Here is a 115,343-nt window from a genome sequence, read left to right as displayed (position 1 = left end):
TCTCGCCGCCGCCGCGGCGCGCGCAGCGCGAAATGAGGTCGAGCTCGAGTGCGCCGACCTTCAGCAGCGTCTGCTGCGGGACGCCCGATGCCTGGCGGCGGCGCAGCAGCACCTCGATGCGCGCACTCAGCTCGCCGGAATCGAACGGCTTCGTCAGGTAATCGTCGCCGCCCGCGCGCAGCCCGCGGATGCGCTCGTCGACGTCGCCGAGCGCGCTCAGCATCAGCACCGGCGTATCGATGCCCACCGTGCGCATCGCGGTCAGGATCGCGAGGCCGTCTGCGCCCGGCAGCATCCGGTCCAGCGTGATCGCGTCGTACGATGCGCTCATCGCGCGCATCATCCCTTCGCGGCCGTTGTCGATCCAGTCGACCTCGAATCCGCGCGCAGTGAGCTCGCCGACGATTTCGTTCGCGGTCACCGCATCGTCTTCGACCGTCAGTACTCGCATGCCTGTCCTCGCAATGAACTTCAATACGGGCGCACACCTTGCGCCCGCGACTATCGTAGACGACACGATCGCCGCCCGGCGTTACATGAAAATAGCTTCATCCGGCACCACATGCACAGGCGTGAAACAAGTTTCATCCGTGCGTCGCCCGCGTCGTCGCGCGATCCGCCTACGCTGACGTCATGCGGCATCGGGCCGCGAAAACAGGAGCCACCGGATGAAACTTTCGACTACCACCGCCTGCATGCTGCTCGCATGCGCCAGCACCGCCGCGTTCGCGGCACCGCACCTGACGCCACAGGAATGCAACGCTTACCCGTTCGTTCACACTCAGCGCGAGGTCACGCATGCGGACCTGGTGCGCGAGCTGATCGAACTCGAACAGGTTGGCTATAACCCCGCGCACAGCGGCCCGTACTACCCGGACGATCTTGACGAGGCGAATCGCCGGCTCGCCACCGAGTACCGTACGGACTGTACACATGCACTGACGGCCGACGCAAACCCGCACTGAACGACTGCTCGGCACGGCCGCCAAAGCGACAAGACGACGCGCTCGTGCCGCCTTGTATTCGTGGGTATTCTTGAACACGAAGCCTTGCACGATGATACCGCTCAATGCGATAGCATATTCACGCTGACTTCGTATGTCACCCTAGTGTCGTGAGTTAGAAATTCGTTGAACAAGTTGCTGCCTGTAGTACCGTGTAGTAAATGCCACGGACACGAAGAGGCGGCAATGAGCGGAAGACCCAAGGCGGACCTCGTGTTGAGCGAAGCGGAACGCGAGCAGCTCACGGCTCTGACGATGCGCCGCAAGACGGGCCAAGCGTTGGCGTTGCGCGCGCGGATCGTGCTGACCTGCGCCGAGGGCATCGACAACAAGACGGTCGCGGCGAAACTGCGGGTCACCCAGCAAACTGTGTCGAAGTGGCGTGGGTGCTATGTGATGCATCGGCTGGACGGTCTGCTCGACGCGCCGCGTCCTGGTGCACCCCGATCGATCGATTACGCACGGGTCGATGCCGTTATCGCGAAGACGTTGGAGAGGGTCGGCCGGGATTCGTGAATATGTGAAACGTCGCATATTCGCGAACCCTGGCCGACCCTCTACCCGCACAAAGTCCCGGTCGCCGCAAACCAACGGGATCGTCGAACGGCTGCACAAGACCATGCTCAACGAGTTCTATCGCATCGCCTTCCGCAAGAAGATCTATGATTCGATCGCCACCTTGCAGACAGACCTTGATGCATGGCACGACCAGTACAACAATGAACGAGAGCATCAGGGACGCTGGTGTTATGGCAAGACGCCGATGCGTACTTTCCTCGATTCGCTCGAACTCGCCAAGGAGAAACTCATCCCCCATCGATGACTCGTTCTTTGTCGGTCCGACTACCTGTCAGATCGAGTCCCGGCTAATACATCGAGCCGGCGCGGCGCGATCGAAGGATCGCGCCGCGGTGCTCGTCATTGAGCCACGCCTATCAGCTTGCGTAACCCATCATCGAACCCTCCCCCTCGGAAGTCGGCACCCAGACGCCGAGATAGCCGTGCACTTGCGGTGTCGAGGATCCTGTGACATGTACGGTGAGCACGCCGCGTCCATCGGTCTGGAGGCGTTCAGGCCACTGTCCGAACATGTTGGTGAAGGTCTGGTTGGCATGCTGCAGACCCATGTCGACGCGAATCGTTGCATCCGTCGCCGGATTGTTGCCGATCACGGTTGCGACGCCTGTTCCTCGATCCGTCCCCACGCGTACACTTGCGAGCAGATCTTGTCCGGCTACGGACGGCGATGTGTTCGTCTTGTAATACGTCAACACCTGCGCGCCCGCCACGAATTTCTGGCGGATCTTGAGCAGTCGCGTGATCGCGTCGTAATACGGCGTCTTCGTCGACACGTATGCCTTGTCGCTCTCATAGAGGTCGCCGTAGAAGACGGTAGGCACCGTGTCCTTGTTCGTCAGAAGCACGGCATAGGCGGAGGGCACGTTATAGGGGGCGTATTGCTTGACAGCCTGTTTTCGATCGTTGTCGTAGATCGACATTTGTGCGAGCTGAATTGCCGCGTCCGGCGTGTACCCGGCCTTCTGCGTCGGCGGCACCGGGATCTTCGCGATCACGTTGTGCTCCTGGTCGTGGTTCGTGACGAACGACCAGTTCGGAATGGCCCTGCCGGCACCGAAGCGGGCCTGCCCGACGATCGACTTCGCGAAGATATCGCTGAGCGGCCCCCCCGGGTTCGCCTGTTCCAGGGTGTTGTACATCGTGGAATACAGCGTGCCGTCGTAGGCCAGCTGGCCGTTCCCATTGCTGTTTTCGAACGCGATCTGCGGATCGACGTACGACTCGATCACGCTCAAGTGATTGTTCATGTCGTGGCCGTAGCGCCCCGACATCAATTGCGCCGACTGCCTCAGGATGTCCGTGTTGTAGTGGCCGGCTGCATCGAATCGGAACCCGTCAAAACCATACTTGTCGAGCAGGAACCGCTGCCAGTTCAGCGTCTCGTTCTGCACGGTGGCGTTGCTGTTGTCGATGTCGGAACCGAGCAGGAATTCATATTGGAGGACGTTCTTGTTGACGTCCGCGTTACTTGGCTTGTTGAAGCGGAATGCCGCTGCACCCGCTTCCGATGATGCCGAATAGCCCGGCTGCAGCGCAAGGTAATCGTTGGTCGCCTTTGTCACGGCATCGGTATTGCCATTGATGATGCTCTGGCGCACCGCATCATCGCTGTTGCCCGGGAAGCCGTGTGCGCGCATGTAAGTAAGGTAGGGCTGAACTGTCGCGTCGCGACGCGGGTCGACATAGTAAAGCAGATACGGTCGATATACCGGGATGGCCGTGGCAGCGCTTTGCGCAGCGTAACTACCATCGACCGACAGGTAGGTATCGATCGTGTTGAGCGCGCCGACACGTGCCGCATCGGTCGCCTCGAGCCATGCCGGAAGATGGTTTCGTGCATCGCCTGGCCCGTAGTAGCGGTACGGCGCGCCGGCGCCGTCGACCATGATGCGATCGATGCCGAGTGCCTGCGGCGACGTGCCGTTTTCATACTTCGCCTGCCACTGCTTGATCACGCCGTATTGCTTCTGACCAAGACCGCCGCCCTTCGAATACCCCGGGTACAACACATTGCTGGCGGACGGATTGGTCGGATTTCCAAAAATGTCGACTGCCGTCACGCTCGCCACTTCGCGTTGCGAGAAGAACATCTGGTTCGGGACGATGTCGGCTATTGCATTGATGCGCTGCCGGTGCATGCTTTCGATCGCCTCACGAAGTTGGGCACCGGTTCCATATTTCGTCGCGATGGCGTTGCCGCGCCCCTGCGGGAATTCGCCAAGATCGTAGCGGTCGATCACTGCGTAGCCTTCACTGAATCGCCCGTCGTTCAACGCGCGATACGGAGGCGCAAACCAGACGTCCGTGATGCCGAGATTACGGAGTTCCGGTGCTTGCCGTGCAAGCGTCTTGTAGACGGTTCCGTCGTAAGGCTGATAGAAGGCGAAATCCTGATAAATCACATGCTTGTCCAGCATGGCGTTTGATACAAATATCGGTGCAGTTGCATCTCCTGCGGAGGCAGTAGCCGATGCAATAAGTCCGACAGCAACCGCAATTGCTTTCTTCGAAGTGCGAATCATACGTTCTCCAAATCATGTATACGACGATTTCCCATCGCGCTGTGGCACAGGCCGCGCATCGAGATATTGCGAGCCGTGGCCGCGCTGTCCGGAGTGGGGCATGCCCGAACAGCGGCCCTGTGTCGCCTCTCTGTTCCTCGTCGGAATCGACTGTTGTTGTCTGAATCGGATGGCGCTCGGAAGGGACGTCGTTTCGATATCCTTTCGCGAGCGGATTGAATGTCGGATGGTTCAAATCTGTTTGACGAATAGAATCATACCTCTAATTTTGTGTCAAACAATTGAATTGATTTGGAAATTGCAGTTGGATTTATCGTTCAAATATTGATTCACCGGCGACGCGCACCGCCGCCTCGTGGCAGCTCTGGTGTTGTGCCGGACGCGTCGAATCTGGAAATAAATACCGCCATAAATTTTATTCGGAAATTAATTCCAGATTTAACTCTTGATTCAAATTCACGGAGACCGTCGTAGTGTCGATTCTCCGACAGGAGTGAATTAGCGCCTGCCGCCATATTGGCGCACGGGCACCACGACGCTCGCAAGGCATCACCAGTTGACCTTGTCGTTCAACGTCACGGAGCCTGCCTCAGGCGTCGTCACCACGCGGTTGCGACTGCCTGGAAGGTTTTCCCACGTCACGCTGCCATCGCCGTTCTTTCGATAGTATTTGTACAGAATCGGCGTGTTTCCGCGTAGGTTGACGGTGTTGCTCCAGACTGGATAGCGCGACGGGTCAACGGGCACTCCAAGGTTCGTGTTCCAGTTGCCGAGTGCGTCGGCACTGCCTGTCACGTACATATATTGTCCGGGCTGCGTGCTGGCGGTGACGTTGACCGCAACCGCAACTTGACCGGCAGGCGGCGGAATGACGCAATTGCTGTAGCGTGCGCAGACCACAGACGGAATATCGACCACCTTTCCGGCCTGAGTCGACGCAAGCAGGCTGATGTATTCACCCATCGCCCAGTTCAACGGGGCCATTGACTTGGTTGGCGTCCCTGCCGTGTACGACGACGGGGTCACGACTTGCCAGTTTCCGGGCAACGCGGCGCTATTGGGTCAGACCTGCTCCGGAATGAAGCCTTCTTGCGTCGCGAACGAACGGATCGCATTCAGATATGGGCTGCCGGCCGCGCCGCTGCCGCTGCTTGCGATCGAATACATGCCGCGTTCCGCTGTGAAGATCGGCCACAATCGGCCTACGTCGGTGCCGTCACAATTGCTGCCGTCGTTGTGTTCACCATAGCCGTCGAAGTTGTAGCGGAACCATGCGGGACGCTGTCCGTCGATCGTCTGCTTCACGACCGTGACCCTGCCTCGATTCCACGTACAGCAAGAAGTTTGATAACTTTTTGACTGTATGGAGAAGAACATGGCAGAGAACGTGGTACCGAGACGGCAGTACACGAAGGAATTCAAGGTTGAGGCGGTGCGGCTGGCTGAGAGCGTCGGTCAGCATGAGGCTGCTCGCAGGCTGGGCGTGCCGGTGGCGACGCTGGGAAACTGGTGCCGTGATCGGCGCGATGGCAGTGCGCAGGCCGCAGCAGGGCCGGCGCCGAGTGCACCGAGCTCAAGTCGTCGTCCGGTCAGCGACCTGGAGGCCGAGAACAGTCGTCTGCGTAAGGAACTGGCCAGCGCAAAACTGGATATCGAAATTCTTCGAAAGGCGACGGCGTACTTCGCGAAGGGGTCGCGGTGAGGTACGCCTGGATTGACGCACATCGCGACCAGTACAGCGTGAGTCGGCTTTGCCGGGTTCTGGGTGTGTCGCGCAGCGGCTATTGCCAGTGGCGCGGCCGGGAGCCAAGTCGGCGGGCACTGGCCAATGCCATGTTGGACGCTGAGGTCGCCGCCATTCATCGTGCCAGCCGCGGCAGCTATGGCCGTCCTCGTATCGTGCGACAGTTGCGTGCTCAGGGCCGGCCGGCGAGCGCCGAACGCGTGCGTCGCAGCCTGCAACGCCAGGGGCTGCGCCCGGTCTACAAGCGCCCGTATCGGGTGACGACGGATTCGACCCATCGCCTGCCGGTGGCGCCGAATCTGTTGGATCGGCGTTTCGATGGCTGGCGGCCCAATCAAGCCTAGGTAAGCGACATCAGTGTGCCGCAGCAAGCGGCGTAGGAGATGAGGGTATGGCCCCTCGCCATCGGCTTGCAGGAGCGGGTGGCAAACCACCATGAGCGGCTTGGGTCAAAAGCCCTGGTCGTGAGCGTCATGGAAAAGGCGTCGGGAAGACGTCAGGTATGAATCAGGAAGACGAACAACCGTGAACTGCCGTTCAAGTGTCGAAACTACTCAGATGACATCAAAACCGGGGAGTGATGTTGCCCTGCGATCAGTCTGGCCGTTACCTGCTTACGGGCCAGGCGGTGTCCGGCATAGAGGCAGCGTCAGCCTGATTCGGGCTCTTACGTTGAACTGCGGGAACCTTCGGTGGCGATGCCAAGCGAAAGGCACAAGCCCGAAAGGCGAGGCCGAAAGTAGCGATGCGCCACCAAGGGGCGGAGCAGCTCGTAGTAGTGTTGAAGCCGCTGTAATGGTGGTGGAGCGAAGGGGCTGCATCATCCCGGTCTGTAGTCGTGTCAACTGCGTGAGCAGGAGGAGCACGGCTGCATGACCAGACCGTTTGTAAGCCGTCAATAAACGACGCCCTACCAATGGTAGGCAGAAGGTCAGATGCTAAGTGTCCGCGTGGACACATGCACTCAGACCGTGATGACAGAGAAACAGGACCTTCGAAGCAGACTGGTGGTTGGCCGCAGACGGGATGGCCGGCGGGAATTTGATGAAGATGCCGTGCGGGAGCTGGTCGAGTTTTGCCTGAGGCCGGGGGTATCGATCGCCCGGGCGGCCATGGACCATGACGTTAATCCGAACCAGTTGCGTCGCTGGATCTCGCGCCATCAGCAGCATACGCTGCAAACCCCGACGAGGCCGGACCCGCTGGTGATCGACGGCGTATCGATCGACATTCCGGGCACTGCACATCGGGTTCCGATGAGTGAAGCGCGAGCATTCGTTCCTGTCGTCACGACTGCGTCGACTGTGCCTGCCGCTTCCCCAGTATTGCCACCAGCCCCGTCGTTGATGGCGCTCTCGTTGCATGTGCGCTTGTCCAATGGTGTCGAATTCGATCTCGGCGAGGCGAGTGTCGATGAGCTGGCCACGGTGATCCAGATGCTCGGGAGGCTGCCGTGTTCCGGTTCGACGAAGGGCTGAAGGTCTACCTGCATCGCGATCCCGTCGACTTCCGCATGGGCATCAACGGGCTGTCGATCCTGGTCGAACAGGCGATGCGCCTGAACTCAATGACCTCGGCGCTGTTCGTCTTCGGCAACCGCCGTCGTGATCGAGTCAAGATCCTCGGCTGGGGCGGCAACGGATTCTGGTTGCTGCTCAAGCGACTCGAAGCCGACCGCTTCGTCTGGCCGAACGGTGGCGACACGATCACGCTCAGCACCGAGCAGTTGCACTGGCTGCTCGACGGCATCGACCTGGCCGTGATCCAGAAGCATCCCCAGCGATATTACGCGCGGATGAGCTGAACACTACGCAGATGGCATGGTCTAATCGGCCATGCCGAATAGCCCCGTCATGTTGAGCGCGGAGGAATACGAAGCGCTGATTGCCGCGAGCGCCGAACGCGATGCGCTGCGCGGTGAGCTTCGACTCGTGACGGCCCAGCGCGATCTGGCCGAAGAGAAGCTGCGGGCCTACAAGCACGAACTGTTCGGTGCCTCTAGCGAGGCGCGCCATGCCGACCAACTCGGCCTGTTCAACGAAGCTGAAGCATTGGCCACCACTACCGATGCGCCCGCGCGCGAGGACGCGCCCGGCACGTCTGTCGCCGCCCACACGCGAGGCAAGCGCGGACGCAAACCACTCGATCCGAACTTGCCGCGCGAGGTCGTGCGGCACGAACTACCCGAGTCTGAACGATTCTGCGCGCATGATGGCCATGCTCTCGTCGAGATCGGCGTCGAGACGAGCGAACAGCTTGACGTGATTCCCGAGCAGGTCCGCGTCGTTCAGCACCAGCGCGTCAAGTACGCGTGCCCGTGCTGTGATCTCGGCATCAAGGTCACGCCAGCGCCAGCGCGTATCATCCCGCGCGGGTTGCTCACGGAATCCGCGCTGGCGTGGATCATCACTGGCAAGTACCAGTACGGTATGCCGCTGTATCGCCAAGCCACGCTGCTGCGTCGCTTCGGCGGCGACATCTCGTCCAACACGCTGGCCGCCAGCGTGGTGCGGGTGGGACTGGCCACGCAGCCGGTGATCAACCTGATGCGCGACGCGCTGCTCGAATCGGACTTGATCTACGGCGACGAGACAACGTTCCAAGTGCTGAAGGAGCCAGGACGCAGGCCGCAGGCGAAGAGTTACCTGTGGGCGCAGGTCAACGGCTCGGGGCCACCAGTACGGATGTTCTCGTACTCGCCGGGGCGCGGCGCCCAGCATGCGCAGAAGCTCTATGCTGGCGTGCAGCCTGGCACCGTGCTGATGACTGACGGGTACGAGCTCTACAACGGAATCGCCCACGATCACCAGCTCGTGCATCTCGGATGCTGGGCACACGTGCGCCGCGGCTTCATCAAGGCCGAGGAGTCGGTGCCGAAGGCGGCACGCTCGCCGGATCTGCTGGCCACGCGCTTCGTCGTGCTGATCGGCAAGCTGTTCGCGGCCGAGGTGCGCAGCGCGAAGTGGAAGTCTGAACGTCGGCAACGACTGCGCGCTCGGTACAGCGCCCGCGTGCTCGCCATCATCGAGCGCATGCTGGTCGAGCATCTGCCGGGCGTCGTGCCGTCGAGTCTGCTCGGCAAGGCATTGCAGTACATGAGCGGACAGTGGCCCAAGCTGGTCCGATACGTCGGTAACGGCAACTGGCCGATCTCGAACAACCTGTGCGAGAACGCGATCCGGCCGTTCGTCGTCGGCCGCAAGGGCTGGCTGTTCTCCGATACTGTCGCTGGCGCGCAGGCCAGCGCCAACCTGTACTCCCTCGTCGAGACGTGCAAGGCGAACGGCGTCGAGCCGTATCGCTATCTGGTCTGGCTGTTCACCAGGTTGCCGCTCGCCGCAACCGCCGACGACTATGCCGCCCTCATGCCATGGAGCATGCCTGCCACTCCCAACCTCTGATGGGCGTCGTTAAAAGACCGCATACGCTTGACATTCAACACGGTTACTCAGGTCAACTGCTATGACAGTAGTCCGTAGAGCTGTCTAGGATCGTTCATCGACTCTCCGAAAACCCACGCTAGACACCCGGCGCACGAAAAAGTCGGAATCTCGAGGGCACCCCAGCACCGTCGTTCGAGCCCCAATTGCCTATCTCCGGTCGATTTCTACGCGCCGTGCGGAGAAACTATCCGAGTTGACATACAAATGCCCAGAATCGATAGCTATTGAATATAGATCATCTGACTAGATGAACACTCCGGAGAAAACATGCTTGATCTCAACGATTTCCGCTACTTCGTTCGCATCGTGGAATGCGGCGGATTCACGGCGGCGAGTCGCAACCTGGAAGTGCCGAAGTCGACCGTCAGCCACCGGCTTCAGCAGCTCGAGGCGGCGCTCGGCGTGCGCCTGATCAACCGGACGTCGAGAAGCCTCAGCATGACCGACGCAGGAGATCTCTTCTATCGTCATGCCGTAGCCACCCTTGAGCGGGCGGAACTGGCGGAGAATGCCGTGCGCGAACGCCTGGCGGAACCCAGCGGGACCATTCGCTTCACCACCGCGGTGGCGACCTCCCTATTCGCGATGCGATACATCGTGCCGGACTTCATCCATCGCTATCCGAAGGTCAATGTCATTCAGCACGTGAGCGACGACCAGGTCGATATAGTCGGCGGTAGCTACGATCTTGCGTTGCGAGCGCACTCCGGGCCGCTGTCGGACTCGACACTGGTCCAGCGCGTGCTGGCGCCCGCCCCGTGGTTTCTCTTTGCCGCGCCCGACTATCTCCATCACCGTGGCCTGCCGCTCACGCCGGACGACCTTGCCACACATGACACGCTGATCGTCCTCCGACATGGCCAACCCGTCGCATGGAAGCTTCAGCACCCGACGCAGGGCGACAAAATCGTTCCCGTCAAACCAAGGCTTGCCGGGAACGACCTCCTGACGCTGAAGCAAGCAGCCCAAGACGGCCTCGGCATCGTCGCGTTGCCTGGCTACGTATGCCGAGACGACGTCCGCGACGGCACGCTCCAGCGCGTGCTCCCCGGGTGGCTCGCCGGCGAAGCCACCCTGACTGCGATCGTCCCGTTCCGGCACGGCATGCTGCCTTCGGTACGCGCCTTTCTTGATTTTCTGGTCGAACGAATTCCACAGATCGTATCTTGATAGATTGTCCAAATATTTGGACATTAAATCTAATTCATCCATCTTGTTGGCCTTGGTCATCGAGTCCATTCTGCCTGCATTCCCGGTCAATTAATGCCGGCCAATTTTTCCGGCGCCTCATGCGCGCCAGAAACCTGTTCAGGAGAATGATCATGTCGATGTCAAGGCGCGAAATGCTCGTCGCAGGCACGGCGGCCGCAGTAACAGTGCTGACCGGCCTCAAGGCCACCGCCGGCGTGGTGGCCGGGAAAACTCAAAAGCCATTTGATGTCGTAATCGTAGGCGGCGGATCCGCCGGCGCGGTACTCGCCGCCCGCCTGAGCGCAGATGCGAATCGCAGCGTACTCCTGCTCGAGGCGGGCCCCAACTTCGCCCCCGACAGCTACCCGCCGGTACTGAAAAACGCCAATATCGTGGCCGGCTCCCCGGCTTACGACTGGCACTACCACACCGACGACATGAAGCGCCTCGGTCACGATATCCCGGTGCCGCGCGGCCGCGTGGTCGGCGGTAGTTCCGCTGTCAACGCGGCAGTGGCCATGCGTGCGCGCCCCTCGGATTTCGCCCGCTGGACCCGACGCGGTATCGACAGCTGGTCGTGGGACGACGTATTGCCAGCCTACAAGGCAATGGAAAATACACCGTCCGGTGACGATGCATGGCATGGCCGTACGGGCCCTTTACCGATTCGTCAGAGAACCGCTGAAGAAGACACGCCGTCGATGCGAGCATTTGTCGAAGGCTCGCAGGCACTTGGCCTGAAACACGTGGCGGATCTCAACGGTGCCGATCCGCATGGCGTTGGCTTCTACGCGCTTAATGTTGTAGACGGCGTGCGAATCAACACGGGCATGGCTTACCTCACCGCCGCTGTGCGCGCACGCCCCAACCTGACGATCCGCGGCGAAGCGGAAGTCGACAGCGTAGTGATCGAACGCAAGCGCAGCGTGGGTGTGCGCCTCGTCGACGGTGAATTCATTCCAGCCGGCGAAGTCATCCTGGCTTCGGGCGCATTCGGCAGTCCGGCGATTCTCATGCGGTCCGGCATCGGGCCAGTCGCTCACCTGGTGGAACTTGGCATCCCGACTCTCGTTGACCTCCCCGTCGGGAACCGGCTGCAGGATCACCCGTTTTTCTACAACGTCTACGCACTCAAGCGAAACGCGAACGCGATGACGCCCGCATCCGGCGCGATCGTCTGGACACGCTCACAAGGCGCTGCGCCGGACGAACTCGATCTCCAAATCTCGAGCACCCATCTCATCGACCCGAAAGCGAGTCCCACGGGCGGGGCGATCGTGCTGGCCTGTGCCGTCACGTTACCAAAGTCCCTCGGACAGCTCCGCCTCGCCAGTCGTGATCCTCGTTCCGCGCCGCGCATCCATTACAACTTCCTCAACGACGCGAGCGACCTCGATCGACTCGTGGAAGCCGTCCGGCTCTCGCGCAGGATCGGCGAAACCGCCCCCTTCTCGACGCTCGTCGATCACGAAATGGCCCCTGGCCGTGCCGTCGCCGAGTCGACCCTGCGCGCGAACATCGTTGCAAACGTCGCCGCCTACCTGCATCCGACCTCGACGGTCCCGATGGGAAGCGATGCCGATTCGACCGCAGTCGTCGATGCATGGGGCAAGGTGCGAGGTGTGGATGGACTGCGTGTGGTTGACGCATCGATCATGCCCGAGATTCCATCGGCCCCGACGAACGTGACGACCATCATGATGGCCGAGCGCATTGCGGCAAAAATTGTGTCCTGAACGACACATTTCCCATCTCATCCTGGACCGAATTTAAGTAATAAATCGGCATTCCTATACTAATAATCGATTACCACCATACAGTGAATTCAAAATGAACAGTAACACCCTGCTTGCACCCGCCAATACGTGGACCGGAAAGATCTATAGCAATGGATGGGCCCGACCCGGCCTCGGCACCGAGGAAGTTGTTGAGAAGGCAACGGGCGAGCGTCTCGGCACGATCGGTATTGCATCGGCCGAAGATATCGCAGCGGCAGCGGCATCGGCACGCGAAGCACAAAGGACGTGGGCCGGACTGCCCGGGCCCCAGCGCGGCGACATCCTGCGGGAAGCAGCCCGCCTGGTACTCGCGCATGCGGACGAATTGGCAGAGCAGCTTGTTCGCGAGACGGGTTCGATTCGCGCCAAAGCGCGGTGGGAAGTCGAGGTGACAGCCCGTGAGCTACTGGAAGCTGCGGCGCTCGGCAGCCAGCCCCTGGGCCTGTTGACGCAGACGATGGAGCCCGGGTTTCGGAGCATCGCACGACGTATCCCGCTTGGCATCGTCGGCATCATAACGCCGTGGAACTCACCATTCATCCTGGGCGTGCGCGCAATAGGACCTGCGCTGGCGATGGGGAATGCCGTGTTGCTTAAACCGGACGTGCAGTCGCCGATTATCGGAGGCGTGGCGTTCGCCCTGTTGCTCGAAGAAGCAGGCCTGCCCAACGGGCTGTTCCACGTGCTTCCGGGCGCGGCAGAAACCGGAGCGGCGCTGGTCAGGGAACCCCTCATCAACATGGTCAGCTTTACCGGCTCGGTCCGGACCGGTCGCGAGGTGGGTTCTGTCGCGAGCGGCCAACTCAAGCGCGTTTCGTTGGAGCTGGGCGGCAACAACCCGTTCATCGTTTTGAACGACGCGGACATCGATGCTGCTTCAAGCGCAGGCGCATGGGGCTCGTTCTTCCATCAAGGCCAGATCTGTCTCACCTCGGGCCGACATCTGATTCATGAGGATATCGCCGCAGCCTATGTCGACGCGCTCGTGAATAAAGCCAGGAAGCTGGTCATCGGCAATCCGGTCGATGATAGCGTCCAAGTCGGTCCGATCATCAACGAACGTCAGGCCGCCCATGCTGAGCGGATCGTCTCGCAAACTCTGGCGCAGGGCGCCACGCTACGCGCAGGCGGCGCGCGCAATGGTCTTTTTTTTGAACCGACGGTGCTCACTGGCGTGCAACCCGGCATGGCGGCATTCGACGAAGAAATCTTCGGGCCGGTTGCCGCCATCACGACGTTTCGCACCGACGACGAAGCCATTACGCTCGCGAATGCCACGGAATACGGCCTGTCGGCTGCCGTGGTTTCACCTGATTTAGCACGCGCGCAGCGCATCGCCGATGCTTTGCATTCGGGAGTGGTTCACATCAACGACCAGACCGTAGTGCATGGCATCTACGGCCCCATCGGAGGCGTCGGCATATCAGGCAACGGTTTTGGACACGGTGCGTCCAGCAATGCCGATCAGTTCACTGAGTGGCAATGGCTCACTGTGCATTCGCAGCTTCCTGTCTATCCGTTCTGATTTGCGTCGACGGGGCCGAGTTCATCGAATCGGTGTTCACCAGCGCATCATCCACCCGTTCTGGCCCGACGAACTTGCCTCGCATGGAGGTAATCGATCGAGCAACGTCGCTCCGCGTTGATCACGATGAAGCGCGGACGACGTTACGGAAGCCAAATAGGTCACCAAAGGAATCTTATCGTTGACCGTACTCAGCGTACCGGCATGGAAGTCGGACACACACCTGACGATGGCCAGGCGCATTAGCGAATACTCTGCCAACTAGATCACGCGGTGTCCCGGCCATATCGGCAACTTCGCGCCCCATCGGTCGACCATCTGTTCGATACGACGCAGATCGTAGCCCAGTTTGTACTGTACGCCATCATCGATCGATATCCGCGTGTGCATCATCCTTGCAAATGCCGACAGTATCCGGCCTTACGCATCGCTTCACACAGCTCGCACGCGAATTCCGTTACGAAGTCGCCGATTCTGCCGCTCCGTTCAAAAAATTTAGGCATTTCCGATTCGAGATGGCGCTGTCAGTCAGTCCCGCGGCGCTGCCGATGCTGGTCACCTTCGCGCACGACGGACGAGTCCTATTCAGCAGCGCCCATCCATAAGTATCGGCGGATATCAGCGGCATCTTCACCGCCCAGCTCGACGCGTAGGCGTCCTCGCGAAGGCGGAGCGCGACGCGATCAATCAAAGCGCATATGTGTCGTTTCCTCGAAGTGCCGTGCGTCTCGAATCACTCACCCAACGCATGCACTGTCGCTTCGCGCCAGCGGCTAGCCTCGTTCCGGACGAATTGTCCTGTCTCACCGGAGCGTTACCCCCGTTTTTCCGCGGCCGGCGCGGGAGTAGCCTGTCGATCGGGCACGTGCCTCTCGCGAGCGTCAAATCATGCTCGCGCACCACGATCAACCGGAAGAGAGTCGAACATGGCAACCCATGACGATATGAATTTCGATGCGTTGGCAACAGCGCTGGAGCAACAACGCTGGGCCGCAATGCTGAAAAACGATGCTACCGCATTGAGCGCGTTGATTTCCGACGCTGCAGTCTACGCACATTCGAGCGGATTCATCGACGACAAAGTAAGTTATTTGGACAAATTCCGAAACGGGATTTTCCACTACCACAACGCACAAAGCGAATTCGACAAGGTCATTCCGCTAGGTAGTGACGCGTTCGCCGCCTGTGGAAAAGTGAAGATCGAAGCGACGACCGGCGGCATCCGAAAGGACCTCGATTGCTTCTTCACAGTCGTATGGCGCAAGGAGAACGATGCGTGGAAGCTGGTTGTCCATCAAACGCTCCTACGACCGTCGACCTGATTGATGCGCACAAGCATCCAGAAGGAACGTGCATCGTCAACACGCGCGGCTCCCTTCTCCACTATCAACAGAAGGATTCCCAACATGAGTATCTTCATTACCGGTGCAAGCGGCTTTGTGGGCGGAACCGTTGCACGCCGTCTCGTTAAAGCCGGCTACCCCGTACGTGGTCTGATTCGTGACCGCCAAAAGGCGGACGCGCTGCGTGCGATGCAGATCCAGCCGGTGCTCGGCGAGCTTGACGACTATCCGCTTCTGGCATTAGAAGCCTCACGCTCAGACGGTGTAATCAATGCCGCCGACAGCGACCATACCGGAGCGATCGATGCGTTACTCGAAGGTCTGAAAGGGTCGAACAAGCCGCTCATTCATACGAGCGGTTCGAGCGTCATTGCCGACGACGCGCAGGGCAATGCCGTTTCTGAGCAGATCTATGACGAAGACACGCCGTTTGTCGTGCTGCCCTTCAAGCAGCCGCGCCGGGACAACGAGCTGCGCATCCTCGACGCGAAAGATCAAGGCGTCCGCTCGATCGTCATATGCCCGAGCAACATCTATGGTACCGGTGCAGGCATGACACAAGACAGTTTTCAGATTCCGTTCCTGGTTGCGCACGCCCGCCAAAACGGCGCGGTACGGATCGTCGGCACCGGCGTGAACCGCTGGTCCAACGTGCACATCGACGATCTTGCGGAGTTGTATCTGCTCGCGTTGCGCGATGCACCCGCGGGTGCCTACTACTTCGTCGAGAACGGTGAGGCATCGTTCGCGGATATCGGCGCGTCAATTGCCAAGCGGCTCGAGATGGGCCCCGTGCAATCGTGGAGCGCCGAGGAAGCCGCGCCGCATTGGGGTGTTGCGCACACCCATTTCACGTTCGGCACAAACAGTCGAGTCCGGGCTGCGCGCGCGCGGCGGGAACTCGGCTGGACGCCCGTTCATACCTCGGCGCAGACGTGGATCGAACAGGAGATGACGGCATGAGTAAGGTTTGGTTCATCACCGGGAGCGGGGCTGGACTCGGAGCCGGCATCGCGAAGGCGGCACTCGCTGCCGGGCACAGAATCGTCGCGAGCGATCTCGACGCAGCGCGGCTTGCTGCACTTTACGGTCCGCACGACGCACAGGCATTGACAGTGCGTCTCGACATTCGCGATGCGCAGGAAGCCGACGCTGCGGTCGCCGCCGCGCTCACCCGCTTCGGCCGGATCGACGTTGTCGTCAACAACGCCGGCTATGGACAATTCGGCCCGTTCGAGACCATCGATGCAGATGCCGTCGAACGCCAATTTGCGACCAACGTATTCGGCACGCTTAATGTGACACGCGCCGTGCTGCCTGTCCTGCGGCACCAGCGCGCGGGCCATGTCGTCAACATGTCATCGAACGGCGGCTTCAAGGGCGTCGCGGGCGCCTCGATGTATTCGGCGTCGAAGTTCGCGATTGAAGGATTCTCCGAATCGCTGGCACAGGAAGTCGCGCCGTTCGGCATCAAGGTGACGGTAGTTGAACCTGGCGCGTTCCGCACGAACTTCCTCGACAGCGAAGCGCTCCGGTACGGTAGCAAGGAACTGCAGGACTACGCAGACTTCTGGGCGCGCGCGAAAGCTGTTTTCGAATCGCGCAATCGTCAACAGGTGGGCGACCCCGACAAGTTGGGCCGCGCCCTCGTGCAGATCGCGGACACCCCGACGCCGCCATTTCGCTTCGTCGCCGGCGCGGATGCGTTGAAGGTTGTCGAGGACAAGCTGGCGGCCGTTTCCGCGGAAATCGCAGCATGGCGTGATCTGACGCTTTCCACCGATTTTTGACCTTTCAGGGAGACTGCCCAATGAACCAGCAGGATATCGCCGCACGCCTCGACGTGCTGGAAAGCCGCTTCGCTCTCGAACGCCTCATCGGCGCATACAACCAAGCCTTCGACAACCGAGACGAAGCGCTGCTGCGCAGCCTGTGGCACGACGACGCTCGCTTGTTGCTGGGCGACGCGTTCGGCAACCACCATGGCATCGCCGCCATCGTTGATTCCGCGCACGAGAACTGGCGACACATGCCTCACATGCACCACTGGATGGCAAATCCGCTGATCGACATCAACGGCGACCGTGCGACAGGCAAGGTGGCACTCGATGCGCTGGTCACGCACACGGAACTCGGTCCGGTGCAGATCAGCGGTCTTTATCACGATACGTTCGAGCGTCGCGACGGTCGCTGGGCCTTTACCGAACGTCGCTTCGAACTCCATTACCTAACGCCGCTGTCGAACTGGAAACCCGTGGCGGGCTCCGAGGCCGTCGCCAACGCCTGAGTTAAGCGGTAACATCGCGCATCCGGCACATTTACGAACGCGTCCTGTCCAACGGGACGTGTTCGGCAACGAAATCGATAAAGGCGCGCAGCTTCGGCGTCACGTACCGACCGGACGGCCAGAGCAATTGAAACGTGTTGTAGCTGGTCGCATATTCGTCGAGCACCGTCACGAGACGCCCGGCGTCGAGCGCCTCGCGCACCGAGAATTCCGACACATATGCGATCCCCAACCCCTCCAGCGCGAAATGCAGGCGCGCCTCGTTGGTATTGCACGTGATTGCGGTCGCCGGTTGCTGCGCGAGCTCCGCACGCATATCATCGCCCCGCAGCCGCCAGGGTTGCAGCTTGCCAGTGTTGGGCATCCTGAACCGAATGCAATCGTGCCTCGACAGCTCCTCCGAATGTTGCGGCGTGCCGCGTCGAGCGAAATAGTCTGGTGTGCCAACGAGGATCATCCGGAATCGGCCAAGCAGGCGCGCGGTGAGACGCGAATCCTCCACGTCGCCGCTGCGCACGACCGCGTCGTAGCCATCCTCGATCACGTCGACGTTCCTGTTGTCGAAATCCAGGTCGAGATCGACATCAGGGTAGTGCCGTCGAAATTGAGCGAATACCGACAAGAACGGCTCGCCTACCATCGGTAGCCCGATCCGCAAACGCCCCTTTGGAATCGACGCCGCCTCCGACAGCTCCGACTGCGCCGCGTCGAACTCGGCAAGGATCCGTCTCGCGCGCACAAGAAACAGTTCGCCCTCGGCCGTCAGCGTAACGCTTCGCGTGTTGCGATGGAACAACCTGATACCCAGGCTCTGTTCGAGCCGCGTCACGCTCTTGCCAATGCCCGATGCGGTAATGCCGAGCACGCGCCCGGCCGCGACGAAGCTCCGAGTATCCGCAGCCTGAACGAAAACATTTAGCGAAAAACTGTCCATCGTTCGACGATCCTCGTGTTGCGGACGTTTTGTCCGCTCAGCCGGGAACTCTACCCTACTTAATTCCCCACTGAAAAGCCGGTAATTTTGATCCCGATCGATTCACCAGTCGATTCGGCACGCTCCTCCCGGAAAGCCGGTTTGTGCGCTCCGAAAGCCCCAACTCGCATGCCAACGCCGAAGCATGCGGTTGTCTTGGCAACCGACAGGCACGAAATCAAACCCGAATCCGAATCCGAGGTAATCGCATGACGTTTTCCCTCACCAACGCGAGCGGCGCACCGATAACGCGACCGTCGCCAGTCTCCAGCTATCGCACCTCGAGACATGCATCATGACACCTGCTCGCGCGATGCCGTTCGTGGCGCTCGGGCTTTTCGGCCTGTACACGCTCGAATTCGGCGTGGTAGGCATCCTGCCGTCCATCATCAGCCACTTCCATGTGACCGTCTCCCGCGCGGGCCAATTGACGGGCTTCTTCGCACTGACCATCGCCCTCGCTGGACCGATACTGGTTCCATTCTCCGCGCGGCAGCCCACCAAGCGCGTTCTGCTCGGGTCGCTCACCGTTTTTACCGGATGCAGTGGCCTTTCGGCGACTGTCGACGATTTCGGCTGGGTGCTCGCGTTCCGGATCGTTGCGGCCCTGTTCCATCCGATGTTCTACGCGGCGGCGCTTACGACCGCCATCTCGCTATTTCCGCCGACGCAGACCGGGCGAGCAGTGTCGCATGCGGTCGTGGGCACGACGTTCGGCCTCGTCGTCGGCGTGCCGATGATGAGCGCCGTCGCTGCCGCGACGAACTACCGGTTAGCCCTCCTGTCGTGCGCGGGCGTCTGCGCAATCGCCGGCCTCGGTCTGCTCGTCATGCTGCCCGGGTCACCCGCGCGCAAGCCGCCCGGCTTTCGCGAGCAGCTCACGATACTGCGCAAGCCCGCGCTGTGGCTGAACATCGCCGCCGTGATCCTAATCTTTACCGCACTCTTTTCCGTGTACAGCTACGCGGCGGAGTACATGAAGCGTCAGATCGGCCTAAGCGATGCACACATCAGCGTGACGCTCATTCTCTTCGGTGCCGGAGGAGTGCTGGGTAACCTGCTGATCAGCAGGCTGCTCGATACGCATCTCGTCAAGGTAGTCGTGCTGCAGCCGTTGGCACTCTGTATCACCTACCTGCTCCTCTACGGCGTCGCCCGCGACTGGATGCCCGCCATAGCGCCGATTGCGCTGCTATGGGGCTGTATCCATGCATGCGGACTGGTGGCAAGCCAGATGTGGTTGCGCTCGGTGTCCCGCGAAGCAGGAGACTTCGCCACCAGCCTGTACCTCTCGGCCGCGAATCTCGGCGTCGTCGCCGGATCGTTCGCGGGCGGCTGCGCGATCGGGAGTTTCGGGATGGCAGGCGCCATCGGCACCGGCATCAGTTTTGCCGTGGCGGCGATGCTAGCCATCGCAGTCAAGCTCGTCTTTTACGGCGCGCACGCCAGTCATGCAGAAACCGCAGCCACGCACGGCCTGCCTGCGCCTACTCCCAATCTCAACCAACAGGAGCAATTTCGATGAGCGATTCCTACACGTTAATCGACGGGTTCACCGGTCCCGAAGACATCGTGCTAATGCCCGACCAAGCGCATCTTCTCGTCAGCGAGTTGCCCGCGGATTTCACCCATCCGACCGGCCCCGCGCTGATGCTGGTCGATCTGTCCAGCGACCTGGCCCGACCCATGACTATCCATCTGCGACCGGAGAAGGGCTGGGGTGATCCCGATTACGAACCACCGCCGCGGTTCGGCACGCACGGACTGCACGTCTCGCAGCGCGCGGATGGGCGCACGCAGCTTCTCGCCGTGAATCACGCGGGCCGCGAGTCCATCGAAATGTTCGAACTGGTCGACGGCACGGACGGCTATTCCGCCCTGTGGCGCGGCGGTGTCGCCTTCGAAGGCGGCATGCTCAACGACGTTGTCGCTACCCCCGACGGTGGGTTCATCTCCACAGTAATGCTCGATCACGCGCTGGTCGGCGAACAAGACGCGATGACGTTCATGTTCAGCGGCGCCAGAACCGGCTATCTCACGGAGTGGCATCCGCAAGCAGGCTGGCGACGCCTGCCGGGCAGCCAGGCCTCGCTCAACAACGGCATCCAGATCAGCACTGACGGACGCTTCGTCTGGTTCGCCGCATGGACCAGTCGTGAGGTGCTCGAATATGACCGAGAGGCACGGCGCATTACCCGTACCGCGCATCTGCCGTTCCACGCGGACAATCTGACCGTGGGCGTCGACGGTGCCCTGATCGTCGCCGGAATCGACGATCTCGACGACTGGCGCGCACGCACCGAGGCCACCGGGGCGCTCTGCCAGGATAAGCTGGCGTTCTCGGTCGCACGGCTCGATCCTGTGACGTTCACCATGGAACCGCTGTTCCGAGGTGGCGCCGGATTGCTTAAGGGCGGCGCATCGGTCGCCCTTGCCGTCGGGCGTGCACTGTATATCGGCAGCTACACGGGCGAACACGTGCTCAAGGTGGACATCGACGCGATTCGGAGCGTCTGAACCGAGAGTTGCGGCGGCGACCCAGCATGCCGATGGCGGCAGCTGCACCCGCCGCGGGCAGCGCGGCAATCAGCAAGGTCCGGTCCGCGCTCCATCCAAACGCCATCAGATAGCCACCCGCGGCTGGCCCCACCACCGCGCCGAGCCGGCCAATCCCCGACGCCCAACCCGCACCAGTCGCCCGTACCTCAGTCGGGTAGACCGAAACGGCGAGCGCATTAAGGCCGGACTGCCCGCCCAGCACGCAGAAGCCCGCAAGCGCTATGAGCAGCATCGCTTCGCGTGGTGACGCATAAAACAGGCTAAGCCCAGCTATCGCGAGGCCGCCGACGACGAAGTTCATTTGCAACACAGCGGCAAACCCGCGAAGGTCGATGAGCGCGCCAAGTAGCACATTGCCCGCGAGCCCGCCGAGCCACAAAGTTGTGCCCGCCAACGCTGCGCGGCCCGACGTCGTCGTCGGGTCGCTCATCAGCACAGGAATCCACGCGGCAAGGAAATATGCGCATAGCATGTTCGCGAAATTTGCTGCCCACAGGATGGGGGTAGAGCGCGCACGGCCTTCGGTGAATAGCGTCGACAACGCCTGGCGTTCACTGACCGCAGGGGCATCAGGCATGAGCGGCAGCCGCGCATCAGGAGCAACACGCGACAGCAGCCGGCGCGTCCGGGGCTGATCGGGTCGACGCAGCAGGCAGAACTGGAGAGACTCAGGCAGGCAGCACACCATCACTAGACAGAGCAACGCGGTCAATATCGCGCCAGCATGGAACACGCCGCCCCACCCGAACCGCGCGATCACAAGGCTGGCGACGGCGCCGCCCGCGACGCCACCTAGTACGTAACCCGACGACACGGCCATCATCAGCGTCGCCCGCATGCGGGCCGGACTGTATTCGCCGGCCAGTGCCATCGCGTTCGGGATGATAACGCCCATGCCGATTCCGGCAGCAAACCGCCCGCCGATCAGTTGTCCGACGGTATGCATCGACGGCGTGAACGCCATCAGGAGCGCAACCCACAAGGTCGCCGCAATCAGCGCGGGACGGCGTCCGATACGATCGGCAACCCCAGCCAGCGCGAGCGAACCGACGAGCATCCCGAGCAATCCCGCCCCGAATACAGGCCCTAGCACGGTACGATCGATATGCCACGCGCCAAGCAATGCCGGCGCCGCATACGCCATCGCCTGGACGTCGAAGCCGTCGACAACCATGCAGAAGCCGCAGATCGTCAGCGCCGCCCATTGCAGCGCCCCAACAGGACGGTCGTCAAATACGGAAACCCCCGTCTCATTCATTGACGACGCCATGTCGTCCTCCTAGGTCACTGCCGTCTTCGCGGCACGGGTGTATTGCGCCCGCCACCTCCGCCGCCCGCTTTTGTGTCGCGAGTCGATCCTGTTACCTGCCCGGCCCAGTCGTCAAATCGAACTCGCGGTCGCTTGTTGCCGGACCGCCGCCGTCCCATATTGCGCCTCATAGCGCGCAGTAAATACCGGTGCACGCAAGCGCAAATCGTCGTGCGTGATTCGCCCGGTCCGAAGCATGTAGTCGTACGCGAAACCGAGCGGGTCGAGTGCCATCTTGTCCGCCACCTGCTCGTACCAGTCAAGGCTCTTCGCCGCTGCCAACTGAAAACGTTCGGACGCGGGCCGGCGGATCGCATCGAAGTGGCCGAACACCGCGTCGAGATCAGTCGAATGCGCGCGCAGTCCATCATTCAGCGCAATCGCATCCTCCATCGCCATGCGCGTGCCGGAGCCCAGCGAGAAATGCACGGAGCGCAGCGCATCGCCAAGCAACGCACAGTTGCCGTCGTGCCAGCGTTCGTTCCTAACGGCGACCGCGTCGAACCAGACCGACTTGTTCGACTGCAGCGCATTCCCTCGGAGATTCTCCGCGAAGATACGCTCGCAGAACGTTCGGCTTTGCGCATCTTCCATCCGATCCAGCCCTGCGTTGCGCCAGGTTTCTGGATCCGTTTCGATCAGAAACGTACTCATTCCGCTGCTGTACTGATAACAGTGCGCGATGAAGACGCCGTACTGCGTTTCGCAAAAAATCAGCGAAACGGCCTGAAACAGTTGCGTCGTCCCATACCATGCGAACTTGTTGCGGCGCTGCGTGAACGACGGTCCGAACGCGTGGGCCAGCCGGTCCCGCGTGCGACTATGAATGCCATCCGCGACGACAACAAGATCCGCATCGTTTAGTTGCGCCGCATCGTCCACGCGAACGCCGAAGCGCAGATCAACGCCGACGGCCCGGCATTCTGCATGCAGGAGCCGCAGCAGTGCGATTCGCGATACACGCGAGAATGAGTTTCCGTCAATCGACACGTGCACGCCACGATGCACGATCTCCATATGATCCGAGCGCACATGCTGTGCTACGAAGCGCCGTGAGAATTCGGCATCCGTCCGATTCAGGAATCCGAGCGCGATGTCCGAGAACACCACGCCCCAGCCGTATGTAGCATTCGCGTCGTTCTGCTCGAACACGCGTACCGACCAGGATGGATGTTCTTTCCTGATCAGATAGGCGAGAAACAATCCACCGGGGCCACCGCCCACGATATCGATCTTCATTTGATGCTCCCCGACGTCGTTCGCACATTCGCCGCAATGCACGCCAGCAACCGCTCCCTGAATACCCGCGGAATCGGAATGGAACGACGCTCCGCACGGGCTACACAGATCGGGCTCGGCGTCGCGGAAAACACGCCCTCGCCATTCTCGTCGGTCGCCTCGATCTTCAGATCGAACGATCTCTCCCTTATGCAGGACACAGAGATTTTCATATCGAAACGCTCGTCAGGCCGCAAGCTTTTGTGGAACAGAAAGCTCAACGCCTTGACTGGGGTGCCAAAGCCATGCTCGTCCTTCGCGGACTCGAGCGGCGCGCCCAGCAAGTATGCGTAGAAGCGGTTGGCCAGAGAGATCACGTACTCGCTGAAGTTCACCGTGTAAACGACACCCGCCGGATCGCACTCGCCCCACTTTACGCAACGACGCACGATGAACGGTTCCTCACAGACAACCCATTCCGACGGGCCGGCGTCGAATCCTGACGTCAGATGCATGTCAAACCTCCGCTGTGGCGATCCTGCCAGCAAACCGTTCCGTCAGGAGCGCACCGCCACCGGGAATCACAGAATCGAGGCCGAGCTTGTCGAGCATGCGCCGCGTGGTGCACACGGCGGTCGACGTCACCGGAATGCCGATCGACGCCTGGATGGCCTCGATCGCCGGCAGCGATTGCATCTGCACGCACGCCGACGCCACCACGACGTCAGCATTCGCGGTGTTCAGCCGCGCGACATCCTCGATGAGTTGCATCGGATCGCGGCTGCCAACGTCGAGATTGTCTGAAATCTCGAACGACAACGCATCGATCACCTCAATGCCTTCGCTCTCGATGTATTCGACGACCAATTTCGTCAACGGCTTCATGTATGGAGCCATCAGCGAAATCTTGCGCGCCCCCATGATGTGCAAGCCCTCAATCAGCGCGCCTGCCGACGTCATGACGGTCGCGTCGCAGCTATTCGCGCGAGCGACCGCCTCCAGTTCGCTCTCGACGGTCCGGTGATACCCTGGTCCCATCGCCATGATCGCGACGAGACACGCCGTACTCATCACGTCCATGCGCGCATCCGACAACTCAGCGGCGCAACGCAGCCCTTCCTTGTTCATCGCGACGAGTTCTTCCTTCGTTACCTTGTGCATGCGCATGCGGCTCGAATGAAACGTGAAGCGCTCCGGCGCAAACAGTTCGCGGCGATGTAGGAGCGCCGGCACTTCCGTCTCCATCGTCGTGTTCGAACTTGGCACAATTTGTCCGATTCGATAGCTGATCTGGCTCATGTCACTGCTCCTGCCTTGGTGTTTGGGACAACTGCTCCGTTTCGAGAATGGCGGTGATCACGCGTCGCATCGCCGGTTTGTCGACTTTTCCGACCCGGGTGACCGGAAATTCGTCCACCACCTCGATGCGCTCCGGGCACTTGAACTTTGCGAGACCTTGCGCTCCGAGAAATTCGATCAGATCTGCGATTGTCGGTGCGGTGTGCCCCGGCCTCAAGATAAGGAATGCGCAACCTTTCTCCCCGTAGACCGGGTCCGGCATCGCGACCAGCTTCGCGTCCAGCACCGCCGGGTGATGGCTCAGAAACGCCTCAACCTCTTCCGCGCCAATCTTTTCTCCACCGCGATTGATGTTGTCGCGCAAACGACCCTCGAACGAGAAGTACGTCGCGCCATCAATCACATGTGCCCGCATCATGTCGCCAGTTCGAAAGAACCCGTTCCTCGTGAACGCCGTCGCATTGGCCTCCGGCGCCCTGAAGTAGCCGCGCAGACTTGATGGCCCACGGAAACAGAGTTCCCCGACCTGCCCTGCTTGAGCCAGCGCCTCGCTGTCAGGATCGAGCAGCACCAGTTCGTCCTGCTCGCAGCCGGAACGACCATGCGTGTGATGACGTACGTACTCGTCGACGCCAGCGCCCGAACCGATCAATAACCCCTCCGTCGTGCCGTACATGTTCGAACACGGCACCCCGAGATACGTCTGAAGGTTGTCGGCACGAGTCAGGCAGAAGAACAGCTTCAGCGACGAAAGATCGTGCTCGAGCACCTGCGGATTCGTCATGATCTGTGGTGCCACCGGGCCAATGGACACCGCATGCGTCACGCGGTACTGCTCGATCAGCCGGGCCATGCGCACGACGTCGACGGTCGACATTAATACCGTGGTCTGTCCCGCCGCGATCGTCGGCACCAGAGCGTAGAGATGCGCCGCGTTGTGCAGCAACGGCAATGACCAGATAAGCGTGGCATGTTCGCCACCGTCGACGTGCCTCGACCACGCGAGCGAATGGCCGAGGTATTCCGCATGAAAACGCGGGATGATCTTCGGCACGCCGGTCGTGCCGCCCGACAATTGAAAGCTCAGGACGTCCTCGGAGCCGATCCGGACATCGGCAAGCACCCGCCGCGCATCTTCCAACGAAAGCGACGACGCCAGCGCCGACATCGAGTGCGCACCGGCCGGCGCTTCGCCACGCACAACGACCAGATGCCTGAAAGAATCGTGCTCACGACACATCGTCTGTGCAAACGCAACGAGATCGAAGCGGCCGATATCGGCCTGCACGAAGTAGGCTTCCGGTCGCGCGAGATCGGCGAGCTTGCCAATTTCGACTTCACGATACTGCGGCAGCGAACAGACCGGCACGACACCGCTCTTGTAGCAAGCGCACAATGCGAGCGCGGTGTCAACGGTCGTGCCCATCTGGAACATCGCACGTGCGCCCGGTTTCAGCCCGAGGCGCACCAGCGCCGCTGCGAGGCGATCGCTCTCCTCGTCCAGCTCTCGGAACGTCAATGTCCGTTCGTCGCCAATGAATGCGGCCTTTTCGGGAAGGCGCCGTGCTGTCTCCGCCAGTGCCTCGCCAAACGTCCTGTCAATCCATGCACCTGCACGAAGGTAACGCTGTGCGCTCGCCGGATCGCAGTAGGCGACACCGTCAATCGGAAAATGAATGCCCGTCATGGTTGTCTCCTCCTGTCTCGTGCTACGCAGCGATAACGCGCACACGATCCTTGTCGAACGCTTCGATACGGCCACGCAACCCGCCGGTGAAGAGCCCATACCAGACCGCCGGCTTCATTCCGAGCGCCCTACGGTCAAACTCAAGCGCGCTCTGGGCTTCGATCAGGAAATAATCGGACGACGGCTGAGATACCCGGTATTCCGCGTTCTGTCGCGCTGCATCGACAACACTCGCGAATTCGGCCAGCGCCGGCACAAACATGCCCGGCGCATCACTCGCGATGCCGAATTCGTTACCAAGCAACCTACCCTTTTCCTGCCAGACTGTGTCGATCTCGCGCACGTCACCGGCAGATTGCTGTGCCGCGTGCTCGGCGTTAATTGCAGCCTGTAGCGTGCGCGCCGCATCCTGTTCGTCCAGTTTCTCCAGTGGACGCAGCTTCACCGTGATCTCAATGAAATAGCCGTTCGGATCGCGGAAGTAGATCGACTCGATCACTTCATGCTGGGTTGTCGACGACACCTGAACACCCTTCGCCTCCAGCGCCGCTTTCCAGGTCAGCAGCTCGTCCTCGCTTTCGGCAAGCCACGCTGTATGCGTTGCATCGAACACATGATCGTTCGGCGTCGGCGGCATCGGCGGGCGATCCGCCGGCTGCGGCTCACCGAGGTAATAGAAAAACGCGATTGTGCTGCCGTTGCCGCTGTCGAAAAAGAAATGCAGAAAGTCCGGGTGCGTTTCTGGCCCCCAGCCTCGGGCCGAAATGGTATGCACGAGCGGCAATCCGAGAATATCGCGATAAAACTCGACCGTTTCACGCAACTTCCAGGTCGGCCGAGCCGTATGGTCGACCCCTCGCAGCCGGAGCGGTAATGACTGGTTCATGCTGGAGCTCCTCGTTTACAAGAAATTTCGATCTTTCAGCCAGTCGGCGATCAAGCGTCCGGCAACGTAACGGCCAGCTTCCTCGCCGGGGCTAAGCGGTCGACCGTGATGATCGCCACGAACCCTGATATGGGTTTTGTCGGGAGAGCCGATCGCCGCAAAGACGTCGCGAATCGAATCCGGAAAGGTCGTCTGATCGCCGGTGTACTCCACAAGCAGCGCAGGCACCTCGACGGCCTGCGCGGTCAGTTCGAGCGCGGCATTTGACGACATCCCCGACCACGTCGACAGCCAGGCTTCAGGCGAGCACAAGCGCCCAAAGCCGACTGATCCGTAGTTCGAGGTAATCGGATTCGACGACCACAACGAGCCAGGCGAACGATCCGACGGGTCCAGATTCTGGTCGAGACAACGCAGGTCGGCGTCGGTACGCCAAACCGTCAGGATCGGCGTGTGATTCGCCTCGGCCTTTTGTCGTGATGTGGCGCGTTGCTCCTTGGTGGCCCGCCGCGCATCTTGCCGAATTGCAATCAATGCATGCGCGGTCTCGTCGAGTCGTACAACCCGATCGCGCTGCGCCTGCCGATAACGCGCGACGAACTCGGGGCTGTATCGGGTCTGACCAGGCTCGCGCGAATACCCGTTCGCTGGATTGAATGCATTCAGGCTTTCGTCAACCGAAAGCGGGTCGGACTCATCCGTCACTGCCGGATCGATGCAACCCAGCAGCAAGCGGCCTTGCCCGGGATGCGGCGCCAGGTAGATCATCCCGTCCGCCACAGGTAGCGACGCTGTTTCGAGAAGCGTCGCCCTGCCCCGGGCGTCCGGGCAATCCTGCGTTCCGCCGACCGAGTTGCTTGCTGATGATAGAGGCTATACAACCCCGAACCACCGGAATTGCCGAGCATCACGATTTGCTCAAAACCCGCTTCCCGCAAATAGCGCATGCCGGCCGCCACATCGTGCAATGCAAGCTCGTGCTCGAGACGCAGGTCGTTACCGACCGATCGGCCGGCTTGCGCCCAAACCGACGCCCCCGCGTTCAACAGCGCCGGAATCATGTAGTGGAACGCGAAGTTCTCGCGGGGATGCATCAGACAAACAACTGTCTTCGCCGAGGCGCCACGATAAAGGATGCCCGACGTTGCCGCGCCATCCTCCGTACGCAATGCCACGCTGAACTGCCTGACAGATTCCGGCAGCACTTCCGGAAACCAGTCGATCGACAACGCACGAACCTGCGTGTCGGCGATACCTTCAGTCACTTTGTTCATGGAGTCGCCCCTTGATTTGACACAAGTATATGTTTTTTGACGTTGATGTCAAATTATAGGTAAAAAAATTTCCTAGCCTGCTTTCAGTGTTTTTTCGACAATCAGTGCCAGATGATCAAGATCTTCGCGCAACAGCGCTAGTGCCTCGGAAACGTCGCCGGCGCGCTTGAGCTGACGTTTGGAGGGCCGCACGACTGACTGCACCGCCAGTCCCGCAATCTCCTCCGCAATTTCTTCCGCGCTCTTCGCACCTTCTGGCTTGTACCAGAACGCCGGCCAACTACACATGCCGATCATCGTGAACGCCGCCACCTTCGCATCGACAACGCGGAATACACCTTTCTGCACACCAACCTCGATCGCCGACGTAAAGTTATCCAGTACCGCGCGCTTCGCTTCTTCGTTTGCCCGATAGGCTCGTTCGGGCAATTGCCGCTCGGTACGGTCGATTACGCGGAATTCGTTGTGATGCTTCAGAATCAGCATGGCGTGCTGATACACGAGCGCATACAACCGCTCCTTAGGATCCCCATCCACCTCCGCTGCCACCCGGCTCGACTCGCGCCTGGCTCGCAACGTGACCTCCTCAACCAGCGCGGTCAAGATCTCGTCCTTGTTCCTGAAGTAGTAGTAGACCGCGGTACGTGTCACGCCAAGGGATTCCGCGATTTCCTGCATTGAAGCACCGCCGAATCCCTTCTCGATGAAGAGCTTGGCCGCCGCGTTCAGGATCTGTTCCTTTTGTGCGTCAGCATTGACCTTTGCCACAAGTGCACTCCTGTCGGGGACAGCGCACTGAGCCGCGCCACCCATTGTCGTGTTCGCGATTGTAGCGCCGAAACACTCGCAAACGACTGGGCAGCCAAGCCAGACGCCACCCCGATCAGACATGCAACCGACTACTTACCAGACAGAATCACCGCGAATCATCACATCGGCACCGCCATCGATAAAGATGGTCTGCCCGGTCATGTGTCCGTTTTGCTCACTGGCAAGCCACACAAGCAGCTCGGCCGCCGCACGGGGTTCATACGGACCACCCAGCGGCATCGGAGTACCGGCACTGATTCGTTTCCTGGTTTCGGGTTCGTTGAAAAGGCGTTTGAGCAGTTCTGTCTTGACGAGGCCCGGTGCGATGGCATTCAGGGGAATGTTCGACCCTGCCCATTCAGCTTTCAGCGCATTGCGGCGGATCCACCTCGACAGCGCACGCTTGGTCGTCGCGTAGACGAACGGCACCTCCTCGGCCTTTTCAAGCGCGATCGCCTCGGTGCCGTCCAGCAGTGCGTTCAACAGTTGATCGTTGTACGGATGGACTGATGTAATCGACGACACTGCGACAGCACGCGGAGCCTTGGAGTGCAGTAGAAGCGGCCTCAGCCCCTCGAGCGTCGCAATAGCGCCGTAGTAGTTGACGGCCACCGTGGGAGGCCCTCCGAGGTCCACTCCCGCGATCGCCAGCACCGCGTCAATCGCACCGCTGCTGATCGCCGTCACCTGTTCGACCAGCGCATTGCGTCCCGCCGGGGTCCCCAGGTCAGCGATCACCTCTGCGTCGCGGATATCTGCACCGATGACATAGTGGCCCAGCGACTCCAGAAGCTGCTTCGTTTCCCGCCCGATACCCGATGCGGCACCTGTAATGACGTAGGTTCTGGAACTATTCGACATCAGTTTTCTCCGGAATGGTAAGTGTGAACTGCTTGCCTGTCTGGGACGAGTGCCGGAAGACCAGCAATGCAATTCAATGCAGGATCAAACTTATTCATTCCGACTCGGCGGATCAACGGGGGCACGCTCCATACAGACCGGACAAGATGTCGGGGAGAGGTGCTGTATCGCAATATCTGGGGTGAAAGAACCACCCTCGCATCGGGTAATGCTTGCGGCAACTGCCAGGGCGTCGATGCTATTTTCGAATCGGCTCGTCAGAACCAGAAGAAGATGCCCCACTGCATCACTAGATGGCGAACGCGACCGTCGACACTGCCGGCAATCACGCCGTAGGCAGTGCCGCGGTCGACGCCCTGTGCACACATGTGGAAATGGATCCTATCCAGATCAGCGGGCTCCACCACGATCGCTTTGAACGCCGCAACGGCCACTGGGCATTCGTCGAAAGATCCTTTGATATGCACTACCACACCACTCGTGAACTGGAAGCCGGTGGCCTGTAGCCAAGCTTCACCAACATAAGCCGAGCGCTCGCAAATCATAAGGCAGCGTGCCGATTGAAACCCCATCGGCACACTGCCGGCGCATGGTCCGAACCCATACATACACATACGTCAAATATTTCACACATTTGATTGACTGTGTTTCGGACCAAGCGCATGATCAACGCCATGCCACTCGTGCTAACCGCCGCTGGACTTAGTTGTCCCGCGGCATGAGCAGAAACAGGAGACAAAAGATGACCAGCGCACAACTTGCGCCTGCCTCGCTTTGGAGCAAGAAAATATATAGTGGTGGATGGCGCGAAGCCGTACATGGCACGATCGTTGTCACGGAGAAAGCCACAGGAGAGCCGCTCGGACAGATCGGAATTGCCTCAGCCGATGACGTCGCGGCAGCGGCCGAATCAGCTGAAATTGCTCAACGCGAATGGGCAACACTACCCGGCCCACATCGCGGCGACATCCTCCGAAAAGTGTCGCGATTGATCCTGAAGCACAGCGAAGAAATTTCGCTGCAAATCGTGCGGGAAACAGGCTCAATTCAACCTAAGGGGCAGTGGGAGGTTCACATGACCTCCCGGGAAATCCTCGAAGCTGCCGCGCTAGGCAGTCAGCCTCAGGGGATCGTGGCGGCAAGCGCCGTGACCGGACGTCACATCATCGCACGCCGGATTCCGGTCGGTCTAGTCGGCGTCATCACTCCCTGGAACTCACCATTTCTTCTAGCCGCAAGAGCCGTCGCGCCTGCGCTAGCCATGGGCAACGCAGTGATTCTAAAGCCCGACCCGCAAACACCGATTTGCGGCGGTGCCATGTTCGCCCAATTATTCGAAGAGGCTGGCCTACCCAGGAATCTTTTGCATGTAATGCCTGGCGGCGCTGAAACAGGTGAAGCGTTGGTCAGACACCCTCTCGTTCATATGATTAGCTTCACTGGCTCCACTCGCGTCGGACGCGAAATAGGTTCAATAGCCGGTGGTCTACTGAAACGTGTCTCGCTCGAACTGGGCGGCAACAATCCGTACATCGTGCTCGATGATGCCGACATCGAGGCAGCCGCCAGTGCCGGCGCCTGGGGATCGTTCTTTCATCAGGGGCAAATTTGCCTGACCGCAGGCCGGCATCTGGTGCATGAGCGAATCGCAGAGGCTTACACTTCGGCGCTCGTACGACGCGCGCAAGCATTGCGTGTCGGCGACCCATTCAAAGACAACGTGAGCCTTGGACCCATCGTTAATGAACGTCAGGCAGCAAACGCGCAGCGCATCGTCGCCGATTCGCAGTCTCAAGGGGCGAATATCTGCGCGGGCGGATCGCGCGACGGTCTTTTTTTGGTTCATCGCAGGAAACCGTGGAGCCTTGGAGAGCGATTGCGTAACCTGACGCCTGACTTTATGGAGGTCAGGAGGAAGAATTGCTCGATCGCAAGGCACTTCAGGCACTGGGTTGCTGGACAGGCTATCGGCTGGAGCGGGTGGAGTGGCCGGAGGGCGATAGCCGCACGCTGTCGCTGTACTTGAAGCCGGTCAGCAAGGTCATGTACTGCGAGCAATGCGGAGCGCGTTGCCAGCAGACTCATGAAACGACGGTGCGGCGCGTGCGCGATCTGCCGCTGTTCGAGTACCGGGTGGTGTTGCATGTCCCCCGTCGCCGGGTCTGGTGCGAACGCTGCGGCGGGCCGAGGCTGGAGAAGCTGGACTGGCTGGGCCGCTACCAGCGGGTGACCGAGCGATTCGCCAAGGCCTGCGAGAAGCTGCTGCAAGCGGCCAGCGTGCAGGCGGTAGCGGCCTTCTACGACCTGGGCTGGCATACGGTCAAATCGATCGACAAGATGCGCTTACGCGCACGCGTGGCCGAGCCGGACTGGTCAACGATCCGCTATCTGGCGATGGACGAGTTCGCGCTCCATAAAGGCCATCGCTACGCCACGGTGGTGGTCGATCCGATCGGCCGGCAGGTGCTCTGGATCGGACAGGGGCGCTCTCGCGAGACGGCCAGGGCCTTCTTCGAACAACTTCCCGCAGGCGTCGCCGAGCGCATCGAAGCGGTCGCGATTGACATGACCACGGCCTACGAGCTGGAGATCAAGGCGCAGTGTCCGCAAGCCGAGGTGGTCTACGACCTGTTCCACGTCGTCGCCAAGTACGGGCGCGAGGTGATCGATCGGGTACGGGTGGATCAGGCCAATCAGCTACGCCATGACCGGCCGGCCCGGAAAGTTCTGAAGTCCAGTCGATGGCTGCTGCTGCGCAACCGCCGCAACCTGAAGCAGGAACAGGCCGTGCATCTGAAGGAACTGCTGGCCGCCAATCAGCCGTTGTTGTGCGTCTACCTGCTACGCGACGAACTCAAACGGCTCTGGTTCTACCAGAAGCCAGCTTGGGCGCAGAAAGCCTGGGAGCAATGGATCGAGCAAGCCCGGCAAAGCGGGATTGCCGCGCTGCAACTGTTTGCTCAGCGTCTGCAGGGTTATTGGCACGGCATCCTCGCCCGCTGCCGCCATCCGCTCAATACCAGCGTCGTCGAAGGCATCAACAACACCATCAAGGTCATCAAACGCAGGGCTTACGGGTACCGCGACGAGGAATACTTCTTCCTCAAGATCCGCGCCGCGTTCCCCGGTAATCCTCGATGAACCCTTTTTTTTGAACCGACCGTCATGACTGGCGTCACGCCGGGCATGCCCGCATTCGATGAAGAGATATTTGGACCAGTCGCTCCTATCACCACGTTCCGAGACGACGACGAAGCGGTCCGCCTAGCCAATCAAACGAGTTTCGGACTTGTCGCTGCAATCGCATCAGCAGATCTTGCTCGCGCGCAACGCGTCGCCGACCGACTACGTACCGGAATCATCCACATCAACGATCAAACCGTACTGCACGAAGTGTACGGACCGATCGGCGGTATCGGAGCATCAGGGAACGGCTACAACCATAGCACGCTGACCAATGCTGACCAGTTTACCGAATGGCAATGGATTACGACCCGTTCACATATTCCGTCCTACCCGTTCTGAGGTGTATCACTAGATGATGTCGTGACGTTTGAAGAATTAGTACAAAACACGGAGGAAGACATGGCTTATCAACTTTTTAGCCCGGAGATATGCCGGGAAGTCGACGTCCAGTTCGACATGAGTGCCGATATCGTCGTCGTCGGTTCGGGTGCGGGAGCATTCTCTGCGGCAATAAGTGCAAGAAAAAATGGTGCATCTGTCATTCAGCTCGAGAAAGCACCGGATATTGGTGGCACCACCAAGAAAGCCGCCGCCGCATATTGGGTACCCAATAATCACTTTATGCGCCGCGACGGCCGCGCCGACCCCAAATCAGACGCCATGCTACATATGGCACGCCTGACACGTCCGGCAAGCTACGACCCGAACAAGCCGTATCTGGGACTCAGCGCATGGGAGTACTCGATGATCGAGACGTTCTTCGATCACGCAGGCGATGCGATCGAACAACTCACTTCGTGGGGCGCCCTTGAACCCGTGCCGTGGGATATCCAGCCGGACTACTACGCTGAGATGCCGGAAAACAAGGCACCGTTTGGACGCATCATCTACCCGCACCTGTATGGAGGAGCACCTGGAGAAGTTGGCGACGGCGCGGACATGATCACGGTTTTCGCCGCTGCGGCCAAGAAGCTCGGGATCGAGCTTCACACTGGTCACGCCGTCACCCGAGCGATCGTCAACGAGAGCGACGAAGTTGTCGGTGTCATCGCGCAAACAGAAACGAAAGAAATCACCGTTCGCGCTCATCGCGCCGTGATCTTTGCGAGCGGCGGCTTTACCCACAACGTCGAATTACGCACAAACTCGCTGCCAGGTCCTGTATTTGGAGGTTGTGCAGTGAAGACGAACACCGGCGATTTTATCCCGATTGCACAAGCGCTGGGAGCAGATCTCGTTAACATGAATGGCTCGTGGCTTGCTCCAATGGTGCTTGATCGTGCCATCGAGAATCGGCCTGATGCGACGTGTTCCTTCAGCATTCCCGGCGACAGCATGATCTTCGTCAACCGGTTCGGGCACCGGGTCGTCAACGAGAAATCACCGTACCAGGATCTCGTCACCGCATTCTGGACTTGGGAGTCGCAACGTGCCGAATATCCGAACCTCATTCTGGTGATGCTGTGGGACGCTGCGACGAAGCATCATCACTCCGGCACCAAGTACGGCAATCCGATCGTACCCGATGGTGGCGACCAGTCGCATATCGTTAGCGGTAACACGCTCGAAGAGCTTACCGAATCGCTACGCAAACGTCTGTCTGGTTATGCCGCGTACACCGGTGGATGGAATCTGGATGACCACTTCACCGAGACACTGAGCAACAGTATCACGCGCTTTAATCGCTTCGCCGAGGCAGGTACCGATGAGGACTATCATCGCGGCGAGACGGCCATCGAGCGTTACTTCAACATGGGCGGTCGTCCGGGTAACGATCAAAACGAAACCATGTGGCCTATCGCAGGCCAGGGCCCCTATTTCGCCACGTTGCTTTGCCCAGCGACGCTTGACACCAAAGGGGGCCCCAGAACCAATCCTCGCGGTCAGGTGCTGGCGCGCAACAGTGCCGTCATTCCAGGACTTTATGCCGTTGGCAACTGCGCCGGCGCAATGTCGGCCGGCAGTTACTGGGCTGGCGGCGCGACCCTTGGCCCAATCATCACGATGGGCTATCTCGCGGGTTGCGACGCGGCAGCACAACCATCACGCGCCATCAGACAGGCCGCTACCGCCTGATTTTCTTTCCATGGCTCTCGCCGCACATGGAGCCGCTTTTCCTTTCTTGCATTGCCTATTTTTAAAGGATTGCTAATGAATACAACTCGGAAAGTAGCTGTTGTGACAGGCGCTGCACAGGGATTCGGCCAGGCGATCAGTATCGGTTTGGCGAATCAAGGGATCGACATCGTCGCGGTCGATATGGCAGCCTCGGATGAGACAATCCGCGCCGTGGAAGATGTGGGAGTTCGCGCCGTCGGTCTGATCGCCGACGTATCGGATCCCGATACGACCAACCGATTGAATTCCCTACTTACGGAAGATTTCGGGCGGTGCGACATCCTCGTGAACAACGCCGGCATCTACCCGAATGTCCCGATCATGCAGGTCGACTACGCACTCTGGCAACGCGTACAACGCATCAATCTCGACTCCCAGTTCCTGATGGTCAAAGCGGTGCTGCCATTGATGTTGGATCGTCGCTGGGGCCGGATTGTCAACATCACATCCAATTCGGTCGCGCTCGTCGTGCCCGGGCTGTCGCATTACATGGCCAGCAAAGCGGGAGTGATCGGCTTCACCCGTGGACTGGCAACTGACGTCGCGGAATACGGCATTACGGTTAACGCAGTGGGCCCGACCGCATCACTGACAAAAGGCGGCAAGGCGCATATCAAGCCTGAACATATCGAAGAGTTGGCGCGAGCCCAGGCGATCAAGCGCCCCGGCACCTCGGAAGACATCGTCGGCACCGTGCTATTTCTTGCCGGGGAGGACAGCGCGTTTGTTACCGGTCAAACGATCATGGCCGACGGCGGTCTCGTGCGGCTCTGATTGCGTCGACGCTTTTCAGGAAAAGGAAGCAAATTCATGAGAGTACGTGGAAAGGTCGCTATCGTGACTGGAGGCAGCCGTGGGATCGGGCGCGCGATTGCCGACACCCTCGCGGCTGAAGGCGCAGATGTACGCATCCTTGACCGTGATGAACCCGCTAGCGCACTTCATGAGCACCAGCAGCTGAAGCTAGGAGACGTATCGGATGCTTTGTTCTGGGAGCAGACAGTCGCGGACACGATCGCCTCGCGCGGGCGTGTCGACATTCTCGTCAACAACGCGGGCATTATCGATCACGCCGTCGTGCATGAAATTGAGCTCGCAAACTGGGAGCGTTCAATCGCGGTCAACCAGACTGCAGTAATGCTCAGTATGCGTGCGGTCATTCCATCAATGCTGTCACGTCGGGCAGGTTCGATCGTGAACATCTCTTCGATATGGGGTAGCGTAGCTGCCGGAGGCGCCGCCAGCTATCACGCGACCAAAGCAGCTGTTCGTAACCTGACAAAAAACGCCGCGGTAACTTACGCTAAACAAGGGATCCGCGTGAACTCCATTCATCCTGGCCTGATCCGCACACCTATCGTCGATCTCCAGGAAGAAGAAAAAACTGCATGGGTCATCGCGCAAACCCCTATGGGACGCATGGGCCGTCCCACGGACATCGCAAACGGCGTTCTATATCTTGTCAGCGATGAAGCCGCGTTCGTCACCGGCGCTGAGCTGTACATAGATGGCGGGTATACCGCACAGTGACAATCAATTTCGTTCATTAAACGACGGTCGAATGAATTCTTCGCACCGGACCAGCCTCTCCGTGTGCCCAATGCTACTTCAAACACAACCTTGGAGAATGCAATGAGTAACGATGATCTGATCAAACGTCTGGACATCCTCGAAAGCCGCAACGCAATCGAACGACTGATTTACACCTATGCACAGGCCTACGACCGACACGACATCAAGATGCTTGAAAGTATCTGGCACGAAGGAGCCGTTCTAGCTCTGGGTGATGACATCGGAAATTTTAGTGGCGTGCAGGCTATCCTTGATGCTGCTCATCAGCTGTGGGCGAAGACGCCGGCCATGCATCATTGGATGGCGAATGCGCTGATCGATGTCGAAGGCGATACGGCTACTGCGGCTACTGCGGCTACTGCACTCGACTGCTTTGTCACCGACACTCACACCGGGCCCACGCAGGTAGGTGGACTGTACCGGGACCGATTCGAACACCGCAATGGAAAATGGGGCTTTGTTGAGCGGCGGTTCGAACTGCATTACTGGACCCCGATCGCGAACTGGAAACCCGAAGCCGGTGTGGAAGCATTGTCGAAGGCTGCGTAATTTTCGAGGGAATGAGCGAGTGGCCATTGGGTCCTCGCTCATATCGCAGTTCACCATACAGTATTTCAAATCTGGAGACACATATGAACCGTTTTTCCGGAAAGACCATTGTGATCACTGGCGCCGCGCGTGGCCAGGGCGCAGCCGAAGCAGCACGTTTTCACGGCGAAGGCGCCAACGTCATGATCAGTGATTTGGCTAATAGTGGCGGAAAGGCGATCGCAGACCAGCTGGGCGAACGAGCCGTGTACGTCGATCACGACGTAACGAGCGAAGACTCCTGGCACGATCTGTTTGCCACTGCACAGCGGATTTTCGGTCAGTGCCATGCTTTGGTTAACAACGCCGGCATCTATAGGCCCGCCCCCATCGAGGCCACGACGCCAGAACTGCTGGAGCAGATATTCCGCGTCAACCAGCTCGGAACGTTGCTCGGAATGAAACACGCACTGGGACCTCTCAAATCAGCCGGTGGCGGTTCCATCGTCAACATTTCATCGATCGTCGGGATGAAGGGGGCACCGAACACAGCTGCGTACGGCGGCACGAAATGGGCGGTACGGGGAATGACCAAGGTCGCGGCCCTAGAAATGGCACCTCATGGCATTCGGGTCAACTCAGTTCATCCGGGTTTTATTGCGACCGCGATGCTGAACGCAAATAGCGACGAGATGAACCAACATGGTGCCGAAGTTACGCCGCTCAAGCGCCATGGAACGGTTGATGAAGTAGCTGCACTAGTCGCGTTTCTTGCAAGTGACGAAAGTACCTTTATTACAGGTGCTGAGATTGCAATCGACGGCGGCCTATCTTTGTAATCCGACTATCCTCACAACAAGGTATACCTCGTACCCCGAGCTAGTGATCGAAATTCGGGGTGAGGTTTTTTCAATAGCGTCACCAACTTTACCTGTTCTTTTCAATCATCAACGACAGATGATCAAGATCCTCTCGAAGTAGCGTTAACGCCTCACTGACCGCGCTATCACCTTTCAGTTGTCGCTTCGCTGGCCGTATGACTGATTGCACTGCGAGGTCCGCAATCATGTCGGCGATCTCATCCGCGGTACTCGCTCCGTCAGATTTGTACCAGAATGCCGGCCAGCTGCACATGCCGATCAACGTGAACGCCGTGATCTTTGCGTCGACTACCCGGAACACTCCCCCACTCACACCTGCCTCAATCGCTGAGACAAAGTTGCTCAACACCGCACGCTTCGCGTCTTCGTTCGCGTGATATGCACGTTCAGGCAGTTGCTGTTCGGTACGGTGGATAACGCGGAATTCGTTGTAGTGACTGAGAATCAGCATCGTGTGCTGACGGACCAGTAAGTGTAGACGCTCTCTCGGATCCGCACTTTCCTCGGCGACTACCTGGCTCGAAAGACGCTTCGCCCTCAGCGTCACCTCCTCGACCAGTGCCGTAAGAATCTCATCCTTGTTCTTAAAATAATAATAGACTGCGGTACGTGTTACGCCGAGAGCATCGGCGATTTCCTGCATGGATACGCCACCGAAACCCTTTTCGATAAAGAGCTTCGCTGCCGCGTTCAAGATCTGTTCTTTCTGTCCCTCTGCATTGACTTTTGCCACGAAACGACTCCAGATAGCGGTCGACGGCAGGAAGCGCCGCGATACCGTAGTGTTGTTCGTGCAATTGTAATGCCAAGTGCCCTGCTTTCAGGCTGAATTCGCTTTACAACCACCAGGTCCCATTGAAGGTTACTCCGGTACCGGCGCCAGATTGATCCCGGCGCGATTGGCTATTGGATGTGATCCGCTTTAGGAATCCTGGACTGATCCGAGCGTGAGTTTTGAGGCAAACTTGACCCTGAGCCAGGAGGTGGTTTGTCATGAAACGAAAACGCTTTTCGATCGAACAGATTGTGGCGGTGCTTAAGCAAGCTGAGCTGGCGTAGACCAAAATAAAGTTGTCTACATGAACGCCCCCCTTTGCGCCGGACTTTCGAGTCTTCGAAAAACAGGATGGGCTGCAGCTCTACATTCGGCCTTGTTGCAGCCTGATTCGCTGCGGGCCCCTATGAAATCCGCAGACTCACGCCTCATTCACCTCGCGAGCTGGTCAGGCTCAGACAACTTTTCAGGCTTAGTGAGTCCCAGGTCCTACCTGTCTTGTCATCACGCTCGAATGCCACCGCAACTTTTGACGTTCCACCCCTTCAGCTCAACTTTCAGACAAACCAGAGAAATCAGGCCGGTTTAACGCTTTCGTAGTCCTTCCGGTAGGGTCGCTGATGTGCCAGCATTGCCCAGATTATTCGGGCAAGCTTGTTGGCCATCGCGACGATGACGACGTTCAACGGACGCCGCTGTTTCATCTGCGTCACCCATAGACCTGGCTCTCTCACGCGGTAGATGATGCTGCGCGCGCCGTGCACGAGCAAAGTCCTGAGATAGGTATCACCTCGCTTACTGATTCCCTGTAGCTCTATCTTGCCGCCGGAACCCGTCTGTCCCGGGACGAGACCGAGCCACGCAGCAAACTCTCGGCCGGATTTGAAGGCTTTGGCCTGTCCCATCGTTGCCACTGCCGCCGTTGCGGTAAGCAGGCCTACGCCTGGGATCATTGCAATTGCTTTGGCAGACGGGTCGTCTTTCATCCACTCATGCAAACGGCGCTCGATCTGGCCGATCTGCCGATCGAGGTCATCCAGACCTTTCCATTGCTCGCGTAACGTTTCGATCAGTATCGCTGGCAGGCGTCCCGACAATCTTTCCAAAACCCCAACGACGGATTTGTCCAACGCAGCTCGACCGACACCCATCACCTCGCCATACTCGGTCAGCAATCCGCGCAGGCTGTTGATCTGCATCGTGCGGAACTTCACCAGTTGCTGCCGCATGCGATGCAGCGCGAGCACTGCCTGTTGAGCCTCGGTCTTCACGGCAACTTCCTTGCTGTCCATCTGCGTAGCCATCCAGATTGCTCGAGCATCGGCAGCATCGTTTTTGTTGCGGATGTTGAATGCCTTGACGAATTTCGCTGGCATCAGCTTCACCCGGTGGCCCATCTCGATCAATCGCCGCGCCCAGTGTTGGGATCCGCTGCAGGATTCCATCCCGATAAGACAGGGACTACGATTCGCAAAATATTCGAGAAACGCCGCTCGTTTCACAGGTCTGTTCACGATCTCACCGGTTTCGGGGTCCACCCAGTGCACCTGCATTACGTTTTTTGCGATGTCCACACCCACGATCGTATGCGTCATGATGGATCCTCCGGCTGAGTAGGCCAATATGATCTACCGATTTCTATTCAGTAGCGACCGCATGGCACGAATGTACCGCCGACGCTACACGCAGCGATGGTGGGGGGCGTTCATATCATTCACCGTTTGCGAAGTAAAAATGTCACTTCAGAGGTCGACACCGACGCGGAATCGGAAAATTGCCAAGAAATCATGGATTTGCGTACCGCGAAATAAAATCGTCACCGCGCGTGGTGTCGCGAAGACCGGCGTCAATTCCCCGTAGTGCCTGCTGTCGCAGTCACGCGATGTTCAACCCTTGCGTTTGAACAGGCGATCGTTGATCGCGCGTGCAACTTCCGGATCTGCGCCCTATCCCAGGTGACGTTCGTAATAGCGTCGCGTCAACGCCTTGCGGTACGTAGACTTCATCGGACAAGCCTTGTCTGGCGACCAACCGCCGCCTCCGTAACTGCCACCACAGATCGCGCATCGATACGGCGACTCGAGCAGGCGAACATTCACGACGTAGGGGGCCTCATAGCCGCAGCGGCGACACGCAGTTTCCAACTGCCGATAATGCGCCGGACAGGTGTTGAATTTCAGCATCTGGTGCACCACGCTATGGTAGCCGCGCGCAATGCAGCTGCGGCAGTGACGAAACAGTGGACTGTACTGGCGCCGCTGACTCGGGTGCAGCAGTCCAATCTCGAGCGACGCATAGGGAATACCGAGGATGCTGTGTAGCCGCGCAACACTGACGATACCGAGTTGGGGTACTACGCCCTCGTACGGATCGACATCGGGGCCCATCACCCGCGCCACAACATTCCCAGGCAATGCATTTACTTTCTCGAACTTCCACAAAATCGACACGAGCGATTCGCAGGGGTCCAGCCAGCGCTTGTTGAACACGTAGCCCATCGACGGTGTCAGCTTTTGCTCGTCGAGCGTCAGAATCGGCAGGCGCGGCGGCTGGAGCGACGCTCCGCTACGCTGTGGCGAGGACCTGGCCGGTCGCATGGCGAGACTGAATGTAACCACATTGATGCGCCGCGTGCGTCCACAAGGTCGGCTCGGGACAGTAACCGGGCGCATCCATTAGCTCGCTGTCCTTCAAAACGATTTCCACCGCTCGCGCGAACGACTCCATCGGAATCTCGAGACGGCCCGGCAAACGGGCCTTGTGGTGGGCCGCCTCGAACGCCCGCCAGAGTTCACTCGCGTCGTCGAGCAAGCGATAGCCGGCGTCGAAAGCCTGCGGCAGATAGAATCGCGTAAAGCTCCAGTCGCTCGTCTCCGGATACGCAGTCTGATCGTAGCCGTTCAGACAGGTGGCGACATCGGCGACGTTGCGAATTCCGTAAAACGGCAGTTCCTCGACCATCAGGCGCGCGACGATCTGCGTCTTGCCGGCAATCTGCAGGGCGGTTTTCTGGGAGAGCAGTTCCTGTTGGCCGACGAGGAACGTGAACAGCTTAATTTGCTGGCGATCGAGTGCATCGTGAACGTCACGCAACCATTCGTATTCGTTTTCGTTGTATCGCTGCGCCTCGTCGCAAAACAGCAGCACGGTGCCGCTGCCAGCACGGGCAGCCGCTTCGCGAATGCGCAACGTCAGACGCATGCGCTTGGCCGAACCGACACCCGCGTTCGGGTTATGGTCTCCAACGGCCTCGAGCAAGTTGACGAAGAATGGGCCTTCGGCGTGCCGCGGCTTGTGCTCGCACTGCGCATGGTAGCTGGTAATCTTTGGCAGGTCGCGAGCCAGCAGTAGGCGCAGATATTCAATTGCCCGGGTCTTACCAATGCGCGGCGGGCCATAGATAAGCGCGCCCATGATGCGATAACGCAAACATTTCGTGACAAGATCGTAGAAAGCCTCAATGGCGGGCGTAGCGATCCGGTAATTGCCGGTCGCCAAGGGATGCAACGCCGGATCGATGGGACGTGGAACCTCGACTGACATGGTGTCCTCCTCTCGGAAACGTTGGATCAACCTACCTGACCGGTGCCGATCTTCAGCTTGCGCGGATGCGCCCGTACCTGTGGGACTTCGGGCTGCACTACACTGGTAGCCGGGTAGACTACGGCGGTCGACGTGGACATCGATGTCGACACCGGTCCCGGCGGCGTCCGAACGATTGGCGCGGCCGCCAGAATGCGAGCCGCTTGCGCCAAATCGGACGCGGCTCGGCGGGTTTTCCCCGCTTGCTCGAGTTTGGCGCGGATGTACTTCTCGATCCCGCTGGCATCCAGTGATGCCCGCAGACGCTTGCGGCTTTGGGCCTTGCGAATCTCCTGTCGCAAGGTCAGGTTGTGCGGCACGACGTGCCACGCACCTTGCGCGTCGAGGACACCTAATTCGGTGCCGTCGAGCAGGAATGCACGGACACTGCGCAAGTCGTCCGCGTTCAGGTAGACGAGCAGCTGCTTACCGATGAGCCCAGTGCTGCAAGCCAGAACGGGACTCGAATACCGTACACCGTAGAGGTTGATATGCGGTCGGATACCCTGATTCAGATAGGCGTGGACACGACAGCGCTTCGCCGACTGCATCAGGCACAGCGTGCGACGGCGAGGCTCCGGCAACCAGTTCACGAGCGTGTGTCGGCCACGGACGAACGATTCCATCGCCTCGAGCGGCGAGACGTTGTTGAGTCCGGTGTGCGGCGTGCCGTTGTAGCTCGCGATTGCGTATTCGACCAACTCTTCGAGCTCGTCGAAGGATACGAACAAGCGCAGATTCCCCTTTGGGTCCGACAAAGCGCGACGCAAATCGCGAGGATGGCCGCCGGTGTAGCCCGGCAAGCGCGAGGACAACCGAGTGGCGATCGTGCCAAAGAACCGCTCGATGTAAGGACGCTCATCCGGACTGTGCTTCGGTCCGGCCGCGACCTGGCAGCCAATGAACTCGCATAAAGCGGTCAGCGTCTCGGTGGCGAGATTCGCCTTCGCGTTGTCGAGCTTGATGCGCTCCCACGTCACGTACGCCAGCTCCGGCATGCGTTGAGACGGGTACCCATCCATGGGACCGTAGCCGAGTTCGCGAATCGTGAAGGACCGGGCTCGATGCGGCTCGAGCGCCGATTCGATCGCTTTGATGACGTCGTAGCGGCTGTATTCGCGAGCCAGAACGAGGTGATGCCCGAGCACAGCGCGTGTGCAAACGTCAATGATCACCAGCAACCAGACGCGTTCGATTTCGAACTCGTGCGTAAAACCGAGCGGATCGAGCATCACGACCTTGAGACGGATATCGAGCCGGTGTCCGTCGAATTCAACGACCTGGTAGGGGCGTGTCGCGACGGGCGCAGCGAAATCATCGCTGCGCGGCAGGCCTTTCAGATGCGTCGCGCCGGCGGCACGCGCAGCGGTGCCGAATCCGCTCAGCAGTTCGCTTTTCACGCGGGCCGAGAGCGAGCGGATCGCGTGGCTCGCCGTATTGAACGGATAGTCGGCAGCCACGAGGCCGCACTGACGACATTGCTGCAGAAAGCCCGCATGCAGTCCTTGCAGGCCGCGTAGGCGTGTGCGCAATTCTCCGCCGGTACGGATCTCGATCAACGCGACGCGGTGCTGCTTGATTTGCAACCGCAGCCACGCCGCGAGCACCGGGAAACGCTCAAGCAGTTGCGACAACGCGCCGACGGCGCCGCGGCTTCCGCGTTCGCCGTTCGTTTTCACCGGACTCAAACGGACGTAATCGGCAACGCGGGCGTGCAAGACCAGCGCGCGAAAGCCATAGAGGCGACCGTCCGGGTGCGCTGCGAGTGCCCGCTCGAGCAGGCGATAAAGTTGTCGTCGGTTGACTCCCGTGCTCTGCTCAATCTCCTTGATCGCAGCGCCACGCGCATACTGCTCGATCGCTGTCATACGCGCCTGGATCGATTCCCTTTCGGCAGTATCAAACTCGGTCCACGCGATGGTCGGCCAGGTCGACGGATCCAGTGTCTGAAATTCCGGCTTGCGACGTGCCATCATGCCGCCTCGGTTGCGACGAAGCGCGTCAGCAACGACAGAGGCTCGGTACGCAGATCAACCGCGTCCACGTGCCCTGCATACACGAGCGCGAAAATCGCCGCACGGACCAGCGCCGGATCGCCGACAGAGAGCTCACGCTCGATCTCGAGCAAGGTATGCGGCATCGTCACGAAAGTTTCGACTGCGCGTAGGAGCGAAGACGCGACCAACCCGCGCGCCGCGACCAGGCAGGGCAGCATGTGCCGCCAGTTATCGATCCAGGCGCGCGCGGCCGCGAGGTCGGTTGATGTCACCGACCGGACGGGAACGCCGTCCAATTCATACTTGGGGCGAGCAGCACGGAGCCGCATGTCCGCGAGCGAATCGGACAGGATGACCACCTCTTCGCGGTCGGCATAGCGGATCCAAAAATCGGCGAGGTAGCGCTGTCCGTTGAGCTGCACGTAACCCGGCCGCTCGCAAAATGATTGGACAGCGGGATCCGTTTCGATGAGCAGCCACAGTTCGGGCGCGCCACGTTGAAACAGCGTCAGTCGACGATCGAGTTTGAGGCTGAAGGCGTCCAGCCGGGGTGCGCCGCGGGGGCGCGGCGTCGTAACCGGCCGCATTGCGTGCCGGGAATCGTCCATAAGATCAGGGCCTTACAGTCGGGCTTCGAAGTCTATGACGCGAGTTGACAAATTTAATTCGGACATATGCGAATTGACGACTTTATTTTGGTGAGACTGCCAATAATGTCGTCAACTCACACGCCACATGCCTTGAACCGCGGGGATTCTGGAGTGACAGAATTAATTTGCTCTACGCGTAGCGAGGACCGTCCGGAAGCATCACCGGCACTTCGCCGCCTCCTGCCACGAGCTCGGTCACCCGCGCGGCGTACCCGGTCGGCGACGACGTCACGCTCACGCGGTAGGTACGCCAGGTGCCGGTTAGCGGACTGCGGGACTGGAATTTGAAGCTTCTGGTTACGGATGCTGACATGGGATTTTCTGTTTTCCTTGATCACGCGCCATACCGGAGCTTCACCGCCTCGGTCCGCGCTTCTGCCGACGCGCGCTTGCGGTCGCGACTGCGTTTCGCTTGTGCTTTCTTCTTCACGTCCTGTCCGGTGGTAGCAGGGATCTGCCACACCTCGCATTCGGAGTATGCCGGGTCGCCCGGCTTCCCGCCGAAGCTCCACGCGCCGCTGGGAAAACGCGCCACTGTCCAGAGTTTTTCGTCCATCATGTTTTCCGTCGTGTCAGTGAAACGATTCGTGGAGCCGCGCACGAGCTTCGATTTCGTCGCTGGTCAGCTGCCGCGCGTCCTCGCCGTCGGTCCGCCAATGGGTTCCGTCCGAGAGACGCGCAGTAAGCACACCATCACGCCCAAGCACGGCGAAACTGCGCGTCGCCTCTACGACCTCCGCGGCCACCGGTTTCACCTTCCGGATCGCGGCGTCAGCCTGTTCGATCCACTGCTTGTTCGGCTGTAGCAGATTCATAGTTTTCCTAGTCCTGCGCTCGTGATGAGTTGCGGGCGCTGGTGATGGCTCTGTCGGCCAGCTCGACGTGCGAGTGGTCGTCAAGATCGGGGTTCATGTCGATGGTCCGCGCGACCCACAACTCGTAACGCGCTGTCGCGTCGCTTTCCGTCCAGCCGTGCCGTATGTGCTGGCGAATGAAATCGGCTTTCGCCCGCTCGTCGGTCCGAGGTAGCGAGCCGCCCGAAGAAGAATAGACCGTTGGGATAAAGCGCATCGCCAGTTCCGATTTCCTATGTGCCTTTCGATGCGTCCGGCACCGCTTGTGCCTCGTTCCTGCCGAGCAGGGGAATGAAACGCTCCTCGCCGAGCTCGAGGCAGCGTGCTATCAGCCCGAAGGCAAACTCGACATTGCGCATTGATGGCCCGAAGACAGCTTTAGCGCTGCCATCTGGCTGCTCCTCAAGCACGCTATCAGTTCCGGCCATTGTTGCGTGCGATGCCATCATCGACAGGCCGCGGTAGGCCGAGGCGTAGAGGTAACCGAGCCCAGCGCGCTGCGCGGCAGCGAAGGCGTCCAGCGCAGCCTTCGGCTTGTCGACCTCCTCCTCAACCTGGCGCAATAGCGCGATTTGGTTTGCGGTCAAGTGACCGCCTTGAGATCCCTCTCGGATCATCGCCTGGGCCTGTTTGCGGCGCTCGAAGTCATGGCCGTCGGCCAGGCTGTCGAAAACGCTGGGGTCCGCAAGCGACGCAGCGCCAAAGAAGAGGAACTCGAAGGCGCTTCGCAAGAGAATGAGAGCTTCGGAAGCCATGCCGCGCTCGGCAAGAAGGAGACTCCCCTGACATGCGCCTAGGCAGCGAATCCAGAATGAAAGCGCTAGGATCTCGTGTGCCGCGTAGTGGGACACGTCGGCAGAGAACAGGCACGCCGTGACGCGATCCGAGACCGCCTCGGCTTTCGCCACGCTTGCGGCCAGTTCCGCGCGCAACTGTATACGTCCCGATTCAATCTCTGGCGCGAGAAATCCCTTAGCGGCAAAGTCGGTAAGTTTGACAATCATAACGGCGCGAGCAACCTATAAAGCTTCGTTTTCGTCAATGTCTGTTTCACGCGCTGGCCTCAGTTTTCGGTTCAACCCACGGTTGCCGGCTGTACCGTGGCAGCAGCGAGATTGGCTCGAGCCTGAGCAAGTGCTTCTTTGATCATCGCAAGCTGTTGTGTCCGGAGATTAGTGAAGCGATCCAGAAACGCGGCTTCGTCCAGAGGAAGCTGGAGCTCTCGACGCATAGCGAACAGAGCGGGCGGAAATTTCGGGCCCAGTGCGTCCAACTGCTTGATAAATACTTCGTAGACTTCGATGAGCTTCGACTCTCGTTCCCGGATAATTTTGCTACGTTCAGTTAGCGCCTTGGCAATCTCGGCCATGTGGTGCGTGAAATGCCCTCGCGCCGCCTGCCATATCTCCGCGGTCTTTTCGCCTTTCGCGACCAGATCCTGCTGAACCTTGATCCATGAATCTCGCAGTCCTTCATGAATCGCGACGCTCCTATCAAGATCCGCGAGGCGATTTTGGTGATTCTGCAATGCTGCACGCTGTAGCGAGAGTTCCCAGAATGCCACTCCCAGACAACTACTGAGCGCCTGGCACGCTGCCACGGTCTCCGGTGCCCCGACAGCGGCCACTTTGGCAAGGATGGCGTTGCTCGTTTGAAAGCGTTCAGAAGACTGCGCAACGGGCATCTCAGGGTTAATCAGCGAGGCTAGCGCGGACTGCATGGCAAGTGCGGATTCGACTGCGGGCAGAAAGACTTCACGCCGTAACGCCATCTCGCGCTCGCGGTCGCGCTGCGTCGCATCGTGTCCGAGCTCGTCGCGCTTAAGTCGGCGGTTGTGCCGGTTGGAAAGAAAGACACCGAACAGTGTGATGACGGATCCGACCACGCCACTGACGATGTTGCCGAACACGGCTGCGGGCATGCCTGCAATGGTGGTATCAGGCGAAGGCCCCGGAATGGCGTGCAGAAGCGCCATCATCGCCAATGTGCAGTCTGTCGGTACGAGCGTCATCTGGCTATTCCCTTCTTCCCGGCATCAGTCTACTTGCCGTTCACGACATCTTTGAATGCTTTGCCGGCGGCGAACTTCACCGTCCTCCCCGCAGCAATGGTGATCTCCTCGCCAGTCGACGGATTCCTGCCGGTGCGTTCCGCGCGGTGACCGCTCGAGAAACTGCCGAAGCCGATAAGCTGGACGGTCTCTCCACCGCCAACAGCGCGAGTGATCGCCTCTATAAACGCGTCGATCGCCGCGCCGGTTTCGGCCTTGCTATTGCCGGTCTGCTTCGCCACCGCTTCGATGAGTTCCTGCTTGTTCATTGAACACCTTCAGATGATTGTTGTTGCTGAGTTGGACAACTCATGGTTGCCGCCGGTAGCGGCAATAATCAGGCGTCCGGCGTTTTCCTATTAGAGACCGTATTTCGCAGTCAACTCCGCGATGCGTTGAGTGTCAGCTCGGTGCGCCGTAAGCGCTTCCGGAGAAACCTCTTCGAGCCGGACCTTTCAGCATGCGATCGTCGTATCCCATTCGGTCGCACGTTTCACGCGCTGCATCAGTTCGCTCAGCTCTCTGCGCATCGTCTGCTCCTGTTTTTCCCTGGTCTACGGCAAATTGCGTTGTTCTCTGCGGAGGAAAAGATCCTTCGCGAAATCAAAGAAATTTTCTTCAAGCCGCGCCATCTTCCCACCGCATATCGCTTGCAACACTTCAGGACTAACCTCTCTCCCGAATCTATGGCGCGACCCGTCGGCGGGATCCAGGGGTTCGTTCAACACAGCAGATAGCACACGCATCGACTGCAACTGTCTTGCCGTAGGGGGACGTGCCGTCTGCCATTCATCGGCGTGCCGCACGTTGTTAGCCGAAGCGACTACTACCTGCCCAAAGGAACACCCTGCAAACCGAGGCACAGCTGCGTCCCATTCGTGCTGGACACCTTCGATATCCGCCCTGAACGACTGAAGCGCGTTAGACAGCGCTACTACGATCGCTCCCGCATAAACGCCTCGGGCGACTTCGACCGCGCCTCTTTCATCATTTATTCGGTGATACGCGTCATAGTCGAGACTGGTCATTGGATGGGGGGACTTCTTCGCGGCGATCGCAAATTGCTCTTCGAGCGCCTGGTCAAGTCGTGTCACGTCATCAACCAACGGGAACACCGAGTCGAACATGACGGAAAGGACCGAAAAATTGAAGCGCCACCAATTAACGAGCCGAAAAAAAGCGTGGTACTCCGGGCTCGTCATCATAAGATCGCCGCGTCTTGTCAGCGCCAGATCTCCATTCACGACCGCGAGATCCCCCGGAGTCATCAGCGGAGTAATCTCGTTGCGATCCACAACATCGTCATAGTCAGGCACCGCGGGCTTTGCAGTGCCGCTATCAGTTGCAATTTTCTCTATTGACATGTTTTCCGTTCTTCCAACCCATCAACGATTTCCAAGTAATGCAGTGATATTCTCGACCCCGGCCGCCGAGAACACGGCCGGCCCAAGATGCATCACGTGTCCGTTCACGTGCTTCCTGAATGACGCAACCACGGGAACGACTCGGTGCGGGATCTTCGCTGCGGCAGAGACGTTCCAGTCGCTATCGAACACTACTGCGATCAGGAAGTCAAAATGCGCTCCAGCCAAGTCTCGAACAGGACTCATCTGCGTCGACGGGTTCGTGGGGGTCACTCGGCGCGCCTTAATTTCGTACCTCACCTTCTGCGCATCTATCGCGTCGTATCCCTTGCACGATTTCCCTGCAAGCTCCAGTCCCAATCTGGAAGAGACTAGCCATTCCGCGTAGTCGCCCGTCGGGTTATTGCCAGACCGAAGAACGCCGCGTCGTTGCAGCTCCGCGATTACAATGCAATGCGTGGCGAGGAGGTCGGCGATCGACAGTTTCGGCAAATCGACGCTGCCTGTAGCAGCAACGGGCGCTTGGCGATCCATTTGCTCCCCCCCGTTTTCCGTGGTTTTAACGCCGGTGGATCACTACACGACCGAGCGGCCCGCGAAGGCGCTCTCCCTCGAAGTCGTACACATATGCCCTCTCTCCGCGCAAAGCGACGTGTCGGTAACGACCCAACGACATGCCGCGCTGTTTGACTTCGATATCCTGAAACTGCGAGAGCAGCTCATACACTGAAAAACTGCCCGATGTGAAGGTCGGCTCATCGGCAACAGTCAGGGTGTAGCCAAATGGCAGGCGGTGTTGCCAATCCAAAAGTTCGATGTCTTGCATGTTTTCCTTGGTGCCGGCGCGCCGGCAGTTTCCGATGGCTAGCCGCGTTGCTTTTCGATGTGACCACGAAGGACCGCGCCGGCGATACCAACGATGCCCAGCAAAATAGCCGACACAGACTCCCAACGAACCGCGTAGCTTCCTTCTATTGCGTTTACTGCCGAGGCGGCGCCAATTGCCACGCTCGTCACACTGCACGCCATGAAAAAATGCTTTTTCATCCTGTACTCCTGCTCGGCTGCCGGCCGTGTGGGGCTCTAGCGCGCCAGGTTGTTTTCCAGTGCCGGCCGAGCCGGCGAATTTTCCTACAGCTTAAAAAATGTCCGAACCTGACGACAGGCGTCGGAGCGGGGAGCGAACCCTCGACACACGCTTGGTCGATGCTCGTAGACGGAGCATGACACCAGGACCCCGATCTCACCCACCAGCGCGACGCACCGATCACCCGCACACTTCATCCGACCGGTTTCACAATTGCACATCTCCTCGGGAATGCCATCGCACGTGTCCTCTTCGAGGAACTCGGGCCACGTGTCCGAGTACGCGCAGCACCCACCGCAGGATTGGCAATCGAAATGCATCGTCTTTTTCCCTGTCCGTGTTATCGGCACACGTGCGCCGACCATGAGGGAATCATATCGCCTCACAATTACAAATGAAACATCTATGTTGCATTTGATTTGACGGTAAGCACTAGTCCCCGATATGCATCCGCCTCCTTCACGGGCACTTCCTGCCCGGTTTTTTCGTAGCGGCCGATTTGTTGGCGAGTCAAGCCCCAACGCTCCGCAAGCTGCGTTTGGGTCAATCCGGCCTTCTTGCGCAGGGCCTGCGCGTCTTCGCCGTAAAGCACGTCGGTATCCCTCATGGGCGTTTATCAAATGGAACATAGGTGTTCCACAATCTTACCTCACCCGCGGGCGTCATAACACTTCGCAGAACATCTGCCTGAGTCTTCTATCGGACACGGCCAGATAGGGCAAAACGTGGTCCAGTTCCGCATGACCTAGAAGCTGCTGCACCGTCTCGATATCGTGCCCTTGCTCAACGAGGTTACTGGCAAACGAGCGCCGTCCCGAATGGGACGATCCACCGCGTATCCCCGCATCCCTGTAGAGCTTTGTGACGTAGGCTTGGAGGCTGTCACACGCCGAGTAATCAACCGGCTCCCCGGCCTCGTTGATGCGCCGCTTGGTGCTCATCGCAAACTTGCGGCCCGTGCCAGCAAGGACCAGGCAAGTTGACGGCGCGAGTCCTCGATAGCGCTCTGCGGTTAGCTCGGTTCCCATGCCGCGTGCAATGCGATGGTTCAGATAGCACTCCAGAGCCGAAACCGTTTTCGGATGCGTGAGATAGACACATCGCTGCCGACAACCCTTCGTGATTGCGGCCCGGAGACTGACCTCTGAACGGACCGCGCCCGATGGAAACAGCACGTCTTGAACCTCGATTTGAGCTATTTCGCTGACGCGCATTCCGCATGTAATGCCTAGCAGGAGAACGAGACAATCGCGTTCGGGATGGCGCGATGTTGCAGACGTGACGGCGAGTAGATGCCGGATTTTAGCCGGTCGAAGTGTTGCAGCTTGGGCCATGTGTCCCTCTGAACTGGATAGGTTAATGACGTATTCAGAGAGAGATTTGGTCGAGGTCTTTTTCAAGCGTATCACGGCTTGTTTATTCGATTCCTCGGAAAATCCGGCATCGCGTCGATCATCCGTTACCATTCCGCCGTATTGCAATAACTCGGCGATGATCGTGATCACTGAACTACAAGACCTACAGGCTCAACTCCGCGAACTGAATATTCGACTCGCGGACGTGAAGAAGGGCGAGAAGCAGGCCTATTTGGCCGATGTCCAGGAGCGCGTTGCGCTCTACGGCATCAGCGAAGATGAACTGTTGCGCGCGGCAGGCTTCCGGAAATCGCGCAAGCCGCGGGCGCCAGCCAAGTACTACGCCCCCTCTTCGGGTAGGCAGTGGTCCGGATTCGGGCCGCGACCGAAATGGCTGGAAGGCAAGAATCTCGACGACTACCTGATCGAGCGTGCGGCGAAACCGTGGTGGCCCGGAGAAGAAGCCTGACGGCTCGCCGCAACGACGATCGCGCCGATAGACGGTCCCACAGTCGGGGCGACCCTCGCGACAGTGTGCGCCACCCGCGCTCAAAACTTGCGGTACGCTGGTCCTCAACGGTTTTCAAGGGGGCGACGATGTGCTATTCCGCCAAGATCCAAGCCAACTACCGGGAATACGTTCGCCTCTATCTGAATATTACTAACTATTAGACCGCCGTAAGTCGTTGTTCGGTTGCGCGTTTCCGCGACGAACAATTTGTGGCTCCAGTTGTCCGGACCCAGCACGCAACGTCCGGACGATTGAGCAAAACATTAAGGTTCGCGGAGTGAGCTGATCTCCGCGAGCGTTACCGGTTTCAAAGGCGGTCGCACGCGCTGAAATCCAACGTCGGCAACGGACCGACATTGCGTAGACGCAAGCAAGTTAGCGACGGTGTAGCCGCATTGACGACCCTGACACGGTCCCATACCTGCGCGCGTGAATGCCTTTACCTGGTTAGGCCCCGGTTGACCAAGCTGCGCGGCGGCCCGCACTTCCGCCGCCGTTACCTCTTCGCAGCGACAGACGATTGCCTCATCGGATGGAGTGAAGATCTGGCTGCGAGGGCGATAAACCGAGTCCAGAAGCGGTCGCGTCGCCAGTTCGATTTCGAGCCGGCGACGTAAAGGCGCTGCAATCTCGCCAGCGCGTCCAGCAGACAGCGCACCCAATGCGACTGCGACGCCGATCGCTGCGAGTTCCCCGCGTGTGCATGCCGCTTTCGCGCCACCGATTCCCGCACCGTCACCCGCGACGTATAGGCCGCTCATACTCGCCCCGCCCCACGTGTTGAGTTCTGGCTCGAAGCACAGTTGCCGTTCGTTCCATCGATGACTGCACCCCATCGCCTGGGTAAAGTGAATGGATGGCACAACGCCTTCATGAACCAGAAGCATATCGGCTGCGATATCCCCCGACTGCCCGCTTTCCGTCCTATAGACGATTTGTTCGAGCCGATCAATCCCAAACGCCTGCAGGCTATTCACACGCCGAACAATCGGAAAACTCTTACCGCGCAGCTTCGCCGACCAGAGAAGCCCTTTGAGCAGGTCGCGCCAGCCTTCGGCCGCGCCGCGCAGAACCGGAATGCTCCGCCGCCAGGCGCCGCCAGGGGTGGTGTCAAGCCAGCCCGCGATACGGCCACCTGCATCGAGCAATTGCGTCATGTAGAGCAGCGGCAGCGGGCCACTGCCTGCCACCCAAACTGGGTGCTCTGGTATTTGATGGGCGGTCTTATGCAGAATTTGCGCCGCACCAACCGTCATTACCCCGGGAAGCGTCCAGCCTACAAAAGGCATGGGCCGCTCCTGTGCGCCCGTCGCCAAAAGGACATTCCGGACCTGGATTCCTTCAGCACCGCCGGCGCCGCTCATATAGGCAATCCAGTTCTTCGGATCCGTAGCCCTATCGGTCGCATTCGCACGCTCGATCTGCCACACACGTGTTTCGTTTCGATAGTGTGCGCCGCATAAACGAAATTCCCGCACCACAGCCGCGCCGGCACTGTATGCAGCCCCCAGTTCTCGATCTAGACCACGGGTGGCATTTGATTCGATGGCTCTCCATATCTGGCCTCCAGGCGCGGGCTGCTCGTCCACGACTAGCGTGCTCAAACCGAGTTGGGTTGCACGTATTGCAGCACTCATGCCGGCGGGGCCCGCACCTACTATAAGGATATCGAATGTTTGGGTCATGGACGTGCCCCCGAATTGCCATGATCGGCGTGATCATTTCCGGTGGTCGCCGCAGCACCGACATTGCGGCGGCCGTGTTGGCGCTCGATGCGCATCCCATCGCGCACAACCGTGAGGCATGTTTGTGTAGAAGCTATGCCGTCAACAACGGCTAGACATTCGAAGCACACGCCCATCATGCAGAACGGTCCTCGAGGACTGCCGCTACGCGGAGTAGTACGAGTGACAGGTTCCGCCTCCCGCACAATCACCGCGGCCACAGGTTCACCACGCTCGGCGCTGACGCGCTTTCCGTCAATAAACACGGTGACTTTGCCGTCCTCAGCGGGGCTAGATAACTTGCGAAACATCGAAGCGCCTATGATGGAAAAACTCGAAATTTTCTGGAAGTCTGCCGCGTGCAAGCTCGCGCGCAACTGGCCCGGCATGCACTGCGGCAAGGGTGATACCCGAATGACAAAGTGCGATCCATGCACCAGGAAACCTCGAGGATTCCGCATACACCGGATGTTCGTCCGGGGTGATGATTCGCAGGCAGGACCAATGCCTTACAAGGCGAGCCGCCCCTAGGTCTGGCAGGATGCGTAGTGCGCGCCCCGCCATCTTCTTGGCGGTGAAAGTACTTGTCCCCAGATCCATACCCACCTCCTCGTGACTCACACCGATCATTACCGTACCGTCACGCGTCTGACGTAATCCGCTGGCAGCGAGGCGCAAGATCGGGTCAAGTCGCTCCGTCACCAGCAGCTGCCCACGCTGAGGAAGCAAAGGGACGTTGAGTTCCACCATAGCTCCCAATGGCGTCGAACCAAGTCCAGCAGCAACAACTAACTGCCCTGCTTCGAAACAACGTGGCCCAATCGGCGTTTGCGCGTGAATTTCGAAGGTGCCGTCCTGACGCGGCTTAATCATCGTCACGGAATGATTACCGGCAATTGCGGCTCCGCGCGAGCTGATAGCCTGATGGAGCGCCCGCAATAGTTTGAGCGGATTGCAATGGCCGTCCGATGCACCAATCCCGGCGCCGACTACCTCCCGTCCCAGTCGTGTACCAGGCAAGAGCTTCTCGAGTTCTGATCGCTCGATCATGCGAGAACCCGGGTCGACATCCGGCGCTTGAGCGTTCCAGGCCGACAGGAACTCGGCCTCTTGTTCAAAATCCGTTGGGCTCAAGCAAAAGTGCACGCAACCGTCATTTTCATACTCGACGTCTATTCCAGTTTCATCGAGCAACGATGCCGCGAATTCCGGCCACAAGGCCACGCTCTCACGTGAGAGCTGTTGATAGCGTGGAGCGCCATAACCTTTTCCATATGCCCCAACCAGGCCAAAATTTGCTTTCGATGCTCGCGGGTCGCAATCTCCACCGTCAAGCACCAGCACACGCTTACCGTGCTCGAGCAGCCCATAAGCCAGTGCGCAACCGACAATCCCGCCGCCCACAATGACGACGTCATGATTCTCACGAGTCAAGCCAGCCTCTTCTCCTGAATGGTTGACTTGAGTCTATGAGCGCAGGTGCCTGGGCGTCAAAGTCGGATTTCGAGTGTGGGCTATTCCCACGGGTTATACGATATTTCCACGTCGTCGAGACGCTCGCCGTCCGCTCCTAAACGCCCCACACGTAATCGCATTAACGGCAAAGGCGGCGCCGATTAGCGACCCGGATTCGCGGGTGGCCGATGGGCATCGTTACATTCCCCCTACAGCGTGCCTCATGAGGCAGTCAGGAAAGTGAAACCGTCCCGCCATGTACTTCGCGAGGTCATGCACGGACACTCTGCCGCACAATGAAGACTGCACTCGCAGATGGTCCACTACTCATACAATTCCCACGATCGGACCCTATAACCTCGTGGAATACAGCGGCGTTCAAACTCGACTTTGACGGTCGAAATTGGCGTCCATATCCTGAAATTCAGATTGACATTGGCCCGCTATTGCTGGAGCACCAGAGATGAACTAGCGGTGCTCAGTGCTTATCGGTACGCATCCAGACTACGCACGAGCAGTAGATGACTGAGGGTAGGGCAACATGCAGGTGACGATTGCAGGAGCAGGCGCGATAGCCTTGGGGTACGCAGCATACCTCCTCGAGAACGGACATACCCCGAGGGTTTGGTCTCCATCTGGAGCACGGACGGTTGAATTCGTCGATGGCGCTCCGCTTAAGGCAAACGGAGCAATAAATGGAGAGTTTCATCTCGATGTATGCGTAGACGCGAAGGACGCCGCCGACGCTGACATCATCATCCTCGCGTTACCGGCTTATGGACACCGATTCGCCATTGAGAGCTTGATCCCTCATATCGGTGCACGCCACATGGTGGTTATAAGCGGACATCTTTCGCTCGTCGCGCTCTACCTAGCCAAACGTCTCGCCGAACGTGGTCTCGACATTCCAATCGCAGCTTGGAGTACGACTGTATTAACGTGTAAAAGCCAATCCACGACACAGATACGAGTCGGCGCGATCCGCACCAAGGTCGACATGGCCGCGCTTCCAGTTCGCCATGCGGATCGCGTCCATAAAACTTGCGTTTCGTTATTCGGTGATCGATTCCTTTTAAAGGATGACATGCTCACCCTCACGCTTAGCAACATCAATCCGCAAGATCACATGGGAATTGCGCTCACCAATTTGACGCGCATAGAGAAGGGGGAAGCTTGGGGGCAGAATTCGAATTTGACACCGTCGGTCGGGAAACTCCTGGAAGCTCTGGACGTAGAGCGAATTTCTGTTGCCACAGCATTTGGAAAGGCCGTAAGAACAACATTCGACCATTGCAGATTATCCTTTGATGTTGGTGGCGACTCTCTTTCTGAGATATCCACGAAGCTCGTCGAACGTGGAAGTGATCCGCTCGGACCGACAAGCATTGAGACACGCTATGTTCTCGAAGACGTTCCGTTCGGATTAGTGCCGACACTTCGACTCGCTAACTTAGCTGGAGTGAGTGCACCGTTGCACGAGAGTGGTGTGGCGATCCTCGGGGCTTGCTACGGTCGAAACTTTGTGGCGGACAACGATATCCTTCCAGAGATTGAACCCCTGGATATCGACACTCTTAAAAGACTTGTGGTCGACGGCTATCCCGCTCGAAATTAGATTGCATTTCGTTAATTCCAGATCTGCGGGGAGGGTTTCAATCCTAACAACGCGCTCCACTTCGGCAGAAGCACATCGCCAAAAATTTAAACCTCACATTAATTAGAGTTAGAAATGAATATTAAACCAATACTTATTGCTCTATGCGCGCTGTCCGTTCCATTTTCTGCATCCGCATACGATGGAAAGGAACTCAAGTTCGGAGTCGACAGCGCTTATCCGCCGTTTGAATCCAAAACCCCGACAGGAGAATTGGTCGGTTTCGACATCGATCTTGGTAACGCAATTTGCGAAAAACTAAAAGTGAAGTGCGTGTGGGTTCAAAACTCATTCGATGGCATGATACCCGCCCTTATGGCTCGGAAGTTTGACGCTATCAATTCGTCAATGTCCAAGACGGAAGAGCGAGCCAAGGCAATCGATTTTAGTGCGAAGCTCTACGGCAATTTCGAAGCACTTGTCGTAAAGGGCGGCTCCACGCTGGTAGCGGCCCCCGAATCGCTCAAAGGAAAGCGCGTTGGGGTTCTCGCCGGAAGCACCCAAGAATCCTACGCCCACAAACACTGGACCAATGGCGTTGAGATTGTGCCTTACCCCTCGCAGGACCATGTCTGGAGCGATCTTGCCGTTGGTCGTCTCGATGCAGCGCTGGCGTCCGGGCCAACCGCTGAGGCTGGATTTCTGAAAACTGCGCAGGGACGTGACTTCGGTTTTGCACGAGGCCCCGCAATTCATGACACCGCCATCTTTGGCCCGGGCGTAAGCATCGGCGTCAGGAAGGGAGACAAAGCGTTGCTCGATGCTATCAATGGAGCCATCGACAGCATTCGCAAAGACGGCACCTACGACCGGATTGCAAAGAAATATTTCACATTTGACATCTATGGTGGCTAACTGATCACGAAGCACTATACGGGGAATCGCACTGCATCCGACTTCCCCACGTAGAGTTTCGAGTTTGAACATAATTATAAATCCATGAAATTACGTTTGGAGAACTAAATGAAAATCAAAGCGACTGCTGCGTTGCTGATGACGGCTATTGCATTTCCTGCAGTGGCACAAAGTACCGTAACGCTGTACGGACTGGTCGATGAAGGAATCAATTATACGAACAACGTTAAGGGAAATAAGCAATTCTCACTTCAGAGTGGTAGCGTGCAAGGAAGCCGTTGGGGGATGAAAGGCGCAGAGGATCTCGGTGGCGGGCTTAAGGCGGTCTTCCAATTGGAGAGCGGCTTTAATATTAACAATGGTAAGCTTGGCCAGGGGGGGCTGATGTTTGGCCGACAAGCGTGGATTGGCATTGCATCGGACCGACTCGGTTCGATTCGCCTCGGTCGACAGTATGACTCGGTTGTCGACTACCTTGCAAAGACGACGGCGAATGGTACGTGGGGTGGCGGCACAATGTCCCACCCGTACGACAACGATAATACCGACAACAGTTTCCGCGTTAACAACACGGTCAAGTACGTAAGCCCCGAGCTTGCAGGCTTTAATTTTGGTGGCACGTACAGCTTCAGTAACGATACAAATTTTGCCAAGAATCGCCAGTACAGTGCTGGCGCGCAATACACCATTGGCGATTTGCTTCTCGCGATGGCGTACCTGCAAGCGGATCATCCGTCGGCAACCGCCGGGGGAGCTATCAACAATGGGGGCGATGAGAACTTCGTAGGCAGCAAATTGCGTGTATTTGGCGCTGGCGCTACTTACACGGTCGGCGCCGCAAAGATCGGGCTTTCGTACTCGAATACCTATGTCGCCGGTCCGACTACATCGGGATACGTTGGTCCGATTACTCCTGTCAGTGGCACCCTTTCCAGCCTGCGTTACCAGAATTTCGAGATCCACGGCAAATATCAGTTCACGCCGGCCTTCTTCGTTGGCGCGACGTACACGTACACTCTGAGCGATTTCAACGCTACTACCGGAAAACTGAGGCCGAACTACCAGACAGTCGGTCTCATGGCCGACTATTATGTATCAAAACGCACCGACGTCTATGTCCAAGGTGCTTATCAGCACGTAGGTGGCGACCGCACCGGTACTGTCCTCGACTACGCCTACGTGCCGGTGGCAAGCGACGTATCTTCTAATCGCAATCAGATTGTTGCACGCGTCGCCCTGCGACACAGGTTCTGATCAAATCGCGCGTTTCGGAATCAACAATAGGGGAACGTCACCCGGAGGTTCGGTATGGAGGGCCGCCTTCCGCTAGGCGGCCCTGCCAAATTAGTTTTTCGCCACTGAAGAAGACTCTCTTCCGACAATGCGCCGCACTTCGTGGATAATGTCGCCGTGTGTGCGTCCTAGATGGCTCGGATCGGGTCGCCGTTTCCGTTCACGTTTGCGAAGGTCGCCGCAATCACACTCCGACTCATAATCATTGTTCAATGGCCACGCGCGATGCCACGTAGGTGAGAATAACCCGGTAAATAAGCACACTTGTCACGCTGAAGGCGGTCTAACCAGCGCCCCCTTTACGGATGACAACAACTTCGGCCGCGTAAGCATCAAAGTAAAATAGACTCAGGCCGTTATTCAACCGTGTCGCGACCTAATTGGGCTAGTTTCCGAAAATCTCGGCACGAGTCGCTTCAGCAACTCGCTGGGCACATCGCTGGAATTCTTGAACCAATTCCAAGTTTTGCGGAGACTTTGCGTGACAGAAGTGAAAGTATTCTGGGATGTCGGGTTTGAATTGTCGAATTTCAAGCCGACCGCTCATATCGATGACCGACAAGGGGTGTACGAGGGAAACACCTAAGCCGGCAGAAACAAATTCGCAGAGTGTTGGCGTAGTCTCGCACTCGATTACGATGTCGAGTTCGACGCCACTGTTCCTCAAAACGTCGCTCAGGACGTTGGAGGTTTGGTTATGTGCGGCATAGCCAACATACGGAACATTCCGAAGATCCTCCGGCTTGATGTGCTGACGTTCGCATAGCTGATGGCCGATTGGCATAATGCAAACTAAAGGGCACTCCAAGATCGGTGTCACAACCAGATTTGGGTTGCTCATCAGATTTGTCGTAAAGCCAACATCCATCTGGCGCGTGGCAACGCGGTCTGAGACGATGCTCGATGCGCGCATGTGAACTGCAGGGTGTACATCCGTGTGGGTGGCAAGAAACATCATCGTCACTCGCCTGATAAACGCGCCCGAGAGCGCGGGAAGCACCCCTATCGCTAGGTGTCTTTTGTCGTTTCGCTGAATAATCGCGACTGCTTCTTCGAGCTGTCGCAGGCCGGAAAAAATGCGATCGACCTCTGCATAAAAACGCATGCCCTGCGCGGTCGGAGTCAGGCGACCCTTAACGCGTTCAAAAAGGGTAATGCCAGTCTCTTCCTCGAGGTGAAACAAATGCTTGCTTACCGCGGGTTGGGTGACGTGGAGGATCTCAGCGGCTCGACTCACGGTCCCCTGCTCAATCAGGGCCTTGAACGCCTCAATCTGTCGAAGTTGCAGTTGTCTCTTCAATCTTCACTCGCTATACCGGAACAGTGACCATAGGGTATTCAACCCTCCGTTGCAGTGAGACAGCCACCTTCTCAGCTGACGCTACATTGATCCCGCGAATCCTCGTTAAGGTTTCGATTATTATAGCGCGCGAGGGAACACGGGCCTCCCGATGTCACCTTCGTAGCTCACACTGGGGTCGTTTGTGGCGTCAACGATGAGCTTCCTCTTGTAGGGGCATCATCATGCCATGACCACCGCCTCGTTATACTAAATATTACTAACTGTAAATTATCGTAAGACGTCTACCTGGTGTGCCCCCCACGATGAACAGTTTGCGGCCCCCGGCACCCGCGTTAGACCTCGTTCCGAGGAGGCAAAGCAACGACCTTTCCAGAAGAAACTGCCTGTAATGTTTCGACTTCCTGACGAAGTGTTTCATTGATCGAGGCCAGCCTCGCGACGTCGGCCAGTGCAGCGTCGCGCTCCGCACGCAAGATCTTCAGCTGTTCTCGTACTTTCTTGACTTCGGCAGCCTTGGCGTCGCGCTGCTGCCGGGCGCCCCGACCGACTTGAGTGCGGATCTCTTCGGCGATGTCGGGATAGGTGTTGTGGACGAGGCCGGCGCTCACGCCGGCCTCAGTGGCGACTGCGGAGATGCTCAGCTTCAGTCCCTTGTTCTTGACCCTCAGCATTGCCCGCTGCAGTTCGTCGCGCGTCTTTGCTCTGTTCCGGCGGCGGGGCGCCGCGCCCGTCTGGGCCTCGGCGAGCGTGGTGCCTGCGCGGGTGCTCATGTGCCCTCCAGCGTGGCCGTGTACACCTGGGCCTGGTCATCGGTCGGCAGCGCGCAACCGAGATCCTGTAGCACCTGCTTAGAGCGCTCGACCGCCCGCCCGGCCTTATCTGCCACCACGGGACCGCAATCGGTGATCGCCGCTAGCCGCAGGTTGTCCAGGTGGATCATCTGCCACGCAGATGCTTGCCCTTGGTCAATGACGGCCTGCGAGCAACCTCCGCACATTGATGGGTCGTACACCCCTTGGCCGTGACAGCCGTGCGTGCCACTGATGCACCATGCGTGTCCGGTGCTGCGCAGTTCGACCGACTCGGCCGTTTGTCTCAGGAGCTGCTTGATGTCTCGTGCGGCACGAGCCCGCGTCTGCAAGATTTTCTTACCGGCGCCTCCGCTAAGCAGAGCATCGGGATGCGCCCAACCTTCCAGCAGCCCCAGCCGCGCCTCGAACATCTCCTCTTCGAACTCACGATATAGGGCGTGATCTTGGTATGGGCTGGCGGCGTAGAGTTGCGTCCACGACATCGACGCATGTTTGAGTTGCCACTTCAGGAAGACGAGGCCCATTCGCCCCAGACGCGAATTCGCGACGTTGTAGGCGAAGGTGCGACGGCACTGATGGTTGGCCAGATCCCACTCTGTCCCGGCAGCCACGGCCAGTTGCTTCAATTGGTAGGCGCAGGAGGCAGAGCTCAGCACTTCGACCCGCGCCCCGGTTGCCAAGTGGTCAGAGGCTTTCACATTCAGACCCAACACCAGATGCCGGCCGATCCCGCGGACATGGTTCAAGCGGTGCGCGGCCTCAGCAATCCTCATGCCGTTGCCGAGGCGGCCAGTGAGATCGGGGGCCTGCGCCAGCAGATCTTCGAGCCATCGTGCCTCGTCGGCCAACCGCGCCTGCAGCGGTTCGGCGTAGCGCTGCAGAATCTCAAGCGCGTGGATGGCCTCTGGAGGCACCAGGAAGTCGACATCGCGTCCGCCGGTGGTCTTGATCTCGCGCGTGCGCACCCAGTGATACGTCACGCCGTTGCGCTGTTCGGTACGCCAACACCCGCTGGTGACGCCAGTGCTCTCCGAATTGCGCATTCCCGATGAGACCTGCAGCAGGTAGAGGACTGCATCGCGGATCGCGGTGAGCGCAGCGCGATTGGGGGCTCCGATCACACCTGCGTCTCGAGCCCGGAACAGGCTCTCCGCGTGAGCGAGGCTGGCCTCGCAGTGGCTAAAGAGTATGCGCTGCACCGAGCGCGGGATAACGGGGGTCATGCCGGTGCGGCCCGATGGGCCCCGGTGGTCCTCGTTGCCGCCACATGCATCCCAGAGGGCGAGCCCCGCCCACGGGTGCTCAAGCAACGGGTGCAGTACTTCCATGTTGAACGACCAGACGAGGTTAACAATCTGCAGCCGTGTATGCACGGACATCGGCTTGAGCGTGCGCCGCAGATCCGCGATGTGGTCAGACAGGTGCAGCGCTCGTACCTGGCTGAAGTCGCTCAGGCCCAATTGCGCAAGGTGCCTCAGCACCAGTACGCCCATGCGGCCAATCTCCGCCATAGAGCTACCCGACCACTTCCGCCCACGGGGACCGCGTCGCTGAGCGCAGTAGAGTGCCGCTTTGGCATCGTCGACCAGCGCGTTCGGCACGTCGTCCGGCCAGACGATCTTCAGCGCTGAGGCCTTGCGGTTCTTCGCCTCGACCACCGACGCGAGGTCCCAGATGCGGTCGCCGAAGCGGCTCACTGGATGCTCGTGGCCGGCGGCATCAGCCACGGCAGTCACCACGATCGCGTCACGCTCAGCCGGAGGGATGCCTACCAAGCTGATCGGCTGAGCCGCCAGCAACTCAAAGGCCCGCAGGGCGCATGGCGCGCGGATAGAGCTGACCGGCACAACAAGAATCCCAGAGTGTTCTTGGGGCGCGCCAAGGGTCGAGGTGGAGGTATTACTCATGCCCTTGGTCCTGCCCGGCGCTTTCTGCGAGCCGCCGGGCCATAGTGTCGCCTTGTGATCCGGCACCGTGCGGTTCCAGCGCTAAGGCGCGGCTGCGTGCGCGGCGGCTCATGGTCATCTGGTGCTCCCAGTAGGGGTGCAAGCCTGAGGCGGTCCGGGCGTGGGCTTGGGCGACCCGGCTGGGCGCGAACTGGCGCTGAGTGAAATCGTCGATGTAAGGGATGGCCAGCCGGTATCGGTCGCGCAGGTCCTCAAGCACGCCGTCGGCTGTGCGCTCCGGACCCAGGGCTTCGTCAAGGTAGTCAAGTTCGCCCTGCGCGAACATCTGGAAACTGAACAGGCGCCAGAGTTCGTCCACGGTGCCAACGATGGCGAAGCTCGAGCAGAACAAGCACATGACGTAGCGGTCGCAGTAGCTGCGGCCGTCGTTCGGCGCATACTCGCCGCTGATCAAGTCTGAGCACGCGGAGACTGGCGTCGGCGTCGGCAAGGCGCTTGCGCCCTCTTTGCTGACCTTGAAGGGGTGCACTTGCACCGGCTGGATCTCAGGCCCTTTGGAAGCCTGATCTTCGGCCTGCATCGAAGCAGTGTAGTCGCCGTTCATGAAGCGCGCCGCTTCGGCCTTGCGCTCCGCGTTCATCGACGCGTAGTTCGTCCCAGCCACCCTCGGCGTATTGCCCATCAGGTTAGCGGTGATCGCTATGTCGCCATCGGCTGTGCGCAGTGCGCGGTCGAAGCGGCTCTTGCGCAGCCGACTAAGGTTGAGGCGCAACGGCCGGCCCTCGTCTCCCAGTAGGTTGTGGCGTTGGATGACGCTTTCGATGGCCCTGTTGAGGGACTTGCTGTCAAGGCAGGTGATATCGCCCCTTTTTATCGATCCTGCACTTGCTTCAGCGCGATACAACCAGATTCGCTGCTTCAGGGCGGGTGGTGCCTCACACACCAGCTCGCGGGTGCTTGCGATGGCTTGTTGCAGCACAGCGCCTTCGGAGAGGTCGAAACAAAGGTCTTGCTCGGCGGGCTGCTCGCTCAGTTGAGTTCCCGTTTGCCGTTCAAGAGCGGCGCGGCCGATACTGGAACGGATCTTCTTGCTGCGGTGCTTGGCAGTGCGCATGCGGATCGTGCCAGGTAGGAATCCCGGCGCCAACGCGTCACGGCACATCTCGAGCAGGGGTGTCGGATTGAGCCCCTGGCGGTGCGCCACCAGCAATAGCCTGAGGCCCTGCACGGCACCTTGCTTCAGCGGTAGGCGGCCGTGGTGAACGTCAACGAGATCGGACTTGATAGCTTTGGCCAGGCGCTCTTGCTCGGCGTCACTCAGGCTAGTCTGCAGACTGTCTTCGCAGCTCCACGGTAACGCACCGTGCCGGAAGAAGCGGGAAGGCTCACCCGCGATGAAGCCCTGTGCGAACATTTCGGTGAGTACGGCCTTGACGCCTCGGTAGGTATTGCGCGTCGAACTCGGTCTCCAATCTGCAGCCTGCGCCCGCTTCTGCAGCCAGCCGATGAAGTGTTGGACATGCTCCGGAGACAGGTCCAACGGGAGCTTCGGCCTCGGGGGCACAGATTTTTGCGAACTGCCCGTGAGGTACTCGAACAGGTAAGGCAATTGCCCAAAGTACGTGGTGACGGAGGCTGTCGCCCGCGCGCCCGAGAGCAGCATCGCTTTGAGGCAGAAGCCGGATGAGCACACCCAGTCGTCGATGCCACGTCCCAGCCAGTCACGAAGGTCGAGCGTCTTGATTCTCTGAGGGAAGCGGGCCTCTCGCCCCAACAGCCCCACCATGTCGATGAAGGTGTCGTCGGCGATGGGCCTCGGCCGTTCGCGTGACGTTGATGTAGCGTCGACCGGCGCGGCGCGATGCTCGCTGACGTTGTAGTTCTTCTTTCTGCCCATGGCGCGACTCAGTGTCGAGGATCAACGGTGGATGCCGGCGGCGCCGGGGCCAGGGCTTTGCTCACCCCGTACAGCTGGTCAAACTGCTCCATTATCGCCAGCGCCTCGGCGCCCAGCAGTCGCTCGATCTGCTGCAGATATACCATTGTGGTTTGGACGCTCGCGTGGCCGAGGCGATCGCGGACGTACATGAGCGGCTCCAGCTTGATCTCGGGACGGCTGCGCAGTAGCAGCAGGGTATGGATCGCGTAGCTGTGACGCAGCATGAGCGGGCGCACCCGGAAGCCGACCCTGTTGCTGAGATCCGTGCAGACCTTCACCGCAGATTCCTTGCTGTAGCGCTGGCCATGGATCGTTAGGATCAGTTCTTTGCGCTCCGCCGCGCCTATGAGACCGTTACGCTCGTATGTCGTGTATGCGTACATGTCCTCCATCAGGCTGTATGGCATATGCACAACCCGGGCCTTGTTCAACTTGATCTCCATGTCCCGCGGGTCGAGGTGCACGTCGATAAGGGTGCCTGGCTTAAGAGCCTTTTGGGCACTGGGATCAAACACGTACGACAGAGGGAAGGTGCGTGCCTCGACTGAGCGCAGACCAACCCGCGCCATCAGATCGAACAGCAGCCGTTGCGATGCAGAGCGTATCGATTGCCGCGCGATCGTCAGTTGCTCTATGGTCAGAAACGCAGGTTCCTTGTCCCATTCGTTGAGCAGCACTGCCGGACGGCTACATGTCCTGCGACCGCCAGTGACATGGGCCAAGTCATGCTCAATGTCGTACACTGCGATGTCGGAGTAGCCGAAGGGCAAGCGGTCGATTCGCCCGCGCTCATGCGCCCATTGGTACATCGCCGTAACCAACCGCAACCGGTCGTTGACCGTTGTCGGGTCCAGTTTCAGGTCCAGAGTTTGCCAGTCGCGGTAGACACTTACGACGCTCTGCCCGACCGACGCAAATGGATCGTTCCATTTCCAATCGTTCGCTTGAAGGAATCGGGCAAAATCCCATAGCCGGCGCCCGTACGCCTCCCATGTCTTGGGATCCAGTGCCTTGCCAAACTCAAGCAACCGATACACCAGGTAGTCGTGAAACGGCTGGGCAGGCTCCATCGACTCATCGAGGATCAACGGGAAGCCCGGCCGCGGTCGTCCGGCGAAGACGAACTCCCGGGTGGCGCGCACGTACCTCACGCGCCGACCTCGCCCAACATCGCCGGCACCTGCGGAAAAGGCGCACGCAATAGATGCATCACAAGTTCGACTGCGTCTGGAGCAGTGACGTGCAGGCGTCGGGCGTCTAAGGCGCGCACGGGAGCGATGTCCCACTCGAGCATCATGTGTTCGGCCATTCGATGAAGCACACCGAGCACTGCAAGGGCGAGGCCGCGCAGTCGCTGTAGTTCCGAGTTACCTGCAGGCTGCATCCCTTCCTCCGGCTCACAATCCCGCTACTCGTCCCAAAGAAATTGAATAGCAATACAGAGGACCGTGTCTGTCAACGTATTTCTCGCTAACAAAATGAAGTGTTCCTATAGGTGTATCGTCCCCATTAAATCCTCGAATGTCGACGCCTGGCTCGCACCGGATCCAAGCCGGCGCGCGCAGCTGCGCGAGATCCTCGCCGATCGCGAACGGCCGTACTACGAGCACCAGCTCGCAGCGTAAACGCGGGGGTTGGTGGGGTGGTTATCTCTGTCATATACTGTACAAACATACAGTATTTTGCGTAACCGACCCCATGCACCCCGCCCTCGCCCATCCTGAAGTCATACACCCGGCGCTCTGGCGTGCCAGCCAGCTGGCGCGCTCGAGCGTGCGCGGCGTCGACACGGGCTATCCGGATTTGACGGCCGAACTGCCCGGCGGCGGCTGGCCGGCCGGCGCGCTGGTCGAACTGCTCGCGCAGCAGCCCGGTATCGGCGAGCTTCGGCTGCTTGCACCCATCCTCGCGCGCGCGACAGGCAAACCGGTGGTGCTGATCCAGCCTCCGCACGCGCTGCAGCCGCTCGCGCTCGCGTATTGGGGAGTCGATCCGTCCGGCTTCATCACGCTACCGGCGCCACGCACGGCGGACGCGTTGTGGGCCGCCGAACAGGCGCTGCGCGCCGGCACGTGCGCTGCGGTGCTGCTTTGGCAGTCGAACGTGCGCGCGGACGCGTTGCGCCGCCTCAATCTGGCTGCGCAGAGCGGATCCGCGCTGTTTTTCCTTTTCCGACCGGCGGCCGCCGCGCGCGACGCGTCGCCGGCACCCTTGCGTCTCGCGCTGGCGCCCAAGCGTGACGGCATCGACGTCACGTTCGTGAAGCGCCGCGGGCCGGCGCGCGACACGCCGCTATTCGTCCCCTTGTCCCCCTCGCCGATTTTGTTGAACCGCCATGCAAGTCTGGATCGGCGTGCTGCTACCCCACGCCAACATAGAAGTGTTCCGGCCGCGATCGCCGGCGCCGTCGCCTGACGATGCGCGCGGGCTCGTCGTGCTCGAGGGCGGCCGCGTCGTGGCGCTCGATCGCGCCGCGCGTGCGCGCGGCGTGGTCGCCGGCATGCGCCGCGGTGGCGTGCTGTCGCTCGCGCCGGACGCGCAGATCCGCGAGCGCGACGCCGCGCGCGAGCGCGAGCTCGTGCTCGGCGTTGCCTATGCGCTCCTGCAGTTCACACCGAGCGTCGTCGACGCCGAAGAAGCCGTGGTGGTGCTCGACGTGACGGCGAGCCTGCGCCTCTTCCATGGCATCCGCGCGCTGCGTCAGCGCGTGCGCGACGTCGTCGCGTCGTTCGGCGTCACCGCGGCGATATCCGTCGCGTCGTCGGGTCCGGCCGCATGGATGGTCGCCCGCGGCTTGCGCGGCGGGCTCGCGTTGTCGGCTCGATCGTTGCGCCGCGCGCTCGCGCGCGTGCCGCTCGTCGTGGCGCCGGACGCCCGGCGCTACGCGAGCTGGTTCGAGGATCTCGGTTGCGAAACGCTCGCCGATCTGCAGCGCTTGCCGCGCGCCGGATTGAAGAAGCGCTGCGGCACGCAGCTGCTCGACTGGCTCGACCAGGTCGCTGGCACCGCGCCGGCCGCCTACGATTGGCTCGAAATGCCGCCGTCGTTCGACACACGCGTTGAACTGATGGATCGCGTTGAGCATGCCGAGGCGCTGCTGTTCGTCGCGCGCCGGCTGATCCTGCAGCTGACCGGCTGGCTCACCGCGAAGCAACTGGACGTCGCCGCGTTCGCGCTGCTGCTCGAGCACGAACGCGGGCGGGACGCGATCGCGCCGACCGAGATCGAGATCGCGTTGGGCGCCCCTACCCGCTTCGAGGAACACCTGACGCGGCTCGTCAAGGAACGGCTCGGCCACGTCGAGCTCGCCGGGCCTGTGATTGCGGTTCGACTGGTCGCCCGCAGCGTGCAGGAAGCGGCCGCACCGAGCGACTCGCTGTTCCCGGAGCCCGGCGGCACGCCGCAGGATCACGCGCGGTTGCTCGAACTGCTGACTGCGCGGCTCGGCGCCGAGAACGTGCTCGTCCCGGCTCCCATGGCCGACTACCGTCCGGAGCCGGCCGCCCGATGGGTGCCGATGCGCGACGCGCCGAAGCCGTCGCCGCTGCCGGCCGATCTGCCACGGCCGGCCTGGTTGCTCGACAAGCCTGTTCCGCTGCTCACGCGCCAGCATCGGCCGTTCTACGGCACGCCGCTGCGAATGGTGTCGCCCGGCGAGCGCATCGAAGGCGGCTGGCAGGACGGGCAGACCGTGACGCGCGACTACTTCGTCGCCGAGGACGACAACGGCATCTGCTATTGGATCTACAAGGAGCGGCCGACGGCCAGCGACGAGAGCGAGGCGCGCTTCTTCCTGCACGGCCTGTTCGGCTGATCGCCATGAACGGCGCGAACTACGGCGCCCTGCCCGCCTACGCGGAACTCCAGGTCGCAAGCGATTTCTCGTTCCTGCACGGCGCGTCGCGCGCCGAGGAGTACGTCGCCCGCGCGGCGCAGCTCGGTTACAGCGCGATCGCCATCACCGACGAGTGCTCGCTCGCCGGCGTCGTACGCGCGCATGTCGAAGCGAAGGCGGCTGGCCTCCCGCTGATCGTCGGCTCGCACTTCCGGTTGACCGGCGCTGACGGCTCGCCCGCGCTCGCATTCACCGCGCTCGCGATGAATCGCGACGGTTACGGCAACCTCTGCGAATTCATCTCGCTCGGGCGCATGCGCGGCAAGAAAGGCACGTACCGCCTGGCGCCGCTCGATCTCGAACATCCGGAAGCGCCGGTGACCCACCTGCGCGCTCTGCCCGACTGCATCGCGATCCTGTCGCCTGACTTCCCGGCCAACGAGCAACGCCTCGACGCTCAAGTCGAATGGTTCGCGCGCGTGTTCGGCGATCGCGCGTGGGTCGCGCTGACACTGCACGCGCGCGCGATGGACGACATCCACCGCGGCGTCGTCGAGCGCGTCGCCGCGCGCCACGGCGTGCCGGTGGTGGCCACCAGCTGGCCGCTCATGCACGTGCGATCGCGCAAACCGCTGCAGGACGTGCTGACGGGGATCCGGGTCGGCCGGCCGGTAGCGGAGTGCGGGTACGAGCTCGCGCCGAACGCGGAGCGTCACCTGCGATCGCGTCTGCGGCTCGCCAACCTCTATCCTGCTGGCGCGCTCGAGGAAACCGTACGCGTCGCGCGGCGCTGCACGTTCTCGCTCGACGACCTGAAGTACGAGTATCCGGATGAATTGGTACCGGCCGGCACCGACCCAGCGACGTACCTGCGCGAGCAGACCTACATCGGCGCGCGCCGGCGCTTTCCCGCCGGCATCCCGGTCGACGTCCAGGCGCAAATCGAGCACGAACTGCAGCTGATCGCCGACCTGAAGTACGAGGCGTATTTCCTGACCGTCTACGACATCGTGCAGTTCGCGCGTGAGCGAGGCATCTTGTGCCAGGGACGTGGCTCGGCCGCGAACTCATCAGTCTGCTACTGCCTCGGCGTGACCGAGGTCGATCCATCGCGCCAGTCGATGTTGTTCGAGCGGTTCATCAGCAAGGAACGCAACGAGCCGCCGGACATCGACGTCGATTTCGAGCATCAGCGCCGCGAAGAGGTCATGCAGTACATCTACCGCAAGTACGGCCGCGATCGTGCAGCGCTGACGGCCGCCGTCACGACGTACCGGCCGCGCAGCGCGTTGCGGGAAGCCGGCAAGGCGCTCGGCGTGGATCCGGCGATCGTCGATCGCGTGGCGAAGCAGCACCACTGGTTCGACTCGCGCGCCGATCTGCTGCAGCGGTTTGCCGAGGCCGGCCTTGATCCCGAAGCGCCGCTGAACCAGCAGTGGGCCGCGTTTGCCGCGCAGCTGCTCGGCTACCCGCGACACCTGTCGCAACACTCGGGCGGCTTCGTGATCAGCCGCGGCAAGCTCACTCGGCTCGTGCCGGTCGAGAACGCCGCGATGGACGATCGCTCGATCATCCAGTGGGACAAGGACGACATCGAGGCGCTTGGCATCCTGAAGATCGACGTGCTCGCGCTTGGCATGCTGTCGATGGTGCGCCGGGCGCTCGACATGATTTCCGAAAAGCGCGGCGAGACTTTCGAGTTGCAGGACATCCCGGCCGAGGACAAGCCGACCTACGACATGCTGTGCGACGGCGACAGCATGGGCGTGTTCCAGGTGGAATCGCGCGCACAGATGTCGATGCTGCCGCGCCTGCGGCCACAGTGCTTCTATGACCTGGTGATTGAAGTGGCGATCGTGCGGCCGGGCCCGGTGCAAGGTGGGATGGTCCATCCGTTCCTGCGCCGGCGTCAGGGGCTCGAGCCCGTCACCTACCCGTCGCCGGACGTCGAGAAGGCGCTGAAGCGCACGCTCGGCGTGCCGATCTTCCAGGAGCAAGTCATGCAGGTCGCGATGCTCGCGGCCGGCTTCTCCGCCGGCGAGGCCGACCAGCTGCGGCGCGCGATGGCGGCCTGGAAGCGCAAGGGCGGCTTGGAGCCGTATCACGAGCGCCTGGTCAGCGGCATGCTCGCGCGCGGCTACGATCACGAGTTCGCCGAGGCGATCTTCGCGCAGATCAAGGGTTTCGGCGACTACGGCTTCCCGGAGAGCCACGCGGCCAGCTTCGCGTTGCTCGTCTACTCGAGCGCATGGCTGCGTCGCCACGAACCGGCCGTGTTTCTGGCCGCCCTGCTCAACAGCCAGCCGATGGGCTTTTACACGCCCTCGCAGCTGCTGCAGGACGCGCGACGCCGCGGCGTCGAGGTGCTGCCCGTCGACGTCAACGTGAGCACATGGGATTCGGCGATCGAAGGCCCAACGACGTCGGCGCCCGTGCGCCTCGGCTTCTCGCTGTTGCGCGGCATGCGTGAGGATGTCGCCGGCCGCATCGAGCTCGCACGCGCTGCGCGACCATTCGTCGACGTCGCGGACCTGGCGCGCCGCGCGTGGCTCGATCGGCACGACCTGCAGGTGCTCGCGCGCGCGAACGCCCTTCGCACACTGGCCGGCGGCAATCGACGCGCGGCGCTTTGGTTGGCGGCCGCCGCGGTCCCTGATCGGGATCTGCTGCGCGGCACCGAGCGCGACGACGCGGTGCCGGCGTTGCCTCAAGCATCGGAGGGCCACGAGATCGTGACGGACTATCGCTCGATGGGCTTCACGCTCGGCCGGCATCCCCTGGCGCTGCTGCGCGATCGCCTCGCGCTCGATCGTCTACAGTCGGCCGAGCAGCTGCAGACGTTGCGCAGCGGGCAACTGGCGCGCGCATGCGGAGTGGTCACGGTTCGACAGCGGCCGGGCACGGCGAATGGCGTGCTGTTCATGACGCTCGAGGACGAAACGGGCCAGGTGAACGTGATCCTCTGGCCCGGCCTGCTGGAGAAGTTTCGGAAGGAAGCGCTCGGCGCGGCGCTGCTCGCCGTCTATGGCGTATGGCAGGCCGAGGGTAAGGTGCGGCACCTGATCGCGAGCAAGCTCGTGGACCGGACCGAGCTACTCGGCGCGCTGCCGACGACCGCGCGCGAGTTTTGCTAGGTGTTTTCGAGCCGCCGAACGCGCATCGGCGCGCGTCAATCGATGTGCCCCCAATTAACCGCAGCCTGCAACCAATTTAACAATATTTTAGAGGCGTTGGCGGTAAACCCGCTATGATCAATAGGATTTGATATCTACCGCGCGCCGGCGCGTCAGTCTACTTAAATACGGCGCGATATCCGAGGGCGGATTAGAGTAGAAATTCGAGATATTCCCGCGACAGCCAGGACTTTTTCAGTTTTGACTTAAGTTGAGCACCGACGCGGGGGAATTCTATGTGCACGCAGGAAGGGGCATTACATTATCGCGATTATTGCGATAATCGCAGGGTGGAGCGAGCACGTTGTGGCTCCGTCACTCTTGAGCGAAAGTAACCACTGCCCCTCCAAAAACCAAAAAGGGCATGCAGTATGGGCCACAGCACGTTGTACCAAGCCTTGCGTCTCGGGGACGCTCAGTACAACCGCCTCGTCAAGCTGGATACGCCGCTGGGCGCGGACTGGCTACTGCCACTGTACGTCAAAGGATCGTCTCGACTCGGGCGTGACTACGAGTTCATCGTCGATACGGTATCGGCGCGCGGCGCCCAAATCAAACTGGCCGCACTGATTGGAAAGGCGATCACCCTCTGGATTCAGCAGTCCGATGGCACTTACATGCCGATTCATGGTTACGTCCATCAATTCAGTCGAACAGGCGCGGATGGTTCGTTGACCTATTTCCGCCTGCGTTTCTCGTCATGGTTGCATTTCCTCCGGTTGCGACGCGATATGCGCGACTGGCAGGAAAAAAAAGGAGACGAGATTCTCACGGACGTTATCAACGAGCACCCGCAAGCGCGCGGCGCATTTCGATTTGAGTTGCGCCAACCTTTGCCGAACTACTCCAACCGCGTTCAATGGGAACACGACATCAACTTCGTTCACCGAACGTTGGAGGAAACTGGCACGTTCTTCTATTTCGAACAGGCACCGAATGGCCGTGCCCACTCGATGGTAGTGGTCGACGACTCGTACTCCTTGCCTGAATTGCGGCGAGCCGTCGTCCAGTTCGGTCGCTCCGCTATTGGCGAAGAGGCAGATGGCTTCATGCAGTGGAAGGAACAACTGCAAATCGAAAGCGCGTCTCTTACACGACGCTCGCCCGACTACATGCGCCCTGACCTTCCGCGGGAAGTGCAAGGCGACACCGACGTTCACAATACGCTGCCGACCGACGGCGAGATATACGAGTATCCGGGTTCCTACGGTTGGTCGGGTTCGGATCATGGCGACGCGCAAGCGCGAATTCGCCTCGAAGAACGTCGGTCGAGGATGAAGCGGTTCCACGGATCTGGCGCGTTGCGCTGTGCGATGCCCGGCTTTCGTTTCGAACTGCAGGGGCATCCCCTTCACGACGCCGGCCCAAAGGAAGAGCGAGAGTTCGTCCTGATCGGCGTCGACTGGCTGATCCGCAACAATCTTCCGGGTATGGACGATGTTACCGATGTCGCGGAAAGCCTCGCGAGCGAACTTGTCCATGCCAAGACTGGTGCAACAGTCACGCACGCAGACGGAAGCGCGGGCTTCTATCACGTGAGCGTAGAGGCGCAGCGGCGCGATGTCCCCTACCGCAGTCCGCTCGAACACGCCAAGCCTGTCATGCAGTTGCAAAGCGCGATCGTCGCCGGGCCCGCGAAAGAAGAGGTGTACACGGATGACCTCAACCGGGTAAAAGTCTGGTTCTTCTGGAACCGTCGTGACGAACGCACGGAAGGGGCATCGATTTGGGTGCGACCTTCTTTTCCGGATGCCGGCGACACGCGCGGCGGAATCCATCCTCTCCGCAAGGGCGACGAAGTCGTCGTCGGTTTCATGGAAGGGGATTGCGATCGTCCGGTGATCATCTCGCGGATGTACGGTGGCGCAACGAAACCGGTGTGGCATACGAATGGCCTCCTATCCGGCTTTCGATCGAAAGAGTACAGCGGCGGCGGCTTCAATCAGTTGGTGATGGATGATTCGACCGGCCAGAGCCGTGTGCACCTTTACTCGACTAGTTACGACTCGCACCTGCACCTTGGCTATCTCATTCAGCAGAAGGACAACACACGCGGTGCCCTTCTCGGCAACGGCTTTGACCTCAAGTCGACCGCTTATGGGGCTATTCGAGCCGGGAAAGGTCTGTACGTGTCCAGCCACCCGGCGGCGGACGGGCAGCCCTTGGCGATCGATCAACCGACCGACCAGCTCAGCCGTTCCCAGCTGTTGATTGAATCCCTCTCAAACGCAAGTACTACCGCCCAAGCCGAAACGTTGGAGGACGGCGAGAAGGCGCTCAAGGATTTTGTCTCTGCCATTCGCCATCCGCTGACTGGCGCGACGGGGACCGGTGGCCGCACGGACGGTGGCGGTACGGGCGACGCGAATGGCTTCAGTCAGCCCGTCGTGCTGATCGCGAGCCCGGCGGGCGTCGCGATCTCGACACAAAGCAGCGGACAACTCTCCGCCGACAGGCAACTCACACTGATGAGCGGCGAGACAGCAAACGTTGTCGCTGGTAAATCGCTTGTCGCCGCAGCAGTCGAGAAGATCAGCCTGTTCGTTCAGAAGGCCGGCATGAAGCTGTTTGCAGCAAAGGGGAAGGTCGAGATCGCGGCGCAATCGGATGCGATGTCACTCTTCGCTGACCGCGATGTCACCGTCACGAGCAACCAAGGTCGAGTGACGATCGAAGCAAAGGTCGAGATCATCTTGAAGTGCGGTGGCTCTTATATTCGCTTGAACGCAGAAGGCATTGAAGACGGGACACGTGGTGCCCGGACAATCAAATCCGCCGCATTTAGCCGTCAGGGTCCCAGCTCCGTGGCAGAGCACATGAACAGCTTGCCGAAGACTGCGTTTAACGATCCCTACATCCTGCACAACAAGATTACCGGGGAAGCGCTCGCGAACCACCCATACGAGATCGTACGTGGAGACGGCACCGTCATCAGCGGCACGACCGACGAGCTTGGCAGGACGATCGTGCAGCAGAGCCACGACGTCGAGAACGTCCAGATTCGAATCCTCCCGTTTCCCAGCACCGGTTTGTAGCGCGCTCGATGTGCAACGATCCACACACTGCAGCCCGAACGACTGACTACGAGACCAAGGTATGAGCAACAACAACAGTACAGGCAGCAATGCCGCAAAGCCCGACTCAGTGACGCTGAACGCGACCCATGGCGCCGACGGCAAGCAATGCACGAATGCGACGCTCACACCTGACTCGGATCGGCGGAACAAAGTCGTTCAATGCGATCCACGGCCCGCGATTCCGATCATCTTCATTCCGGGAGTCATGGGTTCCCTGTTGATAAGCAAAAAGACCGGCGAGCCGGTGTGGGACCCGCCGAACAATACGGCCTCCGGGGCCATGTTCGCGTATCACGCGACGCACCAGTCGCTCAGCGAGAGGCAAGCGAACTACGATCCCACCCAGGCGATTGTGACCCCACTCGGCCGTGTGAATGCCTACGGCTGTGACATTGGCAACGATGAAGCGCGTCGGCGTGGCTGGGGCAGCGTCCACATGGACAGCTACCACTCATCGCTCGCATGGCTGGAGTTCCAGCTGAATCACCCCTACTACAACGGCCAGATCTCCGGCTATTGGGTTGCGTCAGACAGAAACGGCCAAGACTTCACCGTAAAGCCGTTGCTCGGCACGGACCCAAAGGAATACGGCGCATTTGGCAAAGCCGCCGACCCAATCAAAGCCGATTCGGACGAGTTCAAGAAGTTCGCAAAATATCGCTACCCTGTCTATGCCATCGGTTACAACTGGATTCAGTCAAACGAAAAATCCGCGATGGATGTAGTCAACGGCGTCAACTGCCCCAACCCGAAGAATGGGAAGGTGCAGCGATTGATGGGGATCAAGGAGATCTGTGCCGAGAACAAGGTAACGAAAGCGATCATCATCACCCACTCGATGGGCGGGCTCGTAGCTCGGATGGCGTGCGTTCTTGCCGGCAACGAAGGTTTGATGCATGGCGTGATTCACGGCGCGCAGCCTGCGACTGGCGCGCCGCTTGCCGCGCGTCGGTTCCGCGCCGGCGGTGAGGGCGAGGACGCCTGGTTGAACAAGGTCCTTGCCGGCTATAACAGCCGCGAGTTCACCGCCATTTCCGCCAACGCCCAGGGCCCACTGGAACTGCTGCCGATGCCTGATTATCATGCCTCCGAGCCGTGGTGGATCTTCCAGAATATGAAGCGTCAAACGGTGATGGCGCTGCCGAGGCCGGGCGACTCGATCTCGCTTTTCAGCACGACCGATTGGTATTCACTGGTCCCGGACCAATCACCTTCCGTTATCGATCCTGCCGGCATCACACAGGCGCGATTGGCGACCAACACCCCGGCCGTTTCTGTCGCTCAGGACTTCAGGTCTTCGATGGTCGAGGTCGTTAGGCGACAAACGAAGCTGGTCAACAGGTACCATAAGAACACGTACGCGTTCTATGGTAACGGGATGCTGAACCAGAACCAGAAGGAAACAGTCAAGGACGCGCGGACCGGGATGACGGCTCAACTTCCCAAGCGGGTCGAACGTACCGAAGACCCCTACAAACTTTTGACGTGGGGCAACGTGATCTGGCAAGGTGATTTCCCTCCGGGCGTCACGGAGGCCGACGTAATCAACGCAAAACTCCTGAGTGACGACGGTATTGGGACGATTCGTATCTTGGTGAAAAATCAGCCGGTCACGCTGATGGCGGTAAAGAAATCGAAAGAAGCCCCCGACGCTGCGGGCCGCGGCTTCATTCCCGGCGACGGGACGGTCCCGGCGTGGTCGGGAGAAGCAGTCGCGCGCGGTCTCAAGCCGGGCGTTGCCGGTGGTATTGCCGAAGGGGTACAAGTCGCCTTCGAGCAACGCGGATTCGACCATCAAGGCTGCTACACCCACCCTTGGGCTCGATGGGCCACCTTATACAGTGTAGTGAAAATCGTGAAATCGATAGAAACCTAGACATGGGAAATTTGATACGTCCAGTTCATCGCATCATTCTTCCGTTGGCGATCGCAGCGCTTGGCGCGGTCGCCTGTACACAGCAGAAACCATCGGAGTCCTCTATGTCGCAACCGGTTATGACCGACACCCGTGCCTGGTGTATTGGTCGATTTGCGGTTGATCTTCCTCACGCGACCGACGTGTACGTTCAGGACTACAAGTACATGGGCTATTCCATCGAGCCCGTCCCCAATGTCAGTCAGTCCGAGTTCGTGACCCGCGTCAGTAAGCGGGAACAGGAGCTTCGGACCTCGATGCGTGAAGATCCACACAAGGCGTTCGCCTCGACGAAGACCCCGTGGCTTCACCAAACTGTGGAGCCGACTGCAACTTCACGGCTCTTTGTCTACGGTCGCTATGACGACAAGCCGGAAGATCTAGTGTATGACGTTGAAGGGTATGCTGAATCGAACGGCACGCTCTTTGTCTTGAAGAATCGATTTGGTGCAAAGTACGATCAGTCGGCCATCTCGAATGTCTCCGAGATTCTGCGGAACATCCATCCGAGAGGGGATTGGGATGTCCCGTCAGATGGCGCATTCTGTTTCCAAGGGGGAGCGATCGGCGGGAAACCGATGCCTGGCTTCGACGCATCGGTTGCCGCGCGCCTGGTCCATGGGCGGCCGTCGAACTTCATTGTGACGATGCGAGAATCGGTCGAAGGCGATGGCAAAACCTCGTTCCTGGAAACGCTCTCGAAAGCTGATGCGACGCTCAAGCAATACGCAGGAAACACCGAAGTTCTGCGAAAAGGGAGCCGCGAAGTCGCAGGCATGAAAGCCGAAGAGCTCGCGGTGCATATTCACGGCGATGGCATCCAGGCGTATCACTTCTTCCTGTTCTCGCCGGGCGTACCAGGTGATCCGTCAAAACCCAACCTGAGCGTGCAGCTGCTGTTTGGCGCGGCCCCTGATGAAGGTACGCCAGCCTCCGAAGCGACGTCGCCGGTCGATCTAGCACAGGCCACGCAAGCCTGGGATGCGGTCCTCAAGAGCTTCCACTATCGCGGTTCTAAGTGATCCGAGGTCGATAATGAAGCGCTTTGATATCGTCAAGGGGGACTCGACGACGGCAGGCGGAGTCGTTCAGGGGGGCGACTCCGGCGACCTCCTGAATGGTCGCGAGCAAGCGTACGAGAACGATCCGGTCATGTGCCCGGCCTGTAGCTCGATAGGGGTGATCAAATGTGATGGGCCGCGCCACTCGATGACTGGCCCAGACGGCCGCCAAGCCGCTCTAAGCGATGACCTCTGCATCTGCAAGTGCACACCACCCCCGAAGCTCATTGCCTCGCAGTCGACCTCATACACAGACACGTAGCCGCACATTATTCGGCGGGCTGCTCGAACTCGTTCGATTCACCGAAGAAATCTCGCTGGCCAGGTGGCGACATCGGCGGTTGCCGCGCCACTCGTGGGCGTACGTGGCCCGCCCGCTTCAACATACGCGCAATGGCTTGCAATTGGGCCCACAGCTGATCCGCGTCCTCGATCGATAACGTGTCGGCTGCTGCCTCTAGCGCTGCAATGACAGCTTCAAAATGCTCGGGAGCTTTCGCCAGTACCGGTAGAGCTCGTGCGCGCGCCTGCTCTTCTTGATACACGGCGAGCCAGCACGCGAGTGCACTGCGTTCGTCGCGTTTCAACGCTTGGACTAGCGCCGGCGGCACGGGTTCGTCGACGCGAAACGATCCGACTATACTGCGTACACCTCGGCCGCCAGGCTGCGATTGCGCGACTGCGGCGGCTCCTTTCGGCGGTTCGATGCGCACCAACTTGACTAGGCGTCCTTGTTTGCGAATCAGCATGGAGTGTTGTCTGGTTCACACGATCACCGCTAGAGGATAGCGCAAACCGTTGCCATGATCGACTGCGCCCCACGATGGGTGAAGTGCGCGCGGGAACGCTCGGGGACCGCCCGCGATCCAGCAACAAATCGGGACTGCTTGCCGTGAGAGCCGCCCTTCGCCTATACCGTATTCGATACGACTATGGGAGGCATCGTGATCGTCCCTTTGTTGATGCCGCGTTTGTTTTGTACAGCCTTCGAGCTGGCCGGCGCAATCTACGATGGCGAGGTGTTGATCGACGCTCGTCGCATCTTGGAGGTTCGCGAAATGCTGATTTCGTTTTACGGAATGGACCCCGGCCCCTACGAAATTGCTCTCGCGACCGTGGCAACTGACGTGTTCTCCGACGAAAACACACGCGCCTGTTTCCTCGAACGGGTCGATGCCTTCGACCGGCTGCTCGCGGACAAAGCTCTAATTGACGCGTGGGGCAAGCACGGATGGGTACGCCATAATGCGAGCGATCCAGATCGGTTTGCGCCAGCTCGATTTGTTGTCGAGGCAGCGGCCATCTGCTCCTTGGACACCTATCGCCGATCGTTCGGCCTGCGGGATTTTCACGCAGCGGCGTACAAGCGAGCCGTCTCGCGAGGCGTGGAATTCTGGTGACCCCACCTCTTTTGCGAAGGTGCATCTCAACGTCGGGGTTACTTCTTTCCTTCTGTTGATTTCCGCTCGACGCGCGGCGCAGACAATGACGCGCGCGCCCGCGGCCGACTGAGAGCGACACGTTGTTCGCTCCGCAGAAGCTCGTTAGCAGCTCGCACCTCTTTCAGTTCTGCCCGCACTTCAACCAACTCGGCTTCCCTCTCACGACCATGCTGGCGGGACTCCTCGAGAGTACGCTCAAGCGACTGTTGAGCTTCACGCGCAGCCTCGGATTTCGTGGCCGCAACTGTAGGCGTTCACAATAAGCGCTAGCAATGTTCACAGGCGCGCTACTATGTTCAGCAACCCTGCTAGCGTAGGGTTCTGAACCGCGAAAACTGGGGAGTTCGATAGCGCGATATTGCTCGTAGACCAGCATCGATAGCTGCGTCTTTTCGGAAATCGGGCGCCTGGATTCAGTTTCCCAACAATCATGGAGTGCTTGGTCAGCCCGCTCTGCCTGCTTTCGCGGACACGCGCCCCTCCCAAGCCGCCTGAGCACCGATGCGACCTTCGCTGCTCGAGTTTCGATCTGTTCGAGGGTAGTCATGTTCACTCCAGCCGAGGCACCGGGCAGACACGCTAGCGAAATTGAAGGACACGAAAGACGCGCTAGCAAAGTTAGTGAGCATAGCTGACAATACTTGTGGCGTAACGGCAACACTGCGGCAAATGCACCGTTTCCCCCAAACCCCTTGAAACTAGGCGGTTTGCGCTTGATCACCGTTAGCATGGTTACTGAGCACCGCTAGCGCTAATTGTGAACACCAACAGCAACTGACGTCTACGTCGGACTGGGTGCGCAGCTGCGCCGCGTTCACGTAGATCGTGGTGGTCTGCAACGATGCGCGCTGGCACTTCCGCTCAAACGCCCAAAGTCAGAACGGTGTCCTGCATTTATCCCAGCCACGGAGGAAGCCCGTGGGCTTCCAGTTTTCGACGAAATGCGTCGTTTTCGTCGAGCTTGGCCAGGTGGTCGATCTGGGGTACTAAATCGGCCACGAGATGCGGCTCGGTATTGTCAGCACCGACCAATTGGTGAAGTACTGTTGCATTGTCGGCACTACACGAGATTGGGAATCGTTGTGCGCCCGCGGCCAGCAGCCAAATGGTTCGTGTGATGCCATTTGTGAAGCCGATACAGGGCGCGGCTTCAATTGCGGGGGCATCGTCCGGCCCAACACCCGTGAGGCGCCGAAACCACCTTCCAAGGCGTCTCTCTGTAACAGGGGGAGCAGGCTGCTTTTGTTTTCTCGAAAGCCAACCGTGGACGTCTGCGAGCGGCACCGGATTGGACCAGCCCTCGTCAAAACCTTTTCGAGCCTCATCAAACTTGTAGTCGTGTCGCCATCCTTCAATCGTTTGATGCGCGATCTCCGGATAACCACTTCCTTCCTGACGCCACGCCGTGAGGAAACGCTCTGCATCAACTTCAATCACCGCCCTGTCGGAGCATCGTTCCGAGATCCTCATCCAAACCTCACCGTGTTCTGGGGTTGGGATGCAAAACAAGGCGAAGCGCTCCAAGTAGAGCATTGTTTCCAGATGAGAAAATGTCTTCATCAGTTTGGGGATATCCGAGCTTCTAATCGGTGAGGCCGTCGTGTGCCTGGCGCTCCCCCTCCTCTTCTAACATCGCTCCGAAGGGGCGCTCGACGCCGCATTCGGCCAATCGTGTCTACAGCAACAGCATTTGTCCGCCAAGTAGGTCGGGCGTGCCCGACGGCGGGGGGCGCTGCCCCGCCAATCAGAACGGAAGTCGCCGCTCAAGTGGTGACTTCTACCAGACACGCGTAATGCGCGTCGTCCTCACTGCCAACGGGCGCCGCCGTGAAGATACCGCGGGTCTGATAGGTGATATTCACGTCAAGCATCCACCGCGAGGCCAGTGTTCTGGGACGTCCTGAATACTCAAACCGTTCAGACGGCGCTCCGATGCCCAGCACCACGAGGAACGCACGGCATCGCTCTCCGCGTGTTCGCTTCGCTCGCTGCAGGCTCGCGAGCTTATACAGGTCCCAATCAAGCTTTCGTTCAGGCGCGTCATCGATTTTCAACTCGAACAGATATCGCGTGTGAAATACGCGGCCCTTCTGGTCATGCCGTTCTATCTGGCGAACCGCCAGATCCCCCCGCCACTCCTTCGACTGCAGGTCCAGTGGCGAAATTCTGTTGTATGCCGGGTCTTCTTGGACAACGAAATTCGAAGGCTTGTGCGTCTTCATAATGCCCTTCAACTGTCGCTGACGCACGCGCTCATGTGCTCGCACACGACGCTCGTCGATCCAGTCGCTGCCGGCAAAATAGACATAGCTCTGCATGCTCCGTGCGAGCCAAGGCTTAACGTACTGCGGGTCGTACTGTGTCATTGGGTGAATTCAATTGGTTGGGCGCGGGCGTTGTACCGTCGCATCCGCACATGTCACCATGTCCAGCGCTCGCCTGCTACTTCGGCCCAGGCCTCGGATTCTGACGAGCAACGGTGCTGCTCGGCCGTCAGCGCAATCGCGACCAGCAAGTCGTCGACGCGCCGGTCGAACGCATCGTCATTCTCGAACGGCACCTGCAGCACCGTGACGCCGTCGCGAGTCGGTGTGCGCACAATACCAGCCAGCAGCTCGCGCTCAACGCGATCGAGCACGCGCGCCCGGCCGCGGCCGCCGGCGCGCTTCGGTTCGACCTTCAGCGTGACATGCACGGGCACCATCGGCGCGGCGCCGACTGCATCCGCATCGGCGGCGGACAGCGTCGAGCTCGGCGCTCCGGACGGGGTGGCCTCCGGCGTCGCGTTCGTCGTGCCGCCCGCGCCATCGGCTCCGTCGAGCGCCGCGTTGAAGAACGCCTCGACCGACTGGAATTGGCGCACCGCGTCGGCCTTGGTGTAAAGCGTGGTGGTGCCCAAGCTCGCATGGCCGAGCAGCTCCTGCATGTCGCGAATGTCGGCGCCGGCGTCCAGGCCGTGGTTCGCGAAGGTGTGGCGCAGCCAGTGCGTGCTCGCTCGGCGCAGGTCAGTGGCCGCGTTCGGGTACGTGATCGCAAGCTGGTCGGCGGCCCGCGCAAAAATCCCCTTGAACAGCCAGCCGACCCCATCCGGCTGCAGTGCCTCGCCGGTCACCCGATGGGCGATCAGCGGCGTGTCGGCCGGCGCCGTCTCAAGCGTCAGCGGCTCGTGGCGCGTGCGCAGCTGGACCCGCAGCGCATCGATGAGCCGGTGCGGCATCGGCACGGTACGCGCGCGCCGGCCCTTGCCCTGCACGCGCAGGCTCCACGCGTCGTCGAGCGCCCCGTCGAGCGCGCTGCGCGTGAGCGCGCCGGTGGTCGCTGCGGCGAGCTCGGCGCGGCGCAGTCCGGTCGCGTACGCGAACAGCAGCAGGAACGCGTCGCGCGCATGCGTGGCCCCATCCGTGGCCTGCTCGCCGGCGACGTCGAAGGCCGACGCGGGTCGCAGCACGGTCTGCAGCACGTATTGCCACTGCGCGCGGGTGAGCGTTCGCCCGGTCGCGTCGATCGGCACGGAGGGCGCAGCCGGCAGCCCGCCGAACGGGTTCACGCGCAGGTACTGCTGGCCGACCAGCCACGCGCCCATCGCGTTGAGGATCCGCCGCGCGGTATCGCGGCTGCGTTCCGACAGCGGACCAACGAACGGCCGCCACGCCGGATCGAAGCGCTCGATGCGGCCGCGCCCGATCCAGCGCGCGGCGGGCTGCGGATCCCGCAGGAACCCGTCGAGGTATTCGGCGCAATCCATCGTGTTCAGCGACGACAGCGGTTTGCCTTTGACGACGATCGCCCACAGCAGCAGCCGTTCGGCTTCGCGCCGGTACGCGCGGCGGGTCGCCTCGCTGCGCGCGCCGCGCGCCGCGATCCACGCGTGGACCGCCTGCAGGTCGGTGTTCAGTTCGGCCTGGTGCGCGGGCACCGGCGCGCGGTTCAGGCCGGCCGAGCCGTCGAGCCCGGCCGGTACGCGCAGCGCCTCGAGCGGCACCACGTCGGCGCCGGCGCCCGGCACCGGCTGTAGTGCCGGGTGACCGGCGACCATCTGCCGGCGGGGCGTGACGGCGAGCGGCGACAGGTAGCCGAGCGTGTCGGGGTGCTGTGCGATGAAGTCGGTAATGCGCTGCGCGCCGATCTTGCCCAGGCGCGGCACTGCGCTATACCAGCGCTGGCGCCGCGCCCGCATCAGCTGGAGCAGCTGGCCGAAGTTGGCGACGCCGGCGGCCGCGAGCCGCGCGACCAGCCGCGCGTCGAACCAACCGTCAAGCGTGTGCTCTAGCTGCGGCGCCTCGACGAGACTCGCCTCCATACGGACCAGCGCCGCGTCCTGGCGATCGCGCAGGCGCCGATTGCGCGCGACCTTGCGGTCGAGCGCGACCGACGAGACCGGCGGATAGGTGTCGACGTACAGCGCAACGAGCTCGCGCTCGCTGTAGAACGCATCGGGGTCGACCGACTCGCGGAAGACCTCGAGCGTCGGCACTTCCTGGCTGGCCGCGGCGCCGGCATGCGCATCGCGCGGCAGGCTGCCGGGTTTCAGGCGCTGCAGGTGCGCGGCATCGATGTCGCGCGCGCGACGCGCGGCAATCGTCAGCGTGTCCCGCAGCGTCGCGAGTGTCCGGCGCGTGACGCGCACGTCGGTGCCCGGCACGCCGTAGTGCGCGTGCAGCACCGGCTCGTCGAGCCCTTCCAGATACGCGCGGTACAGCGCGAAGTGGGCGGGCGTCAGGCGCAATAGGACCACGTCAGCGCCCTGCGGTAGATTGTGCCAACGACGTCAGCCGGGCTTCGAATTCGGGCATCAGCGGATATTCCGCTGGATCGCGGTCATACTCCCGTTCAAGCTTGGCGAAAGCGGCGTCGAAATGTCGTTGCCATGCGATCACGTACCCCGAGTCTCGAAGCTCTAGATCGCCCCGGATCCCGTTCGCGAGCTCACACGCAAGCAACCCAAAATGAACGAGACGTTGCGCCTCAAGCTTCCAGAGGTCGAACGCGTCGAACCGCACTTCGTGCTTGTCAAGCCAATCCGCACTGACGTCGAGCGCCCGCTCGAATTCATGCAGCTGGTCGACGAGCCGGAGCGGCAAGGCATCGAGGACGGACCGTGGTGAAATGTCAAAGTGCAGAGCGACTGGTTTCAGGTCTTTGAATACCGCATCCTCTGCGATACCGTAGTCCAAGAACGCATCCTCGATTGGGCTCAAGTCTGCCTCCGCGCGCTTGGCAAACGCCTCGAGCGGCAGCAGCGCATCCTGCAGTGCGCGATTCTGTTGTTGCTTCGCCGTCTGGTCCTCCCGCTTGCGATCGCCTCGTTTCAGCCACCACGCCACCCAGCCGTTCACCGCTGCGCTTAACACGGTGCTCGACATCACGATTCCCACCACGCTGCCCAACGTTAATTCGACTGCCATCACCTGTCCCTCATTCAGATCGCCACGCCAGACACAGCAGCAGCCACGCTGGATCCTGCCGCGCCTCAGCCGCCGGCTGGGGCGACCACCGGGCCCGGCGCCGTCGCCACCTGCGGGCATTCGCGTTGCAAGCGCGCTTCCATATCCGGTATCAGGCTCAGCTTTCCGTGTTGCTCGACATAGCGGCGCTTGACCTCGCCGAACTCCCGCTGCAGTCGATCAAAGCAGCCAATCGCCAAGTTCGATGCCGGCGCCGCAATCTTGGTGCGGATCTCCACGGCCAGTTCGCCGGCCTGCAATCCGTACAGAATGGCCCGTTGAGTGTCGAGCCAATCCAGCTCCGGGAAATCGGCCCATTCGTCGTAGGCATCGCCCACCCATTTGCTGCTGGCCACCAGTGCCACCGGCAGGTCGCGACACCGCGACTGGATCTCGACGTTTACGGCTGTCCACTCCTTCACGAGCGAGAAGTCGAGGGTCATTGACGGCCACGGGTGTTGTTTGGCCCGCGTGCCCTCGTGCTGCTCCACGAGCCAGTCGTCGAACCGCACTTGCCACGCGTCGAGGTAATCGACCGCCTGTTTCGTGAAATCCTCGAGCATCCGCGCCACATCGAGCTGCGCCGGCGCGCGCTGCTCTGCGAGCGTCGCTGCCTCGTGCGCCCGCTGTTCCGCGATCTTCGCCAGTTCATGCTGCCGGTTGCGATGTTGACTCCACAAACCCGCCCCGGCCGTGACTACGGCGCCGAAGATGGTTCCGATCAGGGCGGGGGTGAGCCAATCCGTCGGTGCTTGCGCCACGACTTTTGCGACTTCAGACGCCGCCACTGCTACTTCAGATGCCGCCATAAGTTATTCTCGATTGGGTTAGCGATGGCCGGTCGGCACTGATCGCGCCGCGGCAGCCGATACGTCGGCATCAATTCAGTCGACTCGACCGCATCGCAACGTCGCCGAGGAGGGATTGCCAATCGGGGGAGATCTCGCCTAGCTGGACCCAATGGACCGTCGGTAGGATTTCCACCGGGCCGATCGTCATCCGTTTGGGGATCTCGCCCGTCAACGTCACTAGCGCGCGGAAGGGGATCGCCGCGTCGGTGCCGAACGTCCGGTTACCCAACTCACTGTAAGTCCCGTCCACACCCTCGCCGCTCCACATGCCGAAGTCGCAAACCATCGAGATGTGACAATGCGCGGTGCCCTGCACGGCGACGGTGACCGCCTGCTCCCCGTAGTCGACCGCTTCGAACTCGTCCAGGGCGACGTCCAGCGTGGGTAACTCCACGCGCTGCACGTCGATCGCCTCCTTCCAGCCGAACCCGACGAAACACTGCGCCTCGACCTGCACCTGGATCGCGCCGGCCGACGCATGGAGCGCCTGGAGCAAGGCCGTGGCGAGATCCAACGGCCCGCCCGCCGTCGATAGCTCGACCAGGCGCCGCGCGGCAAATCGCGCGGTCTCGTCTTGGAACGCCCCCAGTGCGTCGCCGAGGTCCGCCGTCCAAAAAAGCCGCTTGGATCCCGCACAGAAGCGTTGCCAGTCCTTGTCGCTCGACACCACGAGAATCCCGGTCGACCGCTCGGTGGCCCAGCTTTCCAGCGCGAGCAAGGCCGCGGCGTCGGGAAACTCGTGCTTTTTCTCACCCGCCTTGGCAAACGGCGGCTGCGCGGCGAAATACCGGTCGAACAGCGCGCGCAGGTCCACGTACGCGGCCACATCGAGCACCGTCGCGTCGGTGCGCGCGAGCCAGCGCGCCAGCCGGGCGGCGGCCGCGTCGGCCGGGGTGCCCGCTTCCGCGGCGCTGGCCTGCAACCGTGCGAGCACATCCTCCGGCAGCAACTCCGTGAGCGCCGGCGCCGCGGTCGCACGCAGCAACGTGGTGCGAGCCGCCACCGCATCCTGCGTGAGGTGCGCAAGCAGCTCGCGCTGCACAACGTCCGGGATCAGGACCGTGACGGTCCGGGTGGCGCGGAACTGTTCAACTCGGCGCAGCAGGCCGTCCTCGAGGCGCCGCTGTTGCCCGTCGAAGATCGAGGTATCGAGCGCAATCGCCCCGATTAGCTTGGCTTCGATGAGGTTGTGGATCCGTGGGTCCATGGTGATGTCCTCGCAGTAAATGGCTGAAGTTGACCGCGCGGCCGCCCGAGGCGGCGTCACGGCGCGCTCCGGGTCGCGGGTCGACGCCATCATCAATGCCGCACGGCCGGATAGACGAAATCGGCCTCGGGGGTGAACGCATACGGCGTCGGGTCGTCGCTGAACAGCACGTAGCCCTCGATGCCCTGCGCCCGCAACACCTGCACGGCCCGCCGCGCGTTGGCGACCGTGAAGGCCTCCAGCTTGCCTGGATCGATGGGGCCGCCGTCGGCGGTGGGCTCGTCGCTCTCGATCAGGCGCACCATCGGGGTCGTGGTGCCGAGCTTGCGGCCGAAGATGCGGGATTTCATCGGGCGTTCCTGTCGGCCGAGGGCCGGTGTGGTGGGTGATACGGAAAGGGTAACGAGCCGCACGGTGTCGGCGCCGCGTCGATCACCCGCGGTTGCGGGCCGATCGCGGCCAGCGCCCTGCCCGGCCTTACCGGGCGGGGTCGGGAGAAGTATAGGGGTCAAAATGGCCGATCTGACAGCGAAAAGTGGCCCACCTGATAAGCAGAGTTATCAGATGTAGCATTTGTTGAAGTTCGCAGATTCTGCTAATGGTGTCCGTTCGAGCGCTAATCGTGTCCGACTATTCTGCTAATGCGGGGCGGCGAAGGTTAATGCAGAACTGAGTAGCGGCAGGCCGCTGGCGAGGCGTTTCAGCGAGGTGCGCTCAATTCCACGCGATGGTGTTGAAGCGCGGCATAGGCGTGCGCCAACGCTCAATGTGGACAGCCTCCACCACCCTAGAAAACAGGCATTAAAATCGCGCCCCCGGCTTGATATGAGAGGTATATTGTTGTGCACGCACCCAATTTGTTGATCATCGGTTACATGCACGCCATGTTCGTGTCACGAGCGACTTTCCTCATTACGCCGCTCGTGAGCCACATATGACAATGCAAACCGTTGAAGGTGCGTTAGCAAAATCTTCGCACATACATCCCCCCTTTGTTGCATGAGCGCAACGCGTGCGGACACGAAAAAAATCGCTCTCAGCCTTTGCTGGCGGCGTTGCCACTGATTTACCCGCTAGCAGTATCTGTGGTCACTGTTAGCAGAAACTTCGAACGGCAACAACGGCCGCACCGGCGTCAACCGCGCCACTGGCCGCCGCCAGATCGCCGCCGATGACGATCTTGCGGCCGTTCGCGCGTGGCTGGCGCGCGTCGCCGACACGAAAACCACCTTTGAGAACTACCGCAAGGAAGGCGAACGGCTGCTGCTGTGGTCGATCGTCCAGCTTGGCAAGCCGCTGTCGTCGCTCACGCACGAGGATCTGCTTGGCTACCAGCGCTTCCTAGCCGACCCACAGCCGCGCGACCGCTGGGTTGCCGCCGGACGCAAATTTGCACGTGACGATCCACGTTGGCGCCCTTTCCACGGGCCGCTCGCCGCATCTAGCCAGCGCCAAGCGATGGTGATCCTCAACGCCCTTTTCTCGTGGCTTGTCGGCGCGGGCTACCTCGCCGGCAACCCGCTGTCACTCTCACGCCAGCGCGCACGGCGAGCGGCGCCGCGCGTCACGCGTTTTCTCGAGCTTGACCTCTGGCAGGAGGTCAAGCTCTACATCAACAGTCTGCCGCGCGACACAGACCGCGAGCGCGCACGCTACTGGCGCGCGCGGTGGCTCTTCACTCTGCTCTACCTGGGTGGCTTGCGCATCTCGGAAGTCAGCGGCAACACGATGGGGGACTTCTTCTGCCGGCGCGACGCCGGGGGGCACGAGCGCTGGTGGCTCGAAATTACTGGCAAGGGGGACAAGGCACGCCTAGTGCCCGCCTCGACCGAAATGATGATCGAGCTTGGCCACTACCGGCGCGAATGCGGTTTGCCCTTATTGCCCTTATTGCCCTTATTGCCCTTATTGCCCTTATTGCCCTTATTGCCCTTATTGCCCTTATTGCCCTTATTGCCCGCAGGGCACGAGGACACCCCGCTCGTGCTGCCGCTCGGCCAGCCCACGACACCGCTCACGCGCGCGGCCCTGCACACGATCGTCAAGGGCATTTTTGCGGGCGCGGCAGAAAAGCTGCGTATGCGCGGTGAAGAGTACGCTGCACGGGCAGCCCAGCTCGAGCGCGCTTCGGCGCACTGGCTGCGCCACAGCGCAGGGTCGCACATGGCGGATTGTGATGTCGACCTGCGCATGATCCGCGACAACCTCGGACACGTCTCGCTCACTACGACGAGCCTGTACCTGCATGCCGACGATGATGATCGGCATCAGAAAACCGAACAGAAGCATCGTATGGGCTGGTAGCACCCACCCTGGCGCAACGATGCTTGATCGACAGGGAAATTTCATCGAGCTGTTGCATCGACCGGTTGAATCCACCACCCATTGCAGTCGCTCGGGTTTCGTTGAGCAACGTCAGCTCTGCAGAAAGCTGATCTTCTCCATCACTCGCCGCACCGTCTGCCCATGACACATTGTTGCCCCATAGCGAGTATGGTCGAATTTTGAAAGACCTGGATGTCCGCCTGCAATGGAGGCTAGGTACATGGAAATCCGGAAGGGCCTCGCCCTCACTCCTTGAGCCAAGCCTTCTTGATCGCCTCGAAGTTGAGCTGCTTCCATTCTTCCTTCCAGAGCTGGTAGTACGGGATGTCGGTCGACGAGGGCGGCGGGTCGCAACGCTCGACCTTGACTAACGACGGCATCACCACAGACTCACCGATCAGCAGTGCCTCTCCGGCGCCCAAGGTCGGTAGCTTGTCGCAAAGATTGCCAGTCCAGCATGCCTTTCAGGACCAATGAAAACGCGACGGCACGCACGAGTTCAGGATGAAGGGCGTCAAACCGTTGTTCCAATTCGGCCAGCGTCAAGCCGCCATCGCACGCGGTCGAGATGGCACGGGAAAATTCGTCTCCGACTGCTGTGGTGTTCGCCGCGAGGTAATGCAACATCGTGAGCCTGTTCTGGCACAGCGGCTCGGGATCGTCGAGTTGATTCGGGACGATGGTGTGCATCGTCATCGCGTTCGCCCTACACCACGCGTCGAGCGCCGGGTACACACGAAGCCCCTTTGCAGCGACCATCGCTTCGGATGATCGCAAAACCAGATGTAGCTGCTCGCCGTAGTCCGTGCAAACCCAGAAGTCCGCAGCCCGCCTCCCTCTTGCCTCCGGGACGAGCAGCGGTCGCTCGCAATAGGTAACCACTTGTGGGGCGGATTCCAGCCGCAGCCAGAGCTGAAGCGCGCTTCGGCCAAACAACGTCAGCCTCCTGCCGACCTTGGGACCGAACACGTCGAACCGATGCGCGCCGTACGGACGCACGTCAGTAGCCGCCTTTCGGAAACGTGGTGGACGCATCGCGCGCTCCATGCAAGCTATGCACACGTTTTACTACACGAAAGGTGGGAGTGACGGATAGGGGAAACCGCTAGGGCTGGAAGGCGCGTTGGCGAATCGAGAAAATACTACGAAACACGTACCAAACGATACGAATTAAATCCCAACTGGTGTTGAATATGAAGAGCGGCCTTTTCAGTGGGCTTTCCGGCACCAAAAAACGCGCCTCACTCAAGAAGTTCGTGAAACATCAACACATGAAACGCGAAATGCCTTTTCGAAACAATCCGTTAGGCGAGGCACGCCTCATTGTACGATGTTCCACGAGATTGCGATATCCATGCCGTCGACCGCCCGAGATTTCCAACATTGCCTTCTCCACATCGATATTTTCGACTCTTCCTTCCGAAATCGGAGAAGCGAATCTTGTTCATCTGAACCCGACCGACCACGTTCCGCGTGGATCAGCTCCGTCGAGCCGGTACAAGCTTTACTTCATCGGACGCCGACGAAGTCAAAGTCAAGCTGACGCGGCAGCCCCGCAGGACTCGTATCAAACAACACGCTTTCCGTATCTCCTCTCGAATCCGCCCATGACGACCGCCGACGATCCAGACGTGCTCGATGTCGAGTTCCGCGAGCTGCCGGCCGCGCCGCGCCGCGCGACCACGCCGGCTGCCCGCCGCAAGGCGCGCTCGCGCCAGGCACGCCGCGACGCGGCCGCTGAGCGCCGGATCGGTCTGCAGCACCTCGCCTTCTTTCGCGGCTATCTGGAAGGACTGGATCTCGCCGAACTGGCCGACCAGTACCTCGAGTTCGGGCGCGACGCCCGCAAGGCCGCCGCGACGCGCAGCTGGCTGGTCACCGCGTTCGTCGCCGCGGCGCGCAAGCGCCAGGACTTCGCGACCGCCCGGCTGCTCTCGATCCGGCCTGCCGCGCTCGCCGCGGCGCCCGCGGCCGATGCGCCGGCGCACACCACGCCGTCGCTGGAGAACTTTGCCGCCGAGCACGATCCCGACGGCTTCTATACCGAGAAGGAGTTGCTCGACCTGTTCGCCGCCCGGCATGCCGGCGCGGACACCGACACGGGCGCGGCCCTGCGTCGGCAGCAGCGCAACGCGCGCCTGCGTGCCAGGCAAATGGCGGCGCTCGAGGCGCTCGCGCGCCTGGTGGTCGAGGATCCGAGGCCGGAGCACCACGTGCTCGGCTGGTTCGATACCGCCGTCGCGCTCCGTCTCGCCGACGTCGGCCTCGTCACGATCGGCAAGCTGGTCGAGACGATCAATGCGGTCGGCTACCGCTGGTACCGACGCGTGCCGAGTCTCGGCGAAGTCGGCGCGCGCCGCATCACCGCTTGGCTGGCGCATTACGGGGACGTCGCCGGCCTGCAGCTGGCCGCCGGCGTGCAAACCCACCCGTCCGAATGCTCGCTGCCGGTGCCACGGCTCGCCGCAGCCGGCCCCGTCACCGCAATCGTGCCGCTCGAGCGCTTCTTGCTGCCGCCCGAGCTTGACGGCTCGCACGGCACACACCGCAATCTGGTCAAGAACAACAGCCGCGCCAACAACGACCGCGAGGCGATCGATTTCTGGCTCGCCGACTACGAGAACCCTCATACGCGGCAGCGCTATCGCACCGAAGCCGAGCGGCTGCTGCTCTGGGCGATCTTCGTGAAGCGCAAGGCGCTGTCGAGCCTCGATACCGATGATGCGCGCGACTACATCAACGGCTTCCTGATCGATCCTCAGCCGGCCACCCAATGGGTGATGGCCGGCACCGCACCGCGTGATGCCCTCGGCTGGCGGCCGTTCCGCGGGCCGCTATCGGTCAAGAGCCGGCAGGACGCGCTGTCCGCGCTGAAGAGATTCTTCGGTGAGCTGGTCGACGCGCAGTACCTGGATCACAACGCGTTCGCGAAGGTTCGCGTGTTCAGCGGGACCACGCACGATGCCGCCGGCAACGAGCGGCGCGTAGCCGCAAAGTCGCGTCTGCAAATCGAGCGCGGCTTGACCTCCGATGCCTGGCGCCTCGCGATGCGGGTGCTCGACGCGATGCCGGACACGGCCGCCGCGACACGCATGCGCTTCGTGCTGAGCTTTGCATACAGCACAGGTCTGCGGCGCGCCGAGTTATGCGGTGCATTCACGGACGACGTGCAGGAGCGGTACGCCGGACCGGAGCTGGGGACGATCCGGTTGCTGTGCGTGGTCGGCAAGCGTGCGAAGGAACGCTTCGTGCCGCTGGTACCGGCCGTGCTGGACTTGATGGGCGACTACCTGGAATCGCGCGGCCTGCCGCGCGATCCCCTTGCCTGCCCTACCGCGACCCCGCTGATCCCCGCGCTGCTGTCGAATGCCGAGATCGGCCGGATCCGGCGCGCGGCGAAGGCGAACAAAACAGACCCGGCGCCTGAACTCGCGTCGCGCGCGCGGCAAACCAGGCCGATCCATCCGGTGCAGCTCTACAAGGCGATCAAGCAGTTTTTCGCGATGGCGACAGCGGCTGCACTTCGCGAGGACTCGCCACATGCCCGGGCCTTCAGCGCAGCCAGTCCACACTGGCTGCGACACACGTTCGTGTCGCATGCGCTGGCCATTGGCAAGAGTCTCGAGAGTGCATGAAATTTTGCCGGCCACGATTCGCTCGACACCACATCGATCTACGCGACTGCGGAGCTTGGCCGCCAATACCAAGAGGCCGAGACCTTCCTTAGATTAGCGACAGCTTAGTGCGGCTCGGGTCATCAAAGTCGGTTGATGGCGAATCGCCCCAGAATCGGAAGTATCTGCGACGCCAACATTGCTGTTATGGCCGCCAGTCTGAAGGTGTCCGACGAAACACCATCAACGCTGGCGATGGCGACCTACCTTCGATTTCTCCTAGATTAAGTCGGAGTTAACTTCGTGGGAGTTATCGAACTTCCAGATGATCTACGACTTCCGTCCTTACAGGCCCACGATCCCCCAGATAATCTCGGACATTGCGACCGAGAGTACACTGCGGCCATGTGCGGGTGCGTTGCGGAAAGTCAGTATATAAGAAAAAATCGGAGCTTTGGATCCCACAACCCGCAAACGACGAGGTATCAGTCGTTGCTCCGCAATCCTTTCCGCTGGCGAGACGGTTCGCGATTGCTTCCGTCGTGCAAACTGGTCGCAGTTTCAACGTAGAAACTGGATCTGTCAGCATTCGCTATCACGCTCAGCATGCGAGCTTTGTCGGTTGACCCGGCGTCTGTAACTGCGTGGCCCGTTCAGTTTCCACGTAGAAACTGAACGCCCCCCGAGCATCAGATAAGAATTCTCCGAGGAGCCTCACCGACGGCATCGACCGCAGTTTCAATGTAGAAACTCGATCTGTGAGCATTCGGCGTCACGCTCAGTATGCGCGCGTTGAAAATTGATCCGACGTCTGCAATTGCTTGGCCCACTCAGTTTCGATATGGAAACTGAACGTCTCCTGAGCATCCGAAAAAGGCTCTCCGATGCGCCTCGCCGAGGACACCGACCGCGAAAAGTTGCCTTCAAACCAGCAGTACGCGACCGCAGTTTCTACGTAGAAACTGCCCGCCGCGGCGGAAGGCCGGAAGACCAAAAACTGCACGCGATTCAAGAGGTCGCACAAGAGAATGGCAATTGCCCGCTTGCGTTCGATTCGCGACCCGTCCGGTGCACCTTTAAGCCGCCAAAGGTGGTGCTGGCCATACTCCAAGTTTCTACGTAGAAACTACTCCTGGGAAGTACGCCACGCTACAAGTCTCGGTTGAGTTGTCGCACCGGATCCTAGAATTTCTCAAAAGCGCGTCGTTTTTCTTGATGTTTTTCGGGTGGCATCCTAATATTCCCGGCAGCCGCTTGGCGCGCAGTTTCTACGTAGAAACTGCTCCTGCCCGAGCCCCAAGTGCATAAGGAGAACGCATGGCAGCGAAAATTATTGCCGTCTTCAACCAGAAAGGAGGGTCGGGGAAAACAACGACCTCGACCAATATCGCAGGCGCCTTCGGCCTGCGAGGCTACCGGACCATGCTCGTCGACTTGGATGAGCAGGGTACCGCGACACTCTCAGTCGGCGCAGCCCCAGATGATCGACCGTACCCGGCGGCTATTTCGAACTTGGCGCTAAGTCCTAGGCCGGATCGGGAGATTGCAAAGTACGTGAATGACTATGATTTTATTGTCATTGACTGTCCGCCTGCCATTAAATCGGCTGCGCCCTCTGTTGCCCTCCTTATTTCCGATCTGGGACTGATTCCCATCGCGGCGTCGGGCGGCAATCTCTGGGCAGTTCAAGAGGCAAAAAAATTAGGTATGGAGGCCCAGATCCGCAACCCGGATCTCAAGCTTCGTTCATTCGCAAACATGAACCAGAACGTCACGATCGTGAAGCAGATCTTTGAAGCTGCAGCTGGAGACGATGAGCTTCCCATGCTGAAAACGAAGCTTGGCTTCCGCACCGCGTACAAGGAAGCAGAGGTATCTGGCGCTACTGTCCTTCAACTCCGCTCGGCCAAGGCCGCACACAAAGAACTGAATGATCTTGTCGACGAAATTCTCGAAGTTCTCGAGGTGCGAGCATGAGCAAGAAAGACTTCTCTGCGGCGCTTAATGCCGGCGTAAAGCGCGACCAGACAATGCGAGAGACAGCGACACCTTCGAGGTTCGACCGCGTGGATGAAGCATTGAGCGGACGAAGCAGCCTATTGGATCAGCCCAACGAGAATGTCGCTGCCCCGACAAGATCGGCTGCAGAAGCGTATTTGGCAAGCCTGGAAAAAGCAGGGAAGGTGCAGGCGCGGTACATAACAATGCCAATAGGCCATATCGACGATAACCCGCTCAACAGTCGCACGATCTATAAAGAAGAGCTCATCGCCGCGCGCGCAGCCTCAATGGCCCGAGATGGCCAACTCGTCCCTGTACTCGCCGGACGCCACCCCGACTTTCCGGATCGCGCAATCTTGATCGACGGCCAGTTCCGAAAGCTTGGTGCGCTCCGGAATCGCTCCGAGACGTTGGATGTGAAGCTTCTCGAAGGCCTCGACCCGATAGATTTCTACCGCCTTGCTCGAGCCGCAAACAACGAGCGCGAGCAGGAAACCATTTTGGACGTCGCGCTCGGGTACAAGAAGCTTCTCGATCAGGGTCATGCAAAGTCGAATGACGAGCTGGCGGTCTTGGTGGAGGAGGGCAAATCCAAGGTCAGCAAAATTCTCGCGCTTCTGGATCTGCCGCAGTCTGTCCTGGACGTGATCGGTTCGCATCCCAAACAATTCGGCCTATCAACTAGCTACGAGCTCACCCTGTTCCTCAAGGCATCGGACGAGAAGCGCACCTTGGCATTTGCCGAGCGCATTCGTGACGAGGAATTGCCGTTTCAGAAGGTGAAGGCTATACGCGAAAGTCTCGAGAATGGCAGGGCCCCACGTAAGTCCCTTTCGCGACAGTACAAGGTGTCAACTGTTGAAGGGACCGAGATCGGTGCGATCAAGGAATGGGGCGACGGGAAGGTCCGTCTGGACCTCGCTCTAGGTTCGGCCGAAAAAGCCGAGGCATACGTTGCGGCCCTCAAAAAGCTCCTTGCCGAAGACGGCCACCAACTGAAGTAGGGATGTGTGATACCCAGGTGTGTCCGCCGGGTAGGCAACACAGCTTGGGTGGCATTCATCCCGTGCCGTACTACAAGCAATGTAGCGCGACGGAACTACTGCGAGACCGTCGCGCTTCAGCTTCCGGCAGTTGCCGCTGCAATTGATTCCTCAAAGGGCAACTCGCCGTCCAGCGCCAGGCGGCTTTGCGGATTCTGGATAAACTTGAAATCTAGCGAATTCACAGCGCGGCCGAGCTTCACCGGTGTCCAGGAAATTACAAGATCCGCCTTTGCGTTCAGCTCGTTCACCGCGGTTTCAATCACCCGACGCTTGATATCGGCAAAGCGGTACGTCGCCGGAATTTCAAGCACGTGCCGGAAATCTTCCAACGTGATCAGGAGCCTGCCCCGATCCCGCTCTCGCATCAACAGCTCGAGGAGCCGCCACGAGTAAAGTGACTGTAGCCCTCGGGCAAACTCAAGTTGATACGAGACGAAACGCCGCTGCAACATGAAGATATGGGGCGTTAAATCCGGAGAGAAGGAAACTTCTGCCCATCCTTCTCGTTCGTGGTAAACCGCCTTCCACACCCAATTCAGTACCACCTTCCTCGGGCCATCCATATACGTCAATTGACGCTTTTGAAGACTCGCACAGCCTTCCTTTAGCCCCTCATACGCAGCGGTTGCCTGCTTCTCGCCGGACCGCGGAGCAAGTGCTGCAAGGGCGGCGAACTCGTCGGCTCGAACACGAACACTCACATAGCCGTTACCCTTACCATGCAAGTACGGTGACTTCTTGCTGTCTATGCATCGCAGCGCCGCCATCATGACTCGCTTCTCGTTGAGGGTCAGGCCTTGCTGGGCATTGACCAGCGCTCGGCTCATGGCAACAGTGCCCCGCACTCGGCCATCACCGTCCAGAGGCGGTTCGTCCAACGGCTCGATCTGGAGAGGTTCGATCTCAACGATCTCGACCTGAGCGGACTCGGACCGGGTTTTTGCCTTCTTGTTCACAAAGGTGACCTTCAGCGGGGAGTGTCACAATTATAAGGTGACATGCTCAGGGTGCAAGTCACCGTTGTGGATAACGGTCGAAATTTGTCACCGCCGGCCCGCTTTGTGTCTACTTAGGGTCGGATTGCGTCACCTCCAGGTCGGTAAACGTCACAGTTTCTCGACTGTGACACCCGGCAAAGCCTTAACTGACAAGCCTGTGCGGAGCGGGGCACAGCGTTTACAAAAGGTTTTACAAACGGTTCTACAAACTGTCTTACAAAGAGCACCGTTTGAAAGTTGCTTCTATACAACAAAACCCACCCCAACACCGACCTCCAGCGCATGCCGCAAGGCTGAAAAGTGACATTTTCCGACCTCAATGCGCCTGCTGGGCCTCCAAACCACTTCCGATTGGACGCAAAGACGGGTTTACCAGCGCAAAAGGTGACGCTTTCCGACCTCACCAGCCAAGAGGTACTAAGTACTCACTCACCTTTGGCCGAGTAGGCCCCTGTGCCAACGACGGGTCGAACTGCCGGGTCGGAAAACGTCACCTTTACCGCGCGCTATAACGGCCAGTCCGATGACCCGGAGCGGTTCATCGTCGGAGAAACCGTCGCGTCGGGTCGGAAAAAGTCATAGAAAGGACGGAGCCTTGGGTCGGAAAACGTCACTGTTGGCACGAATGCCAGCGTACGAAAGAGGAGTAGAGCTTCGGCATCAGGTCGAAATATGTCACTTCTCAAAACACAAAACGGGTCGGAATTTGTCACGCATCAGTTCTGCGTGCAGGTCGGATCGCGTCACCTTTTCGAATAGCGTACCCGGTCGGAAAACGTCACTTTTGAGGCTTGGAGTCAGAGGGTCGGAATTTGTCACTGTTCGCGGTAAGTCAGCAGGTCGGAATTCGTCACCTTTAGGGATTGGTGCCGCGGATCGGAAAATGTCACCTCTCGACAGACCTTGGGTCGGAAACCGTCACCATTGCGCTGCGGCGACTTATTTCGTTCTGGCAGTCTGCCGAAAGCACTAGGTCGGATAATGTCACCGATCGTGTGGCAACTCCTTCGAGGTCGGAATCTGTCACCCGCTCGGAAAATACCGTCAGCGTCTGCGCGGAAGGACCGACGGAAGGAGAGCGTTCAGCAGATCTTGCAGTAGGGGAAGATGGGGAACCACGAGGTCGATATGAGGCGCATCGATTCTGAGATGCCTGCCGTTCGCAGCTAGCGACAATCGAAGTTCAACACTGTTTCCTGCTTGGACTACGCCCGTAGACAGTATCGATATCACTTTCGATGGAGCAATGTTGGCCGGCACGGTTAGAGCCCTTCGCGTGACAAGGTCCTTACCAACTTCCCGGATCAATTTCGTAGCGATTTCTGCTGTCCGGTATGAGACTTGACATGGCCCGCCGAAAGAGGCGATCACTTCGGGCGGAAGCAAAGAGGCTTGGATAGACCGTGTGACAATGGCCTTCGACACGTTGAAGTCCGCGGCCAGCGTTGCTTGACTCGGCCAAAGCTGCTGATCCAACTGCTCCCGATAGAACGTGCCCAGCACAACGGGTGGAGAGCCAGCCCCGCGGAGATCCTCATGTCGCGCGATCGCGGCCAAGCGATCTCGCGGGATGCCTGTTTTCTCAGCGGCCGAACTATTACACGAATTGGAACAGGTCATAGGAGTCGACGATCGTTGATCGTCAATTGTTGTTGTTTCTGAAAAATGCCCCTCAACCGGTTGAGGGGCGCATCAGGATTCCTCGGACGAGGACTGGGTCAAGAATCGTGCGAAAACAATGATTTGCGAATGACTGCCGTCTCGTCACCACCAGTGTGCTGCGTGCAACGCGTGCAACGACGGCGCACTAATTCTATCGATGTAGTCGTAAACGCAAGACCCAAAAGCTCGCGATTTTCATAGGGCTTTTCGCCGTACACCCCTCAACCGGTTGCGCGCAGTCGCACCGTTGGCCAGCGTTTCTCGTCGCCTCGAAAAGGTCCCGGAAATGACGGCTCTTTTCCCACGTGCCGTTGTGGCCTCGGCTGTTCCAATTGATCCGTCCCAATTGGAACTCCGTGATGCGATTCCCCCGACTCTTTCCCCGTAACAAGAAGCAGGTCGCCCTTTCTCCGGCGCCCGGCCACTATTCGAACGACGATCCCGAAAAGATCATCTTCGATCAGGGGACGCGTCTGCGCGTTGAAGCCAATCACTGGAAGACCTTCTGCTTCATCCTCGCGATCATCGCGGGCGGTGCCGTCTATACACGTCAGCCGCCGCCGTCCGTCGTCCGGTCGTATGGCGTCTCGTCGGACGCCGGTGGCAATCCGTTGGTCAAGCAGCTGGCTGCATATAACCCGGACGACCAGGCGAAGCGCACGGCGATCAAACAGGACGTCGAGCACTGGTTCACGATCGAGCCGGTCCTTACCGACGATATCCGTACGTCGCGTCTCGCCAAGAACATCAACGCGGTTAAGGCCAAGATGGTCGGCAACGCGAAGAACCAGTTCGCGGCGTGGATCAGCGATGACAAGCCGTTCGACCAGATCACGACCAATCCGAAGCTGGTCCGCGAACCGAAGGTGACCAACGTCTCGCTGCTGGAGGATTCGACCGTCGTCGTCGAATTCACGACCTCGACCCGGCAATCGCCCACCGACAAACCTGTCGACATCCGCTTCGCGCTGACGATGCGCTACCAGATCATTCCACCGACCGCGGAAGACGTACTCGGCACGAATCCGTACGGCCTCTACTACCCGTTCTTCACTTTGCAGAAAACCGGCGCATGAAACGACCACGTTCCCTCCTGACCTGGGGCACGCTCGCGTTGATCGCGGCGTCGGCCAATGCGTTCGCTGCAAAGAATGTCGCGAGTCCTGTGTCGCCGATTCCCGGTTTCGATGTCGGCAGCATCATCGGCGACGCGATGAGCCCGGTGAACCCGTACAACTCCGGCGCTGATCCCATCACGATGCCTGGCGACGCGCGCATGGCTGTTTTTCCGTACAGCCGCGACCAGATCTACCGCGTGATGACGGCTCCGCTGAAGCTCACGACGATCGAGCTGGAGCGCGGCGAGAGCCTGATAAGCGAGCCGGCGATGGGCGACTCGGTGCAGTGGGTCATCGATACGGACGGCGCAAATCACGTGTACGTCAAGCCGACAAAGCCGGGCCTCGTCAACACGCTGCACCTGAGCACGAATAAGCGCGAGTACGAGCTGACGCTTGTGTCGTCGCCGCTCGGCGGGCTGTTCTATCAGAACGTCCGCTTCAACTACCCGAATTCGCTGATGGCGAAAGTGCGCACGCGCGGGAATGCCGGCGGGGACGATCGTGATGTCGACCGCGCGGGTCAATCGGACTCCGGGCCGATTGGTGTGCCGCCCGACAAGCTGAACTTCGAATACACCGTGTCCGGCACGAACTCGCTGAAACCGGAGACGGTCTTCGACGATGGCTGTTGATAGCCGACCAAAAGTGACCCGTTTGCAGCAAGTTTTTTCATCGAAAATTGACCCACATGTTCGAATGCCTGCTTGGGACGCCAAGCAGGAGAACCGGAGTGATTACGGTGAGCATGTTGGCCAAAATCCGGCGGATGCACTTCCGCGATGGCGTCCCTCTCCGGGACATTTCTCGACGTACCGGGCTGTCCAGAAACACGATCCGGCGATGGCTTCGAGAGCCATCCACTGGCGAGCCAAAGTATCCGAAACGTGCCAGCAAGAGCGTTATCGACGCTTGGGCAGAACAACTGCGTCAGTGGTTGATTGCTGACTCACGCCGTCCGAAACGGGATCGGCGGACAGCAACACAGATGTACGAGGAGTTGCGCGCTGCTGGCTACGACGGGAGCTATCAACGCGTCTGCGCATTCGTGAGGAGCTGGAAACAGGAGCGGGATGAAGGTCCGCAGCGCGGTGCGTTTGTGCCTATGTCATTCGAATATGGGGACGCGTTCCAGTTTGACTGGAGCTGCGAGTACGTCTTCATCTGTGGGCTGCGCCGGCGCCTCGAAGTGGCACATGTAAAGCTCGCTGCAAGCCGGGCATTCTGGCTGGTTGGGTACCACACCCAAAGTCACGAAATGTTGTTCGATGCGCACGCCCGCGCCTTCGTCGCGTTCGGCGGAGTGCCGCGTCGCGGCATTTACGACAACATGAAAACTGCGGTCGACAAAGTTGGCCCCGGCAAGGAACGGGCTATCAACGCTCGATTCCATGCAATGTGCAATCACTACCTGTTCGAGCCCGAATTCTGCAACCGGGCCGCTGGTTGGGAGAAAGGAGTCGTCGAGAAAAACGTTCAGGATCGGCGTCGCCAGATCTGGCATGAGGCGATCCGGATGCGTTGGGAGTCGCTCGATGTCCTTAATATATGGCTAGCGGAGCGCTGCCGTCAGGCATGGCACGAACTGAGGCATCCTCAGTGGCCTGAGTTGACCGTGGCGGAGGCGTTGCAAGACGAACAGCCGCGGTTGATGCAAAACCCGAAGCCCTTCGACGGCTACATCGAGCAGCCGGTGCGGGTATCAGCAACCAGCCTGATCCACTTCCAACGCAATCGCTATAGCGTACCGACCGAGTACGCGAACCACGTCGTCAGCTTGCGTACGTATCCGGCCTTCCTGAGCATCGTGGCAGATGGCGCAGAAATCGCCCGACATGCTCGGAGCTTTGACCGCTACCAGACGTTCTACGACTGGCGTCATTACGTCAATCTAGTAACGCGGAAACCCGGTGCATTAAGGAACGGTGCACCGTTCCTAACCATGCCCGAGCCAATGCTGCGCCTGCAGCGTCACCTCCTACGACAAGAAGGTGGCGATCGCGTAATGGTTCAAGTGTTGGCCGCAACCCCGATCCATGGCCTCGACGCCGTGTTAGTTGCGGTTGAGCTGGCTTTAGAGTCAGGCCGCCCCAGCGGGGAGCACGTGTTGAATATCCTTGCCCGGCTCAAATCCCCACCAGCCCACAAGGGCGAGAAGGTCAAAACTGCACTGACGTTGCAAATCGAGCCACTAGCTGACGTTCACCGCTACGAACAGCTCCGCCCACGCCCAAACGAGGAGGATGGTCATGTCGAATGAAACTGCCGCCCAGCTGAGGGCGTTGAAGCTGCATGGTATGGCCCAAACGTGGCCGGAACTGCTGGCTCAGGCGAGACACAACGACTTTGCTCCGGAGGCGTTCATGCAAGCCTTGTTGAAAGCAGAGATCGCTGAGCGAGCAGTCCGCTCGATCAACTATCAGATGACGGCTGCGCGATTCCCGGCTCATCGAGACATCGCCAACTTCGACTTCAGTCAGTCGAACCTCGATGAAAATCTGGTGCGTGAACTGCATACGATCAAGTTCTGCGAGTCGGCGCAGAACATCGTCTTTATTGGCGGACCTGGCACTGGCAAAACACACCTTGCGACCGCGTTTGGTATCGAGGCCGTGCAGCAGCACGCCAAGCGTGTCCGCTTCTTTACAACCGTGGAGCTGGTCAATCAGCTAGAACTCGAGAAAGCAGCGGGCAAGGCGGGACAGATCGCGAATCGGCTGATGTACGTTGACGCCGTGATCCTCGATGAGCTTGGCTATCTGCCCTTCACGCAAACAGGCGGGGCCTTGCTCTTCCATCTGTTCTCGAAGCTTTACGAGAGAACGAGCATCATCGTTACAACCAATCTGAGCTTCACCGAGTGGTCGAACGTCTTCGGCGATGCGAAGATGACGACGGCCCTGCTCGACCGGCTGACGCACCACTGCCACATAGTCGAAACGGGGAATGATTCGTGGCGCTTCAAGAACAGCACGGCGGGGCAGCCCACAAAGCGGGCTGCCCCTAGAAAAACAACAAGCAAACCCGCAGAAGACGAGGAGATTGACGCACCAAACTAGCGTTTCTGTTGTTTGAGGAGTGGGTCAGTTTTAGATGAAAAAAGTGGGTCAGTTTCGGGTGAACATCAACAGCTTGAGGGTTTTTCAGCGACGCAGGCACTCGCAGAGCGCATCTCGGACGAGATCGCGAAGTGGAAGCTGTTGGGGAAAGGGCTGGGCAATGACGGCGTGATCGCGCTGACGATCGACGACGCGGGCCCGGCGCTGACGCAGACGGTGAACGACCTGCTGCTTGCGTGCTACGGCACGCGGTTCACGGTCGAGATCCAGACGCAGCGCACGTTGGCCAACGGTGACAGGCGCGAGGGATTTGAAATCCTCGTGCACGACGCCGAGAGCGACAGCAGCAAAGCGGTCGGCGTGATGTCCGGTGGTCAGAAGGTGTGGATCAACGAATGCCTGACACGAGGCGTCGCCCTGTATATCGCGGGTAACGCGGGACAACCGTACGAGACGCTGTTTAGCGACGAGTCGGATGGTCCGCTTGATCCTGATCGCAAGGTGCAGTTCATGCGTATGAAGCGCGAGGTGCTGCGTCAGGGCGGGTATGCGCGAGAGTTTTTCATCTCGCAAACGCCCGACCTGATTGCGGAGGCCGATGCGGTCATCGACGTGGCCGCACTCGCGAGGTAGTGCAGCACACATTTTTAACCCTGGTGGGGAACGTTCCCCACAGGGGCGTTCCTCGCCTTTTTTCTTTTCGAGGAACGCAATGAAACTGAAGTCCAAGTCTGTTGCTCTGCATCGAAGCCTGACGGTTTCGGTTCGCCCGAAACCTATCCGCATGGGTATGGAGCACGTCTACGAGCTGAACGGCTCGCGGCTGCGCGACGTGCTGGTTGATGGGCGCTGGGTGACGGTGGCCGCTACGGCTGTCGTCGTGTCCTGAATCGTCGACGGAGGAGTGTTCGATGGACGGGATGACGAACCTGGTGATGCTGTTGATCGCGATGCACGGCGGCTCGCAGCCGCCGGCGCCGGCCCTGCGCTACGCGGTGGCTTCGCAGGCCGTGAATAGGCGGCCGCCTATGAAAACGGACGCGGTCATCTGCAAAGATGGCCAAGTTCACACTTTTCCCGCAGGGCACCCCAAGCCCTGCATTTAATCCGTTGACCAGCGGCCCCGCTCTCGCAAGAGAGTGGGGTCTTTTTTTGAGGCCTCAGTATGCCACTTCTGAATGTTGATCTTGTTCAGCTCGCGTCGCGTGTCGTGCCGGAAAGCGCGCGAGATTCATTCGACGCGATGTCGGTTCGGGCACGTCTGGCGACGCTCTCGATCGTCGCCGACAAAGCTGGAGACAGGTCCGCGCGCGACGTCGCGCTGCAAGCGTTGACCGTGCTTGATGCACCGGCATACGTCGGGCTTTCGGCAGTTCGGTGCGCGCTGCAATCCAGCTGCTCTGTACTGCGCGTTCCTGCCGATCGCATTGACTTCCTCGTCGCGGTCGCCAGTTCGCCGGGACCGCAGACAGAAGGGTATGCGGAGTATGCCCGCTGGCCGCGGGACAAGAGTGGTCGTTGGCTCTTGACCGTCACCGCGCGCGATGTGGCGAAAGCATTGGCGAACCGCTAATGCGTTCGTCACAACGTTTCGATGCCGTATCTCAACGCCCGGCACGGGAATGGGGCGGCGCTTTTCTTTTCCGTTGGAGATACCTCTATGAAGAAGCAAATCGGTTGGGCCGTGCTGGTGGCTTGGCTGTGCTGTTGCGTTGCGATCGCGCTGGGCGGCCGCGCGCAGGCGCAGCCCCTGCCGCGGGTCGAAATTGCGTTCTCGCCGGATGGCGGCGCTGAAGCGCTGGTGTTGCGGACGATCGGCGAAGCTCGCCAGTCGATTCGCGTGTTGGCCTACTCGTTCACCGCACCGGCAGTAACTCGAGCCTTGATCACCGCGAAACGGCGAGGCGTCGACGTCGCGGTGACGGTCGATGCCCGCAGCAACCTCGACGAGGATCGCAGCGGCCGGGCACGCGCCGCGCTCGGAGCGCTCACGTACGCCGGGATTCCGGTTCGGGTCGTGAACAGCTACTCGGCTCAGCACTCGAAGATTATCGTCATCGACAACGTCACGGTTCAGACCGGCAGCTACAACTACTCGCAACAGGCGGCCCGGTACAACTCGGAGAACGTCGTGGTGCTGCGCGGCGACGCGCGGATCGCCGACGTCTATCTGAAGAACTGGGAATCGGTCTCTGCGCGCGGCGAACTCTACCGCGCGCCCTGATCGGCATCTATCCTCAACCCATGCGGGAATGGCTCCCGAATGGGGCTGTTCCCGTGCAGATGGAGCAGCATATGTTTTCTGAAATCTTGGTGAAGATGGAATCGGCGATCGACGCACTTGTCGCGCTGATTCGGCAGGGTTATACCCTGTCGAATGCCCTGAGCGGCGGGAAGGATTCGACGTGTACGGCGATCCTGATGCTGGAAGCCGTCAGGCGTGCCGGCACCGACGTGTCACGCGAGCACTTCATGACGAGCGCAGACACGACAATCGAAAATCCGAGTATGCACTGGCACCTCCAGGCCATGCTGGATGAGATCCGCGACGCGAATCACGATGCGGATGTCCCAGTTTCCGTGCACGTTGCGAAGCCGTCCCTAGCGTCGCAGTTCGTCGTTGCGACGATCGGGCGCGGGACGCTTCCTCGCACCCCGGAAAACGGGGTGAAGAACGGAAAGCGGATACGTGCCTGTGCGGCGGACTGGAAGGTCGACCCGCAGAATCGCCTGCGCGTCACGCTCGAGCGCTCGGCGGCCGCTGGCGGAAGTAGCGAAGTCGTCACCATACTCGGCAACCGGTTCGGGGAAAGTGGTAGTCGCGCAACGGCCATGGCCGCTCGCAACGAGAATGCGCTGAGACCCGTCCGGAACGTGGACGGATTTCTCACGTTTTCGCCGGTCGCCGAGTGGTCCACCGACTGCGTTTGGACGATGCTTTCGCTCTTCGCGGAGGATGCAGGTCGCCCCTTTCCGTCGCCCGTGTCCAGCGAGTCGATCCGGCGGCTCTCGGATCTATACCGCGCTGGGAACGAGGGGACATGCGGTGTGATTCTGGGAGAGGGCGGCGCGCGTGCCGCGTGCGGTTCTCGATTCGGATGCGCGTTCTGTTGCGTGACCGGCGAGCGTGATCGTTCGATGGAGTCGATGGTGAAGGAAGCTGGCCACCGTCATCTGGAGGGCCTGAATCGCTTCCGCAACTACCTGATGGCCGTGCAATGGGATCTCGGCTGTCGCGAGCTCGTCGGCCGGAAGCTGAGCGAAGCCGGGTATCTGGCGGTCAAGCCGGACGTTCTTTCGTACCTGGAGCGTGTTCGATTGCTGCAGTACCTGCTGACGCTTGACGCGCTTGAGGTCGAGCGCGCTGAGCGGCATGAGGCCGCGCTGGCCACGGGCGAGATACCTGACACGCCGGAGAACCGGGCGCTCTGCGACGTGCAGTTCGAGATGATCACACCGGCGCAGCTGGTGGCGATCGATTTTTATCTCTCGATGCACCACTACGCGCCGCACGCGTTTCCAGCTCTGTCGGTCTGGTTCGACGTGCATAGGCTCGGACGGCGCTACCATGTGCCGGTCCTCGACCCGTTGCCGAAGATCGACATCCCGCATCACGGGTGGTTCTTTGTCGGCGCGTACGACGCCGAGGTGCCCACGGATGGACTTCGGGATTACGCCGCGGAACAGTGGAATCGCTACCGCCATCCGGAGCGTCCGAGCCGATATGCGCGCACGAGGTCCGGCGAGCAGATCGTCTATTTCGAAGAGAGTGACCAGTTCGAGGTAGACGTCGAGGCAGCGTGTGCGTTCGTGACGTGCAGCTTCGATGCTGGATGGTCAGTGAAGGCGCAGCAGCACTCGGGGATGGAGTCGGCGCGGTTCTGGCTGAACGAGGGCATTCTTCGGCTTCCGGAAGGTATGGCGGGCCGGTATCAGGAGATGGCCAAGCGTGGGCAGTACTTCGCGCATCTCGCCGAGCGATGCAACCTGACGCCGGCGGAGCTTGATCGATTTCTCGTCGACCGCGCGATATCGAACACCGAGCACCTCACGATGCTGAACTTGGCGCCTGTCGATCTGTTCTCGCAGGCGGCTTGAAGCCCGACACTTTGGAACCCAACCCGGTGCGTCTGCACCGGGTTTTTTTCTGCCTGTCGCCTCCGTTGTTGTTGGCGATCGGACTCAGTACGTGATGCCCAGCCGAGGCTACACGCCCGCGTATTCGGCGCTTACGCGGACGTCGGCCGGTCGAGGATGGCCGCGAGACTGTCGTCTGCGAACTTAGGAGTCGCATGCGCGGTCTGCAGGCGGGCCCGGCCGACCACCAGGTCACGGGAATTGATCGAGATGCGCTCAATATGCCGGCCACGTGCGGCCGGCTGTGCGGATCGCTCATACGGATATCCGCGATGAATGTAGTCCTCGAGATCGGCTTCGACGAAGACGATGTGATGTTGGCCGGCCTCGGTCAATGCAACGCAAAGCAGGTCGAACGGGATGCCCGTCAGTTCGCGATCGGCGATTCGGTTGAGGATTCCGTCGCGGACGATGTGATCGGTGATCAGGATGTCCTTGTAGCCGCCGTGGTTCTCGACCTGAATGACGAGCTGCGTCGGTTCCGACGCGAGCGCGAGCAGCCGGTAGCTGCAGACGGCGATGCCGCCGTTGGCGGAGTAGACGAGGTCCGTGTAGCGCGATACGTAGTCCATATTGAATGCTCCAATAGCGAAAAGCCAGCGAACTTGCTGGCTCTTTCAGGCTATCGAGGCGGAGCGGAAGTCAAGTCTGGAGTGCCGCTTGAGGCCGGGTCGGGATCGTTGCCCGAATGCGGATCACAGTGCGCTGGCTCGTCAGGCCCAAGAGATGCATGACGTCATCGTTGCTTCTGCCGGCGAGCAGCAGGCGCCTGGCGAACGTGTTCCGCAGGGTGCGTGGACTCATATCGGGAAGCCGAACGTCGATCGCGAGGAGTTCGTCTCGAACGATGCGGCCGAGCATCTCGTCGGTCATTGGGCCGCCGGCACGGGGGGACGGGAACAGCAGTGGGCTGTCGGCGGCCGCTGACAGGTTTCGCCATCGTGTGAGCGCCGGTACCGCGAATTCGGCTACGTTGATCCGGCGTGCTTCGCGCGGGCCGCGCTTCGGGATTTGAAGGTGCCGCGGCGCCGGCGACAGGTCGAGGTCGACGACGGTCGCCTGCCGGATTTCCTGCGCGGTGATGCCGGTCGAGAGCAATAAGCCAACGATGGCGCGGTTCCGCAACGCGCGATCGTCGAGTCCGTCAATGGCTCGGATCGACGCCTGCAGTCGATGATCATCGGCTTCGAGCAGGTACACCGGGACGGGCTCGTCCTCCGGCCACGTCTGCGTCAACGCATAGGCGGCCGCTGGATTGGTCTTGCGCACGCCGACGTCAACCAGGTGTCGGCCAAGCCTGTCGAGAAGCTTCTCGTAGCGGAGACGTGTCGTGGTGCCGGGTTTGCACCGGCGATCGAGATCAGCGAAAAACGATTCGAGGTGGTCGGGCCCGAAGGTGGCCAGCGACCGTTGAGCGGCGGCGAGGTGGCGCATGAAGCGTTCGAACATCGCTTCGTGCTGGACGATCGACCGCGGCGAGAACGCGCGCCGATCGGCGCCGGCGGCTTCCGTGCGTTGCCACTGCTGATAGGCCTCGGTTGGTGCCGACAGCCAGAGAGTCGGTTCGTCCATTCGATCTTATATACTGAATATTGCCCGCTCCAAGCATAACGCGAATCTCCGATTCGCGTCCTTTGCCAGCAGAAGGGTGGGGCGCCCCTTCATCCGTTTTCGGGCGTGGGCATCGGAACGCAGCTCGTTGAGCACACGGAACGCGTCGATCACGCGGCTTCCTCGCTGCGCGAGGACGTGGGGACGACCATCAGAAGCTCGCGGACGCACCGATAGACAATCGGCAGCGATGGATCCGACTGACTCCAGTCGATGAGACCGCTGAAATCGACGCCCGCCATCGTCGCCGGCCCGATGCGCGGCAGTGCGTCGACGATCGCTGGATCGTTGCGGCTCTGAAAGGCCAGATCGGAGAACGCCTGCTCTTCGATCTCGAGCAAGAGCGGCCAGCTCAAGGCGTGAGCAAGGCCGGCGCTGATATAGCGTGCTGCGAGCGACGTCGCGGTGCGTCGCAGATCTTCCGTTGCGAGCTCGAGCGCATACCCGTACCGAATCGGATCGAACTCCGGATCGTGGCAATCAACTGTCGGGGCGTGGTTCATAGTAAACGGCAAGAAAAGAGAGCAGCGGCCAGCCACTCCGCAGATCGCGAGTGGCGGCCGTGCCTGGCACACTGAAAATGTAACCAGTGTTCCGCGGGAGTTCAAGACTGGGCGGCGCTTTGCTGGATCTCGAAGAGCGCGCGGTCTTTGCCTTCAATCCACGCTGGCGGGCGGCCCCGGCCGCTCCAGGTCGCGCCGGTTTCGGGATGGCGATACTTCGGGTCGGTACGGCCGCGCTTGCGCGTTTGGCGGGCGCCGTAGACCTCCCGGGCGCTGATATCAAATTCGCCGACCAGCTTGCGCACCTCCTTCAAGGCAGATTCGCGCGCAGACCCTTTGGCCGCGTTGATTTCCGCTTCGAGTGCGGCGCGCTTCGCGAGAAGTTCTTGGTATGTCGACATGTTTTCTCCATGCGTGGTTAGGAAATTGGTATCGACTACCTTACCGGGTACGAAAGAAAGTCAAGATTGCGTCGATAGAACGCAACGCGGCACCTCGTAAAAATCGCAGGTGCCGTGTGAATCGACTCACGCCATCTATGCGTGTTATGTCGTGCCACGAAGGACTATTGCCTCTCAAAAGAGTGGTATCCGTTGAGGCGATTTTAGTTATCTGAAACGGTTTTTAACCTTTCTATCCGACTCTGAGGTGCACGTACGACCGATTTGTCGCGGCACGAAAGCCGTGGCAGGCACGGCAGACAGCGCCTCAGCCGAGAGCTGCTTTTTTTTCGACTAAACCGATCTCGAAAATAATCAAGTTATCTCATATTTAACTTGCTGCGGATTGGTTAATGTTTAATGCCTCGATCGCCATGAAGGCATTTTGTAATGGCTCATCTTCTGGAAGATAGAGCCATGACAATTGTTGACCATCTTTCGGTTTTGGCTGTGCGAACATCTGCCGAAAATTCCGGGTGAGACCAATCATGCGCCGACTGATGCGCGAAATAGAAACTCGGCACGTTCAACGGGGAACGGCCAAGCAGAAGATTATCTTCGGTCAAGCTTCGCTGAAAAGCGAAGAGCATGCGCTTTGGGTCAAGGCGACCGCCTGGGTCATGTCGGTCGTCATGTATTTCGCGCCCGCCATGCTGCTCGTGGATCAGACTGCACATGCCGCACCGATTGTCGATCCACGGGCGCCGATCCAGTTCCAGCCGACGATTACGTCGACTAGCTCGGGCGTGCCGGTGGTGAACGTCACTTCGCCAAACGCAAACGGAATTAGCTTGAATCAATACCAGACATTTGGTGTTGATTCGACAGGATTGGTGCTGAATAACAGCACGCAGGCGGGGGTGCCTTTGCTCGGCGGCGCGCTCGGCGCGAACCCGAATCTGCACGGTCGACCGGCCTCGACGATCATCAATCAGGTCACGTCCAACAACATTGCGACGTTGAATGGGCCGCTCGAGATTTTTGGCGCACCCGCAGCCCTGATTATTTCTGCACCGGGCGGAATTTCGGTTAATGGGCTTTCACTGACGAACACGCCGAACCTAACGCTGACCACCGGGACACCGCAATTTATCACGGGCGTGGGCGGCACACCGACCGATTTTGCGCATGCAGGCGCCGTTGGCTACAACGTTTCGTCGGGCAATATTTCGATCAACGGACCGGCGGGGGTCAATGGTCCAGGCGCCGGGATAGATGGAACCGTCGGGTCGATCGACCTGGTGGCGCAATCGGTGGGGATCTATGCCCCGATCCGGGCGACCGGCCGGACGAACATCATTACCGGCAATCAACTCGTCACGCCGAGCGCGACCGACAGCACGGGCACGACCTATAGCACGGCGGGTAACGGCCTGCCGAATACCGTCAAGGCGATCTCCACGCCGAATGGCCTGGCCATCGATGCGAATCAGTTCGGTTCGGTGACCAGTGGGCAGGTCTACATCGTGCAAACCGCGGCTGGCCTTGGCGCGAATATGCAAGGTCCGTTGACCGCAACGGCGGGCAATGTGGTCGTCAACTCGAACGGCGACATTTCGGTGGGTCAAACGTTTGCACATCAAGACGTCGCTTTGACCAGTGCTGGCAACACCACGATCAGCGGGACGTCGCTCGCGAACCAGAACTATGTCGTGACGGCCAATGGTGACATCAACGCGACCGGCTCGGTATCGGCCGGGCAGAACGTGTCGATGACCGCAGGCGGAAATCTCAATGCAACCTCGGTGGCGGCGAACGGCAGTGCTGCGCTGACTGCTGGCCAGTCGATGTCGATCGGCTCGCTGTCGGCGCACGACGTCGCGCTGCAGGCGACGAATGGTGACCTGACGGTCGGCGGGCTGAGTGCGCCGGGCACGATCGCGGCGCAGGCCGGACGCGATTTGACGGTGAATGGCGCAGTGCAGGGCGGCAGTACGGTCGCGCTGACGGGCGGCCGCAACGCGACCGTGAATGGTGCGGTGTCGGGTGTCGGCAATACGTCGATTGCGGCGACCACGGGTACCGCGCAAATTGCGGGCAGCGCGATCAGCAACGCGGCGCTGTCGGTGACAGCCGGACAGAGTGCGGTCGTTGGCGGCAACGTTTCGGCACAAGGGCCGTTGACCGTCACGGCAAGCGCCGGCGACGCGACAATCTCCGGCACTGCGGTGACGCCAGGCACGCTGACGGTTCAGTCCGGCGGCACCGCGACGCTTGCCGGGCAAACCCAGGCCGCGACCGCAAACGTGTCCGGCGGCAATGTGGCCGTCAACGGCGCGCTGACGACGACCAATGACGCGACGCTGGCTGCGACGAACGGCAACCTGACCGGGACCGGCGCGATCGGCACGACGACGGGTAACGTCGCGCTCTCGGCGAGCCAGAACATTGCGTATAGCGGTGCGGTGCAAAGCGGAGGCGCGGTCACCGCGACGGCAGGGCAGGATGCGACGCTCGCGAACGTATCGGCGCCGGGCGCGATCACGATTCAGGCTGGTCGCGACGTGACCGAAACCGGCAACCTGGTCGGTGGCGGCACGGTTGCGATGGCGGCAGGTCGCAATGCAACGGTTGCGGGTTCGGTGGCATCGGTCGGCGATACGACGATCACGGCGCAAACCGGCTCGGCAGCCGTGAATGGCAACGCGCAGTCCAACGGTGCGCTGACGATCAACGCCGCGCAGAATGCAGCGATTGGCGGGACGGCACAGGCGCAGGGACCCGTATCGATCGCGGCGCAGGCGGGTTCGCTGACGGGCCAAGGCAACGTCACGTCGTCGCAAGGCGCGGTCAACCTGAGCGCAGGGCAGGCGATCGGGCTGAACGGCGCGTTGCAGAGCGGCAGCACGATCACGGCGACGGCGGGTACGGACGCGACTTTCGGCGGGACAGTGAGCGCACCGGGTGCAGTCTCGATTCAGGCCGGACGAAATTCGACCTTGGGCGGTGATGTCACGAGCGGCAGCAATCTGAGCGTGAGCTCGGGCGGCAGCACGCAAGTGAACGGCAGCGCGGCGTCGATCGGCAATATGACGCTCGCAGCGAACGGCGGGACCTTGAGCACGACCGGCAACGTCGTGGCGCTCGGCGCGTTGAACGCGACCGGTCAGCAGGGTGTGAGCCTCGGTGGCACGACGTACAGCGGTGGCAACGCATCGATCGGCTCGAGCGCGGGGAGTGTCGCGGTCGCCGGCGCCGTGTCGACGCCGGGCGCGTTGAACATCACCGCCGCGCAGGATGCAACTGTCGCCGGCACGGTGCAGACCGGTCAGAGCACGATCATCTCGGCGGGCCGCGATGCGAACCTGAACGGCGGCCTGTCGGTGAACGGGTCCGGCAACGCGAGCGTGACGGCCGGACGCGACATCAATGGTTCGGGCACGGTCAATGTCGCGAATGACACGACGCTGAGTGCGGGGAACAACATCGGCATCGGCGGTGCGATCCAGACCGGCAACAACCTGTCGGCGACGGCAGGCAACAACTTGTCGGTCGGCGCGACGACGGCAGTCGGCAACAGCACGCTGACGGCGACCAACGGTAGCGCGACGCTTGCAGGAAATGCGCTGTCGGGTGGCACGACGGCGATCACGGCCGGCACGAACGTCGCGACGCAAGGCAGTGTGACGAGTCTCGGCGACCTGGGCATCAACGCGAAGAGTGGCAACCTGACGGCCTCGGGAGCGGTCTCGACGGCGGGCAATGGCACGCTGAACGCAGGCCAGACGATGGCGCTGAACGGCCAGACGACCGTCTCGAAGGACGCGACGCTGACGGCTGCGAACATCACGACACAAGGGCTGGCAGTCGGCGGCAACCTGACGGCGACGGCGACGAACACCCTTGACACGGCTGCTGGCCAGCTCAACGCGCCGTTCAGCGCGACTGCGCCGGCCTTGTCGGTGAACGGCAATGCGACCCTGAGCGGTGCGAATGTCACGACTGCGAACGCGGTCGTTGGCGGAACCACACAGATCACGGCATCCCAAGCCCTCACGACGGGGGGCACGGCCGCCTTCAAGGGCGATACGAGCCTGAGCGGCAACACGGTCTCGAACGTCGGGACGCAGATGGCGGGCGGTAACCTGACCGTGTCGGGCACGAACGTCAGCAACACCGGCAGCCTGTCGTCGCTGAAAACGGCGAACGTCACCGCCACCAACTTGAACAATTCGGGTTCGATTTACGGCCCGACCGCAAACTTCAACGTCAGCAATGCGACGACGAACTCAGGTTCGTTGATGGCGACGAACGCGTTGAATCTGACGACGAGCAGCCTGAGCAATTCCGGGCTGATTTTCGCAGGCGACGTGAACAACCCGACTGCGGCGACCGGTAATACGACGGTGACGGTCACCGGCGGCAATGGCGCGTATGACAACACGAATGGCAAAATTCTCGCCCAAAACGTTGCGACGCTGGCGCTGCCGAACCAGACACTCGATCCGTCGGCTGCGACCTTTGGAACGATCGACGGCACCAACGGCGTGAATCTGTCTGCGCTGTCGGTGAACAACTCGGGGACCTGGACGCTGCCGGCGAGGGCCGTTACCGTCACGGCCGCGCAGGGCATCACGAACGCCGGAACCATCAATCAAGGCACGGGTTCGCTGACACTGAACGGCGCAGTCGGCAACACCGGCACGATCAACGGTAACGACCTGACGGTCAATGGCTCGCTCGCGAACCAGGCGGGTAGCACGGTATCGGCCAACAATCTGACGCTGAACGGATCGGGAACGAATGCCGGTCTCGTGCAGGCGAACAACACGCTGACGATTTCAGGAACGAGTTACGACAATTCGAACGGTACGACGCAGGTTGGAACGTCAAACGGTCCGGCCGGTAGCGGCAACGCCACCATTACCTTGTCGGGTGATCTGGGGAACGCCGGCGGGCATCTGACCGCAACCAACGATCTGTCGATCACCGCGAACAACGTCAACAACGCGGCAATCTCGTCGAGCGCGGCGAGTACCACGACGACGAAGGTGGTCGATAACCCGGGCCTGTTGTGGTCGACCGTCATCGGCACGATCAATTACCAGTTTTACTATAACGGTAACGGCGGCCATGTCCT

At 60.4% G+C, this 115,343-nt stretch carries 103 protein-coding genes and 7 pseudogenes (2 of these 110 cut by a window edge); 51 read left to right on the top strand and 59 right to left on the bottom strand.

The genetic code is table 11. The features are described from left to right. Nucleotides 1–451, bottom strand: the 5' portion of a protein-coding gene (locus DM992_RS41295; protein ID WP_111021939.1) for a response regulator transcription factor. 224 nt of this gene lie to the left of the window's left edge; the window shows 451 of its 675 coding nt (coding positions 1–451); it begins with the start codon at nucleotides 449–451; the stop codon falls past the left edge of the window. A gap of 217 nt (nucleotides 452–668) precedes the next feature. Between DM992_RS41295 and DM992_RS41290 the strand changes: the two genes are divergently transcribed. The 3 genes and pseudogenes from DM992_RS41290 to DM992_RS41280 form a co-directional block, all read left to right on the top strand. Continuing rightward, complete coding sequence (locus tag DM992_RS41290) at nucleotides 669–965, top strand: DUF4148 domain-containing protein (RefSeq protein WP_059619724.1); 297 nt, start codon at nucleotides 669–671, stop codon at nucleotides 963–965. A 225-nt stretch (nucleotides 966–1,190) separates the two neighbouring features. Beyond that, nucleotides 1,191–1,499: pseudogene (locus DM992_RS41285) on the top strand (helix-turn-helix domain-containing protein); the annotation flags it as partial. A gap of 64 nt (nucleotides 1,500–1,563) precedes the next feature. Then, nucleotides 1,564–1,827 (top strand): annotated as a pseudogene (locus DM992_RS41280) (integrase core domain-containing protein); the annotation flags it as partial. A gap of 112 nt (nucleotides 1,828–1,939) precedes the next feature. Here the strand turns inward: DM992_RS41280 and DM992_RS41275 are convergent. Together DM992_RS41275 and DM992_RS41270 are read right to left on the bottom strand one after the other, a co-directional pair. Then, nucleotides 1,940–4,105, bottom strand: coding sequence for a glycoside hydrolase family 70 protein (locus DM992_RS41275; protein ID WP_091925906.1), 2,166 nt, complete (start codon nucleotides 4,103–4,105; stop codon nucleotides 1,940–1,942). 549 nt (nucleotides 4,106–4,654) lie between these two features. Next, nucleotides 4,655–5,380, bottom strand: a pseudogene (locus tag DM992_RS41270) (carbohydrate-binding module family 20 domain-containing protein); the annotation flags it as partial. 88 nt (nucleotides 5,381–5,468) lie between these two features. Between DM992_RS41270 and DM992_RS41265 the strand changes: the two are divergent. The 11 genes and pseudogenes from DM992_RS41265 to DM992_RS41210 all read left to right on the top strand — a co-directional run. After that, nucleotides 5,469–6,190: pseudogene (locus tag DM992_RS41265) on the top strand (IS3 family transposase); the annotation flags it as partial. A 594-nt stretch (nucleotides 6,191–6,784) separates the two neighbouring features. Beyond that, the gene (locus DM992_RS41255; RefSeq protein WP_059531437.1) at nucleotides 6,785–7,327 is read left to right on the top strand and encodes a transposase; all 543 of its coding nucleotides are present in this window, start codon (nucleotides 6,785–6,787) and stop codon (nucleotides 7,325–7,327) included. Beyond that, entirely contained in the window at nucleotides 7,303–7,653 is a 351-nt protein-coding gene (tnpB, locus tag DM992_RS41250; protein ID WP_059531434.1) for an IS66 family insertion sequence element accessory protein TnpB, read from the top strand. Before DM992_RS41255 ends, tnpB begins: the two co-directional genes overlap by 25 nt. Nucleotides 7,654–7,684: 31 nt before the next feature. Continuing rightward, nucleotides 7,685–9,250 (top strand): IS66 family transposase, encoded by a 1,566-nt coding sequence (locus DM992_RS41245; protein WP_111021936.1) that lies wholly within the window; start codon nucleotides 7,685–7,687, stop codon nucleotides 9,248–9,250. Nucleotides 9,251–9,559: 309 nt separating this feature from the next. After that, nucleotides 9,560–10,462: a LysR substrate-binding domain-containing protein gene (locus DM992_RS41240; RefSeq protein WP_111021934.1), complete on the top strand. Its 903-nt coding sequence runs from the start codon at nucleotides 9,560–9,562 to the stop codon at nucleotides 10,460–10,462. Nucleotides 10,463–10,614: 152 nt separating this feature from the next. Beyond that, nucleotides 10,615–12,219 (top strand): GMC family oxidoreductase N-terminal domain-containing protein, encoded by a 1,605-nt coding sequence (locus DM992_RS41235; RefSeq protein WP_111022023.1) that lies wholly within the window; start codon nucleotides 10,615–10,617, stop codon nucleotides 12,217–12,219. A 94-nt stretch (nucleotides 12,220–12,313) separates the two neighbouring features. After that, nucleotides 12,314–13,786, top strand: coding sequence for a benzaldehyde dehydrogenase (locus DM992_RS41230; RefSeq protein ID WP_111021932.1), 1,473 nt, complete (start codon nucleotides 12,314–12,316; stop codon nucleotides 13,784–13,786). A 926-nt stretch (nucleotides 13,787–14,712) separates the two neighbouring features. Continuing rightward, entirely contained in the window at nucleotides 14,713–15,108 is a 396-nt protein-coding gene (locus DM992_RS42205; RefSeq protein WP_162631893.1) for a nuclear transport factor 2 family protein, read from the top strand. An 84-nt stretch (nucleotides 15,109–15,192) separates the two neighbouring features. Then, a complete protein-coding gene (locus DM992_RS41220) occupies nucleotides 15,193–16,092 on the top strand; it encodes an NAD-dependent epimerase/dehydratase family protein (protein ID WP_111021928.1) in 900 nt (299 codons plus the stop codon). Continuing rightward, nucleotides 16,089–16,919: an oxidoreductase gene (locus DM992_RS41215; protein WP_111021926.1), complete on the top strand. Its 831-nt coding sequence runs from the start codon at nucleotides 16,089–16,091 to the stop codon at nucleotides 16,917–16,919. Before DM992_RS41220 ends, DM992_RS41215 begins: the two co-directional genes overlap by 4 nt. 20 nt (nucleotides 16,920–16,939) lie before the next feature. After that, the gene (locus tag DM992_RS41210) at nucleotides 16,940–17,416 is read left to right on the top strand and encodes a nuclear transport factor 2 family protein (RefSeq protein WP_111021924.1); all 477 of its coding nucleotides are present in this window, start codon (nucleotides 16,940–16,942) and stop codon (nucleotides 17,414–17,416) included. 31 nt (nucleotides 17,417–17,447) lie between these two features. Here the strand turns inward: DM992_RS41210 and DM992_RS41205 are convergent, their stop codons facing one another. Further along, on the bottom strand, nucleotides 17,448–18,350 hold the full coding sequence (locus tag DM992_RS41205) for a LysR family transcriptional regulator (protein WP_111021922.1): 903 nt from the start codon (nucleotides 18,348–18,350) through the stop codon (nucleotides 17,448–17,450). A 334-nt stretch (nucleotides 18,351–18,684) separates the two neighbouring features. Here DM992_RS41205 and DM992_RS41200 point away from each other — a divergent pair, with 334 nt between their 5' ends. Beyond that, on the top strand, nucleotides 18,685–19,914 hold the full coding sequence (locus tag DM992_RS41200) for an MFS transporter (RefSeq protein ID WP_111021920.1): 1,230 nt from the start codon (nucleotides 18,685–18,687) through the stop codon (nucleotides 19,912–19,914). Further along, nucleotides 19,911–20,906, top strand: coding sequence for an SMP-30/gluconolactonase/LRE family protein (locus DM992_RS41195; protein WP_111021918.1), 996 nt, complete (start codon nucleotides 19,911–19,913; stop codon nucleotides 20,904–20,906). The genes DM992_RS41200 and DM992_RS41195 overlap by 4 nt, the downstream gene beginning before the upstream one ends. Here the strand turns inward: DM992_RS41195 and DM992_RS41190 are convergent. From DM992_RS41190 to DM992_RS41145, 11 genes are all read right to left on the bottom strand, one after another. Next, nucleotides 20,872–22,218 (bottom strand): MFS transporter, encoded by a 1,347-nt coding sequence (locus DM992_RS41190; protein WP_111021916.1) that lies wholly within the window; start codon nucleotides 22,216–22,218, stop codon nucleotides 20,872–20,874. The genes DM992_RS41195 and DM992_RS41190 overlap by 35 nt on opposite strands. A 111-nt stretch (nucleotides 22,219–22,329) precedes the next feature. After that, nucleotides 22,330–23,496 carry an FAD-dependent monooxygenase gene (locus tag DM992_RS41185; RefSeq protein ID WP_111021914.1) on the bottom strand — a complete coding sequence of 389 codons (1,167 nt, stop codon included), beginning with the start codon at nucleotides 23,494–23,496 and terminating at the stop codon, nucleotides 22,330–22,332. Beyond that, nucleotides 23,493–23,990, bottom strand: coding sequence for an acyl-CoA thioesterase (locus DM992_RS41180; protein WP_111021912.1), 498 nt, complete (start codon nucleotides 23,988–23,990; stop codon nucleotides 23,493–23,495). The genes DM992_RS41185 and DM992_RS41180 overlap by 4 nt, the downstream gene beginning before the upstream one ends. Before the next feature lies 1 nt (nucleotide 23,991). Beyond that, nucleotides 23,992–24,774, bottom strand: a complete 783-nt coding sequence (locus DM992_RS41175) for an Asp/Glu racemase (RefSeq protein WP_111021911.1) — start codon at nucleotides 24,772–24,774, stop codon at nucleotides 23,992–23,994. Between the two features lies 1 nt (nucleotide 24,775). Further along, entirely contained in the window at nucleotides 24,776–26,461 is a 1,686-nt protein-coding gene (locus DM992_RS41170) for an AMP-binding protein (protein ID WP_111021910.1), read from the bottom strand. A gap of 22 nt (nucleotides 26,462–26,483) precedes the next feature. Beyond that, the gene (locus tag DM992_RS41165) at nucleotides 26,484–27,347 is read right to left on the bottom strand and encodes a VOC family protein (protein WP_111021909.1); all 864 of its coding nucleotides are present in this window, start codon (nucleotides 27,345–27,347) and stop codon (nucleotides 26,484–26,486) included. Between the two features lie 15 nt (nucleotides 27,348–27,362). Then, the gene (locus tag DM992_RS43645) at nucleotides 27,363–28,115 is read right to left on the bottom strand and encodes a hypothetical protein (RefSeq protein ID WP_343212497.1); all 753 of its coding nucleotides are present in this window, start codon (nucleotides 28,113–28,115) and stop codon (nucleotides 27,363–27,365) included. Continuing rightward, nucleotides 28,112–28,621 (bottom strand): hypothetical protein, encoded by a 510-nt coding sequence (locus DM992_RS43640; RefSeq protein ID WP_343212496.1) that lies wholly within the window; start codon nucleotides 28,619–28,621, stop codon nucleotides 28,112–28,114. Before DM992_RS43640 ends, DM992_RS43645 begins: the two co-directional genes overlap by 4 nt. 72 nt (nucleotides 28,622–28,693) lie before the next feature. Further along, on the bottom strand, nucleotides 28,694–29,389 hold the full coding sequence (locus DM992_RS41155) for a TetR/AcrR family transcriptional regulator (RefSeq protein ID WP_239511567.1): 696 nt from the start codon (nucleotides 29,387–29,389) through the stop codon (nucleotides 28,694–28,696). A 135-nt stretch (nucleotides 29,390–29,524) separates the two neighbouring features. After that, the gene (locus tag DM992_RS41150) at nucleotides 29,525–30,292 is read right to left on the bottom strand and encodes an SDR family oxidoreductase (protein ID WP_111021907.1); all 768 of its coding nucleotides are present in this window, start codon (nucleotides 30,290–30,292) and stop codon (nucleotides 29,525–29,527) included. A gap of 257 nt (nucleotides 30,293–30,549) precedes the next feature. After that, entirely contained in the window at nucleotides 30,550–30,864 is a 315-nt protein-coding gene (locus tag DM992_RS41145) for a hypothetical protein (protein ID WP_162631892.1), read from the bottom strand. A 170-nt stretch (nucleotides 30,865–31,034) separates the two neighbouring features. On the opposite strand from DM992_RS41145, the gene DM992_RS41140 reads away from it, so the two are divergent. The 8 genes from DM992_RS41140 to DM992_RS41105 all read left to right on the top strand — a co-directional run bounded on the left by DM992_RS41140 (nucleotide 31,035) and on the right by DM992_RS41105 (nucleotide 38,535). Then, nucleotides 31,035–32,318, top strand: a complete 1,284-nt coding sequence (locus DM992_RS41140; protein ID WP_111021905.1) for an aldehyde dehydrogenase family protein — start codon at nucleotides 31,035–31,037, stop codon at nucleotides 32,316–32,318. Beyond that, nucleotides 32,213–33,433: an ISL3 family transposase gene (locus tag DM992_RS41135; protein ID WP_111015365.1), complete on the top strand. Its 1,221-nt coding sequence runs from the start codon at nucleotides 32,213–32,215 to the stop codon at nucleotides 33,431–33,433. Before DM992_RS41140 ends, DM992_RS41135 begins: the two co-directional genes overlap by 106 nt. Nucleotides 33,434–33,457: 24 nt before the next feature. Next, nucleotides 33,458–33,817 carry an aldehyde dehydrogenase family protein gene (locus DM992_RS41130; protein WP_239511566.1) on the top strand — a complete coding sequence of 120 codons (360 nt, stop codon included), beginning with the start codon at nucleotides 33,458–33,460 and terminating at the stop codon, nucleotides 33,815–33,817. A 60-nt stretch (nucleotides 33,818–33,877) separates the two neighbouring features. Then, nucleotides 33,878–35,554: an FAD-dependent oxidoreductase gene (locus DM992_RS41125; protein ID WP_111021904.1), complete on the top strand. Its 1,677-nt coding sequence runs from the start codon at nucleotides 33,878–33,880 to the stop codon at nucleotides 35,552–35,554. Nucleotides 35,555–35,629: 75 nt separating this feature from the next. Then, nucleotides 35,630–36,370, top strand: a complete 741-nt coding sequence (locus DM992_RS41120) for an SDR family oxidoreductase (protein WP_111021903.1) — start codon at nucleotides 35,630–35,632, stop codon at nucleotides 36,368–36,370. 36 nt (nucleotides 36,371–36,406) lie between these two features. Continuing rightward, the gene (locus tag DM992_RS41115) at nucleotides 36,407–37,126 is read left to right on the top strand and encodes an SDR family NAD(P)-dependent oxidoreductase (RefSeq protein ID WP_111021902.1); all 720 of its coding nucleotides are present in this window, start codon (nucleotides 36,407–36,409) and stop codon (nucleotides 37,124–37,126) included. Nucleotides 37,127–37,228: 102 nt separating this feature from the next. After that, nucleotides 37,229–37,717: a nuclear transport factor 2 family protein gene (locus DM992_RS41110; RefSeq protein WP_111021901.1), complete on the top strand. Its 489-nt coding sequence runs from the start codon at nucleotides 37,229–37,231 to the stop codon at nucleotides 37,715–37,717. Between the two features lie 83 nt (nucleotides 37,718–37,800). After that, nucleotides 37,801–38,535, top strand: coding sequence for a glucose 1-dehydrogenase (locus DM992_RS41105; RefSeq protein ID WP_111021900.1), 735 nt, complete (start codon nucleotides 37,801–37,803; stop codon nucleotides 38,533–38,535). Between the two features lie 88 nt (nucleotides 38,536–38,623). On the opposite strand, the gene DM992_RS41100 is transcribed toward DM992_RS41105, so the two are convergent. The 19 genes from DM992_RS41100 to DM992_RS41010 all read right to left on the bottom strand — a co-directional run bounded on the left by DM992_RS41100 (nucleotide 38,624) and on the right by DM992_RS41010 (nucleotide 52,441). Next, nucleotides 38,624–39,310: a TetR/AcrR family transcriptional regulator gene (locus DM992_RS41100; protein WP_162631891.1), complete on the bottom strand. Its 687-nt coding sequence runs from the start codon at nucleotides 39,308–39,310 to the stop codon at nucleotides 38,624–38,626. Between the two features lie 617 nt (nucleotides 39,311–39,927). Beyond that, nucleotides 39,928–40,947 carry an IS110 family transposase gene (locus DM992_RS41095; protein ID WP_059623654.1) on the bottom strand — a complete coding sequence of 340 codons (1,020 nt, stop codon included), beginning with the start codon at nucleotides 40,945–40,947 and terminating at the stop codon, nucleotides 39,928–39,930. Nucleotides 40,948–41,298: 351 nt separating this feature from the next. Beyond that, nucleotides 41,299–41,850, bottom strand: coding sequence for a hypothetical protein (locus DM992_RS41090; RefSeq protein ID WP_081053972.1), 552 nt, complete (start codon nucleotides 41,848–41,850; stop codon nucleotides 41,299–41,301). A gap of 67 nt (nucleotides 41,851–41,917) precedes the next feature. Next, nucleotides 41,918–42,895, bottom strand: coding sequence for an ATP-binding protein (locus DM992_RS41085; RefSeq protein ID WP_111022022.1), 978 nt, complete (start codon nucleotides 42,893–42,895; stop codon nucleotides 41,918–41,920). A gap of 26 nt (nucleotides 42,896–42,921) precedes the next feature. Then, entirely contained in the window at nucleotides 42,922–44,907 is a 1,986-nt protein-coding gene (locus tag DM992_RS41080) for a DDE-type integrase/transposase/recombinase (protein ID WP_111021898.1), read from the bottom strand. Further along, nucleotides 44,907–45,539: a hypothetical protein gene (locus DM992_RS41075; protein WP_034178681.1), complete on the bottom strand. Its 633-nt coding sequence runs from the start codon at nucleotides 45,537–45,539 to the stop codon at nucleotides 44,907–44,909. The genes DM992_RS41080 and DM992_RS41075 overlap by 1 nt, the downstream gene beginning before the upstream one ends. A gap of 376 nt (nucleotides 45,540–45,915) precedes the next feature. Then, on the bottom strand, nucleotides 45,916–46,137 hold the full coding sequence (locus DM992_RS41065; RefSeq protein ID WP_111021896.1) for a hypothetical protein: 222 nt from the start codon (nucleotides 46,135–46,137) through the stop codon (nucleotides 45,916–45,918). Nucleotides 46,138–46,153: 16 nt separating this feature from the next. Further along, on the bottom strand, nucleotides 46,154–46,396 hold the full coding sequence (locus DM992_RS41060; protein ID WP_111021895.1) for a hypothetical protein: 243 nt from the start codon (nucleotides 46,394–46,396) through the stop codon (nucleotides 46,154–46,156). 7 nt (nucleotides 46,397–46,403) lie between these two features. Then, the gene (locus tag DM992_RS41055) at nucleotides 46,404–46,652 is read right to left on the bottom strand and encodes a hypothetical protein (protein WP_111021894.1); all 249 of its coding nucleotides are present in this window, start codon (nucleotides 46,650–46,652) and stop codon (nucleotides 46,404–46,406) included. Between the two features lie 16 nt (nucleotides 46,653–46,668). After that, nucleotides 46,669–47,439: a DUF5677 domain-containing protein gene (locus DM992_RS41050; RefSeq protein WP_111021893.1), complete on the bottom strand. Its 771-nt coding sequence runs from the start codon at nucleotides 47,437–47,439 to the stop codon at nucleotides 46,669–46,671. Nucleotides 47,440–47,510: 71 nt separating this feature from the next. After that, on the bottom strand, nucleotides 47,511–48,446 hold the full coding sequence (locus tag DM992_RS41045; protein WP_162631890.1) for a hypothetical protein: 936 nt from the start codon (nucleotides 48,444–48,446) through the stop codon (nucleotides 47,511–47,513). A gap of 29 nt (nucleotides 48,447–48,475) precedes the next feature. Next, nucleotides 48,476–48,754 (bottom strand): HU family DNA-binding protein, encoded by a 279-nt coding sequence (locus DM992_RS41040; RefSeq protein ID WP_060349282.1) that lies wholly within the window; start codon nucleotides 48,752–48,754, stop codon nucleotides 48,476–48,478. Nucleotides 48,755–49,039: 285 nt separating this feature from the next. Then, on the bottom strand, nucleotides 49,040–49,849 hold the full coding sequence (locus DM992_RS41035) for a hypothetical protein (RefSeq protein ID WP_111021891.1): 810 nt from the start codon (nucleotides 49,847–49,849) through the stop codon (nucleotides 49,040–49,042). 21 nt (nucleotides 49,850–49,870) lie between these two features. Continuing rightward, nucleotides 49,871–50,383: a hypothetical protein gene (locus DM992_RS41030; protein ID WP_081085392.1), complete on the bottom strand. Its 513-nt coding sequence runs from the start codon at nucleotides 50,381–50,383 to the stop codon at nucleotides 49,871–49,873. Between the two features lie 25 nt (nucleotides 50,384–50,408). Next, nucleotides 50,409–50,675, bottom strand: coding sequence for a hypothetical protein (locus DM992_RS41025; RefSeq protein ID WP_111021890.1), 267 nt, complete (start codon nucleotides 50,673–50,675; stop codon nucleotides 50,409–50,411). A 38-nt stretch (nucleotides 50,676–50,713) separates the two neighbouring features. Further along, the gene (locus DM992_RS42200; RefSeq protein ID WP_162631889.1) at nucleotides 50,714–50,896 is read right to left on the bottom strand and encodes a hypothetical protein; all 183 of its coding nucleotides are present in this window, start codon (nucleotides 50,894–50,896) and stop codon (nucleotides 50,714–50,716) included. Nucleotides 50,897–50,980: 84 nt separating this feature from the next. Next, on the bottom strand, nucleotides 50,981–51,256 hold the full coding sequence (locus DM992_RS41020) for a YkgJ family cysteine cluster protein (RefSeq protein WP_111022021.1): 276 nt from the start codon (nucleotides 51,254–51,256) through the stop codon (nucleotides 50,981–50,983). An 83-nt stretch (nucleotides 51,257–51,339) separates the two neighbouring features. Beyond that, on the bottom strand, nucleotides 51,340–51,543 hold the full coding sequence (locus DM992_RS41015; protein WP_059522815.1) for a helix-turn-helix transcriptional regulator: 204 nt from the start codon (nucleotides 51,541–51,543) through the stop codon (nucleotides 51,340–51,342). Nucleotides 51,544–51,598: 55 nt separating this feature from the next. Next, entirely contained in the window at nucleotides 51,599–52,441 is an 843-nt protein-coding gene (locus DM992_RS41010) for a site-specific integrase (protein WP_343212495.1), read from the bottom strand. Here DM992_RS41010 and DM992_RS41005 point away from each other — a divergent pair. Further along, entirely contained in the window at nucleotides 52,434–52,760 is a 327-nt protein-coding gene (locus DM992_RS41005) for an H-NS histone family protein (protein WP_111022019.1), read from the top strand. The two genes, DM992_RS41010 and DM992_RS41005, sit on opposite strands and share 8 nt — an antisense overlap. A gap of 305 nt (nucleotides 52,761–53,065) precedes the next feature. Here the strand turns inward: DM992_RS41005 and DM992_RS41000 are convergent, their stop codons facing one another. Genes DM992_RS41000 through DM992_RS40990 form a run of 3 tightly spaced genes read right to left on the bottom strand, consistent with a single transcriptional unit; the run spans nucleotide 53,066 to nucleotide 55,960 of the window. Next, nucleotides 53,066–54,487 (bottom strand): NAD(P)/FAD-dependent oxidoreductase, encoded by a 1,422-nt coding sequence (locus DM992_RS41000; RefSeq protein WP_111021888.1) that lies wholly within the window; start codon nucleotides 54,485–54,487, stop codon nucleotides 53,066–53,068. Continuing rightward, on the bottom strand, nucleotides 54,484–54,837 hold the full coding sequence (locus DM992_RS40995) for a (2Fe-2S)-binding protein (RefSeq protein ID WP_111021887.1): 354 nt from the start codon (nucleotides 54,835–54,837) through the stop codon (nucleotides 54,484–54,486). Before DM992_RS40995 ends, DM992_RS41000 begins: the two co-directional genes overlap by 4 nt. Next, on the bottom strand, nucleotides 54,818–55,960 hold the full coding sequence (locus DM992_RS40990; protein WP_239511565.1) for an FAD-dependent oxidoreductase: 1,143 nt from the start codon (nucleotides 55,958–55,960) through the stop codon (nucleotides 54,818–54,820). The genes DM992_RS40995 and DM992_RS40990 overlap by 20 nt, the downstream gene beginning before the upstream one ends. A gap of 562 nt (nucleotides 55,961–56,522) precedes the next feature. Between DM992_RS40990 and DM992_RS40985 the strand changes: the two genes are divergently transcribed. The 3 genes from DM992_RS40985 to DM992_RS40975 all read left to right on the top strand — a co-directional run bounded on the left by DM992_RS40985 (nucleotide 56,523) and on the right by DM992_RS40975 (nucleotide 59,744). After that, on the top strand, nucleotides 56,523–57,596 hold the full coding sequence (locus DM992_RS40985) for an NAD/NADP octopine/nopaline dehydrogenase family protein (protein ID WP_111021886.1): 1,074 nt from the start codon (nucleotides 56,523–56,525) through the stop codon (nucleotides 57,594–57,596). 114 nt (nucleotides 57,597–57,710) lie between these two features. Beyond that, nucleotides 57,711–58,490, top strand: a complete 780-nt coding sequence (locus tag DM992_RS40980; RefSeq protein ID WP_111021885.1) for an ABC transporter substrate-binding protein — start codon at nucleotides 57,711–57,713, stop codon at nucleotides 58,488–58,490. Nucleotides 58,491–58,598: 108 nt separating this feature from the next. Beyond that, entirely contained in the window at nucleotides 58,599–59,744 is a 1,146-nt protein-coding gene (locus DM992_RS40975; protein ID WP_111021884.1) for a porin, read from the top strand. Between the two features lie 424 nt (nucleotides 59,745–60,168). Here the strand turns inward: DM992_RS40975 and DM992_RS40970 are convergent, their stop codons facing one another. From DM992_RS40970 to DM992_RS42195, 6 genes are all read right to left on the bottom strand, one after another. After that, nucleotides 60,169–61,083: a LysR substrate-binding domain-containing protein gene (locus tag DM992_RS40970; protein WP_111021883.1), complete on the bottom strand. Its 915-nt coding sequence runs from the start codon at nucleotides 61,081–61,083 to the stop codon at nucleotides 60,169–60,171. A 335-nt stretch (nucleotides 61,084–61,418) separates the two neighbouring features. Next, the gene (locus tag DM992_RS40965; protein ID WP_111021882.1) at nucleotides 61,419–61,856 is read right to left on the bottom strand and encodes a TetR family transcriptional regulator; all 438 of its coding nucleotides are present in this window, start codon (nucleotides 61,854–61,856) and stop codon (nucleotides 61,419–61,421) included. Further along, on the bottom strand, nucleotides 61,853–63,805 hold the full coding sequence (locus tag DM992_RS40960; RefSeq protein WP_111021881.1) for a tyrosine-type recombinase/integrase: 1,953 nt from the start codon (nucleotides 63,803–63,805) through the stop codon (nucleotides 61,853–61,855). The genes DM992_RS40965 and DM992_RS40960 overlap by 4 nt, the downstream gene beginning before the upstream one ends. Further along, nucleotides 63,798–65,702, bottom strand: coding sequence for a hypothetical protein (locus DM992_RS40955; RefSeq protein ID WP_239511564.1), 1,905 nt, complete (start codon nucleotides 65,700–65,702; stop codon nucleotides 63,798–63,800). Before DM992_RS40955 ends, DM992_RS40960 begins: the two co-directional genes overlap by 8 nt. Before the next feature lie 8 nt (nucleotides 65,703–65,710). Continuing rightward, nucleotides 65,711–66,895, bottom strand: coding sequence for a site-specific integrase (locus DM992_RS40950; RefSeq protein ID WP_111021880.1), 1,185 nt, complete (start codon nucleotides 66,893–66,895; stop codon nucleotides 65,711–65,713). Beyond that, a complete protein-coding gene (locus DM992_RS42195; protein ID WP_162631888.1) occupies nucleotides 66,892–67,128 on the bottom strand; it encodes a hypothetical protein in 237 nt (78 codons plus the stop codon). The genes DM992_RS40950 and DM992_RS42195 overlap by 4 nt, the downstream gene beginning before the upstream one ends. 314 nt (nucleotides 67,129–67,442) lie before the next feature. Here DM992_RS42195 and imuA point away from each other — a divergent pair, with 314 nt between their 5' ends. From imuA to DM992_RS40915, 7 genes are all read left to right on the top strand, one after another. After that, a complete protein-coding gene (gene imuA, locus DM992_RS40945) occupies nucleotides 67,443–68,159 on the top strand; it encodes a translesion DNA synthesis-associated protein ImuA (protein ID WP_111021879.1) in 717 nt (238 codons plus the stop codon). After that, nucleotides 68,080–69,558, top strand: a complete 1,479-nt coding sequence (locus DM992_RS40940; protein ID WP_204356229.1) for a DNA polymerase Y family protein — start codon at nucleotides 68,080–68,082, stop codon at nucleotides 69,556–69,558. Before imuA ends, DM992_RS40940 begins: the two co-directional genes overlap by 80 nt. Nucleotides 69,559–69,563: 5 nt before the next feature. Next, nucleotides 69,564–72,713: an error-prone DNA polymerase gene (locus DM992_RS40935; RefSeq protein ID WP_111021878.1), complete on the top strand. Its 3,150-nt coding sequence runs from the start codon at nucleotides 69,564–69,566 to the stop codon at nucleotides 72,711–72,713. 410 nt (nucleotides 72,714–73,123) lie between these two features. Continuing rightward, a complete protein-coding gene (tssI, locus tag DM992_RS40930; protein ID WP_111021877.1) occupies nucleotides 73,124–75,787 on the top strand; it encodes a type VI secretion system tip protein TssI/VgrG in 2,664 nt (887 codons plus the stop codon). Between the two features lie 61 nt (nucleotides 75,788–75,848). Next, entirely contained in the window at nucleotides 75,849–77,705 is a 1,857-nt protein-coding gene (locus DM992_RS40925; RefSeq protein WP_239511563.1) for an alpha/beta hydrolase, read from the top strand. Between the two features lie 119 nt (nucleotides 77,706–77,824). Then, a complete protein-coding gene (locus DM992_RS40920) occupies nucleotides 77,825–78,766 on the top strand; it encodes a T6SS immunity protein Tli4 family protein (RefSeq protein WP_239511562.1) in 942 nt (313 codons plus the stop codon). Between the two features lie 13 nt (nucleotides 78,767–78,779). After that, nucleotides 78,780–79,067, top strand: a complete 288-nt coding sequence (locus DM992_RS40915) for a PAAR domain-containing protein (protein ID WP_105392861.1) — start codon at nucleotides 78,780–78,782, stop codon at nucleotides 79,065–79,067. A gap of 7 nt (nucleotides 79,068–79,074) precedes the next feature. On the opposite strand, the gene DM992_RS40910 is transcribed toward DM992_RS40915, so the two are convergent. Beyond that, the gene (locus DM992_RS40910; protein ID WP_204356228.1) at nucleotides 79,075–79,554 is read right to left on the bottom strand and encodes a hypothetical protein; all 480 of its coding nucleotides are present in this window, start codon (nucleotides 79,552–79,554) and stop codon (nucleotides 79,075–79,077) included. A 183-nt stretch (nucleotides 79,555–79,737) separates the two neighbouring features. Here DM992_RS40910 and DM992_RS40905 point away from each other — a divergent pair, with 183 nt between their 5' ends. Next, entirely contained in the window at nucleotides 79,738–80,205 is a 468-nt protein-coding gene (locus tag DM992_RS40905) for a hypothetical protein (protein ID WP_239511561.1), read from the top strand. A 936-nt stretch (nucleotides 80,206–81,141) separates the two neighbouring features. Here the strand turns inward: DM992_RS40905 and DM992_RS42190 are convergent. The 7 genes from DM992_RS42190 to DM992_RS40875 all read right to left on the bottom strand — a co-directional run bounded on the left by DM992_RS42190 (nucleotide 81,142) and on the right by DM992_RS40875 (nucleotide 88,099). Continuing rightward, complete coding sequence (locus DM992_RS42190; protein ID WP_162631887.1) at nucleotides 81,142–81,807, bottom strand: hypothetical protein; 666 nt, start codon at nucleotides 81,805–81,807, stop codon at nucleotides 81,142–81,144. A 203-nt stretch (nucleotides 81,808–82,010) separates the two neighbouring features. Continuing rightward, nucleotides 82,011–82,565 carry a hypothetical protein gene (locus tag DM992_RS40900; RefSeq protein WP_162631886.1) on the bottom strand — a complete coding sequence of 185 codons (555 nt, stop codon included), beginning with the start codon at nucleotides 82,563–82,565 and terminating at the stop codon, nucleotides 82,011–82,013. Between the two features lie 101 nt (nucleotides 82,566–82,666). Next, nucleotides 82,667–84,982: a phage integrase family protein gene (locus DM992_RS40895; RefSeq protein ID WP_111021874.1), complete on the bottom strand. Its 2,316-nt coding sequence runs from the start codon at nucleotides 84,980–84,982 to the stop codon at nucleotides 82,667–82,669. 1 nt (nucleotide 84,983) lies between these two features. Beyond that, the gene (locus tag DM992_RS40890) at nucleotides 84,984–85,652 is read right to left on the bottom strand and encodes a hypothetical protein (RefSeq protein WP_111021873.1); all 669 of its coding nucleotides are present in this window, start codon (nucleotides 85,650–85,652) and stop codon (nucleotides 84,984–84,986) included. Between the two features lie 65 nt (nucleotides 85,653–85,717). After that, nucleotides 85,718–86,500 (bottom strand): hypothetical protein, encoded by a 783-nt coding sequence (locus tag DM992_RS40885; protein WP_111021872.1) that lies wholly within the window; start codon nucleotides 86,498–86,500, stop codon nucleotides 85,718–85,720. Between the two features lie 70 nt (nucleotides 86,501–86,570). Further along, on the bottom strand, nucleotides 86,571–87,842 hold the full coding sequence (locus DM992_RS40880; RefSeq protein ID WP_111021871.1) for a PIN domain-containing protein: 1,272 nt from the start codon (nucleotides 87,840–87,842) through the stop codon (nucleotides 86,571–86,573). Beyond that, entirely contained in the window at nucleotides 87,842–88,099 is a 258-nt protein-coding gene (locus DM992_RS40875) for a hypothetical protein (protein WP_111021870.1), read from the bottom strand. Before DM992_RS40875 ends, DM992_RS40880 begins: the two co-directional genes overlap by 1 nt. 733 nt (nucleotides 88,100–88,832) lie before the next feature. On the opposite strand from DM992_RS40875, the gene DM992_RS40870 reads away from it, so the two are divergent. Next, the gene (locus tag DM992_RS40870) at nucleotides 88,833–90,053 is read left to right on the top strand and encodes a tyrosine-type recombinase/integrase (protein ID WP_111021869.1); all 1,221 of its coding nucleotides are present in this window, start codon (nucleotides 88,833–88,835) and stop codon (nucleotides 90,051–90,053) included. A gap of 266 nt (nucleotides 90,054–90,319) precedes the next feature. Here DM992_RS40870 and DM992_RS40865 read toward each other — a convergent pair. Together DM992_RS40865 and DM992_RS40860 are read right to left on the bottom strand one after the other, a co-directional pair. Then, nucleotides 90,320–90,523, bottom strand: a pseudogene (locus tag DM992_RS40865) (Bipolar DNA helicase); the annotation flags it as partial. After that, nucleotides 90,465–91,121 carry a hypothetical protein gene (locus DM992_RS40860; RefSeq protein ID WP_111021868.1) on the bottom strand — a complete coding sequence of 219 codons (657 nt, stop codon included), beginning with the start codon at nucleotides 91,119–91,121 and terminating at the stop codon, nucleotides 90,465–90,467. The gene DM992_RS40860 and the pseudogene DM992_RS40865, both read right to left, overlap by 59 nt. A 146-nt stretch (nucleotides 91,122–91,267) precedes the next feature. On the opposite strand from DM992_RS40860, the gene DM992_RS40855 reads away from it, so the two are divergent. The 3 genes from DM992_RS40855 to DM992_RS40840 all read left to right on the top strand — a co-directional run bounded on the left by DM992_RS40855 (nucleotide 91,268) and on the right by DM992_RS40840 (nucleotide 96,693). Continuing rightward, entirely contained in the window at nucleotides 91,268–93,709 is a 2,442-nt protein-coding gene (locus DM992_RS40855) for a phage integrase family protein (protein ID WP_239511560.1), read from the top strand. 1,296 nt (nucleotides 93,710–95,005) lie between these two features. Further along, the gene (locus DM992_RS40845) at nucleotides 95,006–95,665 is read left to right on the top strand and encodes an AAA family ATPase (RefSeq protein ID WP_027791981.1); all 660 of its coding nucleotides are present in this window, start codon (nucleotides 95,006–95,008) and stop codon (nucleotides 95,663–95,665) included. After that, complete coding sequence (locus DM992_RS40840) at nucleotides 95,662–96,693, top strand: ParB/RepB/Spo0J family partition protein (RefSeq protein ID WP_111021866.1); 1,032 nt, start codon at nucleotides 95,662–95,664, stop codon at nucleotides 96,691–96,693. The genes DM992_RS40845 and DM992_RS40840 overlap by 4 nt, the downstream gene beginning before the upstream one ends. A 116-nt stretch (nucleotides 96,694–96,809) precedes the next feature. On the opposite strand, the gene DM992_RS40835 is transcribed toward DM992_RS40840, so the two are convergent. Beyond that, a complete protein-coding gene (locus DM992_RS40835) occupies nucleotides 96,810–97,691 on the bottom strand; it encodes a replication initiation protein (RefSeq protein WP_111021865.1) in 882 nt (293 codons plus the stop codon). 2,063 nt (nucleotides 97,692–99,754) lie between these two features. On the opposite strand from DM992_RS40835, the gene DM992_RS40825 reads away from it, so the two are divergent. From DM992_RS40825 to DM992_RS40785, 10 genes and pseudogenes are all read left to right on the top strand, one after another. Beyond that, a complete protein-coding gene (locus DM992_RS40825; RefSeq protein ID WP_111021863.1) occupies nucleotides 99,755–100,471 on the top strand; it encodes a type IV secretion system protein in 717 nt (238 codons plus the stop codon). Further along, nucleotides 100,468–101,142 (top strand): annotated as a pseudogene (locus DM992_RS40820) (TrbG/VirB9 family P-type conjugative transfer protein); the annotation flags it as partial. The gene DM992_RS40825 and the pseudogene DM992_RS40820, both read left to right, overlap by 4 nt. A 113-nt stretch (nucleotides 101,143–101,255) precedes the next feature. Beyond that, complete coding sequence (istA, locus tag DM992_RS40815; protein WP_111022009.1) at nucleotides 101,256–102,773, top strand: IS21 family transposase; 1,518 nt, start codon at nucleotides 101,256–101,258, stop codon at nucleotides 102,771–102,773. Beyond that, nucleotides 102,763–103,572, top strand: a complete 810-nt coding sequence (gene istB / locus DM992_RS40810) for an IS21-like element helper ATPase IstB (RefSeq protein WP_111022007.1) — start codon at nucleotides 102,763–102,765, stop codon at nucleotides 103,570–103,572. The genes istA and istB overlap by 11 nt, the downstream gene beginning before the upstream one ends. A 12-nt stretch (nucleotides 103,573–103,584) precedes the next feature. Further along, nucleotides 103,585–104,205, top strand: a pseudogene (locus DM992_RS40805) (SMC family ATPase); the annotation flags it as partial. A gap of 79 nt (nucleotides 104,206–104,284) precedes the next feature. Then, nucleotides 104,285–104,461: a hypothetical protein gene (locus DM992_RS42575; RefSeq protein ID WP_204356227.1), complete on the top strand. Its 177-nt coding sequence runs from the start codon at nucleotides 104,285–104,287 to the stop codon at nucleotides 104,459–104,461. A gap of 22 nt (nucleotides 104,462–104,483) precedes the next feature. Continuing rightward, nucleotides 104,484–104,678, top strand: coding sequence for a hypothetical protein (locus DM992_RS40800; RefSeq protein WP_060098838.1), 195 nt, complete (start codon nucleotides 104,484–104,486; stop codon nucleotides 104,676–104,678). A gap of 59 nt (nucleotides 104,679–104,737) precedes the next feature. Next, a complete protein-coding gene (locus DM992_RS40795; protein ID WP_162631885.1) occupies nucleotides 104,738–105,145 on the top strand; it encodes a hypothetical protein in 408 nt (135 codons plus the stop codon). 87 nt (nucleotides 105,146–105,232) lie between these two features. Further along, on the top strand, nucleotides 105,233–105,796 hold the full coding sequence (locus DM992_RS40790) for a phospholipase D family protein (protein WP_111021861.1): 564 nt from the start codon (nucleotides 105,233–105,235) through the stop codon (nucleotides 105,794–105,796). A gap of 71 nt (nucleotides 105,797–105,867) precedes the next feature. Further along, nucleotides 105,868–107,670: a phosphoadenosine phosphosulfate reductase family protein gene (locus DM992_RS40785; RefSeq protein ID WP_111022005.1), complete on the top strand. Its 1,803-nt coding sequence runs from the start codon at nucleotides 105,868–105,870 to the stop codon at nucleotides 107,668–107,670. Between the two features lie 131 nt (nucleotides 107,671–107,801). On the opposite strand, the gene DM992_RS40780 is transcribed toward DM992_RS40785, so the two are convergent. From DM992_RS40780 to DM992_RS42185, 5 genes are all read right to left on the bottom strand, one after another. Then, nucleotides 107,802–108,281, bottom strand: a complete 480-nt coding sequence (locus tag DM992_RS40780) for a hypothetical protein (RefSeq protein ID WP_111021860.1) — start codon at nucleotides 108,279–108,281, stop codon at nucleotides 107,802–107,804. A 70-nt stretch (nucleotides 108,282–108,351) separates the two neighbouring features. Further along, a complete protein-coding gene (locus DM992_RS40775; RefSeq protein ID WP_111021859.1) occupies nucleotides 108,352–109,281 on the bottom strand; it encodes a tyrosine-type recombinase/integrase in 930 nt (309 codons plus the stop codon). 149 nt (nucleotides 109,282–109,430) lie between these two features. Continuing rightward, nucleotides 109,431–109,823: a DUF2471 family protein gene (locus DM992_RS40770; RefSeq protein ID WP_111021858.1), complete on the bottom strand. Its 393-nt coding sequence runs from the start codon at nucleotides 109,821–109,823 to the stop codon at nucleotides 109,431–109,433. Nucleotides 109,824–109,924: 101 nt separating this feature from the next. Then, nucleotides 109,925–110,224, bottom strand: a complete 300-nt coding sequence (locus tag DM992_RS40765) for an H-NS histone family protein (RefSeq protein WP_111021857.1) — start codon at nucleotides 110,222–110,224, stop codon at nucleotides 109,925–109,927. A gap of 370 nt (nucleotides 110,225–110,594) precedes the next feature. Next, nucleotides 110,595–110,753 carry a hypothetical protein gene (locus tag DM992_RS42185; RefSeq protein WP_162631884.1) on the bottom strand — a complete coding sequence of 53 codons (159 nt, stop codon included), beginning with the start codon at nucleotides 110,751–110,753 and terminating at the stop codon, nucleotides 110,595–110,597. On the opposite strand from DM992_RS42185, the gene DM992_RS40760 reads away from it, so the two are divergent. Next, nucleotides 110,752–115,343 carry the 5' portion of a filamentous hemagglutinin N-terminal domain-containing protein gene (locus tag DM992_RS40760; RefSeq protein WP_239511559.1) on the top strand. Its footprint extends 4,309 nt past the window's final position, so only the first 4,592 of its 8,901 coding nucleotides appear in the window; it begins with the start codon at nucleotides 110,752–110,754; the stop codon falls past the right edge of the window. The two genes, DM992_RS42185 and DM992_RS40760, sit on opposite strands and share 2 nt — an antisense overlap.

The sequence above is a fragment of the Burkholderia sp. JP2-270 genome (assembly GCF_003233675.1).
Classification (GTDB): Bacteria; Pseudomonadota; Gammaproteobacteria; order Burkholderiales; family Burkholderiaceae; genus Burkholderia; species Burkholderia pyrrocinia_C.
This window is presented reverse-complemented; position numbering and strand designations above follow the sequence as displayed.

Excerpts from the sequence above, each read along its gene's own strand:
- DM992_RS41150 (WP_111021907.1), bottom strand. The coding sequence starts at position 30,292 with ATGTCGAATAGTTCCAGAACCTACGTCATTACAGGTGCCGCATCGGGT.
- DM992_RS41180 (WP_111021912.1), bottom strand. The coding sequence starts at position 23,990 with ATGCATCTGACGTCAGGATTCGACGCCGGCCCGTCGGAATGGGTTGTC.
- DM992_RS40800 (WP_060098838.1), top strand. The coding sequence starts at position 104,484 with ATGGACGGGATGACGAACCTGGTGATGCTGTTGATCGCGATGCACGGC.
- DM992_RS41210 (WP_111021924.1), top strand. The coding sequence starts at position 16,940 with ATGAACCAGCAGGATATCGCCGCACGCCTCGACGTGCTGGAAAGCCGC.
- DM992_RS41255 (WP_059531437.1), top strand. The coding sequence starts at position 6,785 with ATGCTAAGTGTCCGCGTGGACACATGCACTCAGACCGTGATGACAGAG.
- imuA (WP_111021879.1), top strand. The coding sequence starts at position 67,443 with ATGCACCCCGCCCTCGCCCATCCTGAAGTCATACACCCGGCGCTCTGG.
- DM992_RS41055 (WP_111021894.1), bottom strand. The coding sequence starts at position 46,652 with ATGCGCTTTATCCCAACGGTCTATTCTTCTTCGGGCGGCTCGCTACCT.
- DM992_RS40905 (WP_239511561.1), top strand. The coding sequence starts at position 79,738 with ATGGGAGGCATCGTGATCGTCCCTTTGTTGATGCCGCGTTTGTTTTGT.
- DM992_RS42190 (WP_162631887.1), bottom strand. The coding sequence starts at position 81,807 with ATGAAGACATTTTCTCATCTGGAAACAATGCTCTACTTGGAGCGCTTC.
- DM992_RS42205 (WP_162631893.1), top strand. The coding sequence starts at position 14,713 with ATGGCAACCCATGACGATATGAATTTCGATGCGTTGGCAACAGCGCTG.
- DM992_RS43645 (WP_343212497.1), bottom strand. The coding sequence starts at position 28,115 with ATGATCTACCTGGCGCCGCATCCCGGGCAAGGCCGCTTGCTGCTGGGT.
- DM992_RS41015 (WP_059522815.1), bottom strand. The coding sequence starts at position 51,543 with ATGAGGGATACCGACGTGCTTTACGGCGAAGACGCGCAGGCCCTGCGC.
- DM992_RS40855 (WP_239511560.1), top strand. The coding sequence starts at position 91,268 with ATGAAGAGCGGCCTTTTCAGTGGGCTTTCCGGCACCAAAAAACGCGCC.
- DM992_RS41035 (WP_111021891.1), bottom strand. The coding sequence starts at position 49,849 with ATGTCAATAGAGAAAATTGCAACTGATAGCGGCACTGCAAAGCCCGCG.
- DM992_RS40910 (WP_204356228.1), bottom strand. The coding sequence starts at position 79,554 with ATGCTGATTCGCAAACAAGGACGCCTAGTCAAGTTGGTGCGCATCGAA.
- DM992_RS41205 (WP_111021922.1), bottom strand. The coding sequence starts at position 18,350 with ATGGACAGTTTTTCGCTAAATGTTTTCGTTCAGGCTGCGGATACTCGG.
- DM992_RS41200 (WP_111021920.1), top strand. The coding sequence starts at position 18,685 with ATGACACCTGCTCGCGCGATGCCGTTCGTGGCGCTCGGGCTTTTCGGC.
- DM992_RS40960 (WP_111021881.1), bottom strand. The coding sequence starts at position 63,805 with ATGAGTAATACCTCCACCTCGACCCTTGGCGCGCCCCAAGAACACTCT.
- DM992_RS41025 (WP_111021890.1), bottom strand. The coding sequence starts at position 50,675 with ATGCAAGACATCGAACTTTTGGATTGGCAACACCGCCTGCCATTTGGC.
- DM992_RS40825 (WP_111021863.1), top strand. The coding sequence starts at position 99,755 with ATGCGATTCCCCCGACTCTTTCCCCGTAACAAGAAGCAGGTCGCCCTT.
- DM992_RS41140 (WP_111021905.1), top strand. The coding sequence starts at position 31,035 with ATGACCAGCGCACAACTTGCGCCTGCCTCGCTTTGGAGCAAGAAAATA.
- DM992_RS40785 (WP_111022005.1), top strand. The coding sequence starts at position 105,868 with ATGTTTTCTGAAATCTTGGTGAAGATGGAATCGGCGATCGACGCACTT.
- DM992_RS41075 (WP_034178681.1), bottom strand. The coding sequence starts at position 45,539 with ATGGACGATTCCCGGCACGCAATGCGGCCGGTTACGACGCCGCGCCCC.
- DM992_RS41085 (WP_111022022.1), bottom strand. The coding sequence starts at position 42,895 with ATGTCAGTCGAGGTTCCACGTCCCATCGATCCGGCGTTGCATCCCTTG.
- DM992_RS41060 (WP_111021895.1), bottom strand. The coding sequence starts at position 46,396 with ATGAATCTGCTACAGCCGAACAAGCAGTGGATCGAACAGGCTGACGCC.
- DM992_RS41145 (WP_162631892.1), bottom strand. The coding sequence starts at position 30,864 with ATGGGGTTTCAATCGGCACGCTGCCTTATGATTTGCGAGCGCTCGGCT.
- DM992_RS41110 (WP_111021901.1), top strand. The coding sequence starts at position 37,229 with ATGAGTAACGATGATCTGATCAAACGTCTGGACATCCTCGAAAGCCGC.
- DM992_RS41130 (WP_239511566.1), top strand. The coding sequence starts at position 33,458 with ATGACTGGCGTCACGCCGGGCATGCCCGCATTCGATGAAGAGATATTT.
- DM992_RS41050 (WP_111021893.1), bottom strand. The coding sequence starts at position 47,439 with ATGATTGTCAAACTTACCGACTTTGCCGCTAAGGGATTTCTCGCGCCA.
- DM992_RS41045 (WP_162631890.1), bottom strand. The coding sequence starts at position 48,446 with ATGACGCTCGTACCGACAGACTGCACATTGGCGATGATGGCGCTTCTG.
- DM992_RS41215 (WP_111021926.1), top strand. The coding sequence starts at position 16,089 with ATGAGTAAGGTTTGGTTCATCACCGGGAGCGGGGCTGGACTCGGAGCC.
- DM992_RS40775 (WP_111021859.1), bottom strand. The coding sequence starts at position 109,281 with ATGGACGAACCGACTCTCTGGCTGTCGGCACCAACCGAGGCCTATCAG.
- DM992_RS41230 (WP_111021932.1), top strand. The coding sequence starts at position 12,314 with ATGAACAGTAACACCCTGCTTGCACCCGCCAATACGTGGACCGGAAAG.
- DM992_RS41000 (WP_111021888.1), bottom strand. The coding sequence starts at position 54,487 with ATGACCCAAACATTCGATATCCTTATAGTAGGTGCGGGCCCCGCCGGC.
- DM992_RS41185 (WP_111021914.1), bottom strand. The coding sequence starts at position 23,496 with ATGAAGATCGATATCGTGGGCGGTGGCCCCGGTGGATTGTTTCTCGCC.
- DM992_RS41120 (WP_111021903.1), top strand. The coding sequence starts at position 35,630 with ATGAATACAACTCGGAAAGTAGCTGTTGTGACAGGCGCTGCACAGGGA.
- DM992_RS40955 (WP_239511564.1), bottom strand. The coding sequence starts at position 65,702 with ATGGGCAGAAAGAAGAACTACAACGTCAGCGAGCATCGCGCCGCGCCG.
- DM992_RS41090 (WP_081053972.1), bottom strand. The coding sequence starts at position 41,850 with ATGGGCTACGTGTTCAACAAGCGCTGGCTGGACCCCTGCGAATCGCTC.
- DM992_RS40845 (WP_027791981.1), top strand. The coding sequence starts at position 95,006 with ATGGCAGCGAAAATTATTGCCGTCTTCAACCAGAAAGGAGGGTCGGGG.
- DM992_RS40935 (WP_111021878.1), top strand. The coding sequence starts at position 69,564 with ATGAACGGCGCGAACTACGGCGCCCTGCCCGCCTACGCGGAACTCCAG.
- DM992_RS40875 (WP_111021870.1), bottom strand. The coding sequence starts at position 88,099 with ATGAAATCCCGCATCTTCGGCCGCAAGCTCGGCACCACGACCCCGATG.
- DM992_RS43640 (WP_343212496.1), bottom strand. The coding sequence starts at position 28,621 with ATGAACAAAGTGACTGAAGGTATCGCCGACACGCAGGTTCGTGCGTTG.
- DM992_RS40920 (WP_239511562.1), top strand. The coding sequence starts at position 77,825 with ATGACCGACACCCGTGCCTGGTGTATTGGTCGATTTGCGGTTGATCTT.
- DM992_RS40940 (WP_204356229.1), top strand. The coding sequence starts at position 68,080 with ATGCAAGTCTGGATCGGCGTGCTGCTACCCCACGCCAACATAGAAGTG.
- DM992_RS41195 (WP_111021918.1), top strand. The coding sequence starts at position 19,911 with ATGAGCGATTCCTACACGTTAATCGACGGGTTCACCGGTCCCGAAGAC.
- DM992_RS40770 (WP_111021858.1), bottom strand. The coding sequence starts at position 109,823 with ATGAACCACGCCCCGACAGTTGATTGCCACGATCCGGAGTTCGATCCG.
- DM992_RS40975 (WP_111021884.1), top strand. The coding sequence starts at position 58,599 with ATGAAAATCAAAGCGACTGCTGCGTTGCTGATGACGGCTATTGCATTT.
- DM992_RS40925 (WP_239511563.1), top strand. The coding sequence starts at position 75,849 with ATGAGCAACAACAACAGTACAGGCAGCAATGCCGCAAAGCCCGACTCA.
- DM992_RS41175 (WP_111021911.1), bottom strand. The coding sequence starts at position 24,774 with ATGAGCCAGATCAGCTATCGAATCGGACAAATTGTGCCAAGTTCGAAC.
- DM992_RS40965 (WP_111021882.1), bottom strand. The coding sequence starts at position 61,856 with ATGAGCACCCGCGCAGGCACCACGCTCGCCGAGGCCCAGACGGGCGCG.
- DM992_RS41080 (WP_111021898.1), bottom strand. The coding sequence starts at position 44,907 with ATGGCACGTCGCAAGCCGGAATTTCAGACACTGGATCCGTCGACCTGG.
- DM992_RS42575 (WP_204356227.1), top strand. The coding sequence starts at position 104,285 with ATGAAACTGAAGTCCAAGTCTGTTGCTCTGCATCGAAGCCTGACGGTT.
- DM992_RS42195 (WP_162631888.1), bottom strand. The coding sequence starts at position 67,128 with ATGCAGCCTGCAGGTAACTCGGAACTACAGCGACTGCGCGGCCTCGCC.
- DM992_RS40915 (WP_105392861.1), top strand. The coding sequence starts at position 78,780 with ATGAAGCGCTTTGATATCGTCAAGGGGGACTCGACGACGGCAGGCGGA.
- DM992_RS41095 (WP_059623654.1), bottom strand. The coding sequence starts at position 40,947 with ATGACGCATACGATCGTGGGTGTGGACATCGCAAAAAACGTAATGCAG.
- DM992_RS40890 (WP_111021873.1), bottom strand. The coding sequence starts at position 85,652 with ATGGCAGTCGAATTAACGTTGGGCAGCGTGGTGGGAATCGTGATGTCG.
- DM992_RS42185 (WP_162631884.1), bottom strand. The coding sequence starts at position 110,753 with ATGATTGGTCTCACCCGGAATTTTCGGCAGATGTTCGCACAGCCAAAA.
- DM992_RS41040 (WP_060349282.1), bottom strand. The coding sequence starts at position 48,754 with ATGAACAAGCAGGAACTCATCGAAGCGGTGGCGAAGCAGACCGGCAAT.
- DM992_RS41240 (WP_111021934.1), top strand. The coding sequence starts at position 9,560 with ATGCTTGATCTCAACGATTTCCGCTACTTCGTTCGCATCGTGGAATGC.
- istB (WP_111022007.1), top strand. The coding sequence starts at position 102,763 with ATGTCGAATGAAACTGCCGCCCAGCTGAGGGCGTTGAAGCTGCATGGT.
- DM992_RS40985 (WP_111021886.1), top strand. The coding sequence starts at position 56,523 with ATGCAGGTGACGATTGCAGGAGCAGGCGCGATAGCCTTGGGGTACGCA.
- DM992_RS40995 (WP_111021887.1), bottom strand. The coding sequence starts at position 54,837 with ATGTTTCGCAAGTTATCTAGCCCCGCTGAGGACGGCAAAGTCACCGTG.
- DM992_RS40790 (WP_111021861.1), top strand. The coding sequence starts at position 105,233 with ATGAAGAAGCAAATCGGTTGGGCCGTGCTGGTGGCTTGGCTGTGCTGT.
- DM992_RS40900 (WP_162631886.1), bottom strand. The coding sequence starts at position 82,565 with ATGCAGAGCTATGTCTATTTTGCCGGCAGCGACTGGATCGACGAGCGT.
- DM992_RS41235 (WP_111022023.1), top strand. The coding sequence starts at position 10,615 with ATGTCGATGTCAAGGCGCGAAATGCTCGTCGCAGGCACGGCGGCCGCA.
- DM992_RS40880 (WP_111021871.1), bottom strand. The coding sequence starts at position 87,842 with ATGATGGCGTCGACCCGCGACCCGGAGCGCGCCGTGACGCCGCCTCGG.
- DM992_RS41245 (WP_111021936.1), top strand. The coding sequence starts at position 7,685 with ATGCCGAATAGCCCCGTCATGTTGAGCGCGGAGGAATACGAAGCGCTG.
- DM992_RS41170 (WP_111021910.1), bottom strand. The coding sequence starts at position 26,461 with ATGACGGGCATTCATTTTCCGATTGACGGTGTCGCCTACTGCGATCCG.
- DM992_RS40780 (WP_111021860.1), bottom strand. The coding sequence starts at position 108,281 with ATGGACTACGTATCGCGCTACACGGACCTCGTCTACTCCGCCAACGGC.
- DM992_RS40860 (WP_111021868.1), bottom strand. The coding sequence starts at position 91,121 with ATGGAGCGCGCGATGCGTCCACCACGTTTCCGAAAGGCGGCTACTGAC.
- DM992_RS40885 (WP_111021872.1), bottom strand. The coding sequence starts at position 86,500 with ATGGCGGCATCTGAAGTAGCAGTGGCGGCGTCTGAAGTCGCAAAAGTC.
- tssI (WP_111021877.1), top strand. The coding sequence starts at position 73,124 with ATGGGCCACAGCACGTTGTACCAAGCCTTGCGTCTCGGGGACGCTCAG.
- DM992_RS41290 (WP_059619724.1), top strand. The coding sequence starts at position 669 with ATGAAACTTTCGACTACCACCGCCTGCATGCTGCTCGCATGCGCCAGC.
- DM992_RS40765 (WP_111021857.1), bottom strand. The coding sequence starts at position 110,224 with ATGTCGACATACCAAGAACTTCTCGCGAAGCGCGCCGCACTCGAAGCG.
- DM992_RS41105 (WP_111021900.1), top strand. The coding sequence starts at position 37,801 with ATGAACCGTTTTTCCGGAAAGACCATTGTGATCACTGGCGCCGCGCGT.
- DM992_RS40980 (WP_111021885.1), top strand. The coding sequence starts at position 57,711 with ATGAATATTAAACCAATACTTATTGCTCTATGCGCGCTGTCCGTTCCA.
- DM992_RS41065 (WP_111021896.1), bottom strand. The coding sequence starts at position 46,137 with ATGGACGAAAAACTCTGGACAGTGGCGCGTTTTCCCAGCGGCGCGTGG.
- DM992_RS41190 (WP_111021916.1), bottom strand. The coding sequence starts at position 22,218 with ATGGCGTCGTCAATGAATGAGACGGGGGTTTCCGTATTTGACGACCGT.
- DM992_RS41275 (WP_091925906.1), bottom strand. The coding sequence starts at position 4,105 with ATGATTCGCACTTCGAAGAAAGCAATTGCGGTTGCTGTCGGACTTATT.
- DM992_RS41115 (WP_111021902.1), top strand. The coding sequence starts at position 36,407 with ATGAGAGTACGTGGAAAGGTCGCTATCGTGACTGGAGGCAGCCGTGGG.
- DM992_RS40795 (WP_162631885.1), top strand. The coding sequence starts at position 104,738 with ATGCCACTTCTGAATGTTGATCTTGTTCAGCTCGCGTCGCGTGTCGTG.
- DM992_RS41020 (WP_111022021.1), bottom strand. The coding sequence starts at position 51,256 with ATGCATTTCGATTGCCAATCCTGCGGTGGGTGCTGCGCGTACTCGGAC.
- DM992_RS41165 (WP_111021909.1), bottom strand. The coding sequence starts at position 27,347 with ATGAACCAGTCATTACCGCTCCGGCTGCGAGGGGTCGACCATACGGCT.
- DM992_RS41125 (WP_111021904.1), top strand. The coding sequence starts at position 33,878 with ATGGCTTATCAACTTTTTAGCCCGGAGATATGCCGGGAAGTCGACGTC.
- DM992_RS41220 (WP_111021928.1), top strand. The coding sequence starts at position 15,193 with ATGAGTATCTTCATTACCGGTGCAAGCGGCTTTGTGGGCGGAACCGTT.
- DM992_RS41030 (WP_081085392.1), bottom strand. The coding sequence starts at position 50,383 with ATGGATCGCCAAGCGCCCGTTGCTGCTACAGGCAGCGTCGATTTGCCG.
- DM992_RS40840 (WP_111021866.1), top strand. The coding sequence starts at position 95,662 with ATGAGCAAGAAAGACTTCTCTGCGGCGCTTAATGCCGGCGTAAAGCGC.
- DM992_RS42200 (WP_162631889.1), bottom strand. The coding sequence starts at position 50,896 with ATGAAAAAGCATTTTTTCATGGCGTGCAGTGTGACGAGCGTGGCAATT.